This is a genomic window from Streptomyces sp. NPDC102402 (assembly GCF_044765765.1).
Taxonomy (GTDB): domain Bacteria; phylum Actinomycetota; class Actinomycetes; order Streptomycetales; family Streptomycetaceae; genus Streptomyces.
Genome location: NZ_JBIWKR010000016.1, coordinates 1 through 113427, shown reverse-complemented (window position 1 = coordinate 113427; position 113427 = coordinate 1). Strand labels below are relative to the sequence as shown.

The following is a 113427-nucleotide window of genomic DNA, read 5'->3' as shown; positions in this document are numbered from 1 at the left end:
TGCCCCGGCCGCCGGTCAGCACGGCGACCGGCGGGTCGTCGCGGTGTTCGCAGACGACCCTGCGGGAGCCGTGCGGAGTGAGGCCGGTCAGGCGTGCCGCAAGTCCGTCGTCACCGAAGATCGCCTCGCGCCCGTACAGCTCTCGCTCCACAGCACCCCCCAGCACCGACGTCCGCCCCGCCACTCCGTCAACACAAGGGTATCGAAGGGGAGTTGGAGGAGAGTGCAGGTTTTCGGACGATCGGCGCGGCGGCCGGGCTCCCAGGGGCTCCCAGGGCCCTCGGCCCTGGGCCGTCGCTGGACGAGGTGCCGCCCCCGTCGCTGGACGAGGTGCCGCCCCGTCGCTGGACGAGATGCCGCCCCCGACGGGACCGGTGCCGCCCCCGCGGCGAGGGCCGGTCCGGCCTCTTCGGGGGCGGCGGTGAGCCGCGGAGCGTCCAGGCCGCCCGCGCCCGTCAGGCCAGCGGGGTGTCCAGGACCGCCTTGCGGTGGCTGAACGTCTCCAGGGAGTACCGGCCGTGGTAGTTGCCCATGCCGCTCTCGCCGACGCCGCCGAACGGCAGGTCCGACACGGTCAGGTGGGCCAGCGGCAGCCCGAGGCCCACCCCTCCGGACGAGGTCTCGGCCAGCAGCCGTTCCCGTACGGCGGGGGAGGTGGTGAACGCGTACAGGGCCAGCGGCTTGTCCCGGTCGTTGATGAAGCCGATGGCCTCGTCGAGGCCGCCGACCGTCACGATCGGCAGCACGGGGCCGAAGATCTCCTCGCTCATCACGGGTGAGTCGGGCGCCACGTCGGCGAGCACGGTCGGCGCGATGTACTTCGTGGAGCGGTCGTGGCTGCCGCCCGTCACCGTGCGGCCGGAGCCGAGAAGCGCCACGAGCCGGTCGAAGTGACGCTCGTTCACGATCCGGCCGTACTCCGGGTGGGCCGCCGCGTCCGGCCCGAAGAGGGACTCGACCGCGGCGGCGAGCGCGTCGGCCAGGGCCGGCGCCGTCTCCGGGTCGGTCAGGACGTAGTCGGGGGCGACGCACGTCTGGCCGGCGTTGAGGAACTTCCCCGCGGCGAGCCGGGCGGCCACCGTCCTCAGGTCCGTGTCACGGTCGACGAACACGGGCGACTTCCCGCCCAGTTCCAGGGTGACCGGGGTGAGGTGCCGGGCGGCGGCCGTCATCACGATGCGGCCGACCGTGCCGTTGCCGGTGTAGAAGATGTGGTCGAAGCGCTCGGCGAGCAGCGCGGTGGTCTCCGGGATCCCGCCCTCCACCACGGTGACCGTGTCGCCGTCCAGGTACTCGGGCAGCAGCCGGGCCAGGGCGGCCGAGGTGGCGGGCGCCAGCTCGCTCGGCTTCGCCACGACGGTGTTGCCGGCGGCGAGTGCTCCCGCGACCGGTGCGAGCAGGAGCTGCACCGGGTAGTTCCAGGGCGCGATGACGAGGACGACGCCGAGCGGGTCCTGCACGGTGCTCGCGGTGGCCTTCGCCAGGGCCGCCGGGACGGGGGCCGGCTCGGGGCGCAGCCAGTCCGCCAGGTGCTCCAGGGTGTGGTCGATCTCGCGGACCGTGAAGTCGATCTCGGTCCGGTAGGCCTCCTTGCGGCTCTTGCCGAGGTCGGCGGTGAGCGCCTCGGCCAGCTCGTCGCCCCGCTCGGTGAGCAGTGCGCGGAGCCGGGTCAGCCGGTCGGTCCGCCATGCGAGGTCGCGCGTGCGGCCGGTGCGGAAGGCCGCGCGGAGGCGCGCGACGACGTCGGCGGGGGTCTCCCGCACGGGTGCGGCGGTGCTCACAGGGCCTCCAGGATCTCGCGGGCGAGCTGCTCGGAGGAGGCGGGGTTCTGGCCGGTGTGCAGGTTGCGGTCGTGCACGGTGTGCACCGCCCACGGCTCGGCCGCGGCGTAGTCGGCGCCGAGCTCGGTGAGGCGGCTCTCCAGCAGCCAGGGCGCCTTGGCGGCGAAGCCGGCCTGGGTCTCCTCGGCGTTACTGAAGCCCGTCATCCGGTAGCCGGCGAACGGCCAGCTGCCGTCCTCGCGGCGGGCGGGCAGCAGGGCGGCGGGCGCGTGGCACAGGACGCCCACCTGGGTGCCGGAGTCCAGCGCGGCGGTGAGCAGGCGTCCGGACGCCTCGTTGACGGCCAGGTCCTCCATGGGGCCGTGGCCGCCGGGGTAGAAGACGATGTCGTACGAGGTGGGGACCACGTCCTCGAGCCGGGCGGGGATGCGGAGCGTCTCGTCGATCGAGGCGAGGTAGGAGGCGACGGCGTCGGCCTGCTCCTGGCCCCCGTTGGCCTCGGCGGCGAGGCTGCCGGCGTCCACGGTGGGCGCGACGCCGCCCGGGGTGGCGACGGTGATGTCGAAGCCGGCCTGGGCGAAGACGCGGTGCGGGGCCGCGAGCTCCTCCGCCCAGAAGCCCGTGGGATGGGCGGTGCCGTCGTTGAGGGTCCAGTGGTCGGCACCGGTGAGGACGAAGAGTACGGAGGTCATGGGGGGTGCTCCCTACGAGACGCGAGACGTACGACGCGTGGACATGAAGCTTGATATGCTCAAGCAATACCGTTCATGTAACGGGCCAAAGTTGAGCATGTCAAATGAATGCGGGTGCGTGGCGGACCTGGTCCGGCCTGTGGACCACGCCTGCCGATCGAAGGATGACCGACCATGACGAAGGAACCGGCACCCCGCGCCGTCCCTACGCCGGACGAACTTCTGGAACCCCTCGCCGTCGTCGTCCGCGGTCACCACGACGACCTCACCGCCGTCGCGGGCCGCCACGGTCTCAGCACCTCGCAGGCCCGTGCGCTGATCGCCCTCACCGAGCCCATGCCCATGAGCGTGCTCGCCGGTCATCTGGTGTGCGACGCGTCCAACGCCACCGGCCTCATCGGCCGTATGGAGGCCCGCGGCCTGGTGACGCGTACGCCCGCGCCCGGCGACCGCCGCTCCAAGGTGGCCTCCCGCACGGAGGAGGGCACGGAACTGGCGCGGCGCATCCGCGCCGAGATGAGGGTGGTGCACGGCGCGCTGGAAGCCCTCACCCCCGAGGAGCGCACCGCGCTGCTGCCCCTGCTCGACCGGCTGGGGCGCCTGCTGTCCTGACCCCCGCGGCCTCGCGGGCGGGCCGCGCAGCCCAGAGGCGACGGGGCCGGCTCAGGGGGACGCCGGCGGAGCCTGGTCCTCGGGCCCGGCACCGGACTCCCGGCGCTTGATCTCCTCCTCGCGGCGGCGCAGGTCCGCCTCCCAGTCCTCGAGGCGGGACTCCTGCTTCTCGCCCTCGTCCTTGCCGCTCTCGTCCTTCAGCGACTTGAGGAAGTCCGGGTTGTCGTCGGGCGCCACCCACGTGGTGCGGCGCCTGCGGGGCCACTCCGAGGACGCCCGGCCCTCGGCAGGCGCGGTACGCACCTTGCCCGCGACCAGCCAGACGACCGGGCCGACGATCCAGAACAGCAGGATGATGAAGACCCAGGCCACCTTCGGCAGGTGCTTCGCCTCGTCCTCGGGGGTGTTCAGGCAGTCGATGAACGCGAAGATCGTCAGCGCCAGCGGCAGGAGAAAGATCAGGGCCCTGAGCATCGTGCAAGATCCCCCGAGGTGAGGTGAGGAGGCGCACGGACCGCCCCCGCTGTCGGGCCCAGGGTAGCGGGTGTCCGATACTTGACCGTATGGCTTACGACGATCTTCGCTCCCTGCTCCGAGCTCTGGAGCGCGAGGGCGATCTCAAGCGCATCAAGGCCGAGGTCGACCCGTATCTGGAGGTCGGCGAGATCGTCGACCGGGTGAACAAGGCGGGCGGGCCCGCTCTGCTCTTCGAGAACGTCAAGGGGGCGTCCATGCCCCTGGCCATGAATGTCTTCGGGACCGACCGGCGGCTCCTCAAGGCGCTCGGACTGAAGTCCTACGCCGAGATCAGCGACAGGATCGGCGGTCTCCTCAAGCCGGAACTCCCGCAGGGGTTCGTCGGCATCCGCGAGGCGTTCGGGAAGCTCGGCGCGGTGACCCACCTCCCGCCGAAGAAGGTGAAGTCCGAGAGCGCCCCGGTCCAGGAGGTCGTCCTGACCGGCGACGACGTGGACCTCGACCAGCTGCCCGCGCTCTTCACCTGGCCCGAGGACGGCGGCTCCTTCTTCAACCTGGGCCTCACCCACACCAAGGACCCCGAGACGGGGATCCGCAACCTCGGGCTCTACCGGCTGCAGCGCCACGACAAGCGCACCATCGGCATGCACTGGCAGATCCACAAGGACAGCCGCAACCACTACCAGGTCGCCGCCAGGCGCGGTGAGAAGCTGCCCGTCGCCATCGCGTTCGGTGCCCCGCCCGCGGTCACCTACGCCTCCACCGCGCCCCTGCCCGGGGACATCGACGAGTACCTCTTCGCCGGCTTCGTCCAGGGCAAGCGGATCGAGATGGTCGACTGCAAGACGGTCCCGCTCCAGGTCCCGGCCCAGGCCGAGGTCGTCATCGAGGGCTGGCTGGAACCGGGCGAGATGCTGCCCGAGGGGCCGTTCGGCGACCACACCGGCTTCTACACCCCGCAGGAGCCGTTCCCCGCGCTGAGGATCGACTGCGTGACGATGCGGAAGCGTCCGCTGCTGCAGTCGATCGTGGTGGGCCGGCCGCCCACCGAGGACGGTCCGCTGGGACGGGCGACCGAGCGGTTCTTCCTGCCCCTGCTCAAGATCATCGTGCCCGACATCGTGGACTACCACCTGCCCGAGGCGGGCGGCTTCCACAACTGCGCGATCGTGTCGATCGACAAGAAGTACCCGAAGCACGCCCAGAAGGTCATGAGCGCCATCTGGGGCGCGCACATGATGTCGCTGACCAAGCTGATCGTGGTCGTGGACTCCGACTGCGACGTCCACGACCTGCACGAGGTCGCCTGGCGCGCGCTCGGGAACACCGACTACGCCCGGGACCTGACGGTCACCGAGGGGCCCGTGGACCACCTCGACCATGCCTCCTACCAGCAGTTCTGGGGCGGGAAGGCGGGCATCGACGCGACGCGCAAGCTGCCCGAGGAGGGGTACACGCGGGACGGGGGCTGGCCGGAGATGGTCGAGTCCGACCCGGAGACGGCGGCGAAGGTCGACCGCCGGTGGAAGGAGTACGGCCTGTGAGCGCATCGGCCTCGGCCGCGGCTGTCCCGCAGCCGCGCAGCAAACCCCGCGCGTTCCTGCGGCTGGTGATGATCGAGCACTCGGTCTTCGCGTTGCCCTTCGCGTACATCGCCGCGCTGACCGCGATGTTCCAGCTGGACGAGAACATCCACTGGGGCACCCTGCTGCTCGTGACCGTCGCGATGGTCGGGCTGCGGACGTTCGCGATGGCCGCCAACCGGATCATCGACCGGGAGATCGACGCCCGCAATCCGCGTACGGAGGGCAGGGAGCTGGTGACCGGCGCGGTCACGGTGAAGTCGGCGTGGACCGGCGCGATCGTGGCCGTCGTCGTCTTCCTGGCGGCAGCCGCGCTGCTGAACCCGCTCTGTCTGGTCCTCGCGCCGGTCGCCGTCGTGCCGATGGTCGTCTACCCGTACGGCAAGCGGTTCACGAACTTCCCGCACGCGATCCTGGGGCTCGCCCAGGCCATCGGCCCGATCGGCGCCTGGCTGGCCGTGACCGGCAGCTGGTCGTGGGACGCGGTGATCCTGGGGCTGGCCGTCGGCATCTGGATCGGCGGCTTCGACCTGATCTTCGCCTGTCAGGACGTCCGGGCCGACCGGGCCCACGGGGTGCTCTCCTTCCCGGCCCGGTTCGGGATCCCGGCCGCGCTCTGGGGCGCGCGGGTCTGCCACGTCGTGACGACCGGACTGCTGGTGTGGTTCGGGCTGGCGACGGACGCGGAGATCTTCTACTGGATCGGTATGGCGATCGTCGCCGTGGCCTTCGTGTACGAGCACCGGGTCGTGCGGCCGCACGACCTGTCCAGGCTGAACAGGGCCTTCTTCTCGGTCAACGGCTTCATCGGGATCGCGCTCTTCGCCTGTGCGCTCCTCGACCTGCTGGTGCGGGGCCTCACACCGTGACGTAGCCCTTCGGACCCTGGGGGCGGCGGGGGCGGCGGAAGGCGAACGCCGCCACCACCCCGCCCACGAGCCCGAAGAGATGGCCCTGCCAGCTGATGCCCGAGTCGGTCGGCAGCACGCCCCAGAGCAGGGAGCCGTAGACCGCGGCGACGGCCACGCCGACGACGACGTCCAGGGGGCGCCGGTCCACGAAGCCGCGGACCAGCAGGTAGCCGAATAGCCCGAAGACCACGCCGGACGCGCCGAGCGTCACCGTGTTCGGGGGCGCGGTGAGCCAGACGCCGAGGCCGGACGTCACGATCACCACGAGGACCACGGCGGCGAGCCTGCGTATCCCGCCGAGGGCGGCGATGAAGCCGAGCACCAGCAGGGGGACGGTGTTGGAGGCCACGTGCTCCCAGCCGCTGTGCAGGAACGCGGACGGCACGACGTCCGCCAGCTCCGAGGGCTCGCGCGGGCTGACGCCATAGGTGTCGAGGGAGTTGCCCGTCACCATGTCGACGCCTTCCAGCAGCCACAGCAGGGCGATCCAGGCGATCATGACCCCGCCGGCCGTGACGGCCCGCGCGGTGGCGCTCGTGCGTGTGACCGTCATGGTCACCCCCTGTCCATGGCTGTTCCCTCATCGGGTGCAACGTGCGGAGCCCCTGGCTCAGTTCCTGGAGCGGGGCGCCGGATAGGCTCGGAGGTGTGAGAGCCGGGACTTCAGACAGTCAGCAGCAGCGCAGGCCTTGGATTGTGGGGGTATCGGGTGCATCGGGCACGCCCTTCGCGGCCTCGGTGCTGCGCGGGCTGCTGGCCGCCGGGGAGTGCGTCGACCTGGTGGTCAGCCGCGCCTCGCGGCTGACGCTCCTGGACGAGACGGGGATCGCCTTCCGCGACGCCCACTGGCGGGAGGACCTGCGGAGCTGGCTGGCGCGGGGCGCTGACGGCAGGCCGGACACCTTCCGGCCGGACATCGGGGGCGTACGCCACTGGGCGGCCGGCGATCTGGCGGCCGGTCCGTCCTCGGGGTCGTACCCGGCGAAGGGGATGCTGATCGTCCCGGCGTCGACGGCGTGCGTGGCCGGGGTGGCGCTGGGCCTTTCGAAGGACCTGCTCCAGCGGGCCGCGAGCGTGACGCTCAAGGAGCGGCGGAAGCTGGTCGTGGCCGTGCGCGAGACACCGCTCAGTGGCCAGACCCTGAAGCAGATGGTCGCGCTGGACGAGGCGGGCGCCGTGGTGCTGCCCGCCTCTCCGGCGTTCTACGCGGGGGCGACGCACATCCAGGATCTGGTGGACTTCGTCGCCGGGCGGGTGCTGGACGCGGCGGGAGTGCCGCACCAGCTGTACCGCCGCTGGGAAGGGGAGCTCGGTGGTGCCGCCCGGGACTGACCTCGCGGGGTCAGCGCTTCTTCCGGCCGGGACGCGGGGCGCGGGCCCGGTCGACGCGGAGGGCGGCGGCGGGCTGGTGGGCACGCGAGCGGTTGGCCAGGTCCTGCAGCTCGCGCATCCGGGCGTAGGCCATCTCGATCGAGTACACGGTGTTGTTCACTCCTGAAGATTCGAAAGCATTTCATGGATGATGAGAAAGATTCGCAGGGTGTAACCCCTGTTGTGCCTTAAATTCTACACGTAAGCTCGCGGTACTGCTGAACAATGGAAGGTTTCAGTCATATGGACGCGGTGGACAGGCAGCTCATCCAGGCCCTCAGAGAGAACGGCAGGGCCTCGTACGCCGAGCTGGGACGGCTCGTGGGGCTCTCCGGGCCCAGCGTCACCGACCGCATCAACCGGCTGGAAACCGCCGGTGTCATCACCGGTTACCGCGCGACCGTGGACTCCGCGTCGCTGGGACTCGGCGTCACCGCGCTGATCGGCATCTCGCTCTCCGACGCCGCCGACCACCAGGACGTCGCCCACCGGCTGAAGGACCTCGCCGAGATCGAGGACTGCTGGTTCATCGCCGGCGACGACTCGTACATGCTCAAGGTGCGGGTCGGCGACGTGGACGGTCTGGAGAAGACGATCCGCAGGCTCAGCGGCACCAAGGGCGTCTCGCGGACCCGTACGACCGTCGTGCTCTCCACCAAGTGGGAGAACCGGGTGGGGGAACTTCCCGACGAGGAGTAGCCGTCGGGCGGGGACGGGGGTGCCGGGGCCCGGAAGGCGGGGGAGTACGGTGGCGGGAGTCTGTTACGTAGAGATATGGGAGGCGCCCTAGTGGACGCTGGACTCAAGCGCGAGCTGGAGGAGAAGGTCCGGGCCGGCGAGCGGCTGACCCGCGAGGACGGGATCGCGCTCTACGAGTCCGACGACCTGGCGTGGCTCGGCGGGCTCGCCCACGAGGTGCGTACGAGGAAGAACGGCGACGTCGTCCACTTCAACGTCAACCGTCACCTCAACATGACCAACGTGTGCACCGCGTCCTGTGCCTACTGCTCGTTCCAGCGCAAGCCGGGCGAGAAGGACGCGTACACGATGCGCATCGAGGAGGCCGTCCGCCTCGCGCAGGCGATGCGCGGCGAGAACCTCACCGAGCTGCACATCGTCAACGGGCTGCACCCCACCCTTCCGTGGCGCTACTACCCGCGCTCCCTCAGCGCGCTCAAGGAAGCCCTGCCGGAGGTCGCGCTCAAGGCGTTCACGGCCACGGAGATCCACCACTTCGAGACGATCTCGGGACTCTCGGCCTCCGAGATCCTCGACGAGCTGATCGAGGCCGGTCTGGAGTCGCTGACCGGCGGCGGCGCGGAGATCTTCGACTGGGAGGTCCGCCAGCACATCGTCGACCACAACACCCACTGGGAAGACTGGTCGCGCATCCACCGGCTCGCGCACGAGAAGGGTCTCAAGACCCCCGCGACGATGCTGTACGGGCACATCGAGGAGCCCCGTCACCGCGTCGACCACGTGCTGCGGCTGCGGGAGATGCAGGACGAGACCGGCGGCTTCCAGGTCTTCATCCCGCTGCGCTACCAGCACGACTTCGTGGACATGAAGGACGGCAAGGTCCGCAACACCCTCCAGGCGCGGACGTCGATGGCGACCGGCGCGGAGGCGCTCAAGACCTTCGCGGTCTCCCGGCTGCTCTTCGACAACGTCCCGCACGTCAAGGTGTTCTGGGTGATGCACGGAGTGCAGACGGCGCAGCTCGCCCTCCAGCACGGTGCGGACGACATGGACGGATCGGTCGTCGAATACAAGATCACGCACGACGCGGACGACTACGGCACCCCGAACAAGCTCGGCCGTGAGGACCTGCTGGACCTCATCCGCGACGCGGGCTTCAGGCCCGTGGAGCGCAACACCCGGTACGAGATCCTGCGCGAGTACCCCGGCCCCGACGCCGGCCGGCGCGAGACGCCGCAGCCGATGCGCGTCTGAGGCCCCGCGTCCGCCCGACGCCCCGCGCCCGTCGCGGTGTTCCGGGCGCCCGCTGTGTGAAAGCCCTGGCCTGACGTCCCCCGGCCGGGGCTTTCTCGCGTGGTGGACAGGTTTGAAGGGCCTTCTTCGTAAGGGTTAATCTTCGATTATGGCGCTTACTTTTGAAGTGGATCCCGCATTCGACCGAGCTCTGCGGGACGGCATCACCGCGCTCTGGGTCGACGTCAGCAACGCCGGTGGAGCCGTCGGCTTCGTCCCGCCCGTCACCGGCGACGAGGTCAGGCCGGAGCTGGTCAAGCACCTCGCCGGGATCGTCGAGGGCCGCACCCACCTGATCGTCGGCCGGGACGGGGACGGCGCGGTGGCGGCCACCGCCTTCCTCATCCACAACACCCACCGGCTCATGCGCCACTGGATCGGGGCCTACACGGTGATGGTCCATCCGCGCCACCAGGGCAAGGGCTACGGCCGCGACCTGATGGCGGCCACGGCCGACGCCGCCCAGGGGATCGAGGGCATCCGCGCCATCCGGCTCACCTGCCGCGGCGGCACCGGCGCCGACCGCTTCTACGCCTCCTGCGGATACAAGGAGGTGGGCCGGGTCCCGGACGCCATCCGGGTCGCCGAGGACGACTACCGCGACGACATCATCATGCTGCTGCCGCTCTTCCGGTAGAAGCGGGCGCGGCCCCTGCGGGGAACCCTGCGAACTGATCGAATTCGGGGCATGCTTCACTGGTCGGGCAGGATCCAGACTGCACGACCGCAGGAACGTCGGACGTAGAGAGAAGGCCAGCCGTGTCCGCTGTCAAGCCGAGCGCAACGATCCGGTACACCGCGATGCGCCTGCTGATCTTCGTCGGCTGCTTCTTCGTCTCCGGTGTGGCGGTCCACTTCGGCGTGCTGCCCTCGGGTGTCGGCGGCTCCAACGTCGTCTGGGTCCTCCTCCTCGGCCTGGTGCTCTCCGCGCCGCTGAGCTTCGTCCTGCTGCGCAAGCAGCGCGACGAGATGTCCGAGCAGCTCGTCTCGTCGGTCGACCGCACGAAGGCCAGGCTCGAGGCGAACCGCACCCGCGAGGACAGCCTCACCCAGTAGGCGCCGCGTAAGGTTCCTCACACCCGCACCCCGCACGGACCAAGCCCCGGACCGGAGCAGCCGCTCCCGTACCGGGGTTTCGGCATGTCCGGGGGGCGGTGGCAAAAATGATCAAGAAGTGGACCTTTGAGGTTCTCAAAGATGCAGTGTTAACGTATTCGGCATGACGACAGTTGCGCGCACCCACCACGCCTTGGGCGTCACGCTCGTGGTGCGCCTGCACGTCGATCTCTGCCGCTGTATGTCCGCGGTCTGTTGCCGCAACGTCTGAACCGGCATCATGCAGCGGCGCCGCCCCTGGCGCGGGCGCCGCACCCCCGTCCCCCTGTTAGACCGCACGACCGTACGTCTGTCCTCGTACGTCCCGATGCGTCACATCTGGAGTGTGTCCGTGTCCGCGAATTCCGCGCCCACCGCCGAGACCGAAACCGGTAAGCCGTCCGGTTCCGGCTTCCGCCTGCCCAGCATCCCCTTCTGGATACAGATAGTCGCGGGTCTGGTCCTCGGTGTCCTGCTCGGCTGGCTCGCCCGCAGCCAGGACGTCAGCTGGCTCGTCACCACCCTCGACAAGGTCGGCGGCATCTTCGTCCAGCTGCTCAAGCTGGCCGTCGCGCCCCTCGTCTTCTTTGCGATCCTGGTGTCGATCACCAACCTGCGCAAGGTCAACAACGCCGCCAGGCTGGCCACCCGCACGCTGCTCTGGTTCATGATCACCTCGCTGATCGCCGTCGCCATCGGCCTCGCGATCGGCCTGATCACCAACCCGGGCGCCGGCACCGACCTCACCCCGAAGGACGGCGCCAAGCCCGAGAGCGCCGGCTCCTGGATCGACTTCCTCACCGGCATCATCCCCACCGACGTCATCACGCCGTTCACCGAGCTGAACGTCCTGCAGATCGTCTTCATGGCGGCCGTCGCCGGCATCGCCGCGCTCCAGCTCGGCGAGAAGGCCAAGCCGATCCTCGCCCTCAGCGAGTCGATCCTGGAGCTCCTCCAGAAGGCTCTGTGGTGGGTCATCCGCCTCGCCCCGATCGGCACCGTCGGCCTCATCGGCTACGCGATCGCCGACTACGGCTGGGACCTGATCGGCAAGTACGCGACCTTCACCGCCGACGTCTACATCGGCTGCGCCCTGGTGATGTTCGGCGTCTACCCGCTGCTGCTCGCCACGGTCGCCAAGGTCAGCCCGCTGCAGTTCTTCAAGGGCGCCTGGCCCGCGATCCAGCTGGCCTTCGTCTCCCGCTCCTCGGTCGGCACCATGCCGGTCACCCAGCAGGTCACCGAGCGCCTCGGCGTCCCGAAGGAGTACGCCTCCTTCGCCGTCCCGTTCGGCGCCACGACCAAGATGGACGGCTGCGCCGCGATCTACCCGGCGCTGGCGGCGATCTTCATCGCGCAGATCTTCGACGTCCAGCTGGGCATCGGTGACTACATCCTGATCGCGTTCGTCTCGGTCATCGGCTCGGCGGCCACCGCCGGCCTCACCGGCGCCACGGTCATGCTGACCCTCACCCTGTCGACCCTGGGCCTCCCGCTGGAGGGCGTGGGCCTGCTCCTCGCCATCGACCCGATCCTGGACATGATGAGGACGGCGACGAACGTGGCGGGACAGGCTCTGGTCCCGGTGATCGTCTCGGCCCGCGAGAAGATCCTCGACCACGACATGTACAACTCGGCTTCGGCCTCGCCGGTCTCGGAGTCCGAGTCCGAGACCGGGCCCGAGGGCGCGAAGACGGCGGGCGTGCCCGTCACCGTCTGACGGAACCCGTGCACAGGAGAGCGCCCCCGGCCGTACGAGGCCGGGGGCGCTCCCGTGTGCGGGGCCGGGGTCAGGGGCTGTTGAAGACGACCTCCGGGTTTCCGGGGGCGGGGCCGTCGAGCAGGGGGCGGTGGTGTCCGCGCAGGTGCTGGTCGAGGAAGGCGGCGACGTAGGCGCGGGTGATGCGGACCTGCCGGTCGGTGGAGATCGTGACCGTGGGGTCCAGCGTCACCCCCAGCCGCTCCTCCAGGACGGGTATGTCCGTGAAGCTGGAGTGGCCGGAGCCCTCGACGCCGAGCCAGCGCTTCCAGCCGTCCAGGTGCCGCCAGCCCCGGTCCCAGGATCCGTCCTCGCCGCCGGGTGAGTGGAAGGACGTGGTCCCCAGCATCATGAAGGGACGCTCACCGAGGCCGGACGCGGGAACCTCCTCGAAGAAGGTGCCGTCCATGTTGATCCCCGCGTCGACGCGGCGGTCGGCGAGCATCGTCGAGGCGGCGGCGCTGCCGCCGATGGAGTGGCCGGCGGCGGCGACCCGGCGCCGGTCGATCACGCGTGAGCCCGTCCAGGCGGGACGGGGGCCGGTCAGCCGGTCGAGCACGAAGGAGAGGTCCGCGGCGCGTCCGGTCGCCACACTCTCCAGCACCTCGCGCTCGGCTGCGTCGTCCGGCGCCGTCTCGGCCGCGTCGCAGGCCGCGCACTCCAGGATCCGCCCACCGGGGAAGGCCGCCCCGATGGCCTCGTAGGCGTGGTCGACGCTCGCCACGACGTAGCCGCGGCTCGCCAGGTCCTCCGCGAGGGACGTCAGCGTGGCCCGGGGGTTTCCGAATCCGGGGGAGAGCAGCACCAGGGGGAACCGGCCCCGGGCGGTCTTCGCCGCCGTCCGCGAGTGGGTCGCGAGCGAGCTGAGCCGGGCCGGTGCGTCATCGCCCAGCTGGAGGCGCGCCAGGATGACCTCGGCCTCCTCCGTGCTGATGTAGGGGGCGGTGGCCCCCGGGCCCGCCGGCCGGGCCGGGTAGTGGACCGACACCATCAGCTCGCGGTCCCCGGCCTCGGGGACCCAGGGGTCGGCGCGGTCGTGGTCGGTGAGGTGGAGGACCTCGACGCCCACGGGGTACGGGCCGGTCGGGCGGGGCAGTTCGCGCGTGGTGGAGGCCGGCGCGGGGCCGGATAAGGCCTGGGCGGTGGCTGCGGGCGCGGCCAGCATCGCCAGGGTGGCGAGGGCGGCGACAGCGGTCCGTCTGCGGAGTCTGATCGTCATGTGAGCGACAGTAGGCGGCGGGCTCCGGCCGGTCGTCGGCCTCAGGCGTGATCCCGTGGGCTACCGGAGACGTACACACGGGTACCGCTGAGGTAGTGGGCGACTACCGGCCATCGTGGCCAGGTCGCGTCCTCTCCGTACGACGGGGGCAGGGGCGCGCCGTACTCTTACCGAGGAGTAGTGCCGTGGGGGCGGGAGGGATGTCTGACGTGAGTGCAGTGAAGAGCAAACGGATGCCGCGCGCGGTGCGTGAGCAGCAGATGATGGACGCCGCCGTGCGGACGTTCGCCCAGCGTGGTTACCGGGCCGCCTCGATGGACGAGATCGCGGAACTGGCCGGGGTGTCCAAGCCCTTGGTCTACCTCTATCTGAACTCCAAGGAGGAGCTCTTCACCGCATGCATCCGTCGTGAGGCGAAAGCACTGGTGGAGGCTGTGCAGGCGGGAGTGGAGCCGGGTATTCCGGCCGACGCCCAACTGTGGTCGGGGCTGAGGGCGTTCTTCACGCACACCGCGGAGAACCCGGACGGCTGGGCCGTGCTGCACCAGCAGGCGAGCTCGCACGGGGAGCCGTTCGTCAGTGAGGTGGGGGCGCTGCGGAAGGAGATCGTTGCGTTCGTGACGGGTCTGATCGGGGCGGCGGCGCGTGAGGCGCACAGCGATCCCGCGCTGCCCGACCGCGATGTGGCGGGGCTCGCGCAGGCGCTGGTGGGGGCGGCGGAGGCGCTCGCCGGGTGGGCGAACGTCACCCCCGGTGTCTCCGCGAAGGAGGCCGCCTCCACCCTGATGAACTTCTCGTGGGCGGGCCTGGAGAACCTCATGCACGGGCGCGGCTGGCAGTCCCGGGGGCAGTGAGCCCGCCCCGCTCAGCGCTCCCGGGTCATGGTGCCGGTGAGGTGGACGCGGCCGGCGCCGCGCATCTGGAAGGCGGTGCCGTCGGTCGCGTACGTGACGGTGGCGGGCAGCAGGACGGGCGCCCTGAAGTCCGCCCGCACGGACCGGATGCGGCCCGGCGCGCCGGTCTCGCCCCCGGCCTCCGCCAGACAGCGGGCGACGGTCCACATGCCGTGCGCGAGGTGCCGGGGGAAGCCGAAGAGCCGTGCCGTCGCGGGGTACAGGTGGATCGGGTTGCGGTCGCCCGACGCGGCGCCGTAGCGCCGCCCCAGGTCGGTGGGGAGCCGCCATTCGGCGACCGCGGGCAGCTCCGGATGGGCAGCCCGGCCGGGTGCGGACGGGGCCTCACCGCTCCCACCGCTCGTACCTGCTTCACCGCTTCCACCGGCCGTACCGCTCGTACTGCTCGTACCGGCCGTACTGCTCGTACCGGCCGTACCGCTCGTACCGCTCGCGTGGCGCGAGAGGTAGCCGCTGCGGGATTCCCAGACGAGCTCGCCCGCGAGCCGCGCCTCGGTCACCATCGTGACCTCGGTGCCCCGCCGGTGGGGCGTCAGTTCGGCGGCGCGCACCGTGAGTTCGAGCGCGTCCGTCGGGTGCAGGGCGCGGTGTCCGGTGATCTCGATCCACGTGTGGACCAGTCCGAGCACCGGCAGGGGGAAGTCGCGGCCCGTCATGAGCCGCATGGCCAGGGGGAAGCCCAGTACGTGCGGGTAGGTGAGCGGCAGCGGGCCCGACTCGGCGAAGCCGCAGACCCTGCTGTACGCGGCCAGGGGCCCGGGGGCGACGCGGGCGGGCGGGCGCACCTCGCGGCCGGCCGGCAGCGTGGCGCCGGGACGCCCGGCCCGCTTGAGCGGTGAGGTGACGGCTCCGCGAACGAGGGAGAAGGTCAGGCCTGTCATGGTCAGGCCCCCAGCAGGCTCTGGCCGCAGACCCGGACGATCTGGCCGTTCACGGCGCCCGAGGCGGGCTGGGCGAACCAGGCGGTGGTCTCGGCGACGTCGACCGGCAGGCCCCCCTGGGAAAGCGAGTTCATGCGGCGGCCGGCCTCCCGGATGAAGAGGGGCACCGCGGCCGTCATCTTCGTCTCGATGAAGCCGGGGGCGACGGCGTTGACGGTGATGCCGTGCTCGGCGGCGGCGCGCGGGGCCAGGGAGCGGACGAGGCCGATGATGCCCGCCTTGCTGGCCGCGTAGTTGGTCTGGCCGTTGTTGCCGGCGATCCCCGCGATGGACGCGGTGGCGACGATCCGGCCCCCGCGGCGCAGGGTGCCCGACCCGATGAGGGCGTCCGTGGTGCGCAGGACGCTGTCCAGGTTGACGTCGATGACGGAGGCCCACCGGTCGGCCGGCATGTTGGCGAGCCGGCGGTCACGGGTGATGCCCGCGTTGTGGACCAGGATGTCGAGGCCGTCGGGGACGGCGGCGGCGATCAGGTCCGCGGCGTCGGGCGCGGTGATGTCCAGCGGCAGGGCCCCGGCGCCGAGCCGGTCGGCGGTGCGGACGAGCTCCTCCTGGGCCTGCGGGACGTCCAGGCAGATCACCCGGGCGCCGTCCCTGGCGAGGACGGACGCGACGGACGCGCCGATGCCGCGGGCGGCACCGGTGACGAGCGCGGTGCGCCCGGCGAGCGGGGCGTCCCAGTCGGCCACCGTGCCGGGGTCGTCGGCGGTGAGTCCGACGACCTGGCCGCTGACGTAGGCGGAGCGGGGGGACAGCAGGAAGCGGAGCGTGGACTCGGCCGAGGCGGCGCTCGCACCGGGGGCGAGCCGCAGCAGCTGCACGGTGGCGCCCTTGCCGATCTCCTTGCCGAGCGAGCGTACGAAGCCTTCGAGGGCCTGCTGGGCCGCTGCCTGGTGGTGGTCGTCGGGGGACGGGGTGGTGCCGAGGACGACGACGCGGCCCCCCACGGTGAGCGACCGTACGACGGGGTGGAGCGCGGCGTGCACGCCGGCGAGCCCGGCGGCCGTGGTCACGCCGGTGGCGTCCAGGACGATCGCGGCCGGGTGTTCCGCCTGGCCGGTCACGTCGAGGCCGCTCGCGGCGAGTACCGGGCCGAGCGCCTCGGTGTGGGGGGAGCTGCCCGCGGTGAGGTGGAGCAACGGGCCGTCGAGTGAGGGCGTTTCGAGTGTCCAGCGACGCAGCCGTGCGGGCTGCGGCAGGCCGAGCCTGCGGGTCAGGAAGCGGCCGGGTGCCGTGCCGGTGACGTGCAGATAGCGGTCGGCCATTGTCTGGACTCCTGCTCGGTCGTAGATTTACTCCAGAGTAAGGTTACTCAAGGGTCAGGAGTTGTCGAGATGAGTTGGTCCAGTTGATTCCCCTCGCACTTCCGCAGCCGCGCCGTGTCGCGGTCATCGGTGGCAGTCGCATTCCGTTCGCCCGATCCGACGGCCCCTACGCGCAGGCGTCCAACCAGGACCTGCTGACCGCCGCGCTGGACGGACTGGTCGAGCGCTTCGGCCTGCGAGGAGAGCAGGTCGGCGAGTTCGTCGCCGGTGCGGTCCTCAAGCACAGCCGGGACTTCAACCTGGCGCGCGAGACGGTCCTGGGCTCCGCCCTGGACCCGCGCACGCCCGCCTACGACATCCAGCAGGCGTGCGGCACCGGCCTCCAGGCCGTCGTCGCCGCGGCCAACAAGATCGCGCTCGGCGCGGTCGACTCGGCCGTCGCGGGCGGCGCGGACACCACGAGCGACGCGCCGCTCGGCGTCAACGACCGGCTCCGCAGGATCCTGCTGGAGGCGCGCCGCGCCAAGTCGGCGGGCGCCCGGGTCAAGGCGCTGGCCGCCGTCCGGCCCCGCCACCTCGTCCCGGACATCCCGCGCAACGCCGAGCCGCGTACCGGCCTCTCCATGGGCGAGCACGCGGCGGTCACCGCCCGGAAGTGGGGCGTGACCCGCGAGGACCAGGACCTGCTGGCCGCCACCAGCCACCAGCGGCTCGCGGCCGCGTACGACCGGGGCTTCCTGGACGACCTCGTGGTCCCGTACCTCGGTCTGGACCGGGACCAGAATCTGCGCCCCGGCTCCACGGTGGAGAAGCTCGCCACACTGAAGCCGGTGTTCGGCGCCGGCCACCCCGACGCGACGATGACCGCGGGCAATTCGACGCCGCTCACCGACGGTGCGGCCACCGTGCTGCTGGCGAGCGAGGAGTGGGCCGAGGCCCATGGTCTGGAGCCCCTGGCCTACCTGTCGCTGTACGAGACGGCCGCCGTGGACTACGTGGGCGGTGAGGACGGACTGCTGATGGCACCCGCGTACGCCGTGCCGCGGATGCTGGAGCGTGCCGGGCTGGGCATCGGCGACTTCGACCTCTTCGAGATCCACGAGGCCTTCGCCTCCCAGGTGCTCGCCACCCTGGCCGCATGGGAGAAGCAGGGCCTCGCCCCCGTCGACAGGGACAAGCTGAACGTGGCCGGATCGTCCCTCGCCACCGGTCATCCCTTCGCCGCGACGGGCGCCCGGATCGTGGCGACCCTGGCCGCGCTGCTCGCGGAGCGGGGCGCGCCCGGCCGGGGCCTGATCTCGGTCTGCGCCGCGGGCGGGCAGGGGGTCACCGCCGTCCTGGAGCGCCCCTGACCCACACGGGACCCGCATGAGGGGACGCCCTGACCTCCACAGGGCCCCTGCATCCTGGAACACCCCCGGGCCGCGCCGGACTCGCCCCGCGGCCACCGCGGCACCCCCGCCCGCCCGTCCGTCCGTACGAGAACGACCCCGCGCACCCAGCAGCCGCATCGGCGCCGGGCCCAGGGAAAGGGGCCCGGCGCCGGACCCACGTCGAGGAGCCGCTCGTGTCCACGCCAGCCCCCGCCGCCGTATCCGCCGCCCCCGCCGTCCCCGTCCTGGTCGAGCCGACCAAGGTCAGAGCGGCCGACGGTGCCGTACGGGAGGTCTCCGTACCGCCGCTCGCGCCGACCGTCCTGCGCGGCTCGCTCGCGGAGATCCCCTTCGACAACGCTCTTCAGGCCCCGTCAGAGGCGGTCCTCAGCCGCAAGCAGACGGACGGCGGCTGGCAGGACGTGACCGCCGCCGCGTTCGCCGGGGAGGTCCTCGCGGTCGCCAAGGGGCTGATCGCCGAGGGCCTCCAGAGCGGTGACCGGCTCGCGATCATGGCGCGTACGACCTACGAGTGGACGCTGCTCGACTTCGCGTCCTGGGCGGCCGGGCTGGTCACCGTGCCCGTCTACCCCACCTCGTCCGCCTTCCAGACGCGCTGGATCCTCCAGGACTCCGGAGCCGTCGCCTGCGCCGTCGAGACGAAGGAGCAGGGACGGCTGGTCAGTCAGGAGCGGCAGCAGCTCGGGGACCTCGCCCACCTCTGGCAGTTCGGCACGGGCGCGATCGGCCGGCTGAAGTCGCTCGGCAAGGACGTGCCCGACGCCGCGGTCACCGCCCGCCGCGCAGCCCTCGGACCGGACAGCCCCGCCACCCTCATCTACACCTCGGGCACCACGGGCAGGCCCAAGGGCTGTGTCCTGACCCACGGGAACTTCTTCGCCGAGGTCGACAACGCCATCGAGCTGCTCCACCCGGTCTTCAAGTCGGTGTCAAAACACCCCGCCTCCACTCTCCTCTTCCTGCCCCTCTCGCATGTCTTCGGCCGCATGGTGGCGATCGGCTGCCTGCGCGCCCGGGTGCGCCTCGGGCACGCGCCGTCCATCCAGACCGAGGACCTGCTCGCCGATCTCGCCGGTTTCAAGCCGTCGTTCCTGCTGGCCATCCCGTACGTACTGGAGAAGGTCCACAACACCGGCCGTGCCACCGCCGAGAAGATGGGCCGCGTCTCCTCCTTCGACCGCGCCGCCCGGATCGCCCGGCGCTACGGCGAGGCGGTCGAGGCCGCCGAGCACGGCACGGGCCCCGGGCCGGGCCTGGGGCTGCGTGCCGCCCGCGCCCTGTACGACCCGCTGGTCTACCGCCGCATACGTGCCGCGCTGGGCGGACACGTCGAGTACGCGATCTGCGGGGGCTCCCCGCTGGGGCGCCGGCTCGCGGCGTTCTACGCGGGCGCCGGCATCCAGATCTTCGAGGGCTACGGCCTGACCGAGACCACGGCCGCCGCCACGGTCACCCCGCCCCTCAAGCCCCGCCTGGGCACGGTGGGCTGGCCGCTGCCGGGCACCGCCGTGCGGATCGCGGACGACGGGGAGGTGCTGCTCAGCGGCGGGCAGGTCTTCCAGGGGTACTGGGACACCGAGCGCGGTGAGGCCACGCCGTACCTGGAGGGCGGCTGGTTCCCCACGGGTGACCTGGGGGCCCTGGACGAGGACGGCTACCTCACGATCACCGGCCGCAAGAAGGACATCATCATCACGTCCGGCGGCAAGAACGTCACCCCCGCCCCGCTGGAGGACTGGCTGCGTGCCCATCCGCTGATCAGCCAGTGCATGGTCGTCGGCGACAACCGGTCCTTCATCAGCGCCCTGATCACGCTCGAGGCGGACGGTCTCGCGCACTGGCGCAGGATGCGGAAGAAGGAGGGCGTCCCGATACGGGAACTCGTCCACGACGAGGAACTGCGCGCCGCCCTGCAGCGCGCGGTGGACGAGGCCAACAGGCTCGTCTCGCGCGCCGAGTCGATCCGCAAGTTCACCGTCCTTCCGGTGGACTTCACGGAGGAGAGCGGGCACCTCACCCCGTCGCTCAAGCTGAAGCGGGACGCGATCACGCGGGACTTCGACGCGGAGATCGAGGAGCTCTACCGCAAGTAGCCGGACCTGTGGCGCCCTTGGGGCCCGGACCGCGCGGTGGCCGTCCCGCCGGGCGGAGACCGTCCGGGCCGAGGGGCGCCGACAGGGGGTGCGGGAAATTTTTGAACCACAACAAAACGGACAGGGGTGCGGTTCTCGTATACGTTCCCGCTCCACTCCTGGGCATCGATCGAAAGGCTCGACGCGTTCGGGGCCTTTGATGTACCCGGTCAACTGCGCTTGTCTCATGGAGAGTCAAGGGTGAGACGTGGGAGTCTCACCTTCCGGATATGGATATCGCAGCGCATAGCGTCCTCTCCATGACTGAGCTGGACGCGCGGCCACAGGCCGGAGACACGGTACGGGGAGGTGCCCCGGCCGACGGCGGTGTACGCGAGAAGGGCCTCGGCGGGAATTCCGTCGGCCTGATGGGGAGCGCCGTCCTCGGCATCTCCACCGTCGCCCCGGTGTACTGCCTGACCTCCACCCTCGGATCGACCGCCGGGGAGGTCGGCGCGCAGATGCCCGCCGTGTTCCTGGCCGGGTTCCTCCCGATGCTGCTGGTCGCCTTCGCGTACCGGGAACTCAACAAGGCCGTGCCGGACTGCGGAACCTCGTTCACCTGGACGGTGAAGGCCTTCGGTCCGCGCCTGGGGTGGATGTGCGGCTGGGGTCTGGTGATCGCCACGATCATCGTCCTGTCGAATCTCGCCGGGGTCGCCACCTCCTACTTCTGGCTGCTGGCCGGCGAGATCACCGGCAGCGACCCGGTGGCCGCCCTGGACGACAGCAAGCCGGTGCACATCCTCACGTGCCTCCTCCTGATCGCCGCCGCGACGGCGATCAGCTACCGGGGGATGACGGCCACCAAGGGCATCCAGTACACCCTCGTGGCGCTCCAGCTGGTGGTCCTCGCGGTGTTCGTCGTGATGGCCGTGCAGAAGGCGGGCAGCGGCGACTTCGCGGCGACCTCGACGGACTTCTCCTGGTCGTGGCTGAACCCGTTCGCGGTGCGGTCCTTCGGCGCCTTCACTGCCGGGCTGTCCCTCTCGATCTTCATGTTCTGGGGCTGGGACACCTGCCTCACCGCCAACGAGGAGACCGTCGGGGCCGAGAAGACGCCCGGACGCGCCGCCCTCGTCGCGATGGTCGTCCTGGTGGGCTCCTACCTCGCCACCGGCATCGCCGCGCAGATGGCCGTCGGTACCGGCTCCTCGGGGCTGGGCCTCGCCGACCCGGACACCTCCGACAACGTCTTCGCCGCCCTGGCCGGCCCGGTCATGGGCCCCGGCCTCGGCATCCTGCTCTTCCTCGCGGTACTGGCATCCGCCGCCGCGAGCCTGCAGACCACCTTCATCCCGGTGGCGCGCACGGTCCTGGCGATGGCGTCGTACGAGGCGCTGCCCGCCTCCTACGCCCGTGTCCACCCGCGTTTCCGCACTCCGGGGCGGGCCACGGTCGTGGCGGGCGTCGCCACCGGCGTGTTCTACACGGTCATGACCCTGGTCAGCGAGCACGTGCTGGTCGACACGATCTACGCGCTCGGTCTGATGATCTGCTTCTACTACGCACTGACCGCCTTCGCCTGCGCCTGGTACTTCCGCGCCGAACTCACCCGGTCCGCCCGCGACCTGGTCTTCAAGGGCCTGTTCCCCCTCGTCGGGGGCGTCCTGCTCGCCGCGGTCTTCGGCAAGACCCTGTACGACATGTGGGACCCGGCGTACGGCTCCGGTTCCTCCGTGTTCGGAATCGGCTCCGTCTTCGTCATCGGCGTCGGGCTGCTGCTGCTCGGTGTGGTGCTGATGGAGGCCATGCGGCGCCGGGGCCCGGCGTTCTTCCGGGGCGAGGTGCTGACGAAGGAGACCCCGGCGTTCGTGGTCGCGGACTGAGCGGCCGGCCCTCGCGCCGGCAGCCCGGCGCGAGGGCCGGATCAGTCCGCGCGCCCGAGGGCCGGATCAGTCCGCGCGCCCGAGGGCGACGCCTTCCCGGCCGTGACCCGTGAAAGCCTCCCGCGACGGACCGGACAGAATCGAACTCAGGTTACTGACTTGCCCGTTCCCGGCGGGAATCCCACGGCGGTCGCGTCCGAGAGGGTCGACGGGGTGCGCGGTGGGGTCGCGGGCCGGTTCCGGCGCATACCTTGGAGTCGTCACGGACGACGACGGAGGTGCCTCGCATGCGGATCGCCACAACGATCTTCCTCACCGACGAGACGGTCACGCCCGTCCGGCTCGCTCGCGAGCTGGAGCAGAGGGGATTCGCCGGTCTCTATCTGCCGGAGCACACCCACATTCCCGTCAGCAGGGACACCCCGTACCCCGTGGGCGGCGATCTGCCGGCCGAATACGGCCGCACCCTCGACCCCTTCGTCGCGCTGGGACAGGCCGCGGCCGTCACCGAACGGCTGGCCCTGGGGACCGGGATCACGCTGATCGCCCAGCACGACCCCATCGGCCTGGCGAAGCAGGCCGCCACACTGGACCACCTCTCGGGCGGCCGCCTCACGCTCGGCGTCGGCTTCGGCTGGAACGTGGAAGAGGCCGCCGACCACGGCGTGGAGTGGTCGACCCGGCGTGCGCTCGGCAGCGACCGGCTGGCCCTGATGCGCGCCCTGTGGGCGGACGAACCGACCGCTTACGAAGGTGAGTTCGGCTCCGTCAGGGCGAGTCACGCCTATCCGAAGCCGGTGCAGAAGGCGCGCGGCCCGGTGAACGGCCCGCGCACCCTGCTCGGCGGGGCCGCCGGACCGCGACTGTTCGCGCAGATCGCCCGCGAGGCGGACGGCTGGCTGCCGATCGGCGGGCGCGGCCTGTCGGAGTCCGTGCCCAAGCTGCGTACTGCCTGGGAGGAGGCGGGCCGTGACCCGGAGCAGCTCCAGGTGGTGCCCTACGCCGTCCGGCCCGCTCCGGGGAAGCTCGCGCACTTCGCGGACCTGGGCATCGACGAGGTCGTCCTGCAACTGCCCCCGGCGGAAGAACCCGAGGTGCTGCGCGCACTGGACGCGTTCGCGGCGTACTTGTGAGGGGTATGTGGCCGGAAGACCGCCCGAGGTGATCGTCCGGTGGAACCGCCGACGCTAAAATCGCATCTATCACCTCCGGACATCGATGGTGCGGCCCGCGTGCGTGTGTACCCGGCTGCCTGGGAGCGGGAGCACGATGAACAGGCCGTTGCGGCACATAGCCATCTTCTGCGGGCTGCTGATGCTGGCTCTGCTGATCAGGGCCAACTGGCTTCAGTACGCCAAGAGCGAGGAGCTGGCCACCCACGAGCACAACCGCCGGGTCAAGATCACCCAGTTCGCCACCCCGCGAGGGGACATCATCGTGGGCGGCAAGGCGATCACGGGGTCGAAGGAGGTCGAGGGGACCGACTTCAAGTACCAGCGCACCTTCAAGCAGGGCCCGATGTACGCCCCCGTCACCGGCTTCGCCTCCCAGGCGCAGGGCATGTCCCTCCTGGAGAACACGTACGACAAGATCCTCAGCGGCGAGGACGAGCGGTTCGCGTTCCAGCAGGCCAAGGACATCCTGACCGGTGAGCCCCGGCGCGGCGGCGACGTGGTCACGACCATCGACCCGAAGGCTCAGGAGACGGCCTACAAGGGCCTGACCGACCTCGACGCCCGGGGAGCGGTCGTCGCCCTCGAACCGGCGACCGGCAAGGTGCTCGCTCTGGTCTCGACCCCCTCGTACGACCCCTCGGTCTTCGCCGGCAACTCCTTCAAGGAGGGCGACAAGTTCAAGTCGCTGGTCGACGACAAGGGCAAGCCGCTCGCCAACCGTCCGCTGCGCGAGACCTTCCCGCCGGGGTCCACCTTCAAGATCCTGACGGCCGCCGCCGCCCTGGAGCACGGTGTCGTCACAGACGTCGACGCCCGGACCGACGCCGCCTCCCCGTACAAACTGCCGCTGTCGTCGAGCACGATCAGCAGCGAGGCGGGCGACGGGACGTGTGACAAGGCGTCGATGAAGACGGCCATGCAGTACTCCTGCAACAACGTGTTCCTGGACGCCGCCCTCAAGGTCGGCGACGAGGGGATGCGTGAGACGGCCGAGAAGTTCGGCTTCAACGAGGACGTCTACTCCGAGGCCTTCGGGGACCTGCTCGCGACGAAGAGCCTCTACCCCGAGGAGCTGGACAAGCCCGGCACCGCCCTCACCGGCATGGGACAGGGCAGCCTCACCAGCACCCCGATGCAGATGGCGATGGTCACGGCGGCCCTCGCCAACGACGGCAAGCTGATGCAGCCCTACATCGTGGACGAGCTGAGGGGGCCGGACGTCTCCATCCTGGAGAAGCACGAGCCGCGGCTCATGAGCCAGGCGGTCTCGGAGGAGACGGCGAAGAAGGTCCAGGAGATGATGGAGTTCACCGCCAAGGAGGGCAGCGCCCGGCGCGCCCTGATCGACGGTGTGACGGTGGGCGGCAAGACGGGTACGGCACAGCGCGGCAACGACGTGAGCAAGGAAGTGCCGTACGGCTGGTTCGTCTCCTACGGCAAGAACTCCGACGGGCGCTCGGTGGCGGTCGCCGTCTTCATCGACCCGACGGCGATGGACATCTCCCGCTCGGACATCTCGGGCGGTGGCCTCGGCGGCCCCATCGCGAGGAACGTGATGAAGGCGGTGCTGGGCAAGTAGCCCCTCGTTCCCGGGGGGCCGCCGCAGGCCGATGCGGTCGTTCCGTCCGTCCGCCCGGTCCAGCGGGCGGGGCGCGGCGCGGCGAGGCCGGGATCAGGGTGCGGGCCGAGGACACGGCGGAGCGACCTCCGGTGTGAGCCGGCCGGCACCGGGCAACCGCATCGGCACAGGCCACCGGTCACACGCGTCACGGCTCCGGTGCGTACCGGAGCCCTCACGGTCCGGCGGTCAGGTGGCGGTGGGCTCCGGTGCTGCCGCGGGCGGGTACGGGGGCGGCGGCGGGACGTCCGGGGCTTGCGTGCCCGTGGTGTCCGTGCCCGGGGTGTCCGTGCCCGGGGTGTGCGTGCGGCCGCCACCGCACAGCCGGTACGTCACGACCGCCGCGCACCCCGCCAGCGTCCCCCAGACCAGCGCGGCCGGGACGCCGTTCCCGAGGTTCGCGAACACCCGCAGCGGCCCGTAGGCCAGGCCGTAGGAGCCGGTCATCTCGACCACGGCGTGCAGCAGTTGGCTCACCAGGAGCCCGATGACCGTGACACAGACACCGCAGGCCGCCATCGCGTGGACGGACACCCGGGTCAGCAGTCCGGGCAGCCATCGCAGGCCGCACCACACCACGGCCAGCAGCAGGACGTCCGCGGCGCGGTACAGCAGCCAGTGGCCGTACGACGTGCCCGCGGGGCCCGACCAGCCGCCGAGCAGCAGCCATTGGCGCAGCAGGTCGCCCGGTTCGGAGAGCAGGCCCCCGGACACGGTGACCCCCTGGATCTCCGCCGCGACCCGGTCGTAGGAGAGGACCACCAGCGACAGCGCGACGACCGCGGCCCCGACGGTGGCCGCCGCGCGGGCGGCGCGGGCCGGGGCCTCCCTGCGCGGCAGCGCGCCGGCGCCCTGCGCGGTCGCCCGGGCCACGAGCACGGTCACCACCGCCGCGAGGAGGGCCGCCGGAACCAGGATCTGCCGTCCCGCCGACATCAGACCCGACAGCGCCGGCAGGAAGCGGTAGCTCCCCCGCCCGGCGGCGGCGACCATCCACGGCGCGGAGACGGCCACGGCCAGCGTTCCGGCCACCACGCCCCACGCCCACAGCGCGAGCAATGCCGCCGGCACCCGGCCGTTGACCGGAGGAAGCCTGCGGACGAGGAGCAGTGCGCCGGGCACGAAGAAGGCGAACACCGCGAAGAACCGGATCTGCATCGCGGTCGAGTACAGCGACAGGTAGCGGCCGCCGTCACCCGTGCCCCCGCCCGGCGGTTCCACCCGGACCCGGACCCACTCCGCGGTGTCGTACGACCAGGGGGCCAGCCAGCGCTGCAGGTCGCCGACGCCCTCCGGCCCGAACACCCGGGTGCTGCCCTGCAGCCGCAGCACCTCGTCACTCGCCCCCGCCCACCAGAGCAGCGCTGTGACCAGCAGCCCCCCGGCCAGCGCCGGTATCGCGGCCCGCCCGTACCCCATCGGCTTCCCCCGCCTGTGCGTCCCGTCGTCCTTCGACCGGTGGGAGGTTACGCGCTGGTGATCACACCCGGGTCACGGCCGGCCCCGTCGGTCACGCTTCCCGCCGGGTCGGCCTCCGGTGTTCCCGCGCTGCCCGCCTCCACCGGTGCCGCTCCGGCCCGGGCGGCGTCCGGCGGTTCGGTTCCCGGGCGCTCCGGCCGGCGGGCCGTACCGCCGTCCGGCCGCCCGGCCCCGCCCAGCAGCGCCGGGAGCTCGGTCAGGGCGCCGACGCGCCAGTCGGCCGTCTCCATGACGTCCGGGTGGTCCGCCCACCAGTGGCCGTACGGGCCGCGGCGGATGTGGACCGTACGCAGCCCCGAGGACTTCGCCGGGAACAGGTCGTCGGCCGGATGGTCGCCCACGTACACGGTGGCCTCCGGTGCGGCGCCCGACACCTCCAGTACGCGGGCGAAGAACTCCCTGTCCGGTTTGGAGACGCCCCACTCCTCCGACGTGACCACCAGGTCCGCCGGCAGGTCCAGCGCCCGCAGCAGGTCTCCGGCGCGGGCCGTCCGGTCTCCCGCGACGACGACCCGCATCCCGAGCGCGCGCAACTCGGCCAGGGCGGGGCGTACATCGGGGTAGAGATCGGTCTCGTCCAGATGCTCGCGGCGGCCGGCCGCCGCGCGGGCGTGGTACGCCTCGGTGACGTCCATACCCGGGCGCAGGATGCGCAGCGCGTCGGTGCTGTCGCGGCCCTGGGCGACCGCGGCTCCGACCAGCGCGCTGACGGTGTGCGGCGGGACACCGAGCCAGTCGGCCCACGAGGCCCAGTGGCGGTCGTCGCGGACGAGGGTTTCTCCGATGTCGAAGACGATCGTTTTCATCACCCTCCGAGCCTACGGGGCAAGTGGGACATAACGGCCAAGACTTCAGTGCGGAGCGGGTGGTCACCCGGAACAGAGGTCCTGGTCCTCAAGAAGTGGTGCGCTCGTATGCTCGGATCATGACCGATCCTCAGCGCCCCACGACCAACGCCATGCGGCGCGCCCTCCGGCGAGCCCGCGACGGTGTCGCCCTCGACGTGGCCGAGGCCGCCGTCCTGCTCCAGGCGCGGGGGGACGACCTGACCGGTCTCGCCGCGTCCGCCGCCCGGGTGCGGGACGCGGGGCTCGACGCGGCCGGCAGGCCAGGAGTGATCACGTACTCCCGCAAGGTCTTCATCCCGCTGACCCGGCTCTGCCGTGACACCTGCCACTACTGCACCTTCGTCACCGTGCCGGGGAAGCTCCGCAAGGCGGGGCACGGGATGTTCCTGTCCCCGGACGAGGTCCTCGACATCGCCCGCAGGGGTGCTGAAATGGGCTGCAAGGAAGCCCTGTTCACGCTCGGCGACCGGCCCGAGGACCGATGGCCCGAGGCGCGGGAGTGGCTGGAGGCCGAGGGGTACGACGACACCCTGGCGTACGTCCGGGCCATGGCGGTCCGGGTGCTGGAGGAGACGGGACTGCTGCCGCACCTGAACCCGGGTGTGATGACGTGGACGGACCTGCAGAGGCTGAAGCCGGTCGCCCCGTCCATGGGCATGATGCTGGAGACCACGGCGACCCGGCTCTGGTCCGAGAAGGGCGGACCGCACCACGGCTCCCCGGACAAGGAGCCGGCCGTCCGGCTGCGGGTGCTCGAGGACGCCGGCCGGTCCAACGTGCCGTTCACCACCGGCATCCTGATCGGGATCGGCGAGTCGTACGACGAGCGGGCCGACTCCCTCTTCGAGTTGCGCAGGACCGCACGGGCCTACCACGGCATCCAGGAAGTCATCATCCAGAACTTCCGTGCCAAGCCCGACACCGCGATGCGCGGGATGCCGGACGCGGAGCTGGAGGAGCTGGCCGCCACGATCGCCGTGGCGCGCCACATCCTCGGCCCCTCGGCCCGCATCCAGGCCCCGCCGAATCTCGTCGACGCCGAGTACTCCCTGCTGATCGGCGCGGGCATCGATGACTGGGGCGGCGTCTCACCTCTCACCCCGGACCATGTGAACCCCGAGCGCCCCTGGCCGCACATCGACGAACTCGCCGCCCGCACCGCGGAGTCCGGCTTCCAGCTGCGCGAACGGCTCACCATCTACCCGGAGTTCATCCAGCGGGGCGAGCCCTGGCTCGACCCGCGCCTCCTCCCGCACGTCCGGGCGCTCGCCGATCCGGAGACGGGCCTCGCGAAGGAGGGCGCGATCCCGGCGGGGCTGCCCTGGCAGGAGCCCGACGAGGGCTTCAACGCCTCCGGCCGCACCGACCTGCACCGCACCATCGACACCGAGGGCCGCACCGGCGACCGCCGCGACGACTTCGACGAGGTCTACGGCGACTGGGAGGCCCTGCGCGAGGCCGCCGCCCCCGGCATGGTCCCCTCCAGGATCGACGCCGACGTGCGCCAGGCCCTGAGCCAGGCCGCCGACGACCCCACCAAGCTCACCGACGAACAGGCCCTCGCCCTGCTCCACGCCGACGGCCCCGCACTGGACGAGCTGTGCCGGATCGCGGACACCCTGCGCCGCGACGTGGTCGGTGACGACGTGACCTACATCGTCACCAGGAACATCAACTTCACCAACGTCTGCTACACCGGCTGCCGCTTCTGCGCCTTCGCCCAGCGACGTACGGACGCCGACGCCTACACCCTCTCCCTGGACCAGGTCGCCGACCGTGCGGCGCAGGCCTGGGACGTCGGAGCGGTCGAGGTCTGCATGCAGGGCGGCATCCACCCCGACCTGCCCGGCACCGCCTACTTCGACATCGCGCGGGCCGTGAAGGAACGCGTCCCGGGCATGCACGTCCACGCCTTCTCGCCGATGGAGGTCGTCAACGGCGCGACCCGCACGGGGATGTCCATCCGCGACTGGCTGGCCTCCGCCAAGGAGGCCGGGCTGGACTCGATCCCCGGCACCGCGGCGGAGATCCTCGACGACGAGGTCCGCTGGATCCTCACCAAGGGGAAGCTGCCGACGGCCACCTGGCTGGAGGTCGTCAGGACGGCCCACGAGACGGGCCTGCGCTCCTCCTCCACGATGATGTACGGCCATGTCGACCAGCCCCGTCACTGGCTCGGCCACTTCAGGACGCTGGCCCGCCTCCAGCAGGAGACCGGCGGCTTCACGGAGTTCGTCACACTCCCCTTCATCCACACCAACGCCCCCGTCTACCTGGCCGGCATCGCGCGTCCCGGTCCCACCGACCGCGACAACCGGGCCGTCACCGCGATGGCCCGGCTGCTGCTCCATCCGCACATCACCAACATCCAGACCAGCTGGGTCAAGCTCGGGGCGGAGGGCGCCGCCGAGATGCTCCGCTCGGGCGCCAACGACCTCGGCGGGACCCTGATGGAGGAGACCATCTCCCGTATGGCGGGGTCGAGTTACGGCTCGTACCGCTCGATCCAGGACCTCGTCGCCATCGCCGACCTCGCGGGGCGCCCCGCGAAGCCGCGCACGACGCTCTACGGCGAGGTCCCGGCCGAGCGGGTCACGGCCGCGGCGGCCTCGGACGGCCACCTGCCGGAGCTGCTTCCGGTACTGGAGGGCTGAGGCGCTTCCGGCCGGCGTACGGGGTCCGCCGGCCCGCCCCCTGGAGCGGGGGCCGGGACGGCCGGCTCGGGCACGGCGGGACTCCGGGCGCGGCCGAAGGGCGGCGCGTCAGTCCTCGCTGTCGCCCGCCGCCGTCGCGATCACGTCGTCCAGCACGTCCCGGGAGCGCCGCAGCTCCTCGATCTTCCGGTCGATGCGGTCGCGCTCCTCGGACAGGTCGCTGACCAGCCGCGGGGTGGCGATCGCGGAGGGGCCGCCGTCCGTGTCCCGTACGCAGGGCAGCAGTTCGGCGATCTTCGAGCTGCACAGCCCGGCCGCGTAGAACTCCTGGATGCGGATCACGCGGTCGACGGCGCCCTCGGGGTAGTCCCGGTGGCCGCCGGGGGTGCGGCCGGCCGTCAGCAGGCCCTGGGTCTCGTAGTAACGCAGGGAGCGCTCGCTCACGGCCGTACGCCGGGCCAGTTCGCCGATCCGCATGGGATTCCTCGCCTCCGGGACTTGAACCTGACACCGGTGTCAATTCTTACCGTTCCGGCATGACGAACACAGCCACTTCCTCACGGAACCTCTTCGAGCCCGTCGCGCTCGGCCCCCTCACGCTTCCCCACCGCCTCGTGATGGCGCCGCTGACCCGGAACCGTGCCACGGCCGAAGGCGTTCCTACCCCCCTCATGGCCACGTACTACGCGCAGCGCGCATCGGCGGGGCTGATCATCGCGGAGGCGTCCACACCGAACGCCGTGGGTCAGACGTACCCGAACATCACCGCGATCCACAGCCCGGCGCACGTCGCGGGGTGGCGCATGGTCACCGACGCGGTCCGCGCGGAGGGCGGGCGGATGTTCCTCCAGATCCAGCACGGCGGGCGGGCCGGCCATCCGGACACCAGCGGGCTGACACCCGTCGCCCCCTCGCCGATCGCGCTGCCGGAGACGATCCACACCCCGGCCGGGCGGGTGCCCTCGGTCGTTCCCAGGGAGATGACCGCCGAGGACATCGCCTCCACCGTGGCCGACTTCGCATCCGCGGCCCGCAACGCCGTCGACGCCGGTTTCGAGGGCGTCGAGGTGCACAGCGCCAACGGCCACCTCCTCCACCAGTTCCTGGCCCAGGGAACCAACCGGCGGACCGACGCCTACGGGGGGTCCGTGGCGCACCGCGTCCGCTTCGTCGTGGAGGTGACCGAAGCCGTGGCGGCGGAGATCGGCCCCGAGCGGGTGGGGCTGCGTGTCTCGCCGGGCAACACGGTCAACGGAATCGAGGAGGGTGACACCGAGGAGATCTACCCGGCGCTCCTCGCGGCCCTCGCGGGGAGGGGCCTGGCATATCTGCACGTGGTGCACGCCGACCCCGAGGACGCCGTCTTCCAGCGGATCCGGAAGGACTGGCCCGGCACCCTCGTCGCCAACCCCGTGCTGCCCGCCGACCGCATCCCGGACGACGGCGGCCACGCCCAGGCCGATCGGCTGCTGGCCGCCGGAGCCGACGTGATCGCGCTCGGGCGACCCTTCCTCGCCAACCCCGACCTGATCCGCCGGATGCGTACGGGCGCTGCGGTGAACCAGGTCAGGGACGCCTACCTGATGTACGTGGGCGGGGAGACGGGATACACGGACTATCCGGCCCTGGACGCCGGGGAGTGACGCGTGACGGCCGGGATGAGGCGCAGGTCACACGCCGCCGTGTCACATCCGCCGGGGCCGGTCCGTCGAGGGGGTGTAAGCATCAGCGACAGCTCAGGAGCACACCATGAACGCTCGCCTCGACCTCTTCGGCAACAAGGCCGCCGCCGGTTTCCTCAGGCACATCAACTCGGCCGGGAAGGTCGTCACCGACTCGGGGCTGCCCGCCGCGACACAGGAGCTGGTCAAGATCCGGGCCAGCCAGATCAACGGATGCGGCTTCTGCGTCGACATGCACACCAAGGAGGCCACGGAGGCGGGCGAGACGGCGCTCCGGCTCAACCTGATCGCCGCGTGGCGCGAGTCCACCGTCTTCACGGACGCCGAGCGGGCCGCCCTGGAACTGGCGGAGCAGGGCACCCGCATCGCCGACGCGGCCGGCGGTGTGCCGGACGACGTGTGGGCGAACGCCGCCGGGCACTACGACGAGGACCAGCTCCTCGCCCTGGTGGCCCTGATCGCCGTCATCAACGCGTACAACCGTCTGAACGTCATCGTCCAGCAGCCCGCGGGGGACTACCGGCCCGGCATGTTCGGCTGACCGGCCCGCCGGCGCGGCCGGGAGAGACCTCCCGGCCGCGGGTGCGCACGGGCCGGAAACCATGCCGGAAGAGACCTCCCGGCCGCAGGCGTGCACGGGCCGGAAACCATGAGGAATGCCGCGCACGCGTGCTCTCGCGCACCAGTCAGTACATTCCGTTCCGTCTCTGAACCGCTCCTTCCTGTTCGATTACAGTGCTTGCGCGGTCGCAGGCGGCAGGCCGGACGGAAGGGGCACGGTGAGCACAGGGACCACAGCTGTCTGGGGCCGTGCCCAGCAGCAGGACTTCCGGAGCCGGGTACGGGGATCCCTGCTCGGCGGCGCCATCGGGGACGCACTGGGGGCCGGGGTCTCGGGACTCACCCTGGAGGCGATCCGCGCGGCCCACGGCGTCGACGGCGTGGCCGACTTCGTCCCCGTACAGGGGAGACGGGGCGCGGTCACCGCCGTCACCCAGCTCACCCTGTTCACCGTCGACGGCCTGATCCGGGCCCAGGTCCGACGCGACACCGGCGCCTGGCACCCGCCCACCGACGTGCACCGGGCCCATCTGCGCTGGGCGGCCACCCAGAGCGCCTGGGGGCCCGACGAACGCCGTAAGGACAACGGCTGGCTGGCCAGGGAGGAGTGGCTGTACACGCGCCGCGCGCCCACCCGCGAGTGCCTCGTCGGCTTCGGTGACGACACCATGGGCACCCTGGCCGTGCCCAAGAACCCCGCCGCACGGGATTCGGCCGCCCTCACCCGCTCCGCCCCCTTCGGTCTGCTCGTCGGGTGGGAGCCCCAGCTCGTCCTCCAGCTGGCCGTCGAGTGCGCCGCCCACACCCATGGGCACGCCACCGCCCAACTGGCGGCCGGGGCCTTCGCCCTCATGGTGCACGGGCTCGCCCGGGGCGAGACCCTGGACGGCGCGGTCCAGCACGCTCTCGCCCTGCTCGCCGAACGTCCGGGCAGCGAGCAGATCACCGACGCCCTCCGGCAGGCCCTCGGCTCCGTACGGCAGGGGATACCCGGTCCCGCCCTCATCGAGGCGCTCGGCGACACGGACTCGGCGGAGGAGGTCCTCGCCGTGGCGCTGTACTGCGCCCTGGTCGGCGAGGACGTACGCCACGGGCTGCGGCTCGCCGTGAACCACTCCGGGCCGTCCGCGGCGACGGGGGCCGTCTGCGGGGCCCTGCTCGGGGCGCTGCACGGCGAGACGGCGCTGCCCCCGGCCTGGCTGGCGGAACTGGAGGGGCGTCCGACCCTCCTCGAACTCTCCGACGACTTCGCGATGGAGATGACCCAGGGCCCGGCCCTGCACAGTCCGTCGGCGGTCGCCCCCGGCTGGCTGGCGCGCTATCCGCGGGACTGAACCCCGGGCTCGCGGGAGACGGCGCAGCACGGAGGTGGGCGGACGCCGCCGCGCCCGCCCACCGTTCATGTGCCCCGCGGCCGCGGGACGTCAGTCCTTCACGCTCTCCGGGACCCCGGTGTTCTCGGGGCCGGGCTTCTGCTGGGGAACGGCCGCCGCGGCGGCGCCGACGGGCCCTTGGCCGTCCGTGTTGATCTGCTCGATGAGCGCGTCGCGCTCCGGGGTGTCCTCGGGCTTGATGAAGCCGATGACGATGTAGAGCACCAGCGAGATCGCGAGCGGGAGCGCCACCTGGTACTGCAGGGCGACATCCGTCTTCACCGAGCCGTCGAGGTTGTAGTTGGTGAAGAAGAAGGCGAGCAGCCCCGCCGCCCAGCTGGTGAGCGCCGCGGTCGGGCCGGACCGGCGGAACCTGCGCAGCAGGCCCAGCATGAACGGGATCGCGATCGGGCCCATCAGACCGGCCACCCACTTGATGACGACCGAGATGATGTCCTTGAACGTCGGCGAGTTGATCTGGGTCGCCAGCGCCATCGACAGGCCGAGGAAGGCGAGTGTGGACAGCCGTGCGGCCATCAGACCGCTGCGGTTGCTCCAGGTGCGGGCCGCCTTGGAGAAGACCGGCGCGATGTCCCGGGTGAAGACCGCCGAGATCGCGTTGGCGTCGGAGGAGCACATGGCCATGGTGTGCGAGAAGAACCCGACGACGACCAGGCCCAGGAGACCGTGCGGCAGCAGCTGCTCGGTCATCAGGGCGTAACTGTCCGAGGCGTCCGGCTTCTTGGCCTCGACGAGCAGCGGGGCCACCCACATCGGGAAGAAGAGCACGACGGGCCAGACCAGCCACAGCACGGCCGACAGCCGGGCCGAACGGGTCGCGGAGCGCGCGGAGTCCGTCGCCATGTAGCGCTGCGCCTGGTTCCACATGCCGCCGTTGTACTCGAAGGTCTTGATGAAGAGGTACGCCAGCAGGAAGGTCACCGTGTACGGGCCGGCCGTGGGATCCGTGTGTCCCTCGGGCAGCTTGTCCCAGACCGTCCACAGCGAGCTGAAGCCACCGAGCTTGCTCATGACGATCACCAGCATCGCCAGGCCGGCGAACAGCTGGATGATGAACTGCCCGAGTTCGGTGAGCGCGTCGGCCCACAACCCGCCGACGGTGCAGTAGACGGCCGTGATGATGCCGGTGATGAAGATGCCCTGGGTGAGGGTGATGCCCGTGAAGACGGAGAGCAGGGTGGCGATGGCCGCCCACTTGGCGCCGACGTCCACGATCTTCAGCAGCAGTCCGGACCAGGCCAGGGCCTGCTGGGTCGGAACGTTGTAGCGGTCCTTCAGGTACTCCAGCGGCGACGCCACGTGCAGCCGCGAGCGCAGCCGGTTGAGCCGGGGCGCGAAGAGCTTCGCGCCGATGCCGATGCCGATGGCGATCGGCAGCGACCAGGTCACGAAGGACGTGACGCCGTACTGGTACGCGATACCCGCGTAGCCGGTGAACATCACCGCGCTGTAGCCGGACATGTGGTGCGAGATGCCCGAGAGCCACCACGGCATCTTGCCGCCGGCGGTGAAGAAGTCGCTGACATTGTCCACGCGCTTGTGCGACCAGAGTCCGATCGCGACCATCACACCGAAGTATCCGATGAGCACGGCCCAGTCGAGACTGTTCATGTGCCCCCTCCAGGGGTCCGCCTTGTGAACGGGAACGCACTTCGTCAGTACGGCCGTTCAGCGGTGCCCCCGTGCGGGAACGGGGACTTGGGGGATTGAACCGCCTGTCCGGGTCCTCGGTCAAGGTTTTCTTGGTCAGAGATGTGAACGCGAATCAGCAAGGCGAACGATTTTACTTGTTCTTGACCTTGCGAGGCGTTGTCGTGGACGTGACCACGGCCACACGATGAGCGGGCACTTCGTCAGGCTGTGCAGAGATCGACGCAAGGCAGGAACGCCCGAGAACGCAGAACGACCGCACGGGATGCGGGTCCCGTGCGGCCGGAGAAGGGGGAAGGCTGAACCAGTCCGGCAGGCCCGGCTCCGGAGCACCGGCGCACGGCGCCCCAGGGGTGCTCCGCACCACGTCCCCCAGGTGCTCCGCACCGCCACACACGGTCCGGCCGTCACGGCCGGCCGTCGAACCTCCCTCTGATCCTGTGCCGGCAGGGCACTTCGGGACGACCGCGGCTCCCACTTCCTCGTCCGCATGGCGCGCGTTCCACCTGACAGCGACAATCCGGCGCACATAGGCTGGTGGCCCTGATCCAGGTGCTGACCGGGTGCCGACCGAGGTGGGGGCGTGAATGGACGCGCAGTTGATCGAACTGGCCCGGGCCGCAGGGGCATCCGTGGTGACGCTCATGGCCACCGACGCGTGGGAGAGGACCCGGGACGGCATCGTCTCCCTGTGGCAACGGGCCAGCCCTGCCCGCGCCGAAGGCGTGCAGGGCGAACTCGAAGCGAGCCGGGACGATCTGCTCGCTGCGCGGGAGTCCGGCGACGACCTGACCGAGCAGGAACTGCGGGCCGCGTGGGCGGGCCGGGTGCGACGGCTGCTCAGCGAAAGGCCCGATGTCGCCGCGGATCTGCGCCGGGTCCTGGCCGAACTCGATCCGGAGGCCGGCCAGTCCTCCCCGGGTGTGCAGATGCGTGCCGAAGCATCCGGAAGCGGACGCGTGTACCAGGCGGGGCGCGACCAGCACATCCACGAACGGTGAGCGAGACCGGCCCGGAGTACCGGGTGCGGGCCACGGCGTCCGGCAGCGGCCGCGTCTACCAGACGGCCGGCGATCAGTACGTCACCGAGAACCACTACCACCAGGCACCCGACCACGGTGCCTCCCTGTTCGCCCCACCCCCGCGGCGCACCGTGGTACGGCCGCAGGGCGGAGGCGCGTTCGGCCGGCCGGCCCCGGACTCCGTGCGCACCCCGCTGGTGGGCAGGGCCCCGCGGGTTCTCAGGGACCGGACCGCGCTGATGGCCAGGCTGACGGATGCGGCCCGGGACGAGACCGGGGGGATCCATGTCCTGCACGGCATGGGCGGCTGCGGAAAGACCGCCGTGGCGCACTCCCTCTTCACCACCGTCCACCGCGACGGGGAGCGCATAGGCCTGTGGGTCAACGCCTCCGAGCGGTCCACGCTCCGTTCAGGAATGCTCGCCGTGGCCGCGGACCGCGGCGCGGAGACCTCCGAACTGGTCGCCGCTCACGACGGGCGCCGGGCCGCGGCCGACCTGGTGTGGCACTACCTGAACGCCTCGGCACAGCCGTGGTTCCTGGTTCTGGACAACGCGGACGATCCCGCGGCCCTGGAAGAAGGCGCGTGGCTCAGGTCCAGCTCGCGGGGGACGGTCGTCGTGACCACGCGCGTGGGCGGCGGACGCGTATGGGACGGGGCGGAACTGCACGAGGTCGGTGTACTCCCGCTGGAGGACGCCGCGCTGGTACTGCACGACCTGGCTCCGGCGGCGGGCAGCGCCCAGGAGGCGGAAGCCGTCGCGCGGCGGCTCGAATGCCTGCCACTCGCCCTGAGCTTGGCCGGATCCTTCTTGTCCCGGCAACTTCTGGAGAGCTGGTCCATGAGCGACTATCGGCGACACCTGGACGAGAACCCCACCGAGCTCATCGACCGGGGCGCGGTACCGGGCGGCTCGGGGCGGGACATCCGGCACCTCGTGGGGCGCACGTGGGAGATCTCCCTGGGCGCCCTGGCCGACGCGGGCATGCCCGAAAGCGAGTCCCTGCTCCGCCTGTTGTCCTGCTGGAGTTCCGATCCGGTGCCGCTCTCCCTGCTGCGGCCCCTGTCGGTGGGGGCCGTCGCCCTCGAAGGGCTGGAGCCACCCATGCCCTGCGACCGGGTCGAGACCGCACTCCGGGGGCTGCTGGACCACTCCCTGATCTCGCTGGTCGACGCGGACGAGGGCGGCGAGACGGTGCGCTGCGTCAAGACGCACGGCGTCCTGCTCGACAGTGTGGCGGCGGCGGTTCCGCAGGAGCAGTGGCCGCTGCTGATCGAGGGGGCCGCCCGCCTGCTCGGAGCGGGGATCCCCTCCACGGAGGACGGCCGCGCGGCGGACCGCGGTGTCCGCGGCCTGGTCCCCCACGCCTCGAAGTTGCTTCGGCTCGTGCGTGATCGCGCCACCGCGACGAGCGTGACCGGGGTGGTGAACGACCTGAACCGGATCGTGTTCGACGGTGGCGACTACCAGGCCTCCCTTCATTCGGCCCTGGCGGCCCGCGAGGTCGCGCAGACCCATCTCGGGGCGGACCATCCGCTCACCCTCTCCGCCGGCAACGACGCTGCCCGGGCACTCTTCAGGCTGGGGCGGTTCGAGGATTCCGAGGCCATGCACCGGCAGGTTCTCGACGGTCGGGAAAGGGTCTTCGGCGAGGAGCATCCCGAAACACTGGAGAGCTTTCTCTCCCTCCACGAACCACTCGGCCAGTTGGGGCGGGTGGCGGATTGTGTCGCAGTCCTCGACAGGGCTCAGGAAGTTCATGGCCGGGCTCTCGGTGAGCACCATCCGGACACGCTCTACGTCAGGGCGCTGCGGATCGAGTACGTGGCCCTTTCCGGTGACGTCGAGGAATTCGACCGGGTGGGTGCGGAAACGGTGGCCCTCTGTGAGGAGCTCCTGGGACCTGACTCCCTGGCGACGGTGACGAGTCACCACAATTTCGCCTTCGGGCTCCATCACCTCGGCCGGCACGAACAAGCAGAGCCCATCGCGAGGCAGGCGTTTGCGGACCGGCAGCGTGTACAGGGTGCCGCACACCCGTTGGCGTTCTCGGCCGCGATTCTTCTCAGCTGGATCCTGGCCGAGCGCGGGGCGCACGAGGAATCGATCTCGTTCGCCAGGTTCGCGGTGAACGGGCAGGAGCAGGCCCTGGGACAGGAACATCCCTATCTGCTCACGAACAGGGCCGGGCTGGCGGCTGCGCTCGCGGCTTCCGGCAGCACGGCCGAGGCTCAGGCGCTGGCCCGCCTCAATATGCCCCTGTGCGAGCGCGTGCTGGGTGTGGAACACCCCGTCACGGTGAAGACGCGCAGTCTGCTGGAGTCCCCGTGAACGAGCAGCGACCCTCTCGGCCAGGACGGCGGACCAGTCGAGAGGGCGTGGCTGACGGTGCCTGGGCAGGCCTTGCGGCCGGCTTCAGTTCTGGAAGGGCGACGTTCGGCTGATATCCGCAAGGAATTCCGACCAGGATTCCGTCGCGAAATCGAGGATTCCGATGTGCGGATCCTTGGAGTCGCGCACCGCGACGGTGTCGCGTCCCGCAGCCTTGATTTCGACGCAATCCCCGTTAACGGCGGAATAGGATGACTTGGTCCATTCTGTCAGCTTGCCATGCTCCATCAGCATGCCTCCGATGATTGTGTCGGCCGTGGGGCCTCGGGTCCCGGTCGCTGGGAGTCAGCGACTCCAGGAGCGACGCTACGCTGCGACACCATCGAAGGTGAGCTCCGTTCACCCTTCTGGGTGAATGATTCCTTTGGGGGGTTCCTGGGTTTGGTTACTTAGGTGTATGTTGCCGTCTTTTGTTTTTCGTGCGACTCGTCAATTACTCAGGTGCGGCAGTTCTCCGCCGCCGCGAGGATGAAGTCGCGTGACTGTTCCGCGCTCAGGGCCTTTGCTCGCAAATGCTCGTACATCACGGCATAGCTCTGAACGTCATTGGCCTTCTCCAGGTACAGGTCACTGGTGACGCCTTCGAGGTACACGACGCTCGCGTCCATCGCTTCGTGGAACTCCAGAATGGCGAACTTTCCGTACATTCCCGGGTGCGCGCCCACGTCGTAGGGCAGTACCTGAAGTGTCACGTGCGGCAGTTCGCTCAGTTCGGCGAGGTGGAGCAGCTGGGCGTTCATCGTCTGCGGGCTGCCGACGATGCGACGCAGCAGGGCCTCATCGATCACCGCCCAGAAGCGCAGCGGATTGACCGGATCGGTCAGCCGGTCCTGGCGCTTGAGACGGATCTGGATGCGCTTGTCGATCTCGCTGGGTGTGGCTTCGGGCCACATCCCCTCGATCACCGCTTGCGCGTACTCGCGTGTCTGCAGCAGTCCGGGGACGATCAGTGACTCGTAGACACGGAGCGAGGCCGCGTCGGTCTCCAGCCCGATGTAGACGCTGTAGGGGATGTCACCGAAGGCGTGCCACCAGCCCTGCTGGCGGGAGTCCTTCGCCATCTGCATCAGTGAGTCGACGATGCGGTGGTCCTCGACCTCGTACACCCCGCAGAGGTCGCGCACGTCGCGCTGGCTGATGGAGCGGCGGCCGTTCTCCAGGCGGCTGATCTTCGACTGTGAGACGAGCAGCCGCTCCGCGACCTCCTCCGCCGTCATGCCCTTGATCTCGCGGAGACGGCGCAGTTCCTGGCCCAGCCGGCGTCGCCTGACGGTGGGATTGACGTTGGTCGGCACGGGGAACGGCACCTCCGGCTATGCAGCTGATGTAGCTGTGTGTGTCTACTGCTCAGCAGATTGCCACCCGAGCCCCCGGGCGCGCTGGGAAATGGCCACACGCGATGACGGCACGCAAAAGCGCGGGGCAGCCGGTGGATCCGGCTGCCCCGCGCCTGGTGCGGCTCCCGAACCGGGTCATGGGGACGTCGGTGCGGCGGTACTCGGTACTCCGCGCAGGTGTCCGCGCGGTCGTGCTGTCAGTGGACGGAGGTGTGCGCCATGCTGCCGTGGCGCGCTGGCGCTTGCGGCTGCAACGGGACGCCTGCCGTCTGCTGATTACGGCGTGGCTGGACCGCCACACCGTTCTGGACGTCCATCACGGCATGCGCCACGAGACCGCCCATCGGGTCGTGTCTGATCAGGTCCCGGAGCCGGGAGCGCGATGAGCGCCCCTCGTTCCCGGGGTACAGGTGCTTGCCGAGTCCGACCGCGTGGGCCAGTGCGGCGAGCGCCGCGGTCCGCGGGTCCGGCGGTACGCCGGTGCGGATCGCACTGTCCAGCCGGGACCTGATGTCCCGGCTGATCGCCGTGTCCGTCGCCTGGTAGCGAGTCGTCGGCAGCACTCCGCACATCTGGCCCGCCACGGCGTGAACCATGCCGCACCGCTCCAGATGAGCGAGGTAGATCTGGCGGAGTCCCAGTCGGGGCCCGCCGATCCAGTGGACCGCCCGAACCGGACTGCCACGACGGCGCAGCAGTTCCAGTGCGGAGTCCAGAGTCGGATCTCCTGTCGGCCGTGGCATCACCACGGCTATACGATCCCCGTCAGGGGCTATCCGTCCTGCCAGAGCCAGCTCTACTAGCTGTGCCCCGGCCAGGCCGAGGTCGAGCGACTGCGGCTGCGCTGTGGTACCCGTGGTCGGGTCCAGAGCGAGCAGCAGAAGCTCCTCCGGAATTGTTCTACGGCTCCTGCCCATCCATGCCTCCCCGCGTGGATGCATGACAGGGTGACCCCTCTCACATTGGTCTGTCGAGGGTGCCTGGGTGCTTTGTGAGGGAACCGTTAGGTATGTCGTCCTCGTCTAGCGGTTCGGCCAAGGGTTCACACAGGACACTGGTAGATGGTTCGGACAGTGCGGGCACGGCCCCGCTGCGCATCAAGGAGGTAATCGGTGGCGGGCGAGTCCCCCGACAAGTCGGAGCAGCGGAAGTCGTCGGGGACGACTGAGGAACGCGATCCGCGTCTCGCGGTCTTCCGTGAACCGGGCGCCGGGGCCGACGGGAGTGCGGCGGACGGGACGACCGGCGGCGCGACGGACCGGGAGACGGCTGTCTTCCGCCTCCCGGACTCCGGAGAGGCCGACGCCCCCGAGGGCGCCACAGCCCCCGCAGAGGGCTCTGAGGGCCCTGAGGGGGCCTCTGCGTCCCGCGGGGAGGCCGAGAGGGCCCCGGACGCGCAGGACGCGACCGGAGCGGCCACGGCGGCCCCTGAGGCTTCCTCGCCGTCGTCCTCCGAAGCCGCGGCCGCATCCGCATCTGGCTCGGATGCCGAAGCCGAAGCCGAAGCAGAAGCCGAAGCGGGTTCGGACACAGAAGCCGACGCCGACACCGACGAGCGGTCCGAAATCACTTCGGGCTCGTCCGGCTCCGGTTCCTCCACGCCCGATTCCGCGACTGATTCCGCGACTGATTCCGCCACTGATGCCGAACCGGCGCCTACCGACGCGCGGCTGCGTGCTGCCGTCGCGGCCTGGGTGGCGACCGGGCCGGACGACGAATCCGCAGGTCGAAGCGGTGCGGAGGAGCCGGAGCCGGAGCCGGACGGGGACGGGGGCGAGGACGCCGAGGCCCGCAGCGCCGACGACGGTCCCGCCGCCGAGGAGCAGGCCGCTGAGACCGACGCCGTCGCCCCGGCGGAAGCCGACGGGGCGACGGACGACGGTGGACCGGCCGACGGCGACGACGCGGGAACCCCGGCCGACGGCGAGACCGAGACCGGGGCCGGGGTCGGGGTCGGGGGCGACAACGGCAACGAGTCCGAGTCCGACGCCAGCACCGGCGCCGGCTCCGAGGAGTCGGGGGAGTCGGGGGAATCGGCGGAGTCGGCGGACGCACCCGCCGCGAGCAACTCCGAGGGCGCTCCCCGCGTCCCGAGGACCCGCGAGGAAGCCTCCCCCGTCCAGGAAGCCGAGGACGCGGAGGGCGCCGAGGACGCGGAGGACGCCGAGGACGCGGAGCCCGCGCGTGACGGGCGAGGAATCGATCATCCGACCACTGCCTTCAAGGCCCTGAGGACCGATCAGGTCGACCAGCCGACGACAGCGCTGAAGCTCCCGCCGAAGCAGACGGAGGCCGCGCGGAAGCCGTCCTGGGCCGCGAAGGCGTCCGGCGCCCCCGCCGAGGCGCCTGCCGAGGCCCCCGCCGAGCGGACCAGCAAGTTCGTACCGCTGCGCTCGGACGACGTACGCCCCGCGCCCGTGGTCGGCCCCACCGTCACACCCGACGTCACCGCGGGGCCCGGGACGCCCGCGAGCCCCGGGGCGGGACTCGCGGAGGCCGAGCGGACCCGGCAGCAGCCCATGCCGCCCAGGCCGCCGCTCGACCTGCTGGCCGAGCTCACGAACACCCCGCCGCCGCCGGAGACCCCGGTGCGCACGGCCGTCCGCCGGGTCAAGATCTGGACCCCGCTCGTCCTGCTCGCCCTGATCGTCTTTGCGATCGCGCAGGCTGTGCGCCCGCTTCCCGATCCGACGCTGACGCTGTCGGCCTCCCCGACGTACACCTTCGGAGGGGACAAGCTGGACATGCCGTGGCCGGCGGAGGGGCAGGGCGCCGTCGAGGTCGAGGGGGTCGGCACCATCGGCTCGTACGGCAAGGAGAAGTCCGCGCCGATCGCGAGCATGGCGAAGGTGATGACCGCCTACGTGATCCTCAAGAGCCATCCGATCACCGGTGAGGAGACCGGCGAGAAGATCGAGGTCGACCGTCAGGCGGCCGAGGAGGCCGCCAACACGGACGAGTCGATGGCCGGGATCAAGGAGGGCGACACGTACACGGAGCGCCAGATGCTCCAGATGCTGATGATCCCGTCGGGCAACAACGTGGCACGGCTGCTGGCCCGCTGGGACGCCACCACGGAGAAGGCCTTCGTCGAGAAGATGAACGCGGCGGCCGAGGACCTGGGGATGACCAACTCGACCTACACGGACCCGAGCGGGCTGAAGTCCTCCACCGTGTCCACGCCCGCCGACCAGATCAGCCTGGGCAAGGCGGTCATGCAGAACGACATCTTCCGCGAGATCGTCAACATGCCGCAGGCGGACATCCCGGGCGTCGGCAAGATCTACAACAACAACACCATCCTCCTGCAGGACGGGGTCAGCGGGATCAAGACCGGATCGTCGACCCCGGCCGGCGGCAACCTGCTCTGGACGGCTGACACGGTCGTCGACGGCAAGTCCCGCCGGATCATCGGCGCGGTGATGGGCGCCGACACCGACGGCACCCTGTACGCCAAGCTGGAGCGCGCCATCCAGAACAGCTTCCGGCTGATCCAGGCCGCCCAGAAGGGCGTCGACTCCGCCACCGTCGTCAAGAAGGGCCAGGTCGTCGGGTACGTCGACAACGGCTTCGGCCGGCAGACGCCCCTGGTCGCGACCAAGGACCTGAAGGCCGTCGGCTGGGGCGGGCTCGAGGTCGATCTCGAACTGACCGACCGTGGCACCACCCCGGCGCACCAGGCAGCTGCCGGCACCGTCGTGGGCGAGGTGACCGTCGGTACCGGAACGGGGAAGGTCTCGGTCCCCGTCGCCCTGCAGAGCGAGATGACGGAACCGGCCTTCGGCGACAAGCTCACCCGCATCACCTGAGCGACCGGACGGCTCCCCGCCCCCGCCGCCCTGCCGTCGCGGGGGCCGGGGAGCCGTCCGCCGGTGGACCGGCGCGGGGAAAACGCTGCGTGCTAGCGTCCCGAGGCAACGGACGGGCGTCGGGACGCGTCCCTACGGGTACGGATGAGGCGGCCGTCGCAGCAGACCGAAGGTTCGGCAGGCCCGGGCAAGGACGGGGAGAGTCGCAGTGACCACCGCTGAGCCGACACGGGCGGACGACAGCCCGCCCGCCGTGAACGACAGCCCGCCCGCCGTGAACGACAGCCCGCCCGTGCCGCCCGCCGCGAGCCTGTCCGTGCGGATCCCGGCCCAGTCCGCCGGGGGCGAGGACGGCCCTGACCGCTCGCTGCGCAGCCGCCTCCGGCGCCACCCGGTCCTGCTGACGACGGCGGTCGCGGCCGCCGTGCACGTGCTCTGGTTCTTCTTCTTCGCGAACAGCGGCGGTGACATCGCCGCCCAGGACGCCTGGTCCGAGTTCGTCGGCCGTCACCCCGGCACGGCGTACAACCTCGCCTGGTACGGGGGCATGCACCCCGTCTCCTACAGCGTCGTGTCGCCCTACCTGATGTCGGTGCTCGGCGTCCGTACGACGATGATGATCGCCGGCACGGTGTCATCGGCGCTCACCGCCCTGATCCTGGTGCGGGTCCCCGCCGTCCGTAACCCCCTGGCGTGCGCGCTCGCCGGAGTCTTCGCGTACCTGTGCAACGCCCTGTCCGGCCGGGTGACGTTCGGGCTCGGCATGATGTTCGCGCTCGGTGCCGTCGCCGCCGTCTTCTGCTGGCCGCACCGCTGGCGGTACAAGCGGTGGGCGAAGGCCGTCGTCGCCGCGCCGCTGGCCGGTCTCGCGACGGCGGGAAGCCCGGTCGCCGGGCTGTTCCTCGGGGTCGTCGCCGCGGCGCTCTTCCTGAACAAACGGCGGCCCGGGGCGTACGCGATCGGACTGCCGCCCGTCGTGGTGGTGGTGCTCTCCGCGTGGCTGTTCCCGTTCTCCGGCACGCAGCCGATGGCGCTCGGCACCCTCTCGCTGCCCTTCCTGTACGCCGTCTTCGTCTTCTTCCTGGTCCCACGCGACTGGCACACCGTGCGCACGGCCGCCGCGGTCTACGGCACCGGGACGCTGCTGACCTACGTGGTCGACTCGCAGATCGGCTCGAACGTGTCGCGCATGGCGATGCTGTTCGCCGGTGTCGTCCTGCTCGCCGCGCTGCCGTACACGGCGCCGCGCACCCGGCGCTGGTACGCGCTGGTCATCGTCTTCGCGGGGCTGAACTTCTGGATCGGCTTCAAGGGGGTCGACGACATCGTCCGTACCGCCCCCACCGCGTCGTGGAACCGCGAACTCGCCCCGCTGGTCGACCAGCTCCAGAAGGTCGACGCGGAGAAGGGACGCGTCGAGGTGGTGCCCCCCAGCAGCCACCGGGAGGCCTCGGCGCTCGACACGTACGTCAACCTGGCCCGCGGCTGGAACCGGCAGGCCGACATGAAGCGCAACCCCCTCTTCTACGACGACACCCTCGACGCGGTGAACTACCGTGCGTGGCTGGACCGCTGGGCTGTGCACTACGTGGTGCTGCCGACGGGGAAGCCGGACTCCGGGGGCGAGCAGGAGGCCGCGCTCGTCGAAGCGGGGCAGCCCTATCTGAAGGCGGTCTGGAGCGACGCCAACTGGCAGCTCTTCAGGGTCCTGGACCCGGTGCCGCTCGCCGATCCGCCCGCGACGGTGGAGCGGGCCGACGACGACAAGCTGACGATCCGCGTGCGGTCTGCGGGCCGGGTCCTGATCCGGATCCCCTATTCGCGCTGGCTCGCCGTCGTGGACGACGAGGGGAAGAGCGTGGAGCGCCCGCAGGAGACGGAGGCCTCGAAGAAGCGCTCCGCGGAGGACGGGGACGCCCCCAAGGACTTCACGAACGCCCACGGCTGCCTGATCAAGGTGGACGAGGACGGGGACGGCGACGAGTGGACCGAGCTCCTCGCGCCGCGCCCGGGCGTCTACCGCCTCGCCGCGCCGTACCAACTGCAGCCGGGCACCCCGTGTCCTGAGGAACTGCGTCAATAGTGCGGGAACCCTCCCCCTGGGCAGGCGGCACTGGCAAGGTGTGCTGCCATGAGGTGCCAACATTGCGGCGGCGAACACATCGGTCCGCTGCCGGGCATGGTCTGTCCCGGGTGCGGTTCCGCGGAACGCTCGCCTCGCGGGAGCGGTTCCTGGATCGCCCGGGAGACGCTGACGGGCCGGGTCTCCACCTTGCCGAGGAGACGGAAGGTGCTGCTGGCGGCGGGGGTCGCGGTGGCCGTGGGCGGTCTGGCCACCGCCGTGTCCCTGATCGCCGCGGGGGCCGGAGGCGTTCGCCCGGAGGCCACGGGCCGGGCCGGGGCCGTACCGGCACCGGTCGGCGGCGGGGCACCGACCCGGATCGGGCCCGAGGACGCCGGGCCGCCCGGTGACGACGCCTCACGGCCACCGGCGGACGACACCGGCCGCTACCGCTTCACGGAGTGGGCCGGGCCGGGGTGCACGACGGGCGACTACGCGGAGTACGGGCGCTTCGAGAACGGCGACGCGGGCTGGTACACCGTCGATACGGGCGGGTTCGCGGACAGCTCCTGCGACGGCCGGTTCAGCGCCGTCCCGATGTCGGGCAGCCCGGGACAGGACCGGGGGAGCAGCGCCGTCTGGTCGTGGCACCTGGGCGACGGCTTCCGCGAGTGCGCGCTGACCGTCTTCGTGCCCCGCAGCGTCCGCGACCGGGACGTGGCGGGGGAACCGAGCGTGTACCGGGTCCTCTCCGATCCGCGGAACACCGACTCTGCCTATACGGGCTTCGCCGTGCACCAGCCCGAGCACCGGGGCACGGCCGTCGACGTACGGACCTACCCGGTCAAGGGGGACACCTTCGCCGTGCAACTGGTCGACCGGGGCCGGGACTGGGGCGACTCGGCGCTGGTGGGCGCGCACCACGCGGCCGCGCAGCTGAAGGCGTCGTGCCGCTGACCGTCAAGCCGCTGACCGGTCGCACCGGCGAGGCCCCCCGGCCCTCTCACCGGACGGACGCGGCGCCGCCGGCACCGGCCCGCGTATCGGCCGCGGCGGCCCCGTCCCGGCCCCCGTCACCCGCCGACTCAGCGGCCGCCGGTCAGCAGCAGGGGGGCCGGCAGGCCCGTCGCCCCCTGGTCGTTGCCGCTCACCGTGACTCCCTGGGCGGTCCAGGCCACTCCCGAGACGTACCGGCCGCCGGCCGTACCGCCCGTCGGTACGGCCAGGTTCGTCCACCGGCCGTCGCGCAGCCGCATCACGTACGGCGTGCCGTCCGGCTGGTGCCCGGAGACCGCCACTCCTCCCGGAGTCAGCGTCAAGTCGTTCGCACGGCCCGCGGCCGCCGGTGCCGGTACCTGCTTCCAGGAGCGGCCGTTCCAGTGCGCGAGCAGGGCGTGCCCGCGGTCCTCGTCGTCGTTCAGCTTCCGGCCCGCCGCCCAGACGTCGCGCGCGCCGCGGGCCTCCAGGTCGACGAGTTCCCCGTTGACCCCGTCGTACGGGACGGGAACGCGGGACCAGGAGCGGCCGTCGTAGTGCAGCATCATGGGCTGGTCCTCGGAGGTGTAGCCGGAGATCCACACGTCGTCCGCGGCGAGTGCGGTGACGGAGCCCGTCGACAGCGAGGTGGCGTCCGGCACGGGGACGATGTGCCACGCCTCGCCGTCCCAGTGCTGGACCAACGCCTCCATGTGTGTTTCCTGGACCGTTCCGCCGGGCTTGTTCGGATCGGTGCTGGGGGTCTCGCTGTCGACGACGACGAGCCAGCCGACCGCCCACACGTCGTCGGAGGCTCTGACGGAGACGTCCAGCAGTCCGGCACCCGCCAGCCGCAGCCCTTCGGGCACCGGCGCGTCAACCACCCGCCAGGCGGTGCCGTCCCAGTGCTGGGTGTGGATGGCGCCGCGGCCCTCCTCGTGGTCCCCGACCGCCCAGGCGTCCTTCGGTGAACGGGCGTTGATCGAGTTGATCCGGCCGGAGTCGCCGTCGAAAGCCGCCATCGGTATCGTCCGCCAGGCGCCCGCGTCGCCGTCCCGGGCCAGCAGCAGTGGCGTCGTGGGCCGCGTCCGGCCCTCCTGGGTCACCCCGACGCCGTACGCCCAGGTGGTGTCCGCGTCCACCCGTGTGGCGCCGTACAGCATGGCGCCGCCCACCCCCGGCAGGTCCGCGGCGGCCCACCGGGCGTCGGCGTGCGCCGTGGCGGCCGACAGGGTGACCGCCGCGACGGCCAGTGCCGTGACGGCGGCTCTCGTACGTCGACGCATTCCACTCATGATGATCTCTTCCCTGTGCCTTCTCGGTTCCGACGTCTGCACCCGTTCTCAATGCGGTGGCGGGGTCGGCGCGTTGCGGTGGCGCACGGGTTTTCTCCGCCGGTCACTCCTGCTGCAACCCGGGAGCCGGTCCGGCGCACTTGAAGGGTGAGACGGCCCGCAGGGGCGGGCCGGGAATGGGGGAGTGGGATGGAGCGCGGCGAGGACGCGTTGCACGACTTCGTCCGGGACAGACGCCTGGCACTCTTCCGCAGCGCCTACCTGATGTGCGGCAACCGCGAAGAGGCGGAGGACCTGGTTCAGACAACGCTGGTCAAGGTGGTTCTCGGCTGGCGGCGCCTGAAGCGGCTGGACCACGTGGAGGCGTACGCCCGCAAGACGCTCTTCAACACGTTTATCGCCGGGCGGCGGCGGTTCTGGCGGCGTGAGCAGGCGTACGGGGAGATGCCCGAGCGGCCCGCTCCCGAGGCCGACTCCGAGACCGGACTGGTCGTGCGGGCGGCACTGGCCCGCATCACGCCGCGGCAGCGGGCCGTGCTGGTGCTGCGCTACTGGGAGGACCAGAGCGTCGAGGCCACTGCCGCGGTGCTCGGCATGCGGGAGAACACGGTGAAGAGCCACACAGCTCGTGGGCTGGCGGCGCTCCGCGCCGAGATGGGGAAGGAACTCGTATGAAGGACTTCATGACCGGCGAGGTGCGTGACCTGCTCGCGCGCGCCGCCGAGACGGCCGAGGGTCCCTCGCTCGACACCGCGGGCGTCTTCGCCCAGGCATCGAAGGTGCGCCGACGGCGCCGCGGGGTGCTGGCCGCAGCTGTGCTGGCCGGCGTCGTGGGCGGTCTGGCCACCGTGCCCGGTGTGATCACCGGCGGATCGGACCGGGCCCCGGCCGCCACGGCTTCACCCTGGACGGATGCGGAGCTGACCGGTGGCTCCGGACGGGAGCAGAGGCTCACAGGGCTGCTGCCCGCCGGCACGGGGAAGGTCGAGGAGGTCTCCTTGGCGGTGCTCCTCAAGGACGCGGATCTGGAGGGCGCCACCAGTGGGGGGACCAAGGGCGCGCTGGACGGCGGATACGCCGTCCACCAGGACGGCGGTGTCGGCTATCTGGGCATCGCCCTGCACGACCGGACGTACGTCGATGCCAAGATGCCCGGCGGGAACGGTCCGGCCGACGACCTCTGCTCGCGGACCGGGACCGAGGAACCCCGCGCCGACTGCGAGCGCGAAGTACTCGCCGGCGGACAGGTGCTGACGATCTGGCGGCAGCCGAAGGCGGTCGACGAAGGCACCCCGGAGTGGGGCGAGGAGCTGACCGGCCGGCTCCTGCTCCCCGACGGCCGGGTGCTGTTCGTGCGGGACAGCGCGGGCTACCGCGGCCACGGACAGCTCGGCCCGGTGCTCCGGCACCCGCCTCTGCCCCGTGAGCAGCTGCGCGACCTGATGCTGCGGCCGGAGCTGGTGGCAGGGAAGTAGCGTCCCGGTGCCGGCCGGGAGGCTTCCGGCCGGGTGGTTCCGTCACGCCCGGCCGGAAGCCCGGTGTTCCCGTTTCGGCATCGCGGCGGACGGCCCCGATCGCGGCGCGATGTCCTGCGGGGGTCCGGCGCCCTGGTGCTGTCGCGCCGCGCCTGCATTGCTGACGCGGTGTACCGGGTGCCGCCTCCGAGGGCTTCGGGCGGGCCCGGTCAGCTCGACGGGCAGGGGATCAGTATCCCCAGCGGGCGTAGACGGTGACGTTCCGGCCGTTGTCCCTGGCCCCGACGCACACGTCACGCCAGTCGAGCAGCCAGCCGCTGGAGCGGCAGCTCTCCTGCTGAAGGCCCAGTTCGCGGATGATCCCGGGGCGGGACAGGCCGTCCTCGCTGGTGACCGTCGCGATGCGCGAGCAGCCGCCGGAACCGCAGCCGGTTCCTTCGTCGACCATGGTGATGCCTGGCGGCAATGAGGGAAGGGCCCTCGACGACGGGGCGTCCGAGCCCTCGCCGAGCATCATCGCGTACAGGAGGCCGACCGCGAGGGTGAGGGCGAACTGCATCCCCAGGAAGCCGATCGCTCCGTTGCGGCGGGGTATCCATTCCGGGGGAGGGGAGTCCTCGTGCCGTCCTTCCAGTCCCGCACCGCAGGCGATGAGCAGGGGCGCCAGGGCCGTGAACACGAGGTGCGCGTCGGGCCTGGGAGCGTCGGTCCAGCCCTGCTGGACGCTGATCAGCAGACCGGCTCCGGCGAGTAGCGCGCCGCCGACCGCGAGGCCGACGGGGCGGGTGCGGGCGATGGCCATCCAGACGACGGCGGGCGCGACGGCGAAGAGTATCCCCAGGATGGTGAGCACGTACGGGGGACGTGCGGCCCCGAACACTCGGTTCCACGCGGTCAGGGATCACCTCGGGGACCGTTGATCCGCCTGCGCGGTGCCCGGCTCCGCGACAGCCCGTACTCCTGTGCGCGGCAGCACCCACGACGGCCGTCGTGGGTGCTGCCGCGCATCGCGGCGGTCCAGGTGGCCGCGACCTGGGTGAGGCGGGTCACGGGCAGCAGCCACCGGCCTCGGCCGGCGGCGTCGGCGGGCCTGCTTCGGTGACGGCCGGGTCCGCGCAACAGGTGCTGTTCTTCTGCTTGGCCATCGAGTCGGCGTCCGCCTTGACGACGTAGACCTCCCACGGCTCCTGGCCGGGTCCGTGGACCCACACCTTGTCCTGGAGGGCGTAGCAGCAGGCGGTGTCGTTCTCGAGGTCGGTCGCCAGCCCTTGGTCCTGGAGGCGGGAGGTGGCGGAGTGGACTTCTTCGGTGGTGGCGACTTCGACGCCGAGGTGGTCCATCCGCGTATCCGCGTCCGGTGCGCCCTGGACCAGGACGAGTTTGAGGGGTGGGTCGGCGATGGCGAAGTTGGCGTACCCCTCGCGGAGTTTGGCCGGCTCGGTGCCGAAGAGCTTTGTGTAGAAGGCGATCGATGCTTGGAGATCGGGGACGCGCAGGGCGAGCTGTACTCGTGACATGACGTTCCTCCTGACTCGGTGCGGACGCGCACCGGCCGGCATGGGCCGGTGCGCGGAGGTTCAGGACCCGCAGCAACCGCCGGACGTCGTGTCCTCGGCGGCTGCCGCCGACAGGGAGACACCGGTGCCGATCTGCACGAGGGCGGGGGCCGGCGCGCAGCAGCCGCCTTCGTCGGCCTGGCCGGCGGCGGGGTCGTCGAAGAGTCCGGCGCCGCCGCAGACTCCGGTTTCGGGGAGGGTGAGTTCGACACGGTCGGCGGACTCGGTGTCGCCGGCGATGGCGGCGGTGACGGAGCGGACCTGTTCGTAGCCGGTCATCGCGAGGAAGGTGGGGGCGCGGCCGTAGGACTTCATCCCTACCAGGTAGACGCCCTCTTCGGGGTGGGACAGTTCGCGGTGGCCGTGCGGGTAGACGGTGCCGCAGGAGTGCTGGTTGGGGTCGATGAGCGGGGCGAGCTCCACCGGTGCCTGAAGGCGCTCATCCAGAGCCAGGCGAAGCTCCGACAGGAACGAGAGATCGGGGCGCAGCCCCGTCAGGACGATGATCTCGTCCACCGGGTCGAGGCGCCGGCCGTCCTCACCGACGAGGGTCAGGCGGTCGTTGTCGGTGCGCTCGATGACTTCGGTACGGAAGCCGGTGACGGCGTCGGCGTACCCGTCGTCGACGGCGGCTTTGGCGGCCAGGCCCAGGGCACCGCGGGCGGGGAGCTGGTCGGCGCTGCCGCCGCCGAAGGTGGAGCCGCTGATGCCACGGCGCAGGATCCACACGGAGTGGGTGCCGGGTTCGTCCTTCGCTACGCCGGCCAGGGCGGCCAGGGCGGTGAACGCGGAGGCCCCGGAGCCGATGACGGCGGTGCGCTTTCCGGCGTACCGGGCGCGGACTGCGGGGTCCTTGAGGTCGGGGATGCGGTAGGAGATGTGGGCGCAGGCGGCGCGTTCGCCCAGGGCGGGCAGCCCGTCGGCGCCGATCGGGCTGGGGGTGGACCACGTACCGGACGCGTCGATCACGGCCCGGCCGAGGATCCGCTCCTCGGTGCCGTCGGCGCGCGTGAGGCGGATGGTGAAGGGCTGCTGCTCCCGGTCGGCGTCGACGATCCGGTCCCGGCCGAGGCGCGAGACGCCGGTGACGGTGGCGCCGTAGCGGACCTTGTCCCCGAGGACGTCGGCGAGCGGCTGGAGGTACTGCTCGGTCCAGTTTCCGCCTGTGGGGTAGGTGTCCGCGTCGGGCCTGGCCCAGCCGGAGGGCGCCAGGAGCTTCTCGGCGGCCGGGTCGGTGAGCTCGCCCCAGGTGGAGAAGAGCCGTACGTGCGACCAGGCGCGCACCGCGGTGGCCGCGGAGGACCCGGCTTCCAGGACCAGCGGTTCGATGCCTCGCTCGACGAGGTGGGCGGCGGCTGCGAGCCCGGTGGGGCCGGCGCCGATGACGACGACCGGAAGGTCTGCTGTGGCGGTCATGGCGGTGATGTCCTCCGGGATGGGGCGTCCGTATCGGTTGCTGTTTCGATCGCTGTCTATATTCGAAGCTTGCCACTCGCATTGATGGGTGTCAACATAGACACATGTCGAAATCAGAGGTTGTGGAGCTGCCGGTTCTGGACCCCGAAACGGTAGTGCCGTGCTGCCCGCCCATCACTGCAGGCGAGCTGTCCCAGGACGACGCGGAGCGGATGGCCGTGATGTTCAAGGCGCTGTCCGACCCGGTGCGGCTGCGGCTGTTCTCCAGGGTCGCCTCACATCCCGGTGGCGAGGCGTGCGTGTGCGACATCCAGGACGTCGGCGTCTCCCAGCCGACCGTGTCCCACCACCTGAAGAAGCTGCGCGAGGCCGGCCTGCTGACCTCCGAGCGGCGCGGGACCTGGGTGTACTACCAGGTGGCGCCGTCCGTCGTGGCGGCCATGTCCTCCATGCTCGACCTGCGCAGCTGACTTCCGGTCCGCGGCTGCAGGGTCAACGAGCGCAGTCAGGCGGGCAGCAGTTCGCCAGGTACGCCTGAAGTGCGGAGAGGCGCTGGGCCATCGTGGCGCCGTCGCCCCGGTCGTAGACCTGCTTGCCGTCCTTGCGGGAGATCGCCAGGGCATCGTGGTGCAGCAGGCTCAGATGCTCCGAGGCGGTTGAGGAGTTCAGTACGCAGCGCTCGCGATCGTCGCATCCGTCCGCAGGCCGGAGCGCCGAAGTGGGGAGGGGGCCCGTTCGGCCAGTCGCCGCAACGCGGCACAATCGGCGCCGGCACCGTGCGGCAGGAAGGAATCGCAGTGCCCGCACAGTTCGCCCTCACCCCCATGCTCGCCGAACACGCCCAGCAGGTCCTGGGGATCTACCAGTCCGGGATCGATGAAGGCAACGCCACCTTCGAAACAGCCGCCCCCTCTTGGGAGGCGTTCGACAAGTCCAGGCTGCCTCATCACCGCCTGGTCGCACTCACCCCCGACGCGGCCGTGGTCGGCTGGATCGCCGTCTCGGCTGTCTCCGTCCGCGCCGCATACGCCGGCGTGGTCGAGCATTCCGTCTACGTGCACCCGGACGCCCGCGGGCAGGGTATTGCTCGCGCTCTGCTGCACGCATTGATCGCGTCCACGGAGGCGGCCGGGGTCTGGACCATCCAGTCGGGGATCTTTCCCGAGAACACGGCCAGTCTCGCCCTGCACCAGCAGGCCGGCTTCCGCGTCATCGGGACACGGGAACGCGTCGGCCGACTCCATGGCACGTGGCGGGATGTGCAACTGATCGAGCGCCGCAGCCGTCACGTCAACTGAGTCGCCCCCGTCGCCGGGTGTGCCGTGCGCGTCCAGTATCACGAAGTCCAGGTTCTTGCGGTGCAGGTGGTATCCGGCGGCAAGCCCGGCTGCCCGGCGCCGATCACCACCATGTCCGTCTGACCGGTCACTGCGTCAGGACGCATCGCGTCAGGCGTCCCTCTCCCGGGTGGCGAGCGCCGAGGGGGCGAACTTCTTACGCCAGGCCAATGCGACGTACACGAGGCCGATCAGGACGGGCACTTCGATCAGAGGGCCGACGACACCGGACAGGGCCTGGCCGGAGGTGACGCCGAAGGTGGCGATGGCGACGGCGATGGCCAGCTCGAAGTTGTTGCCCGCGGCGGTGAACGCGAGCGTGGTCGTGCGGTCGTATGCGAGGCCGAGGCCCTTGCCGAGAAGGAAGGTCCCGAAGAACATGATCGCGAAGTAGACCAGGAGCGGCAGCGCGATCCGTACGACGTCCAGCGGCTGCGAGGTGATGGTCTTGCCCTGCAGGGCGAAGAGGATGACGATCGTGAACAGCAGCCCGTACAGGGCCCAGGGGCCGATCTTCGGCAGGAACTTCGCCTCGTAACTGCTGCGGCCCATCTTCCGCTCGCCGATGCGGCGGGTGAGGAAACCGGCGAGCAGCGGGATGCCGAGGAAGATGACGACGTTCAACGCGATGTGCCAGACGGAGACGTCCAGGCCCTGGCCGTCGCCCAGGTTCATCCAGCGCGGCAACAGGTCGAGGTAGAACCAGCCCAGCAGGCCGAACGCGAACACCTGGAAAACGGAGTTCAGGGCGACGAGGACGGCTGCGGCTTCGCGGTCGCCGCAGGCGAGGTCGTTCCAGATGATGACCATGGCGATGCAGCGGGCGAGGCCGACGATGATCAGGCCCGTGCGGTACTCGGGCAGGTCGGGCAGGAAGATCCACGCCAGGGCGAACATGACGGCGGGCCCGACGATCCAGTTGATGGCCAGCGAGGACACCATCAGTCTGCGGTCGCCGGTAACGGTTTCGAGCTTGTCGTAGCGGACCTTGGCCAGCACCGGGTACATCATGACCAGCAGGCCGAGCGCGATCGGCAGGGAGATCCCGCCGATCTCGATCTTCGCCAGCGTGTCGTTCATCCCGGGGATCAGCCGCCCGAGCCCGAGGCCGAAGGCCATGGCGAGCAGGATCCACACCGCGAGGTAGCGGTCGAGGGTGGAGAGCTTCTTGACGATCGAGTCGTCCCCACCGCCGGCCGCAGCGGGGGAGGTGGTGGGCTCGGTGGAGGTCACGGGCAGGCCCTCTTGTTCTCGGAAGCGGTGCGGGCGGAGTCGGCCAGTGCGGCGAACTGCTCGGAGAGCCTGGCCAGGACCTCGGGCTTGAGCTTGTAGTAGGTGAAGCGGCCGCAGGGCTCGGTCTCCACCACGCCTGCCTCGCGCAGGACCTTCATGTGGTTGGACAGGTTGGTCTGCTTCGCGCCGGTCTCCTCGATCAGGTGCGTCGTGCAGAGCGTCTCGCGCGCCAGCAGGGTCACGATCTGGAGGCGGAGCGGATCGCCCAGCACCCGGATCAGATCAGGATCGACTGAAGTCAGCATGCACTGATACTTTCACATCATCGCTCGCTGATACCAGCGAGGGCTGAAGTCATTGGCGGTGGAGTTCCGCCGTGCGACGAGAGAGAACGATCACCATGGCCGACTCTTCCGGCAAGCCGTCCGTCCTGTTCGTCTGTGTCCACAACGCCGGCCGCTCCCAGATGGCCGCTGCCTGGCTGACCCACCTGGCTGGGGACCGTGTCGAGGTCCGCTCCGCCGGCTCGAATCCGGGCGCCTCCGTCAACCCTGCCGCCGTCGAAGCGATGGCCGAGGTCGGCATCGACATTTCCGCCGAGACGCCGAGGGTCCTCACCGTCGATGCCGTCCGCGAGTCCGACGTGTGCATCACGATGGGCTGCGGCGACACCTGCCCCGTCTTCCCCGGCAAGCGCTACCTCGACTGGCAGCTGGGCGACCCGGCCGGCCAGGGCGTGGAAGCCGTCCGGCCCATCCGCGACGAGATCAAGGCGCTGGTCGAGGGCCTGATCAAGGAGATCGCTCCGGCGGGCACGGCGTGAGCGGGACAAGCGACGTCGTCATCATCGGCTCCGGCCCCGCCGGCTGCACCGCCGCCACACCGCCCGCACCCGGATCAGGGCCGTGCCGTTCGGCGGCATCGTCGTCGGCGGCTCCCTGACCACTACCACCGAAGTCGAGAACTTCCCCGGCTTTGCCGAGGGCGTCGACGGCCCGGACCTTTTGGACAGGATGCGGCCCCGGCCGAGAAGTTCGGCGCCGTGATGGCCGTGGGGCTGGTCCATGGGGGCACTCAGGCGATCAACTTCATACCTGCTTACGCAATCGGCCCCGGACGAGAGGTCCGGGGCCGAACAGGGCGCTTCCCTGGCCGGTAAACCCCAGGTCAGAGCGGTAACGCGTGGTGCCCCCGGCCGGATTCGAACCTGCGACACCCGCTTTGGGAGTGGGATCGAATCCTTGCCGGAGGGTGCCGGGGTGTGCCGGGGTGTGCCGCATCATGCTGTCGTGCCTGGTCAGCGCCGCCGAGTCCGGTGGTCGATGCCGTCGGTGACATCTTGTGTCGTACCGTCCGCTCACGCATCGCTCACGCACGTGCGTATGAGCGGAGTCGAGGACCGGCGTCTCAGGGAAGAGCGCTCAGCCGGGTCAGCTCACAACTGATGTACAGGCGGGTGTGTCCAGTCGCCCTCGTTGACCTCGGGTGCCGGCCAGTAGGTACGGATGGTCAGCTCGAACTCGCCATGAGGTGCGGGCAGCCAGTTCGACTCGTGCTCCGCGCCGGGCGACTCGTGCTGGATGTGGAGGGTCAGGGAGTTGTCGGCCTCGAACTTCAGGGCTCGGTTCTTCGTCCCGAGTGAATAGCGGCCGAGATCGTTCGGAGCGAAGAAGTGCTCCGGGTTGTACAACGTGAGTGACCAGAAACCGTTCACCGGCGGTACCTGCCCGGGCGGGAAGGTGATCGTGTAGTCCTGGTCGCCGTTGAGGCGTCGGCCCTGGCTGTCGTACTCGAGGAAGAAGTACCGTGTCTCCTCGGGTTGGTTGACGTACATGTTCGACTTGGCCGTCGCTGTGCGCGTCAGATAGTCGAACCCCCAACGGGCGACATTGGGCGGTGAGGTCCATCCTCCCGGCAGGATCACCCCGTTCGTGCGGAAGTTGAACAGCGGTGCGATGACGTCGGTCTCGGTCTCTGCGGCGGATTCCCTGACGGCTTTCGCGACCGCGGGATCCGACGAGGCGGCGGCCAGCAGCGCCCGCATCATGGCGTAGCGGGACTCCTCGCCCGGCAGGGCGGGGACGCGGTCGAGGATCCCGGGCAGCTCGTCGAAGAACGTCTCGGGGTCGACCCACGGCGTCTCGCTCGCCGTTGTCTCCGGTGCCGGGAAGTGCGGGACACTCCGCCAGTCCACGGTCTTCGTGCCCGCCGTGTAGGCGCTGAGGGGGTAGATGACGACCTGGCTCAGGACCGGCTGGATGGCTGCCCTGTCCTCGTCGGTGTCGTCCAGGAACACGCGGGGGCCCATCGCCACCAGCTCGGTGGGGGATCGCAGAACGCCGGTGATGCCGGCGGGTACCTCGCCGTCCCAGTGGGGGCCGACGACCAGGTAGTTGCCCGGCTCGGTGCCGTACTGACGCCCGAGCTTCGAGAACTCCTCGCTGCGTGCGTCGTAGAGGGAGTAGACCCAGAAGCGGTCTCCGAAGTCCGGCACCTGCAGCACGACCGGGTCATCGTCCACCGCGCCGTAGCCGAAACCGTAGGCGACGTCCTGATTGGGGTGTGCCACCCACCGCTGTGAAGGGTCGATGTACTGGCTCAGCATCGTCACGTGGCCGACAGGGGCGGCGGGCAGGACGCCGCCGACCAGTCCGGGCTCGGGAGCCGAGGTGAAGGACGCGCGGCGGTGGAAGGCGTTGACGATCGGCCAACCCCACATGTAGACGTCGCGCGCGAGCAGACTTGCGAACTCCGGCGTGATCACCGTGCCCGGGGGAACCCCGCCCACCTCTTGTGCGGATCCTGACGGCGCGTTGTGATGGCTGCTCACGGGAATTCCTCTCCACATGGACATATCTGAACGTATCGGAAGCCGGTGAGCGCGGCGCGGCGACGACCTGTCGCGGACCCTCGTGAGTCCGTCCACGTGACCGGCCGCGCCGGGTGTTGTCAGAGCCGTTCCGTGAGGGCGCGCTTGAGGATCTTGCCCGTGGGGCCCTTGGGGAGCGCGTCGACGAGGCGGACGGTCCTGGGGTACTTGTACGGGGCGACCCGGGTCTTGACGTACGCGCGCAGGTCCTCCGGTGTGGCCGCAGCGCCTGGTCTGAGCGTGACGACCGCGGTGATCTCCTCCCCGTGAAGCTCGTGCGGGACGCCGATGACGGCGGCCTCGGCGACGGCGGGGTGGGTATAGAGCAGTTCCTCGATCTCACGGGGGTAGACGTTGTAGCCGCCTCGGATGATCATGTCCTTCTTGCGGTCGACGATGAAGTAGTGCCCGTCCTCGTCGCGGCGGGCGAGGTCGCCGGTGCGGAACCAGCCATCCGTGAAGGATGCCGCGTCGGCCTCGGGCCGGTTCCAGTAGCCCGACATGACGTTGGGGCCGCGTACGGCGATCTCCCCGATGCCGTCCTCGGGGACGTCCTTGCCGTCCTCGTCGATCAGCCGGACCTCCACCCCGTCGATGGGGGTGCCGATCGAACCGGGTTTGCGTACGCCCCCGACCGCCCCGAGCGTGACCACGGGCGCGGTCTCCGACAGTCCGTACCCCTCGACGACCGGGCAGCCGAAGGCCGCCTCGAAGCGGTGCAGCACGTCGACCGGCATGGCCGAGCCGCCGGTCGCCGAGACCCGGACGGTGTCCGTGCCCGCCCCGCCGGCCGCCTCCGCCGCCGTGAGCAGGGCGACGAACATGGTGGGTACTCCTTGCATGATGGTGACCCGGTCGCGGAGCAGGATCCGCAGGGCCGCAGAGGGGTCGAACCGCGGCAGGAGCGTCACGCAGGCGCCGGTCAGCACGGCGGCGTTGAGCCCGCAGGTCTGTCCGAAGACATGGAAGAAGGGCAGACCTCCGAAGACGGTGTCGGTGCCGGTCATGCCGAGGAGCCCGCTGACGGTCTCGGTGTTGCTCCGCAGGTTGCCGTGGGTGAGGACGGCCCCCTTCGGGCGGCCGGTCGTGCCCGAGGTGTAGAGGATCACGGCCGCGTCGTCGTCCGCGCGCTCCGCGATCGTCGTGCCGGGGGCAACGGAGTCGAGAGCGGCGGCGAATTCAGCGGTCGTGACGTCGGTGCACGTGATGCCCAGCCGCTCGGCGGCGAGCGACGCCTCCGGCATCGACGCCCCCCAGGTGAGGACCGCCCGGGCGCCGCAGTCCCCGGCGCTGTAGCCGATCTCGTCCGCCTTCAGCAGGGGGTTCATCGGTACGACGACGGCACCCGCCCGCAGCGCTCCGTAGTAGACGACCGCGAAGTGCGGGACGTTGGGCAGCATGATCGCGATCCGGTCGCCCGGCGCGACGCCCGCTGCGGTCAGCCAGGAGGTGACGCGGGCACTGCGCTCGTCCAGCGTCCGGTAGTCGAGCACCTGGTCGTCGAGGCGGAGGGCGGGACGGTCAGGGTGGACCTCGGCGGTGTGCGCCAGGTTGTGGGCGAGATTGGTCACCGTTGACCTCTTTCGTGCGGGGCTTTCGATACGGCTCTGCGGATACGCGCAGTCGCGTCCGGGACGGCGGAGCCGAGCTGCGGTGCGTACCGGGCGGGCATTGCTCACGTTCCCGGAACGACCTCCATCGGGTCTTGACATCAGGCGACAAAGTTTTGGCAGTTCGGGACAGGCGAGGAGCGCTGCGGGGCGTGGTGGGCAGGGACGAGTGGGCGGTCGGCCGGACTTGTCACCACGCGTCAGCTGACTGTCCTGTGCTGACAAGACCTGGGCGGGAGGCCCTGTCAGTGTGGGACGGCGGCGCCGCGCGGGGCGGGCCGAGCCGCCGGGCGGATGACGGCACCGACGCCGTTACGGCTGCGCAGGACAGCGCCGGGACGGCACGCTTCACCTGAGGACACACGTATGAGCCACGCAGACCCTCCTTCCTCCAGTTGCTGTACGCCGGCGCGGCAGCCGGGAAAGCGACCGGAGGCGCCTTCCGCCCCTGAAGCGGCGGGGCCGGACGGTGCGGCGGAGCATGGCCGGGACAACGAGGCCGTGGTGCTGCCGGGCGCAGAGTTCCTCATGGGCACGGACACGGCGGAGGGGTTCGCGGACGACGGCGAGGGGCCGGTACGTGCGGTGCGGCTGCGCCCGTTCCGGATCGCGCCGTACGCCGTGACCAACGTCGAGTTCGGCGGATTCGTCGCGGCGACCGGCTACGTCACCGAAGCCGAACGGTTCGGCTGGTCCTACGTCTTCGCGTCGTTCCTGCCGGGCGCGCTGCGCCGGATCTCCCGCCGGGCCCCGCAGACGCCGTGGTGGTGCGGTGTCGAGGGGGCCTGCTGGAGCGCTCCCGAGGGGCCTGGCAGTGACGTCGCCCAGCGGGGGCGCCACCCCGTGGTCCATGTGTCGTGGCACGACGCGCTGGCTTACTGCCGGTGGGTGGGCGGGCGGCTGCCCACCGAGGCGGAGTGGGAGTACGCCGCGCGCGGTGGCCTCGAACAGCGCCGCTACCCCTGGGGCGACGAACTGGCCCCAGGCGGAGAACACCGCTGCAACATCTGGCAGGGCCATTTCCCCACGAAGAACACGATGGACGACGGATACCGGGGGACCGCGCCGGCGGACGCCTACGCACCGAACGGCTTCGGTCTGTTCAACACCGCCGGCAACGTCTGGGAGTGGTGCGCGGACTGGTGGAGCACGGACCACGGGCGGGCTCCGCGGACCGATCCGGCAGGCCCGTCCTCCGGGACCGCGAAGGTCATCCGAGGCGGCTCCTATCTGTGCCACGACTCCTACTGCAACCGCTACCGGGTCGCCGCCCGCACCTCCAACACCCCCGACAGCACCACGGGGCACATGGGATTCCGGTGTGCCTTCGACGCGTGAGCGGTCGCATGCTCCTGCCGTTCGTCCCTTGCCATTTGCCGACAAGATCTTGACGCCGTGTGACAAGGCGGGGGAGAGGAGCGGGGGCGATCGTGTGGCGCAGGACATCTCCCAGGGCCCAGGAGGCCCCCACCGAAGAACGGCCCACGACATGATGAATTCGGTTTCCCCAGGCCCCGGCGACGGCGGCGACGGCAGGAGTGGCGGCGGCACGTATCCGCAGAAGCCGGCGCTGACCGTCCGCCGCATGGCCGGCTGGGGCGTCGGCGCCTTCGCGTCCAACGCCTTCAACACGCTCCCCGGTCTGCTGCTGCTCGTCTACATGACGGACGCACTGGGTGTCCCGGCCGCTCTGGCGGGTGTCGTCGTCGCCGTGCCGAAACTGTTCGACCTGGTGGCCAGCCCCTGGTTCGGCGCGGTCAGTGACCGCGAGGCGGCACGCACCGGCCGGCGCCGACGGCTGATGGCGTCGGGTGCGGTGATCCTGCCGTTCGCCTTCGTCGCCACCTTCAGCTCACCGGTACGCGGCGACCTCGCGGCCCTGTGGGTGTTCGCGGCGTTCCTCACCGCCTCCGCCGCCTACCTCTGCTTCCAGGTTCCCTTCACGGCCCTGCCCGCCGAGATGGCCGACTCGACGACGGAGCGTACGCGGCTGATGACGTGGCGGACGTTCTTCTTCGCCCTCGGCATGCTCGTCGGCGGAGTGGCGGGCCCGCTCCTGACCGAGGAGGGCACCCCGGGGGCGTACCGGGCCATGGCCGTGATCATCGGTGTGGTGCTGCTCGTGGTGCTGCTCGCCCCCGTCGTGTCCACCCGCGGCGTGCGGTCCCGTCCCTCCGCCGATGTGCCGTCGTTGCGCGCGGCCGTCCGCACCGCCAGGGGCAACCGGCCGTTCGTGCTGCTGTCGGTGATCCTGTTCCTCTACTTCGTCTTCACCGTGATGGTGCTGACGGGCCTGCCCTACGTGGCCACGTACTTCCTCGGCGGCAAGAAGGAACAGGCGGTGGTGTTCCTGGTGTTCGCCCTCAGCTCCACGCTCGCCGTGCCCGCCGCGGGCGCGCTCGCCCGCAGGTACGGCAACATCGCCGTGCTGGTGGCCGGCCTGTTGCTGTGGAGCGCGGGTGGCATCGCCCTGTACGTAGCCGTCGGTGCCGGCGTCGCGACCACCGCCGTGGCGAGCGTGCTCCCCGCTCTGGGCCAGGCAGCTGGACTGGTGGCCCTGTTCGCCCTGCTCACCGACTGCATGCGCATGCAGGCCGCGCGCACCGGGCACGACAGCGCGGGCGTGCTCTCGGGGGTGTGGACGGCGGTTGACACGGCCGGACACGCGCTCGGCCCGCTCTGCTACACCCTCGTCCTGTCACTCACCGGGTACGCGTCCTCGACCCTGGACGACCCTGTCACACAGTCGACGACCGCGATCGAGGGCATCCGGCTCGGCTTCTCCGTCCTGCCCGGTCTGCTCCTGCTGATGACGCTCCCCCTGGTGCTGCGCTACCGCCGCGCCGTCGCGGAACCGGTCGGCGGCCCGGCCGCGTGCCCGGCCGACGCCTGACCCGTACCCCCCACCGCTCCACCCCGAAAGGACCACTCCCGTGGTGAATCCGGCCTACCGTGCCACCCTCCCGATCCAGCAGCCGAAGCGGCCCCGAGCCACACCGATGGACGTCCGGGACGCCCAGCAGCCCGAGCCCATCGAGCGGATCAGGCCGCCGAAGGGCGCCCCCAACGTGCTGATCGTCCTCGTCGACGACATGGGGTTCGGTGCCTCGTCCTCCTTCGGCGGACCGTGCGCCATGCCCACCGCCGAGCGCCTCGCCGACAACGGACTGCGCCTCAACCGCTTCCACACCACCGCGATCTGCTCGCCCACCCGCGCCTCCCTGCTGACCGGCCGCAACCACCACACGGTCGGCGCCGCCGGCATCACCGAACTGGCCACCAGCCACGACGGCTACACCTCATCGAGGCCCGACTCCTGCGCCCCGCTGCCGGAGATCCTGCGCCGCAACGGCTACAACACCTTCGCCTTCGGCAAGTGGCACCAGACGCCCACCTGGGAGACCTCCCGCTCGGGACCGTTCGACCGCTGGCCCGTCGGCGAGGGGTTCGAGCGCTTCTACGGATTCATGGGCGCCGAGACCGACCAGTGGTACCCGAACCTGTACGAGGGCACCACGCCGGTTCCGACACCGACCGAGCCCGGCTACCACCTCAGCGAGGACCTCGCCGATCGCGTCATCGCCGACATCCGCGAGCAGCAGGCCGTCACGCCCGACCAGCCGTTCTTCGGCTACCTCGCGTTCGGCGCCTGCCACTCGCCCCTCCAGGCGCCCCAGGAGTACATCGAGGCGTACCGAGGCCGCTTCGACCACGGCTGGGACGAGCAGCGGGAGCGGACCCTGGCCGCGCAGAAGGAGCTCGGCATCGTCCCCGAGGACTGCCGACTGAGCGAGCGCCCCGCGGAGATGGAGGCGTGGGCCGACCAGCCCGAGGACGCCAGGCGGCTGTACGCGCGCATGATGGAGGCGTACGCGGGCATGGCCACGCACACCGACGCGCAGGTCGGCCGGGTCGTGGACGCGCTGGAGGAGATGGGGGTGCTCGACGACACCCTGATCCTCTACGTCATGGGCGACAACGGGGCGAGCGCGGAGGCGGGCCCGGACGGCTGCGTCAACGAGTACGCGACGTACAACATCGTCCCGGCCACGGTCGAATCGATGCTGGAACGCGCCGACGAGCTCGGCGGCCCGACGCTCTACAACCACTACCCGGTGGGCTGGGCCCACGCCATGAACACCCCGTACCAGTGGACCAAGCAGATGGCCTCCCACTGGGGCGGCACCCGCGTCGGCACCCTCGTGCACTGGCCCGCCGGCATCGACGCACCGGGCGGCATCCGCGAACAGTTCACCCACGTCAACGACGTCGCGGCGACCGTCCTCGACCTCGCCGGCATCCCCGAGCCGACCTCCGTCAACGGCGTGGCGCAGAAGCCCCTTGAGGGCGTCTCCTTCGCGTACGCCCTGAATGACCCGGACGCCGCCGAGCGGCACACCACCCAGTACTTCGAGATCTTCGGCAACCGCGGCATCTACCACGAGGGCTGGTCCGCGTGCACCAAGCACGCGGTGCCGTGGGAACTCGACGGCGAGCAGCGGCCGTTCTCCGAGGACGTCTGGGAGCTGTACGCCCCCGGCGACACCAGCCAGTCGCACGACCTGGCGGCCGAGCAGCCGGACAAGCTGGAGCGGCTCAAGGAGTTGTTCCTCATCGAGGGCGCCAAGTACCACGTCTTCCCGCTGGACGACCGCAAGGCGGCGCGCGTGAACAGCGACGTGGTCGGCCGGCCCACGGTGGGCAGCGCGGACAGTGTCACCCTCTACCCGGGTATGCGCGCCCTGCACGAGTCCGTACTGCCGTCGACGCGCAACCGCTCCTGGACGCTCACCGCTGACGTGGAGGTCACCGAGGACACGGCACGCGGTGTGATCGCGGCCCAGGGCAGCCGGTTCGCCGGCTGGGCGCTGTACGTGCGCGAAGGCGCCCCGGTGTTCCACTACAGCTGGGTCGACGTGGAGCGCTACGAGATCGCCGCACCGGTGCCGATCGGCCCGGGCAGGCACGAGCTGCGCTACCGCTTCACCTACGACGGCGGGGGCGTCGGCAAGGGCGGTCTCGGCGAGCTGTTCGTCGACGGCAAGCCGGCCGGGTCCGTGCGCCTGACGCACACGGTGCCGTTCATCTACCACATGACGGACGGCCTGGACATCGGCGAGGACAACGGCAACCCGGTCACCGACGACTACGGGACCGTCCGGGGCGTGTTCACCGGCGGCCGCATCCACAAGGTCGTTCTCGACAGCGGCGACGACGCCCACCACGACCCGATGGGTGAGGCGAAGGCCAAGGCGTCGCTGCAGTAGAGCCGCGGTGGTACGGAGATGGCCCCGGGCGCGGAATCCGCGCCCGGGGCCATCTCCGCCGGTGGGGGGCTCACGCCTCCTTGGCCGCGGCGTAGCGGGCGGCCCCGCCCGTCAGGTAGTTGATGTCGCCCAGGCCCTGCGCCTGGGAGAGCTGGGCGGTAAGACCCTGGATGGTGACCGCGTCGAGCACCGAGTGGAACTGCCCGTCGTCGGAGAAGTTGATGTTCGCGCCGTAGACGACGTACAGCACGACGGTGTCCTCGGTGTTGCTCTCCGGCACGAAGAGCTTGTGGACGGAGGCACCGGGCTCGTACAGGTACGAACCCTCGGTCTGCGGCTGGTCCGGGTACTCCCGGTAGGCCCACGAGCCCTTGAGGGTGTACGCGTGCACGGCACCCGTGTGCAGGTGGATCGGGAGTTCCGCGCCGGGGGCGAAGTGGGCCAGCACGACCCACACGCCGACCTCGGGGTCGAGGAAGAGCGGCTGGTAGTGGATGCCCGGGCCGAGCGAGTCCTTGATCACCGGGATGTCGTTGACGTTCAGCGTCAGCAGCTCGCCCTGCGGGAGGGACATGACGGGAAGCTTGGCGGCGGAGGGCTGGTCGGCCATCTGCTCTCTCCTTGTTCTTGAGTGTTCTTGCACAGGTAGGTGAAGTTGCGTCAGTGAGCGGGGACGATGAGGACCTTGGCGTCCTTCTCGGGGTCGGAGAGGCCGCGGCAGGCGTCCACGACTCCGTCGAGGGCGACCCGGCTGGTGATGAGCGGTTCGGCCCTCAGCTCACCGGCCGCGAGATGCGCCAGGGTCTGGGCGAACTCCTCGACCGTGTAGTAGAGGGAGAAGACCAGGTCGATCTCCTTGAGTACGCCGAAGGTGGGCAGGAAGCGGTCCTCGGCCATGCACAGGCCGGCGACCACCACCCGGGAGCAGGCGGGGGCCCCGGCCAGCACCTGCTGGATGACACCGGGCACGCCGACGCACTCGAAGACCACGGACGGACGGAACGGCAGCGTCGGGAAGAGCGCGGTCTGGCGCCCGTAGCGGGCCGGGTCGTCGACCGCCGCCACCTCGTGCCAGGAGTCGTACGGAGAGTGCTCGTGCGGGTCGACGACGATGTCGGCGCCCAGTTCGGCGGCGAGGGCGCGGCGGGCGGGCGAGAAGTCCGCCGCGATGACCGGGCCGATGCCCCGCATTTTCAGCACGGAGATCACCGCGAGGCCGATCGGGCCGCAGCCGATGACGATCGGCACGTCGTCGTCCCCGAGCGCTCCGCGGTTGACGGCGTGCAGAGCCACCGCCAGCGGCTCGGTCAGCGAGGCGACTTCGCTTGTCAGTCCGTCGGGCACCGGCATCAGCAGCGCCTCGGTCAGCACCATGTACTCGGCGTAGCCGCCCGGCGCCTCGACGCCGCCGAAGCCCAGGTTCACGGGTACGGGCCGGGCGAGCATGGGGGGTGAAACGACGCGAGTACCCGGCGCGAACGTCCCCTCCGTCCCGGGTCCGTTGCGTACCACCTCGGCGCAGAACTCGTGGCCCAGCACGACCGGCCGGTCCGGGTCGAGCAGGTCGCCCCCGGTCACCGCCCTCACGCCGGCGGCGAGTTCGTGGCTGTGCGTCACACAGTGCAGGTCCGAGCCGCAGATGCCGTTGGCCAAGGTCCTGACCAGGACCTCGCCGGGGCCGGGGACGGGTATCGGCACCTCCGCGAGTTCGAGGCCGCCGTTCTGCAGTATTACCGCTTGCATGGTCATCAGGTCTCTCCGTAGGCGGTCGTCACATGGCCGGGGCGGCCGGCCTGGGCGGGCCGGTCGGGCCGGGTGTCATCCGGCGCTGTATCCGCCGTCGACCGGGATGGTCACGCCGTTGATCAGCCGGGCGGCGGGGGAGGCGAGGAACAGCGCGGTTCCCGCGAGTTCCTCGGGCTCGCTGAGCTGCCCACTGGGGATGCGGCTGACGATCGCCTCGGCCGCACCAGGCAGCGCTTCGAGCGGCGCGGTCAGGGCGGTGCGGATCCAGCCGGGCGCGATGCCGTTGACCCGGACGCCCTCGGCCGCCCAGGCCAGGGCCAGGGTCTTGGTCAGCTGGACGATGCCGGCCTTCGCGGCGCCGTAGGCCGGTACCAGCGGGGAGCCGAAGTAGCTGTACATCGATCCGACGTTGATGACGCTGCCGCCGGACGCGGCCAGCAGCGGCTGCAGGGCGGTCGCCACCGAGAAGGTGCCGGTCAGGTGGATGCCGACGATCTCCTCGAACGTGGCGAGTTCGTACTCCTCCATCGGCGCGGCACGGCCCGCGCACTGCACCAGCACGTCGAGGCGGGTCAGCTCGCCGGCCAGTGCCCGCACCGCGTCGGCGTCGCGGACGTCGAGCATCCGGTCGTCGATGCCTTCGCGCGTCTTCTCGGGCAGGGGCGCGAGATCCGTGGCGATCACGTGTGCTCCGGCTTCGACGAACGCCGTCGCGATGGCGCTGCCGATGCCACCGCGGCCACCGGTGATGAGGACATGCTTGCCTGACACGTCGAAGTTGACGGGCATCCAAGGGCTCCCTTGCTCCGGAACGGTGAGTGGCCCCAGCTTGCAACTCCACCCCTGCCAAGTCTTGACGTCAGACGACAAAGATTTGACACTCGGCGACATGAGTTCGTTGATCCGCTCAAGCTCCCTCACCGGGTTCTCCGCGCTCGTCACCTCCCTCGGTGGGCAGCCCGACCCGCTGCTGCGGCAGGCGGGCATTCGCCCGGAGGCGGTCGGCGACCCGGACGAGTACATCCAGTACCGCGCCCTGGTGACCGTCCTCGACCTCGCTGCCAGGCGGTACGACTGCCCCGACCTCGGGCTGCGCCTCTCCACCCACCAGGGCCTGGACATCCTCGGCCCGGTCGGCGTCATCGGCCGCCACGCCGCGTCGGTGGGCGACGCGCTCGACGGCATCACCCGGTTCCTCTACCAGTACAGCCCCGCGATCGAAATCGCCGTCGAGACCGAGGGGCCGGTCGCCCAGTACCACTTCCGCATCCGCCCGCGCGTGCGTCGAGGACTGATCGACCTGGCCCAGATCGGTGAGCTGTCCCTCGGCACCAGCCTGCAGATCTTCCGGATGCTCATCGGGAAGGAGTTCACCCCCCGCTCCGTTTCGTTCCTGCACCGGCCGGCCGAGGCCATGACCACGTACGAGAGCCACTTCGGCTGCCCGGTGGCCACGGAGCAGGACCACTGGGGATTCCGCTTCTCGGCGGACGCGCTGGAGCGGCCGGTCGAGGGCAGCGATCCGGCGGTGAGGCGGATGGTTCTCGAGTATTTGAGCGGCGTGGTGGGCGGCCTCGGGGGCAGCGGACTGCCGGCCGAGGTCCAGAGCGTGGTCAAACGGGCGCTGCCCACCCGGCGGTTCGGGCTGGAGGACGTCGCGGAGAGCTTCGCCGTGCACCCGCGCACGCTGCAACGACAGCTGGCCGCCCACGGGACCACGTTCCAGGAGATCGTCGACGACGTGCGCCGCGAGCTCGCCGACCGCTATCTCCGCACCACGGGCATGCCGTTGGCACAGCTCGCCGACGTCCTCGGATACAGCGAACAGAGCAGCTTCAGCCGGTCGTGCCGGCGATGGTTCGGCTGCTCTCCGCAGGCCCGTCGGGCGGCGTCGGCCTGACATCCGCCGTCCTGCGACGATGCCGCTCCTCCGCCGCGACCGCTTGCGGAACGGGCTTGTGGTCAAGGGGCTGCTGCCTGCGGTGGCCGAGGGGAATCCCTGGGTGCGGGAAGTGTGCGGCCGGCGGACGGCAACTCTCCGTCTGCTCATGCGAACGGCCCCGGAGGAGAAGGCCGAGGCCGCCGAGAAAAGCCCCTCCCCGGGGGGAGAAACCCCAGGTCAAAGCGGTAACGCGTTGTGCCCCCCCGGCAGGATTCGAACCTGTGCGACCCCTGCTTTAGGAGCGTGGTGCGGCGAGTTGGGGTCTGACCTGCGAGGTGACGACTTCGGTATCTGTCTGCTGTCGTCCCTGCCGGCAACCGAAGTTCCCCGTGAGTCCCCGCTCCATCTGGCGCGGTTGTGGCATGGAGAAAGTGGCCTGGCCGGCCAGAGCTGTCGCCGTTGGCCCGAAACCGAGCTTCGCTCAGTCCGCGCCCCTGTCGGGCGGTTGGAACGCGGCAGGAGTGGTCTGTGTTCGCCAATTGCGTACATGCAGCTCGCCGCCCTGACAAACTCGACCTGTGAGCTTCGTAGCTGACGCTTCGCCACTCCAGCGCGCGCAGTCTCGGGGCAGAGCTGGGGGGCCAGGTCATGTCGTATCCCGTAGAGCGTCCAAAAGGTAAGGCTCATACGCCTCCGTCGCGCGACATACGGAGGGGCACATGCCATTGTCAGAAGTGCGGATTGAAATTGCCCAGGGACACGCGGGGCCAATTGGGGCAGTGCCCCTGTGTGGACACGAAGTAGAAAACCGCGGTGGCAGCGATGTCACCGTGGGTTCAATTCCCACACCCACTGCAGGTTGAAGGCCCTTGACCAGCAGCATTGGTCGAGGGCCTGCGGCGTATCTACTGACTGCGGGTGACTGTGATTTCCTGTGGGTTCCGGTGCATCGGGCGCGGGTGGGGCACGGCGACACCACAGCTGCGGGGCGGCCCGCCTGCTACTGGTGCGGTCCAGGGGCTGGCTGTAGGCAAACCCTCCGTGCTGAACTGGCCGAGTGGATGGCGCTTTGACAAGCCTCGTAGCGGTTGCAGGGACTTTGCTTGGATCTTTCCTGACATACCTTCTTCAGCGAAGGACAGCGGACCGTGCAGAAGCCGTCACCTGGAGACGGCTGACCCGAGAAGAACGGCTGACGGCTTACAGCGGCTTTGCCGAAGCCGTCGTCGCCTACCGCCGAGCGCAGTACGACCCGTTCCGTCGACGAATGGAAGATCGAGACAGCCTGGCGCTTGTCGATGCACAGACGGAGTCGTACGCCCGCCGCATGATCGCGCAGCAAGCTCTATTCCGGGTCCAGCTTGTCACTGATGACTCGCGTCTCGTTCAGTCCGCAGAAGAAGCGCTCGAAGCCACCAGGATGATGGTGGAGGCCGCGGACAGGTCAAGCCTGGAGAGCAGCGCTGAACGGGCCAAGACGGCGCTCAACGCCTTCATACTTGCGGCGGGTAAACACATCCGGACTTGAGCTTGTTCGTCATCCGTTCACGCCGCTGCATGGCCTCCCGGGTCGCACCTGCCTGGCATCATTACCCACCACTCTCCCCAGCTTCCATCCCGTCCGTCCTGAACCACGACCGCTCGACTCTGCCTGGGTCGAAGGTAGTCGGGATGGAAGCCCGCAACGCGCACCACGAATCCGCCGGCACTCGCGAACGGCGCCCGTAGTGGCGCGTCTGTGGCACGAGCGTGCTCATGCGAAAGGGCCAGTTCGAGAGGATCAAGCCTCCGAACTGGCCCTTTGTGCTGTGCCCCCGGCAGGATTCGAACCTGCGACACCCGCTTTAGGAGAGCGGTGCTCTATCCCCTGAGCTACGAAGGCGGGGATCCGCCGGAAGCAGGCGCGAAAACCGGTCCGCTTGGGCGGCGGGTCTCACACTCGGCTTGCCGACAGTTCTGTGGTGGTCTGGCCTGCAAGGGCCGGGCCACCGCCGACAGTGTAGCGGGTGGGAAGAGGTCGGTCCTGCGGGTTGCCGGCCGCGTGCCCGTGGCGCGCGGCCGGTGAACCAGGAGCCGGCGGCTTCGTGCCGGCCTCGTCGCTCGGTACCGGCGGAGCATCGTCCGGGCGTGCGCCCGCAGTGTCTGCGCGTCTCTGTCTCCGCGTCCGGGGTCTTAGCGTCTGTGTCTCTGCGCGGAGGGCGACGTGGCGCAGGCCGGGATTCGTGCGGCGGTCGTACGGTCGCGCCGACGACCGGGCGTCCCGGTTCCCGGCCGCCGCCTGTTCAGTGGCCGCGGCCGGGAACCGGGACCTCCGCGCCGTCGAACTCCCGTCGCGCCTGCTCGACGCGGGGCAGGTTGTCCGCGGACCAGTTCGCGAGGTGGGCGAAGAGCGGCGCCAGACTGCTCCCGAGCGCGCTGATCTCGTACTCCACCCTGGGGGGAACCTCGGGGTGGTAGGTGCGGACCACCAGCCCGTCGCGCTCCATCTGCCGCAGGCGCTGGGTGAGCACCTTCGGGGTGATGGTGCCGATGTTGCGCTGCAGCACGACGAAGCGCTGGCGGCCGAAGGCGTGGAGTGTCCACAGGATCGGCGTCGTCCACCGGCTGAAGACGATGTCGAGCACCGGGGAGATCGGGCACGCCTGCTCCGGGGCCACTCCGGGCGAGCGGGCGGTCGTCCCGGCGCCCCGCGGGGCGGTGCTGGTGTCCATGGAGCCCTCCAGGTGATCGGCCGCTTTCCTTCAGGTAGCGACTTTACTGAGGATGCCGGCATCCAGGAAGGGGTCACCGGGCGGCCGTGCCCCGAGGGGCACGCAGGCCGGTTTCGAGGTCGCGGTCCGCTGCCAAGGAGCTGTTCCCCGCCGGACCCGGCACCCGACCGTCCCCGCCGGACCCGGCACCCGACCGTCCCCGTCGCGCGGCGCCCGCCGATCCCGCGGGCGCCGGCCGGGGAGGCCCGGTTGACGGGCGCACGGTGCGGGCATAGCGTCGCCGGGCCGCTGAGCCAGTCCGCTGCACCTGAGAGGCCGTTCGTGCCGCACACCGACCCCAGCAGTTCCCCTTCGCCCACGCCCGCCGACGATCCGGCCGCTCGCATCGAGGCGTCGCTGACCGGCCCCGGGGCCCCCTTCGCCGTGGCGCGCGCCGAGCACGGGCCGCTCGTCTACGCGCACGGGCCGCGCACCTTGCGGGAGTTCGTGGAGACCACCTGGGCCTTCGGTGACCACCCCTTCCTCGTTTCGGGTGAACGGGTCTGCTCGTACGGGGAGTTCTTCGCGGCCGCGTCGTCGCTGGCCCTGCGGCTCAACGGGACGTACGGGCTCCGCCCCGGGGACCGGGCCGTGGTGGCGATGCGCAATCATCCCGAGTGGCAGATCGCGTTCTGGGCGGCGCAGCTGGCAGGTCTCGTCGCCGTGCCGCTCAACGCGTGGTGGACGGAGGACGAGTTCGTCCACGCCCTCGACGACTGCGAGCCGAGGGTCCTGCTGGTCGACGGGGAGCAACTGCCCAAGACCGCGGCCTGGGGCCGGAAGGCCGGGGCGCGCTTCGTCGTCTTCCACCACGAGGGGGAGGTGCCGGAAGGGGCCGAGCGGTACGCGGACCTGCCCGAGCCCGACCCGTCGGCGGCGCCGCCCGACGTGGAGGTCCGGCCCGAGGACGACGCCACGATCATCTACACCTCGGGCACCACCGGGCGGCCCAAGGGCGCCGTCGCCACCCAGCTCGCGCAGGCCGGTGCCGCCCTCAACCCGCGCTACCAGGCGGCTGCCTCGGCGCTGGGCCGTGGAGTCATCCCGGGGCAAGGGGAACCGCCGGTCACCCTGATGACGTTCCCGTTCTTCCACGTCGCGGCGTTCACCAGCCTCTACGCCGCCATGGCGGCGGGCGGCACCCTCGTGCTGATGCCCAGGTGGGACGCGGGCGAGGCCCTGCGTCTGATCCGCCGGCACCGGGTCACCCACTACGCGGGAGTTCCGGCGACGGCGCTCCAACTGCTCGCGGCCGCGGACGCTGCCGGCGACGGTCTGGAGAGCCTGACGGGGCTGAACACGGGTGGCGCGGCGGCTCCTCCGGACCTGGTCGCCCAGCTCACGGCCCGGCACGGCGAGCGGATCGAGCCGCGCAACGGCTACGGCCTGACCGAGACCAGTGGCGGGGTGCTGGCCAACTTCGGTGGCGCGTACCGGGCGCACCCGGAATCCGTCGGCACCCCGACACCGGTCACCGAGGTGCGGATCGCCGGTCCGGCGGGGGAGCCGCTCGCGGACGGGGAGCCCGGCGAGCTGTGGCTGCGCGGTCAGTCCCTGGTCCGCGGCTACTGGCGCGACGAGGCGGCGACCGCCGGGGCGTTCACCGGCGGCTGGTTCCGTACGGGGGATCTCGCGGTTCTCCGGGACGGGCGGGTGGCCGTCGTCGACCGGATCAAGGACATGGTGATCCGGGGCGGGGAGAACGTGTACTGCGTGGAGGTCGAGGCCGCTCTGCACGACCATCCCGATGTCGAGGACGCGGCGGTGCTCGGCGTCCCGCATCCGGTGCTGGGTGAGGAGGTCGCGGCGGTCGTCCGGCTGCGCCGGGGTTCCACGGCCACGCCCGACGTCATCAGGGCGCACGTGGGCCGGAGCCTGGCGGCGTTCAAGGTGCCGTCCCACGTCCTGCTGACCCAGGACCCCCTGCCGCGGAACGCCACGGGGAAGGTGCTCAAGCGGGAGCTGCGCGGGGCGCTCCAGGAGCATGTGGAGGGCGGGGACCGGGCGCTCAGGGCCGAGTGATCCTGACCCGGTAGTTCCCGTCGTCGTCCTTCTCCAGCACGGATATTCGTACGCCGTCGGTCCGGTCGGTGAACGTCTCGCCGGGCTGGAACGGGGCGTCGGAGAGCTCGGCGTGGACGTTGGGCCGCCGGGTGCAGCCGCCGCTGTCCTCGGTGCTGTCCTCGACGGAGACGGGGCCCTGGCCGGTGTCCACGTCGGAGCTCACCTTGTAGATGAGGACGCCGGGCCGGCAGACGGCCTCGTCGTTGCCCTCGGGGGTCCGTACCTCCACCGCGTAGCCGGACTGCGCGCTCACGGGGACGAAGGCGAGCTTCGGTCCGCCCGTCGTGGCCAGTGGTCCGAGGAGGTGTTCGCTGGTCCCGGGCATGGCGGCACAGCTGACCTGGTCGCCGTCCAGCCAGCCGAGCTTCCACTTGTGCCAGCCCAGGAGGTCGTTGTTGGCCCCCCAGTCCTCGGACATGATGTCCCAGTGGCCGACGGAGCCGCCGCCCTCCATCGTGTAGAGGTCGGGCAGTCCGAAGACGTGCCCGTTCTCATGGGGCAGGACCCGGTAGCCGGTCTCGGCGTAGGAGCCCGAGCCGTCGTCCTGCCGGCTGTAGACGAAGGACGTGTTGGCGAGCGGGGTGCCGTCGGCGAAGGGGGCGTCGTCGTTGCCCGAGAAGGTCACCGACAGGACGGTGTCGAGCGCGGAGGGGCCGGCGTTCGGGGTGACCAGCACGTTGACCAGGTCGTACGCCGAGAAGTCGACCTTCGGGTCGGCGACGGCCACCAGGTCCTTGACCATCGCGCGGTAGCCGGGTTCGTAGGGTGAGCCGCGTTCGATGCCGTACTCGGAGAACGGGAGCGGCATCCGCAGCCAGTCCTTCACGGGTGCTTCGGGCACGTAGGTGAGGCGCCCGTAGGAGCTGGTGCGGAACCAGTCGGAGGTCTGCGGGAAGAACTCCGCGAGCCGGTCCGCCGCTGGTTCCTCCGCCTGCGCGTCGGGGAAGTCGATCATCAGGTTGAGGGCTCTGATCTGGCCGGTCGAGCGGGCGTATCCGGGGGGTGTCGGCATCCCCTCCGACATCTGTACGCCCATGGCCGTGGGTATCCGGCACGGCCCGAGGCCTGTCCCGCGTGGTGCCGCCACCGGCCCGGCCGAGGCGCGGCTGGCGATGGGGAGGGTGGAGCTGGCCGATGCCATCGTGGCGATGACGAGGGCGGTCGCTCCGGCGAGCGCGATCGGGCGGCGGTATCGGCGTATCCGGTGGCGGGGCTGCTGCATAGGGCGTCGCCTTCGGGTCCGCGGCAGTCGGCCGGCCCTGACTGCGCTCTGGCGATCAGCCTCTGCCGGGCGGTGGTGGACCGCTCGCTGGGTGCGCCGATGGAGGGTATTCCGACGCGGGAGGTGTGTGGCGCAGGTCACATATGCGTGGGAAATAACCGGGGACCCTCTCCCCGTTTGCACCTGTGTCCCCAGTGAAACGGGGATGCGGTCCCCGGTTCCACCGGGAGGCCGGACAGACACCTGAAGGGAAGGGCCGTGGTCGTGGAGTCCGCCGCCGGAACCGCCTCCTGCGCCGCACAGCGCCGTACGCCCCGTCCGCGGGCCGACGCGCTGCGCAACCGGGAGCGGATCGTGACGGCCGCGCGCGAGATGTTCGTCGAGTACGGGCCGGACGTGCCGCTCGACGAGGTCGCGCGACGGGCCGGGGTCGGCAACGCCACGCTCTACCGGAACTTCCCCGACCGGGCGGCCCTGATCCATGAGGTCGTGCTCGCCGTCACCTCCCGCACCACCGACCGGTTGGAGGAGGCCGTCGCGGCCGAGTCCGACCCCTTCGCCGCGCTCAGCCGCTTCGTGCACGCGGCGGCCGACGAACGGATCGGCGCCCTGTGCCCGATGCTGTCCGGCGGCTTCGACGGCGACCATCCAGAACTGCTCAGCGAGCGCCGTCGCCTCGAAGAGGCGGTGGAAGGCCTCGTGGAGCGCGCCAAGTCCGCGGGGAGGCTGCGCACCGACATCGCCGTCGGTGACATTCTCGTCGCCCTCTCCCAGCTCACCCGGCCGCTGCCCGGCATCGCATGCCCGGACATCGACCGGTTCACCCACCGTCATCTGCAGCTCCTCCTGGACGGCCTGGAAGCCCCGGCCCGCTCCGAGCTGCCTGGATCGGCGGCGACCTTGGAGGTCCTGCGCAGCGGCCGCTGACGCCCGCGCACCGGAGAACGACACCCCTCAGACCCCCGGCCCCCAGCGGGCCCCACCAGCCCTGCGACCGGGCGGGACCCGACACGGGTCCGGCCGCCGGTCCCTCCCGCCCTTTTTCGGTCCCGTACCCGGCCCGCTCGCGCGGCCCGTCCGCGGACTCAGCAACTCCTCGTGTCCTTAGGTGGCTACTCCCATGTCGAAAACAGCCGGCACACTCCCGGATCCCAGCCGCTGGAAAGCGCTGGCCTTCATCGCCCTCGCCCAGCTGATGGTCGTGCTCGACGCGACCATCGTGAACATTGCCCTGCCCTCGGCCCAGACGGACCTGGGCATCTCCGACGGCAACAAGCAGTGGGTCATCACGGCCTATGCCCTCGCCTTCGGCGGGCTGCTGCTCTTCGGCGGACGCATCGCCGACCTCTGGGGCCGCAAGCGCACCTTCGTGGTGGGCCTGATCGGTTTCGCCGCCGCCTCCGCGCTCGGCGGCGCGGCGCAGGGCGAGGCCATGATGTTCGGCTCCCGCGCTCTGCAGGGCGTCTTCGGCGCGCTGCTCGCACCGGCGGCGCTCTCCCTGCTCGCCGTGATGTTCACGGACGCCAAGGAGCGTGCCAAGGCCTTCGGTATCTACGGAGCGATCGCCGGTGGCGGTGGCGCGGTCGGCCTGATCCTGGGCGGCTTCCTGACCGAGTACCTGAACTGGCGCTGGACCTTCTTCGTCAACATCCCGTTCGCGATCGTCGCCGCCGTCGGCGCCTATCTCGTCATCCGTGAGCCGGCCGGCGGCCGCAACCGCTCGCCGCTCGACATCCCCGGCGTCGCCCTGTCCACGCTGGGCCTCGTCTCGCTGGTCTACGCCTTCACCCGCGCCGAGTCGGCCGGCTGGTCGGACTCGCTGACCATCGGAATGTTCGTGGCCGCGGCCGTGCTGCTGCTGGCCTTCGTCGTCACCGAGTCGCGCGTGAGGTCGCCGCTGCTGCCGCTGCGCGTCGTGACCGACCGCAACCGCGGCGGCGTCTACCTCTCGCTGGGACTCGCCATCATCGCGATGTTCGGGCTGTTCCTCTTCCTGACGTACTACCTCCAGGTGGTCAAGGGCTACACCCCGGTCAAGACCGGCTTCGCGTTCATGCCGATGATCGTGGGCATGATCACCGGCTCCACGCAGATCGGCGCCCGGCTCATGACCCGGGTCCCGCCGCGGCTGCTGATGGGCCCCGGCTTCCTGGTGGCGGCCGTCGGCATGCTGCTGCTGACCCAGCTGGACATCGACACCTCGTACGCGGCCGTCATCCTGCCCGGACAGCTGCTGCTCGGCCTGGGCATGGGTACGGCGTTCATGCCGGCCATGTCCCTGGCCACCCACGGCATCGAGCCGCGTGACGCGGGTGTGGCCTCCGCGATGGTGAACACCTCGCAGCAGGTCGGTGGCGCCATCGGTACGGCGCTGCTCAACACCATCGCAGCCAGTGCCACCACCGCCTACGTCGTGGACCACGCCGCCGGTGCGAGTGATCCCCAGCTGCTCCAGCTGCAGGCCATGGTCAGCGGCTTCGCCGCGGCGATCTGGTGGGCGGTCGGCATCCTGGCCGCCGCCTCGGCGATCGCGGTGACCCTGATCAACACCGGTCGCCCGGGTACCGGTGCCCCCGACGGCTCGGGGGACCGGGCGGACGGGGTCGAGGACGAGTTCAGGATCCCCGTCGTCGCCCACTGAGTGCCGCGCCGGTCAGGGGCCCCCGCCCGCCCGGCGTGGTGGCCCCTGACCGGTTCCGGCCCGCCGGCCCCGGCTCCGACTGCCCTGGTTCCGCTCAGCGGAGCCAGGGCAGATCCGCGTCCGTGCCCTCCGGCTGCAGGCCGGTGGCGATGACCTGCATGATCTCGCCGAGACTCTGTACCTGCTGAGGGCTGAGCCGGGCGAACATCGCCTGGCGCACCGCTTCGACGTGCCCGGGGGCGGACCGCGCCAGCATGGCGTGGCCCTCGTCGGTGAGGACCGCGTTCTGGCCGCGTTTGTCGGAGGGGCAGTCCTCGCGGCGGACCCAGCCGTTCTTCTCCAGCCGGGCGACGGCGTGCGAGAGGCGGGAGCGGGTGATCTTGGCGTCCTTGGCCAGCTCGGTCATGCGCTTCTGCCGCCGGGGGGCCTGCGAGAGGTTGACGAGCAGTCCGTAGTAGATGTGCGGCATGCCCGCGTCGCGCTGCAACTGGCGGTCGAGGTGGTCCTCCATGAGCGTGGTGGCGTGGAGGTAGGCGCGCCACACGCTCTGCTCTTCGTCGGTGAGCCACCGGGGCCCGCCGGGGGATGCCGTGGTCATGTACTCCACTGTACGACCTTTTCTTGAAAGTTGAACTAGATAGAGCTAAGGTCTCCGGTAGTTGGACCTTGAAGATTCAAGGATGTGGCCCCGAGGGGCCTGTCCGTCGAATCCCCGGTGCTCGCGCAGATGTCCGTGCCCGGTACCTGTAGAGAACACACATACCTTGATCGTCAGAGGAATGGGAGTGCCATGACAGTCACCGCGGAGCGCATGCCCGCCCTGTACCTCTCCCACGGCGCCCCGCCGCTCGCCGACGATCCGGTCTGGCCCGGCCAGCTGGCCGCCTGGTCGGAAGGGCTGCCGCACCCGAAGGCCATTCTGATGGTCTCCGCCCACTGGGAGGAGGCCCCCCTCGCCCTCGGGGCCACCGAGGCGGTGCCGCTGGTCTACGACTTCTGGGGATTTCCGGAGCACTACTACGCGGTGCGGTACGCCGCCCCGGGCGCCCCGAAGCTCGCGGACGACGTCCGCAAGCTGCTGCGCGGCGCCGGGACCCCGGTCCAGGACATCCCCGACCGCGGCCTCGACCACGGCGCGTACGTGCCGCTGGTCGAGATGTTCCCGGCCGCGGACATCCCCGTCCTGCAGATCTCCCTGCCGACGCTCGACCCGCAGAAGCTGATGGCGGTCGGGCGCAAGCTCGCCCCGCTGCGCGACGAGGGCGTCCTGATCGTCGGGAGCGGCTTCTTCACGCACAACCTGGCGGCGCTGCGCCACGCCGGCGGCGGCACCCCCGGCTGGTCGGCCGAGTTCGACGACTGGGGGAACCGGGCGCTCCAGGCGCAGGACATCGACTCCCTGCTGGACTTCGAGCACGCGTCACCGGCGGGCCGCCTCGCCCATCCGCGTACCGAGCACTTCGCCCCGTTGTTCGTCACCCTCGGTGCGGCGGAGAGCGATCTCGATCAGGGCCGCACCGTCATCGACGGCTTCTGGATGGGTCTGGCGAAGCGTTCGGTGCAGTTCGGCTGAGCAACGGCTTCTCGTACCAGGCGACGTCCCAGTACCGGCCGAACTTGCGGCCGACCGCGGCGTAGGCGCGGTGGAGGTCCTCGTCCGCCAGCGCCTCGAAAAGGGCCCGGTAGAGAAGGGCGCCGATGCCGCGGCCCGTGGCGTCGGGGGCGCAGTACACGCTCACCTCGACGGAAGTGCTGTAGGCCGCCCTCGGGCGGTACGGGCTGCCGGCGGCATAGCAGAGGACATGCGAAGCGTTGTCACGGGTACCCGGGTCGAGAGCAACCAGGAGCCGGTGGGGGCCGTCTTCCGGGTGGGAGCGCAACCACGGCAGGCGCTGGTCCGGGGTGAAGGCGACCGTGTCGAATGTGAGCGCCGTCTCACGGACGTCATGGTTGCAGATGTCGGTGAGGGCCGCCAGATCCGCCTCGACGCCGGGCCTGACCTGCACTTCTGCGGGTATCTGCACCATGTGTCCTCGCGTTGGGGGCGACAGGGTACTGCATGATCTCGAAAGTGAATGGCCTCCGTGGGAATTCTGTCCGGATTCCAGTCGTTGTTTCCATCGGATGCAGGGCACCCGAAAGGGTGTCGCGACCTACTCAGCAAGGGAGCACGCATGGCAACCCGTGCCGTCGCCCGTCGTTCGTCCGCCAGCACCGGCGGGACCGACCGGGCAAGCAGTGTTCGCGCCGTGGGCGGGGAGATCGCCGATCGCGACCTGGTCGGCATGTACCTGGACGAGATCGCTCGCACACCGCTGCTCGACGCCGCCAAGGAGGTCGAGCTCTCGCAGACGATCGAGGCGGGCGTCTTCGCCCAGCAGATCCTCGCGGGTGAGGTGGAGAGCGAAGCCGGCGGAGCGACGCGTGAGGAGCTGGAGGCGCTGGTCGCCGAGAGCGAGCGCGCCAAGGACATATTCATCCGTTCCAACCTCCGTCTCGTCGTTGCCGTGGCCAGGCGCTACCCGAGGGCGGGTCTGCCCCTGCTCGACCTGATCCAGGAGGGGAACGCGGGCCTGGTGCGCGCGGTCGAGAAGTTCGACTACGCCAAGGGCTTCAAGTTCTCGACGTACGCCACGTGGTGGATCCGGCAGGCCATCACCCGCTCCATCGCCGACCAGTCGCGCACGATCCGGCTCCCCGTCCACCTCGTGGAGGAGCTCGGGAGGATCCGGCGCGTACAGCGTGAGTTCAACCGTGAGAACGGTCGCGACCCGGACCACTCCGAGATCGCCGCCGAGCTCGACTCCAACGCCGAGCGCGTCGGCAACGTCCTGGACTGGGCCCGTGACCCGGTCAGCCTGAACATGTCCGTGGACGACGACGGCGACACGCAGTTCGGGGACCTGCTGGAGGACACCTCCGCGGTGTCGCCCGAGCAGTCGGTGATGACGCTGCTGCGCAGCGAGGAGCTCGAGGACCTGATCGGCAAGCTCGACAACCGCACCGCTTCCATCATCAAGATGCGGTACGGGATCGAGGACGGCCGCGAACGCACCCTCACCGAGGTGGGCAAGCAGCACGGTCTGACACGGGAGCGGATCCGCCAGATCGAGAAGCACGCATTGCTCGAATTGAAGCGAATGGCTCACGACACGGGCTTTGACGCTGCGGCGTGAGCCGATAACCCGTAATCTCCACATCAAGCCGGTTCGCACCGGCCCGACGACCGGTCTCCTTCCGGTCCCATGAGCTGAGTCCCGGCGCCCACCCCCCCCGGCGCCGGGGCTCATTCATGTCCGGCCCACTCCGGGGCCGGGGACGCGGCGCGGGACAGACGGGCGCCCAGGACGCCGAGGTGCTCCACCAGCTCCGGCGGACCATGCACCTCGAACGCGCAGTCCACCAGGGCCAGCCTCAGAGCCACCCACTCCAGCGAGCTCCTGGTCCGCGTGCGCAGCCGGCAGCCGTGTTCGCCCGCGGGCTCCGGCGCGCCGAACTCCGCGGGCAGCCGGGCCGCCACGAAGCCTGCCGGTGCTGCGAACGTCACGTCGACGGACAGCTCCGGCTGCGCGCGGGACATCGAGCGGCTGAGGAGCTCGGCGGCGTCCTCGCTCTCGACGGGCAGCTCGCGCGGGGTGAAGCGGGCACCCGTGGCGAACGGCTCGCTCACCCGGTCCACCCGGAAGGTTCGCCAGTCCTCACGGTCCAGGTCGTACGCGACGAGGTACCAGCGGCTGCCGGTGCTCACCAGCCGGTACGGCTCGGTCTGCCGCTTCGTCGCGGCGCCGTCCCCGGCGCGGTAGGCGAAGCGCAGCCGTTCGCGCGCGGTGACGGCCGAGGCGATCGCCGTGAGCGTCCGGGGATCGATGGTCGCGCCGTCGCCGCGGGTGAGGGGCACCGTGGCGTTCTGCAGGGAGGAGACCCGGTGCCGCAGCCGTGACGGAAGGACCTGCTCCAGCTTGGCCAGCGCCCGCACGGACGCCTCGTCCACGCCCTCGATGGCATGTCCGGCTCCGGCCCGCAGCCCCACCGCGATGGCCACGGCCTCCTCGTCGTCCAGCAGGAGAGGCGGCATGGCGGTCCCCGCGACCAGACGGTAGCCGCCGATCGAACCGCGCGTCGCCTCGACCGGATAGCCGAGGTCGCGGAGCCGGTCGATGTCACGGCGGATGGTGCGCGGACTGACCTCCAGCCGTCCGGCCAGTTCGCCGCCCGGCCACTCGCGGGGCGTCTGGAGGAGCGACAGCAGTTTCAGCAGTCGTGCCGGGGTGTCGGTCATGGGTACAGGATGCCGGGCCATCAGGTCACTATCTGACCTGATGGGCTTCTAGGTTCCTGCCATGACTTCATCCGAATCCCTGCCGGCCTCGGCAGCCGCCCGCACGGCGTCAACGGGGCCGGCCGCACCGCAGGACCCCACGGACCGGCGCCGCTGGTTCGCGCTCGCGATCGTGATGACCGCGGCCTTCATGGACCTGGTCGACGTCACGATCGTCAACATCGCCATCCCGAGCATCACACGGGACACCGGCGCCTCCTTCACGTCGATCCAGTGGATCACCGCCGGGTACGCGCTGGCCTTCGCCGCGGGGCTGATCACCGGCGGCCGGCTCGGTGACATCCACGGCCGCAAGCGGCTCTTCCTCGTCGGCATCGGCGGCTTCACGATCGCCTCCGCCCTCTGCGGCTTCGCCGTGAACCCCGAGATGCTGGTCGCCTCGCGCATCCTGCAGGGCGGCATGGCCGCGCTGATGGTGCCGCAGGTGCTGTCGATCGTCCACGCCACCTTCCCCGCGCACGAGCGAGGCAAGGTCTTCGGTCTGTTCGGCGCGATCGTCGGGCTCGGCGCGGTGTCCGGGCCCCTGCTGGGCGCACTGCTCACCGAGTGGAATCTCTTCGGTCTCGAGTGGCGGCCGATCTTCCTGATCAACCTGCCGGTCGGCATCGCGGGACTTCTGCTGGGGCGGAAGTTCATCAGCGAGTCCAAGGCACCGAAGGCACTCAGGCTGGACCTGACGGGAGTGGCCCTGGTGACCCTCGGCCTCCTCATGCTGCTCTACCCGCTGACCCGGGGGCGCGAGCTGGGCTGGCCGCTGTGGGGCCATCTGTCGATGGCCGCGAGCCTCCTGGTGTTCGCGGTGCTCGTCGTCTTCGAGCGCCGGAAGGCCGACCGCGACGGCTCGCCGCTCATCGAACTGTCGCTGTTCCGGGTGAAGAGCTTCGCGGCGGGCACCGCCGTCCAGCTCACCTTCGGCGTCGTCATGGGCATCTTCTTCCTGGTCTGGACGCTCTACCTGCAGATGGGGCTCGGCTGGAGCGCCCTGCGGGCCGGTACGACGGGAATCCCGTTCTCGATCGCCGTCTCGTGCGCCGCCGGGATCTCCGTGCAGAAGCTGGTGCCCCGCTTCGGCCGCAAGGTGCTCCAGGCGGGAGCGCTGCTGATGATCGCCGGGTTGCTGCTCTACATCTGGGAGGCCGGGCGCTACGGACCGGACATCAGCTCCTGGCAGATGGCGCTTCCGCTGGTGGTCATGGGTGTGGGCATGGGGCTGATCGTGGCCCCGCTGACGGACGCGGTGCTCTCCGAAGTGCCGAAGGAGCACTCCGGCTCGGCATCCGGTCTGATCAACACCGTCCAGCAGATGGGTACGGCTCTGGGGCTCGGCCTCGTCTCGGTCGTCTTCTTCGGCGCGATCGGTGACCGGCTGCCGCCGGAGGAGATGCGTGCGGCGTTCGTGGACGCGTTCCAGCAGTCGCTCTGGTGGGTGTCCGGGGTGCTCGCGGTGATCTTCCTGGTGATGTTCGCCCTCCCCGCGAGGCCCCGGGTGCACCTGGAGGGCGGGGAGGACGACACGGCCCTCGTACGGGCCCAGGGCGACGCGCCCCCGAAGGAGTCCGTACTGGCGGGCTGAACCGGCCTGCGGGTTCAGCCTGTACTGGCGGGCTGAACCGGCCCGAGGGTTCAGCCTGTACCGGCGGGCTGGAACGGCCCGAGGTTTCAGCCTGTACCGGCGGGCTGTACCGGCTCGCGGTGCCGGTTCAGCAGATCCGGGTGCGGTTCTCCATGGCCAGGCGCGCGGCCCGCTCCTCGTCGTAGACCTCGCACATGTGGCGGCCGTCGGGAGTGGCCGTGTGCTCGACCTCCCACAGGCTCGTCTCGGTGCCGTCCAGGAGGAGGAAGGCGTGCTCGTAGAGCGTGAAGCCGGCGTCCCGTCCGTCGACGCGGTACTGGCGGCCGAAGACCTGGGTGATGTGGTGGGCGAAGGCCGCCCGGAGCAGCCTCGCCGTCCCGTCGCCCGGGCGGTCGCCGTTCTCCGCGCGGCGCAGGACGCGGCGGGCGTGGTCGGCGGAGTTGTCCTGGGCGTACATCCGAGGCAGGGGGGCCGGGGGGACGCTCATGAGCAGGGTGAGGGCCTCCAGGTCCTCCCGGAGGCCCTCGTCACCGAGGGCGGGGGTGTCCCAGAAGCTGCCGGCGAGGCGCGCGGCGGCGATCTGCGCGTCGCTCTCGCTGTCGTACAGCTCGTGCCGGCGGGGAGCCGGGATGTCCCTGCCGCCGCCGTGCACCAGCTCCCACAGGGTGAGCGCGGTGCCGTCGGAGAGCAGGTAGGTGTGCCGGTAGGTCTCGCGGTGCAGCACGGCGCTGTGGTGGGACGAGTACAGGGCACTGCTGTGCGCCAGCGCCGTCCCGAGCCGGTCGACCGTGGCGTCGGAGAGATCGAAGGAGTTGAGGGCGCATCGCAGGAGTCGCTCGAGGTGCTGCTCGGTTGTCTCGTACGGATCGCTCAAGGTGCTGTCTCCAGGCCGTTGCCGCGTGTTACCCGATGCGTGCATAACGTAGTCCCTGGGTCTGACATCGTGACCGGGGTTCGCGAAAAACGTACCGCGCACGCAGAAAGTTCCCGGTCCGCCCGCGGTCTCACGCGAGAGGTTCCCGGCAGTCCCCCGATGCGCCGTAGAGCTCGCTGTACGACGGGTACGTGCCTCCGGGACCGTCGACTCCGCGAGCCGCCCTGGCGGCCTTCACGACGGCGCGGGCCAAGGCGTCGGCCCCGGCGGCCAGGATGTCGTTGAGTGCCGCGACGGGCTCCGGGGGCAACGGCCGCCGGTCGGTGGAGAGCGCGAAGACGGTGTCCCCGTCGGTGAGCAGGTGGACCGGGCGGACGGCGCGCGCCAGCCCGTCGTGCGCCGTGCCCGCGAGCTTCTGCGCCTGGGCGCGGGTGAGGGAGGCGTCGGTGGCGACGACGGCGATCGTCGTGTTGAAGACCCCGTTTCCCTGAGCTCCGTCCGCCCCCGCTCCGTTTCCGCGTGCTCCGTCCGCCCGCTTTCCGTCCTGCCCCGCCCCGACCTGCCCCGCTCCGTCCTCCCGGGTGCCGTGCTCCGCCGCCGCGGCCTCCTGTGCGCGCCGGATCTCCGCCAGCCGGTGGAGAGCGGCCTGGTGGACCGCGGGTCCGGGGGGCACGGGCGGCTCTCCCGCGCCGTACTCCCCGTACAGCACCCCGGTGCGTGGATCGACCACAGAACCCGCCGCGTTGACGACCGCCAGGGCGGCCACCGTGGTTCCGGAGGCCAGCCGCACGCTCGCCGTCCCGACGCCTCCCTTGAGACGGCCGGCCACCGCGCCCGTACCGGCGCCCACCGTCCCCTCCGGGACCCGCGCGCCCTGTCCCGAAGCGGCGGCCGCCTCGACGGCGGCCCGGCCGGTCGCGGCGTCGGGGCGGGCCCGCCAGTCGCCGCCCCGGCCGAGATCGAAGAGGCAGGCCGCCGGCACCACCGGGACCACCTGGGAGGGGTCCCGGCCGACCCGGACCCCGCGCCCCTGCTCCTCGAGCCAGGCCATCACGCCTGACGCGGCGTCGAGCCCGTAGGCGCTGCCGCCGGTGAGGACGACCGCGTCGATCCGCTGCACCAGGTTGCGGGGGTCGAGCGCGTCCGTCTCCCGGGTGCCGGGCCCGCCTCCGCGTACGTCGACCGCCGCCACGGCCCCGCCCTCCGGGGCGAGGACGACGGTGGTCCCGCTCAGGGCGCCCTCACCCGGAACAGAGGCGTGCCCGACGCGGAGCCCCGCCACGTCCGTCAGCGCGTCCAGGGGGCCAGGAGCGGGCGGTGCCTCGGTCGTCTCCTCGGGCATGACGAACTCCTCGTGGGTGCGGTGGTGCTGTGTACCGGCGAACGTACAGGCGGCGGCCGGGGGAGCGGAGGCGTACCGCGGCTCCGGCCGGCACGCGGGCCACCTGGGCGACGCGGTCACACCATAGGGGCGCATAACGGGACTGATCGCCCCACGCGGTCCTACGGTGGCCACGTGACCGAGCCGTCAGAACCGCCCGCCGCCGAGCAGTCCGAGCAAGGTGCCCCCGCCGGTACGTCCGGCGGTCCGGCCGCCCGGACCGCCGGACCGGAGCCCTCCGTCGCGGTGAGGGCGGCCCGGAGACTTCCGCGCTCCGTCCACGGCCGCGCGACCCTCGCGGGCACGGTCGTCTCCGGCCTCCTGATTCTCGCGATCGTGTTCGGCAGCCGCCTGCTCCACGACTTCGACTCGGCGCTGCTCCCGTACGCCGTCGCCACGGTCTTCCTCGCCTTCGGGGTCGCCTACCGCTACACGGTCTGGGTCTCGGCGCCCGGCGCCCGACGGCTCTTCAGGAAAGGCTGGAGCAGCCTCTTCTCGGCCGAGAACTTCCGCAAGGCACCCACCGCCCTGCCGAAGATGGCCGCGACCTACCTGGGCTTCCAGAAGTTCCTCGGCGCCCGCTCCCACGCGCGCTGGGCCGCCCACCAGCTGATCTTCTGGGGCTGCATCCTCGCCGCACTGATCACCTTCCCGCTGACCTGGGGCTGGTTCACCTTCACCTCCGGCAGCGGCTCCGGGCCTGGCTACGAGATGCGCGTCTGGGGCATCAAGATCATCGGATTCGACTCGCTGAACATCGTCGGCTGGCTGATGTTCCACGGTCTGGACATCGCCGCCGTGCTCGTCATCCCCGGCGCCGGGTACTTCCTCTGGCGCCGCATGAAGGACCGCGGGGCGATCACCGGACAACGGTTCGCCTACGACATGGTGCCGCTGCTCGCCCTGATCATCGTCTCCGTGACCGGTCTGCTGCTCACGTTCTCGTCGATCTTCCTGCACGGCGGGGGCTACGAGTTCCTGGCGGTCCTCCACATGGTGTCGGTGGTCTTCACCCTCATCTACATCCCGTTCGGGAAGTTCTTCCACATCGTGCAGCGCCCGGCAGCGGTCGGCATGCAGCTCTTCAAGTACACCGGGCGCCAGGACGACAAGGTCTTCGCCTGCCACCGCTGCGGGCAACCCATCGACACCGGGCCGTACGTCGAGAATCTGCGCGGCACCATGCGCGACCTCGAACTGGGCTTCGACGCATGGGCCGAATACTGCCCCCGCTGCAAGCGGGTACTGCGCGGCAACGCCTATCTCACCCAGGTCAAGAAGGGCTTCAAGTGACCGCGGACCCCCACGCCGCCGACGGCCGTACCGTCCTCCCCCTCGATCCCGCCCTGGCCCCGCCGGGCACCCGAGGCTTCCGGGACGCGGGCGGCATCCCCGCCGACCGGTGGCACGCCGACCAGAACGGCGAGACGCTCGTCCCCACCCACTGCTGCTTCTGCGGGGTCCAATGCGGGATGTACCTCCGGGTGGACCGCGGAGGCAAGGTCTTCGGAGTGGAGCCCCGCAACCACGACATCAACCGCATGCGGCTCTGCCCCAAGGGCATCAGCGCCTACCAGCAGGTCAACCACCCCGACCGGCTCACCGCCCCCCTGATGCGCCGCTCCCGGGACGAGGAGCTGCGGGAGGTCTCCTGGGACGAGGCCCTCGACTTCACCGTCTCCGAGATCAGGCGGATCCAGCAGGAGCACGGACGGGACGCCTTCGGGGTGCTCGGCGGGGCGAGCCTCTTCTCGGAGAAGACCTATCTGGTCGGCAAGTTCGCCCGGGTGGCGCTGCGGACCAAGCACGTCGACTACAACGGCCGGCTCTGCATGGTCAGCGCCGCCGGCGCCAACAAGCTCGCCTTCAACATCGACCGGGCCGGCAACCCCTTCTCCGACATCCTGCTCACCGACTGCCTGCTGCTCGCCGGAGCCAACGTCGGCGAGTGCTTCCCCGTGCTGACCCAGTACGTCTGGGGGGCCCGGGACCGCGGCGCCACCCTGATCGTGGTCGACCCGCGGGAGACGGCGGTCGCGCGCACCGCCGACATCCACGTCGCGCTCAAGTCGGGCACCGACTCGGCCTTCTTCAACGCCGTGCTGAACGTGGTGATCGAGGAGGGTCTCACCGACGAGGCCTACCTCGCGGACCACGTCACCGGGTGGGAGGAGGTCAAGGCCGGCGTCGCCCAGTACCCCCCTTCCCGCGCCGCCGAGATCTGCGGGATCCCCGCGGAGCAGGTCGTCCAGGTCGCCCGCGCGTTCGCCCGCGCCCCCAAGGCCATGGCCTTCCACGCCCGGGGAATCGAACACCACACGCAGGGCGTCGAGAACTGCCTCAGCGTGATCAACCTCTGCGCCGCCACCGGACACATCGGCAAACCCGGAGCCGGCTACGGAACCCTCACCGGGCAGGGGAACGGCCAGGGGGGCCGCGAACACGGCCAGAAGGCCGACCTCCTCCCCGGCGGACGCTCGATCCTCAACGAGGAGCACCGGCGGCAGATCTGCGAGATCTGGGGCATCGAGCAGTCCGAACTCCCCTCCGCCGGGACCTCGATGATGGAGATGGTCTGGCAGATGCAGCGCCGTGAGATCCGCGGACTGATCGGCATCTGCAACAACCCCTTCGTCTCGCTCCCCAACTACGCCGTGGTCAAGGAGGGGTACGACGCCACCGAATTCCACGCCCAGTTCGACTTCTTCCTCTCCGAGACCGCCGCCAACGCGCACGTCGTCTTCCCCGTCACCATCTGGGCCGAGGACGAAGGAGTGATGGCCAACGCCGAGGCCCGCGTCGTCAAGCACAACAAGGCGCAGGAACCACCGGCAGGCGTGCGGACCGACACGTGGGTGATGTGCGAGATCGCCCGCCGCCTGGGAGCCGGGGACAAATTCGCCTTCGACAGTTCCCGCGAGGTCTTCGACGAGCTGCGCAGAGCATCCGCGGGCACGATCATCGACTACTCCGGCATCACCTACGAACGCCTCGAGGAGACCGGCGGGATCTCCTGGCCCTGCCCGTCCACCGACCACCCCGGCACCCCTCGGCTCTTCGAGGACGGCAGGACCTACCACGCCGACGGCAAGGTCCACATGCAGGTCGTCGAGTGGCATCCGCCGGCCGACCCGTACGACGACGAGCACCCGATGACGCTGACCACCGGACGCACCGTCGCCCACTTCCTCTCGGGCAACCAGACCCGGCGGCTGGGGGCCCTCGTCGAGCAGACCCCGCGACCCTGGGCGGAGGTCCACCCCTCCCACGGCTTCCGCAACGGCGAACCCGTCCGGGTCGTCACCCGGCGCGGCAGTGAGGTCTTCCCCGCACTGGTCACCGAGGCGATCCGGCCCGACACGGTGTTCATCCCCTACCACTGGCCCGTCCCGACAGCGGCCAACGCGCTCACCATCGACGCCCTCGACCCCCGCTCCAAGATCCCCGAGTACAAGGTCTGCGCCTGCCGCATCGAGCACGCCGGAGCGATCGACGAGGTCCCCGCGCCCCCCGTCGCCCCCGGCCACGTCGCCTACCCCGAGACCCAGGTCTCCCGTACCGACCCGTTGCCGCCCTCGGCCCCGCAGGGCCGCGGCACATCGGAAAGGAGCTGATGCCCGGATGATGGGCAGAACGATCTTCATCGACCCGGGGCGCTGCATCGGCTGCCAGGCCTGCGTCTCCGCCTGCAGGGAATGCGACTCGCACCGCGGCAAGTCGATGATCCACCTCGACTACACCGACGAGGGAACCTCCGTCGCCTCTCTTCCCACGGTCTGCATGCACTGTGAGGACCCGGTGGCACCCTGCGCCGAGGTCTGCCCGGCCGACGCGATCCTCGTCACCGCCGACGGTGTCGTGCAGCAGGCCGACACCACCCGCTGCATCGGCTGCGCCAACTGCGTCAACGCCTGTCCCTTCGGCGTCCCGAAGATCGACCTCCAGGCGAAGCTCCAGATGAAGTGCAACCTCTGCTACGACCGCACCGCTTACGGGCTCGCCCCGATGTGCGCCACGGTCTGTCCCACCGGGGCGCTCTTCTACGGCACCCTCGAGGAGCTCCAGGCGGAGCGCCCCGGTGTACAGGTCGCCGACACCTTCGTCTTCGGCGAGAGCGAGGTCCGCACCGGTGTGGCCATGGTCGTGCCCGCGGAGCGGGTCCAGTGGCCTGTGCCCGGCGGGCTTCCCGTCGTCGAGATCAACGGGAAGGACGTCCGCCGATGAGCGTCACCGAACAGCAGCAGCCGGGTCCCGACCACGGCTCGGGCAACGACCCCCGTGAGGCGCTGCACGACAGGATCGCAGCGGACTCGCTGACGACCAGGCGCGACTACCTGCGGATCGTCGCGACCGTCTCCGGCGGTCTCGCCGTGGGCGGGCTGGCCGTGGCGGGCGGCGTCCTCCACCGGCACGGTGAGACGGAGGACGGGAAGGCGCCGGCGCCGAAGCGGATCGCCGCACAGCTGCTGCCCGGAGAATCCCTCGCCTTCCGCTACCCCGGAGACGAGGACCGGGCGGTCGCCGTGCGGATGGACGACGGCACGCTCGTCGGCTACTCCGCCGTCTGCACCCACCTGGCCTGCGCCGTGCTCTGGCGCAAGGACCGGGGCACCGAGGGCGAGCTCTACTGCCCGTGCCACGAGGGTGTCTTCGACGCGCGCACCGGTGAGGTCACAGCCGGTCCGCCACCCCGCGGACTGCCCAAGGTCGCCCTGACGGAGCTGGAGGACGGCACGATCTGGGCTGTCGGCACGACCCGCTCCGGGGAGAGCGTCGAGGAAGGGCTCTGCCGCCAGCTGCGCCAGGACCGCCCGGATCTCGCCGAACGGATCGGCTGTCCCGGAACCGGTGGCGGCGCGGAGGCACCGCCTGCCCCGGCGTCGCCCGGGCAGGCGCCACCCGCGCGGACTCCCTCCGCACAGGCTCCCTCCGGCGCCCTGGGCACGGGGAGGGGGGTATGACCGAGCCCCTCGACCCGGTCGAGCCGCCGCGGCCCCCCAGCTCCACCGGATCGGCGTATCCCGAATACCTGCCGGGCAGCGCGCGCGCCGAGCTGAACCGCCCCGTCCGCGACCGCTATCCCCAGATCCGGCCGACCAGCGGCTACGCCGATCCCCGGGTGCGCCACACCGGCCCCGGCCCCGGGGCGGGCTCGGAGCAGGAACCCGAGCGCTCCGCCAAGCTGACGGCCCGGCTGGTGCTGGCGCTGAGCGTCGTCGTCGGACAGCTGTGGGCGCTGACCGAGGTCGTCAACGTGTGGATGGAGGGCAACACGAGCACGGCCTGGTGGGGCGCAGGCTTCCTGTGCCTTTCGTTCCTCGTCGTGCTGGGGCTGTGGCTGCTCGATCCGAAGGACCGCTGAGCCCGGCCGTACCCTGGACGTATGAGTACCGCCCCCGCTTCCGGACCGCGAGAGCCGAAGCCGCCGCAGGAGCAGCCGCCGCAAGAGCCCCGGCCCAAGCCGCCGGCCCTGGTGTTCGACGATCCGCTGGACCGGCAGTCCTCGGACGACACGGACCGTGGGTGGGGCGAGCGGGCTCCGGCCGGCGGCGCGGCCGACCTGGCGCGCTTCCTCGACGAGAAGCCGCCCCACCACATCTGATCCCGGCATCCGGCGGCGGCCGGTGGCGACGGCCACCGACGACGACGGCCGATGACGGCGGCAACCGCCGGCCCGATCACATCGCCCCGCACCGGAAGGGCTCTGAGCCTCTCCGGCGGGCCGGCCTTCTGCTTGCTCACCCGTGAGCCTTCCTCTGCGCGTGCCGTCGGGGGAGATGGACGCCCGGCCGCACAGGGCGTCGGTGGGCGGCACCGTCCAATCGCGTACACCCGAAGCGTGAGTTGACGAGGCGCCCGTCCTATTCGGCATGGGACACCGCCACCGCGAGCCGTCCTGAGGCACCGGCGCCGGCCAGGGCCGCCGCGGTGTCCCGCTCCACCGACAGCACCACCAGTGCGCCGCTTCCCGGACTCGCCCCACCGTCCGGTTCGGGGAAGGAAGCCTCTTCGGCGCCCGCGCCGCGGGGGACCTCGGCCACCCGTACGTCGCGGGCCACCACTTCGGCGTCGGCGTCCCCGTCGACCGCGGCGATCACGTCGACGCGATCGCCGGGCCGGAGCAGTCCGACCGTCGCCGCGTCGGCGATCCGCACCGGAGCGGAGACCAGCCGCGCGCCCTGCCGCTCGGGGCCCGGCGGCGCATCCCCATGAACGGCGCTGGCCCCTTTCTCCCCGCCCAGCCCCGAAGCGGCGAGCACCGCCGAGGCCAACGCGAACCCGGCGGCCAGCGCCCGGCGCTGCCCGCGCAGGGCCCGCCGGATCCGTCGCCCACCACCGCCCCGCACGCGGAGGGGCCCGAAGGGCGGGACCCCGCAGGGCGCGGGCGGAGGCGCGGGACGTGTATCGGGCACCGAGGGAAACATGGCCAACACCACCTGGCGTGAGGGAGATCCGCGAGAAACGCGCGAGGAGTCCGGCGGGACGGTGCCCCGCCGAACTCCCCTCACGATCCATGGTCCGCGGCGATCCCGCTCGGCCCTGTGGACAGCCCCCACGATGTGGAAAAGCCGGTCACCCGTACGTGTCGGAGCCGCCCGCGCGACCAGCCGCGCCGGTGCAGCCGACCCGAGCCCGCGCAGCAGCCGACCCGAGCCAGCGTGACCAGCCGCGCCCGTGACCAGCCGCGCCCGCGCAGCCGGCCCGCGCCCGCGCCCGCGCCCGCGCAGCAGTCGACCCGCGCCCGTGACCAGCCGCGCCCGCGCAGCCGGCCCGCGCCGAGGTGCCGGCCGTCCCGGGGCCGCCGGGACCGCGGGGCTACGGCAGCTCGATGCCCGGCTCGACCCCGTCCAGGGCGTGGGTGCAGACGCAGTCGCGGCCCTCGTTCGGAGGCAACGCCGCCACCGCGTCGAAGAGCACCGACCTCAGCCGGTCGACGTTGGCCGCGAACACCTCCAGGACCTCCCCGTGGCTGACCCCCTCGCCGGCCTCGGCACCCGCGTCGAGGTCCGTCACCAGAGTCAGCGTCGTGTAGCAGAGCTCCAGTTCACGGGCGAGCACCGCTTCCGGGTGTCCCGTCATCCCGACGACCGACCAGCCCATCGCCGCGTGCCAGCGCGACTCCGCGCGAGTCGAGAAGCGGGGGCCCTCGACCACGACCAGGGTTCCGCCGTCCACCGGCTCCCAGCCGCGTCCGCGTGCCGCGGCCAGGGCCGCCTTGCGGCCCTGGGGGCAGTACGGGTCGGCGAAGCCGAGGTGCACCACGTTCGGCTCGGTTCCGTCGGGCAGGGGCTCACCGTCGTAGAACGTCTGGGTGCGGGCCTTCGTGCGGTCGACCATCTGGTCCGGCACGAGCAGGGTTCCCGGCCCGTACTCGGGGCGCAGGCCGCCCACGGCGCACGGGCCGAGTACCTGGCGTACGCCGAGGGAGCGCAGGGCCCAGAGGTTGGCCCGGTAGTTGATCCGGTGCGGCGGGAGGTGGTGGCCGCGGCCGTGGCGCGGGAGGAAGGCCACCCGGCGGCCCGCGAGCTCACCGAGGAAGACGGAGTCGCTCGGCGCCCCGTACGGGGTGTCCACCTTGATCTCGGTCACGTCCTCCAGGAAGGAGTAGAAACCCGATCCGCCGATGACGCCGATCTCCGCTGTACCCGTTTCGTTCACCATGCGGTCACACTAACCGGGCGCACACGACCGGGACCCCACCGAGTCGATCAGTGGGGTCCGGGTGAGACGTGTGGGGTACGCGAGGCGCCTCAGGCGGCCGACGTGCCGCTCGACGACGTGGAAGAAGCCGAGGAGGAGGCCCCGGAGGAAGCCGAAGCGGCAGGCTTCGATTCCGACTTCGATTCCGTCTTCGAAGCGGACGAACCGGCGGACGAGTCCGACGTCTTGGGGGCCGACGTGGCCGGCGTGCTGCTCGACGAGGAGCCGCGGCTGTCGTTCCGGTAGAAGCCGGATCCCTTGAAGACGATGCCGACGGCCGAGAACACCTTCTTGAGGCGTCCCTCGCAGTTCGGGCACACGGTCAGGGCATCATCGGTGAACTTCTGCACCGCTTCGAGGCCCTCGCCGCACTCGGTGCACTGGTACTGGTAAGTCGGCACTTGCTCCTCCTGGCACTCTCACTCAGTGAGTGCTAACGATGTTCCATAGTGACGTATTCCGAGCGCTCAGTCCACCGTGACCGGCTCGCGGTGACCGATACCACGTGCCACGGTCCGGCCCGCGGCCCGCGGTGCCAGCCGTGAACGCATGGCCAGCAGGGTCGCCAGCGCCAGCGCCGTACCGACCAGCGGGACCACGAAACCGGTGCTCGCGCCATGGGCGTCCGCGAGCTGCCCGGCCACCGTGACGGCTGCCGCCTGGCCGAGGGCCACCGAGCCCGTCAGCCAGGTGAAGGCCTCGGTCCTGGCCGACGCGGGCACCAGTGCGTCGACCAGGGTGTAGCCGCTGATCAGGGCGGGAGCGATGCACAGTCCGACCAGCAGTCCCAGGCCCGCCAGCAGCGGCACGGAGTGCACGGCCCAGAGACCGGAAGCGGTCAGCGTCAGGGCCACGTACCCGACGATCAGGCGGCGGCGGGGGCTGCTCTTCCAGGCGATGGCCCCGCAGGCGATTCCGGCGAGCATGTTGCCGGCCGCGAAGACCCCGTACAGCAGCCCGTTGGCGCCGGGCCTGCCGATCTCCTCGGAGAACGCCGTCAGGGAGACCTGCATGCCGCCGAAGACGGCGCCGATGCCCAGGAACGTGACCGCCAGCACCCGCACGCCGGGTACGGAGAGTGCCGAGCGGTGCGGTGCGGACGCCGTGGCCGCGGCCCGGGGCGGCGGCTGGGTGGAGCGCCGCGCGGCGAACAGGACGCCGCCCAGCAGCGTCAGCGCCGCCTCGGCGATCAGTCCGGCCGCCGGGTGCACGCCGGTGCAGAGCGCCGTGGCGAGCACCGGGCCCACGACGAAGGTGAACTCGTCCGTCACGGACTCGAAGGCGGCGGCCGTGGCCATCAGAGGTGAAGCGGGGCGTCCCGGGGCTGGGCCCAGCAGAGCCGCCCAGCGGGCCCGCACCATCGGGCCGATCTGCGGGATGGAAGCACCGGTGGGCACCGCCGCCAGGAACAGCGCCCACAGCGGGGCGTCCGCCAGGGCGAGCGCGGTGAGGGCGCCGACGGAGCCGGCGTGGACCAGGACACCGGGGAGCAGCACGGCACGCTGGCCGAACCGGTCGGCGAGCCTGCCGCTCTGGGGCGCGAACAGGGCCATGGAGACGCCGGAGACGGCGGCCACGGCGCCCGCACTGCCGTACGAGCCGGTGGTGTGCTGGACGAGGAGCACGATGCCGATGGTCAGCATCGCGAAGGGCTGCCGGGCGGCGAAGCCCGGAAGGAGGAAGGTCCACGCACCCGGGGTGCGCAGCAACTGCCCGTAACCGGGGCGGTCGGAGACCGTGGACGCCACGGTCCATGCCTTTCTGCCGCCTGGTGGCCGTGCCCTTCGGGCTGCCCTCGCACCAGGTGCGTGGGCGTCCGTGAGCTGCCGAGAGCTGTCCTCTTCGCGCGGAACTGCGGTAGATGCCGGGCGCTCGCTGCAGAGGCGAAAGAACGCCACGACCGCCATACGGTCGCGCCAGCTCTGCATCAGGCAGAGTTGGTCGATCAGGGTGGATCAGGTTCACATCGAGTGGATCAAGAGATCCGGTCCTTCATCTTACAGGTACCGGGTCCTGCGCACCTGCGATTGTGCGCAAGCTCCGGGCCTGCGACCCCGGCCCGCCGCAGACCGCCCCCGGGGTCAGTGGCCGCCCCGCCGGGCGCCCGCCTTGTCCCTCGGCCGGTCCTCGCCGCCCCTGCCCAGCTTCTTGGCCAGCCTCAGGAGGTGCGGGGTGTCCGCGGGGTCCTGGCCCGGTCGGCCCGCCCCGCCCGTCCCCAGCCAGCCGGCCAGCTTGCCGCCCTCGCCGACAGCGCGGAGCCGTGCCTCGGTCGCGTCGCGCACCGGATCGGTCGCGACGACCAGCAGCTCGTCCCCGCGCCGCAGCACGGTCGAGGGCGCGGGCACGAAGCTCTTGTCGTCGCGCACGACGAGGGTGACGGCGGCCCCGGCGGGCAGGCGCAGTTCCGCGACCTCCACGCCGTGCATCCTGGAACTGCCGGGGACCGCGACGGACAGCAGGTGCCCCCGCAGCCGCTCCAGAGGAGCCGACTCGATCCCGAGATCCGCCGTCTCCGACGGGTCGTCACTGATCTTCAGGGCCTTCGCCAGCCAGGGCAGGGTCGGTCCCTGGATCAGCGTGTAGACGATGACGAGCACGAAGACGATGTTGAAGACCCGGGTGCTGCCCTCGATCCCGGACACCATCGGGATGGTCGCGAGGATGATGGGCACGGCGCCGCGCAGCCCGGCCCAGGACATCAGGGCCTTCTCGCGGTGCGGCAGCCGGAACGGCGCCAGGCTGATGAAGACCGACAACGGACGCGCGACGGCGGTCAGTACCAGCCCCACGACCACGGCCGGCCAGAAGTCGGCGATCAGGTCGTGCGGCGTGACCAGCAGGCCGAGCAGGACGAACATGCCGATCTGCGCCATCCAGCCGAGACCGTCCGCGAATCCCCGGGTGGCCGGCCAGTGCGGGAGCTTGGAGTTGCCGAGGACCATCGCGGCCAGATAGACGGCGAGGAAGCCGCTTCCGTGGACCATGGCGCCCGCCGCGTACGCGGACACCGCGATGGCCATCACCGCGATCGGGTAGAGCCCGGACGCGGGCAGTGCCACGTGGCGGAGCCCGAAGGCCCCGAGCCAGCCCACCGTGAGGCCGATCGCCGCGCCGATGGCCAGCTCCAGGGCTATCTCGCCCACCAGTACGTACCAGTGCTCCACGGGGCCGACGGTGGAGAACGCGACCACGAGGATGACCACGGGGGCGTCGTTGAAGCCTGATTCGGCCTCCAGGACGCCGGTGATCCGGGAGGGCAGGGGGACCTTGCGCAGGACGGAGAAGACGGCCGCGGCGTCGGTGGACGACACGACGGCGCCGATGATCAGGGCCTGCCGCCAGTCGAGGCCGACGAGGTAGTGCGCCGCGCTCGCGGTGACGCCCACGCTGATGCCCACACCGACGGTCGACAGGACGGCCGCCGCCGGCAGGGCGGGTTTCACTTCTTTCCACTTCGTGCCCAGCCCGCCTTCGGCCAGGATGACGACCAGGGCGGCATAGCCGATCACCTGGGTCAGCTCGGCGTTGTCGAACTTGACGTCGAAGATGCCGTCCTGGCCCATGGCGATACCGATGCCGAGGTACAGGAGCAGGCTGGGGAGCCCGCTGCGGGACGAGATGCGTACGGCCGCCACGGCGACCAGCAGGACGACCGAGCAGACGAGCAGAAGTTCGTTGAGCGCGTGGACAGTCAGGGTCCGTTCCTTCCCTGTGTACGCCGTCCGGATCGTCCTCCGGTGGCCAGTACTTCGTTACCTTACCTAATCTTTAACGCTTCCTTGATGCCTTCGAGTGTCCGTGCGAACGGGTGCGCAAATGGATGCATCCCCATACCGCGTCCGAGTGGCTTCGGCGGGGCGCCTATGGTTGCTCCTGCACTCCCAGGACCACCCTGCCCCTCGAAGGACAGCGATGCCCGCCAACACAACCGCCCCTTCCGGGTCTTCCGATGCGAAGAAGACCGGCAGGAAGAAGGGGCGACGCGCCCGCCTGTTCGTGATCGTCCTGGTGCTGGCGCTTGTCGCGGGTGTCGGGTTCGGCGCGTACTGGTCCGTCTCCACGGTCCGGGCCTCGTACCCGCAGACCACCGGATCGATAGAGCTCGACGGCCTTTCAGGCGACGTCGACGTCAAACGTGACAGCTACGGGGTCCCGCAGATCTACGCGGACACCGACAGCGACCTCTTCCGTGCCCAGGGCTTCGTCCAGGCCCAGGACCGTTTCTGGGAGATGGACGTACGCCGGCACATGACTTCGGGACGTCTCTCGGAGATGTTCGGCTCCGGCCAGGTCGAGACCGACTCCTTCCTGCGCACGCTCGGCTGGCGCAAGGTCGCGCAGGAGGAGTACGACACGGTCCTGGACGAGGACACCAAGAAGAACCTCCAGGCTTACGCGGAGGGGGTGAACGCGTACCTGCACGGCAAGGACGGCAAGGACATCTCCGTCGAGTACGCGGCTCTCGGCCTCACCAACGACTACAAGCCCACCGAGTGGACCCCGGTCGACTCGGTCGCCTGGCTCAAGGCCATGGCGTGGGACCTGCGCGGCAACATGCAGGACGAGATCGACCGCTCGCTGATGACCAGCAGGCTCAGCTCGAAGCAGATCAAGGACCTCTACCCGGACTACCCGTTCGACAAGAACAAGCCGATCGTCGACCAGGGCGCGGTCTCCCCGGTCACCGGCACGTTCGACCCGGACGCCGAGCCGTCGGACAGCATCGGCGCGCAGACCCCCGAGGGCGCGGCCCAGGGGATGAACACCCAGCTCTCCGCGCTCTCCGACACCCTGGACGAGATCCCGGCCCTTCTCGGTCCCAACGGCAACGGCATCGGGTCGAACTCCTGGGTCGTCTCGGGCACGCACACCACGACCGGCAAACCCCTGCTGGCCAACGACCCGCACCTGGCTCCGCAGCTCCCCTCGCTCTGGTACCAGATGGGGCTGCACTGCCGTCAGGTCTCCGCGTCCTGCCAGTACGACACGGCCGGCTACACGTTCTCCGGGATGCCCGGTGTGGTCATCGGCCACAACCAGGACATCGCCTGGGGCTTCACGAACCTCGGTGCCGACGTCACCGACCTCTTCCTGGAGAAGGTCTCCGCCGACGGCTACCAGTACGACGGCAGGACCGAGCCCTTCGTCACCCGTGAGGAGACCATCAAGGTCGCGGGCGGCAGGAGCAGGAAGATCACCGTCAGGGAGACCAACAACGGTCCCCTGGTCTCCGACCGCAGTGGCGAGCTGGAGAAGGTCGGCAAGAAGGCCCCCGTCACCAACTCCGCGCCCGACCGCGGTGACGGGTACGCGGTGTCCCTCAAGTGGACGGCGCTGGACCCCGGCAAGTCCATGGACGCAGTCTTCGAGCTCAACCGGGCCAAGGACTTCACGACGTTCCGCAAGGCCGCCTCGCACTTCGAGGTGCCCTCGCAGAACCTCATCTACGCCGACACCGAGGGCAACATCGGTTATCAGGCGCCGGGCAGGATCCCGGTCCGCACGCAGGGCGACGGCACGCTGCCGAGCCCCGGCTGGAACCCGAAGTACGGCTGGGAGAAGGACCCCATCCCCTTCGACGAGCTGCCGTACGAGTACAACCCCGAGCGCGGCTACATCGTCACCGCCAACCAGGCGGTCATCGACGAGAGCTACGAGCACATGCTCACCAAGGACTGGGGTTACGGCACGCGCAGCCAGCGGATCAACGACCTGATCCAGAAGAAGATCGACGGCGGCGAGAAGATCTCCACCGACGACATGCAGACGATGCAGATGGACAACCAGAGCGCGATCGCCGCGAAGCTGGTGCCGAAGCTCAAGAACATCGCCGTCTCCGACAAGTACGTCCGCGAGGGCCAGAAGCTGCTCGAGGGCTGGGACTACACCCAGGAGTCCGACTCGGCCGCCGCCGCGTACTTCAACGGCGTCTGGCGCAACATCCTCAAGCTGGCCTTCGGCAACAAGCTGCCCAAGGAGATGCGCGCCAAGGGCGACTGCCTGTACGTGGAGCCGGCCGCGGGCGCCGGGCCGGTGGACGAGCAGGACAAGCTCGTACGCGAATGCGGCCAGCGCGCTCCGGACGCCGCGCAGCCGGACGGCGGCGACCGCTGGTACGAGGTGGTCGAGAGCATCCTGGACGACCAGGACAACGCCTGGTGGAAGGCCCCGGCCAGGGGGCGCGACGAGGCCATCGACAGCCGCGACGAGCTCTTCGCCCGCGCCATGGAGGACGCGCGCTGGGAGCTGACGGCGAAGCTGGGCAAGGACATGACCACCTGGAGCTGGGGCCGGCTGCACCGGCTGACCCTGCGCAACCAGACGCTCGGCACCGACGGTCCCGACCTGCTGCAGCGGGCCCTCAACCGGGGTCCCTGGGACCTCGGCGGCGGGGAGGCGGCGGTGAACGCCACCGGCTGGAACGCGGCGGGCGGCTACGAGGTCATCTGGGTCCCGTCGATGCGGATGGTCGTCAACGTGGGTGACTGGGACAAGTCCCGCTGGATCAACCTCACCGGTGCGTCCGGGCACGCGTTCAGCGCGCACTACACCGATCAGACCGACAAGTGGGTCGACGGCGAACTGCTCGACTGGTCCTTCGGGACGAACGCGGTGGAGGAGTCCACCGTCGACACCCTGACGCTCAGGAAACCCTAGGGTCTCCGCCCGAGCGGGACCGACGGTTCCAGCGGGCGGTGACGGTCTGCCCACCCCTGCGCGGTGGTGGGCGGTCCGTCACCGCCCGTCGTCACGTCCGGGCCTCTCACCCCGTGCCCGGGTAGTGCACCAGCCGCCCCTGGGTGACGAGGGAAGCCGCCTGCTTGAGGTGGCGTACGCGGATGCCGACCGTGTAGGCGTCGATGCCGGCGATCGCGGCGAGGCTCGTCGTCAGATAGCGGTAGAAGTCCTGCGCATCGGTGCAGATCACGATGGCCATGAGGTTGTGCTCGCCGGCGAGGGCGCCGGCGAAGGCGACCTCCGGATGGTGGACCAGGGCGGTTCCGACCTGGTGGAGGTGGGCGGGTGCCGTGCGCAGCCACAGGGTGGCCTGGAGGTTCCACCCCAGGCGCTGCGACAGCAGGTCGACGTCGTAGTAGAGGGTCCCCGCCTCCTCCAGGGTCTCCAGCCGGCGACCGACGCGGCTGGTGGACCAGCCGGTGAGCTGGGCCAGCCGGGCATGGCTCGCGCGGCCGTCCTCCGCGAGCGCGGCCAGCAACGGCAGGTCCTCCTCGTTCGGCGGGACCGGCGAGACCCCGGGCCGGCGGTCGGAGCGCGGGTCCTGCGCGGTCAGCAGCGCGACCGCCTCCGTGCTCAGCGGCGGCCCGAAGCCCGTCCAGTGCGCCCAGGGTGCGGAGAAGGAGTGCAGCATCAGGGCCATGTCGACGCCGAGCACTCCGGAGGAACGCTGGAGCCGGCGGGGCAGCAGGTCCGGGCCGCGGTCCTCGGCGATCGGCGCGTTGAGGGTGCAGACGATCTCGGCACCGCCGGAGGCGAGGTGTGAGTAGGACACGTCGGGCCTGCGGGTCAGCGCCTCCGCGATCGCGTCGACCCGGTCCGGACGGCACGTGATGCGTGCGACCCAGGTGGCCCGGCCGTGGACCGCCGGGTTCACCAGGCCCATCACGCGCACCACGCCTCGGCGCCTGAGTGCCTGGAAGCGCCGTGCGACCGTCTGTTCGGAGACTCCCGCCACCTCGCTGATCAGGCGGAACGGCGCGCGGGGCGCGATCTGGAGGGAGTGGAGGATTCGGGTGTCCACGGCGTCGAGCATGGAGTGAATATCTCCCGGCTGACCCCTCGACGCCAGTTTCCTGCGCCATGGCGGGGGCGAGAGGGCAGTTCGCCGCCCTCTGCCCGAGACTGGTCCAGGAATCAGCTGCGCCGGACCGCGGCGCGCGGGCGGTCATCGGTCACGGGTCCGGGCGAGGAAGGCCGGTGCCCCCGTGACCGGGCGAGGGACCGGCCGGTGCCGCGCCGCTCCGGGAGCCCCCCGGCCGTCGTGCGACCCGGGCCCCGCATCTCCCCGTCCACCAGCGCGGGAGCGCTCAGGGGGCCGGCCCGGCGTCCCTGGCGAACGTACTGATTCCTACCGGACGGACCACCGCGCACGCCCGTGAAGGCGCGCGGTGAGGCCGTCGGGACACCTGTGCCCGCACGCCCGTGCGGACGCCGACCCGGCGGTCCGGCCCGACGCGAAGAGGCGCCGGGCGGCCGTCCACGCAGCCACATGCTCAGAAGGAGCTTTCCACGTGTCCCACAGCAGTCCGGCCACCGTGCCCGGCCCGGCCACCGCGCCCGGTCGCCAGGCGCCCGTGCCGCCGGTCTCCCATCGGCGCGCCACCATCCTCATGGCCTGCCTGGGGGTCTTCGTCGCCTACCTGCCGGTGACGACGGTGTCGGTGAGCCTCCCGGCCATCCAGCAGGCGCTGGGCGCCTCGACCTCCGAACTGTCCTGGGTCTCGGACGCGTTCGTCCTGCCCATGGCCGCGTTCATCCTGACGGCGGGAGTGTTCGGAGACGTCCACGGCCGGAAGAAGGTCTTCCTCGCCGGCCTCCTGCTGACGGCCGCCGGAGCGGCCACCTCGCTGGGCGCCGGCACCGTGCAGGTGGTGTGGATCGGCCAGGCCCTGTCGGGCCTCGGCGCCGCCGCCCTCCTGCCGACGACCCTCGCCCTCATCAGCCATGCCGTGCCCGACTTCCGGGAGCGGGGCAAGTACATCGGCATATGGGCGATGTGCCTGCTCGGTGCGCTCGCCGTCGGCGGGGTCCTGGCCGGCACCGTCGTGTCCCGCACCGAGTGGCGCTGGATCTTCGTGGCGCCCATCCCCGTCGCGCTGATCGCCTTCGTCATCGCCGTACGGATGCTCGCGGACTCGCGGGCACCGCACGGGCGCCGTCTCGACTGGGCCGGCCAGATCACCGCCGCTCTGGCGATCACCGGGCTCGTCTACGGCGTCATCGAGGGCGGAGCGAAGTCCTTCGGCGCCCCCGAGGTCCTGGCGGCGCTCGCCGTGGCCGTGGTCAGCGGCGTCCTGTTCGTGCTCGTCGAACGCCGCTCCGCGAGCCCCATGCTCGACCTGTCGCTGTTCCGCAGCCCGGGCTTCGCCGCGACCACCCTCGTCGCGATGGTGATGTTCATGGCCATGATCGGGTTCTTCTTCGTCCTGAGCCTGTACTTCGGGATGGTGCAGCACCTCGACACCCTCGACGCGGCCTGGCGGATGCTGCTGGTGACCGGGTCCGCCCTCGTCGTCAGCGGCCCGGCCGGCCGGCTCATGCACCGGCTCTCCACGCGAGGCATGATCACCGTCGGCCTGCTCATGGTGACGGCGTCCCTGCTGTTCCTGCTGGGCGCCGAGGCCGACACGTCCTTCGGGGCCCTGTCCTGGCGGCTGATCCTGCTCGGCCTCGGCATGGGCCTGGTCACCACGCCCATGACGGCGACGGCCGTCGGTTCAGTCCCGCACCAGCTCGCGGGGATGGCCGCCGCCGGGAACAACGCCTTCCGGCAGGTCGGCGGCGCCCTCGGCCCGGCCGTCCTCGGTGCCCTGCTCACCAGCCGCGCCGCCGACGCCCTGCCCGGGCACCTCGCCGACGCGGGGGTCTCGGACGTGACGGGTGCCCGTGTCGAGGCGGCCGTGCGGGCGAACGGTCTCGGCGGTGCCGACGGAGTACCGCTCGGCGCGGAGGCGGGCCGGGTGTGGGCCGCAGTCGGCGATTCCTTCCTCGACGGCATGCGCCTGTGCCTGGTCGTCGCCGCGGCGCTGACCTTCCTGGCCGCCGTACTCGCCTTCGTCCTCCTGCGCGCCCCGCGCACGGTCACGGCGCCCTCCGCGCAGGCCGTGCGCCAGGGCGGGGGCGCGGCGCCCTCCGCCGCACACGAGGGGACCGCCGCCGAAGTCGCCGTCGCGGGTCCGGAACGCCCGGGCGCGGGCGTCTAGGAGCCGGCCGGCTCCGCGTCCCGCGCCCCGCGTCCTCGCGGGAAGCGGCGCGCTCCGGCGGGCGTGACCACGGCATCCACGGGGTGGTCGTGCGGTTCCTCGGGAACCCGCGCGACCACCTCGTCGTCGTACAGCAGGACGACGAGGGCGGGGTGGGCCCCGGCGTCGGCGAGACGGGCGAGCACCCGGTCGTAGCTGCCGCCCCCGCGCCCCAGCCGCATCCCGCGCCCGTCCACGGCGAGTCCCGGCAGCAGGACCACCTCCGCGTCCAGGACCGCCTGCGGCCCCAGCCGCGGTCCGTCCGGCTCCCTCAGCCCGCGGCCCGCCGGTACGAGGTGCTCCGTGCCGTCGAACACGGCCCAGTCCAGGTCGTTGTCCGCCATGAGCACCGGCAGCAGCACACGCACGCCCCGCGCGCGCAGAGCGTCGAGCAGGACGCGGGTTCCCGGTTCCCGCCCGACGGACACGTAGGCCGCCACGGTCCGCGCGCCGGACAGTTCCGGAAGATCCGACGAGGCCGCCGCGAGAACCGAAGCGGCGTTCCGCACGTCTTCGGAGGTGAGAAGCGCGCGAGCGGCGAGCAGTTCGCGCCGCAGCTGCGCCTTTCGGTACATGTCATGGTTCAACGGGTGCTCACATAGCTCGTTTATGTGGATGTATGAGGGCGAAGTTAACCGGACGCTCATCTTCCGCCCATACGCACCGGTTACAGTGCTGCGCATGACTCAGTCGCGCCCCAGGATCAGCAAAGCTGTCATTCCAGCTGCAGGTCTCGGCACCCGGTTCCTGCCGGCCACCAAGGCCACTCCCAAAGAGATGCTGCCTGTCGTCGACAAGCCCGCCATCCAGTATGTCGTCGAGGAGGCGGTCGGTGCGGGCCTCTCCGACGTGCTGATGATCACCGGTCGCAACAAGCGCCCGCTCGAGGACCACTTCGACCGGAACTACGAGCTGGAGTCCGCGCTGACCCGCAAGGGCGACGCCGAACGGCTCTCCAAGGTCCAGGAGTCCAGTGACCTGGCCACCATGCACTACGTGCGCCAGGGGGACCCGCGAGGCCTCGGTCACGCCGTCCTGTGCGCCGCGCCGCACGTCGGTGACCAGCCCTTCGCCGTGCTCCTCGGTGACGACCTGATCGACCCGCGCGACCCCCTGCTCGCCCGGATGGTCGAGATCCAGGAGCGTGAGGGCGGCAGCGTCGTCGCGCTGATGGAGGTCGACCCCGCGCAGATCCACATGTACGGCTGCGCGGCCACCGAGGCGACCACCGACGGCGACGTCGTCCGGGTCACCGGCCTCGTGGAGAAGCCCGACCCGGCCGACGCGCCCAGCAATCTCGCCGTCATCGGCCGATACGTCCTGGATCCCGCGGTCTTCGGCATACTGCGCCGGACCGAGCCCGGCCGGGGCGGCGAGATCCAGCTCACCGACGCCCTCCAACTGCTGGCCGAGGACGAGAAGATCGGCGGCCCCGTGCACGGCGTCGTCTTCAAGGGCCGCCGCTATGACACCGGTGACCGCGGCGACTATCTGCGTGCCATTGTCAGACTCGCGTGCGAACGTGAAGACCTGGGCCCGGACTTCCGGACCTGGCTGCGCAGTTACGTCACCGAGGAGTTGTAACAGCTTGAGCAGCACGATCTGGTCGGTGGACGAGCACCTGGACGACATCCTCGCCGCGGTGAAGCCGCTCGAACCCATCGAGCTGCAGCTTCCCGACGCCCAGGGCTGCGTCCTGGTCGAGGACGTCGTGGTGGAGATCGCCCTGCCGCCCTTCGACAACAGCTCGATGGACGGGTACGCCGTCCGGATCTCCGATGTCGAGGGTGCCAGCGAGGAGTTCCCCGCCGTCCTCACCGTCATCGGTGACGTCGCCGCGGGTGACGGGGGGCTGGCCGACGGCCGGTCGGTGGGCCCGGGTGAGGCCGCGCGCATCATGACCGGCGCCCCGCTGCCCAAGGGCGCCGAGGCGGTCGTCCCCGTCGAGTGGACCGACGGGGGCACCGGCGGTGGGCCCGCCGCTTCCATGCGCGCCCACAGCGACGCCCCGGAGGGAGCGAGCGGCGAGGTCCGCGTGCACCGGGCGGTGAAGCCCCGCGCCCATGTCCGGGCCAAGGGCAGCGACGTGCGGCCCGGTGACCTGGCGCTGCGCGCGGGCTCGGTCGTCGGGCCGCCGCAGATCGGGCTGCTCGCCGCGATCGGCCGCTCCACGGTGCGGGTGCGGCCCCGTCCGCGTGTCGTCGTGCTGTCCACCGGCAGCGAGCTGGCGCAGCCGGGCGAGGAGCTGACCGCCGGCCGGATCTACGACTCCAACAGCTTCGCGCTGACCGCCGCCGCCCGGGACGCGGGGGCCATCGCCTACCGGGTCCCCGCGGTCGCCGACGACGCGGAGACGCTGCGGGCCACGATCGAGGACCAGCTGATCCGCGCCGACATCGTCGTCACCACGGGCGGTGTGAGCGTCGGCGCGTACGACGTGGTCAAGGAGGCCCTGTCCTCCGTGGGCGACGAGGACGAGGCCGGCGGCGGCATCGACTTCCGCAAGCTCGCCATGCAGCCGGGCAAGCCGCAGGGTTTCGGTTCGATCGGCCCCGATCACACACCTCTGCTGGCGCTGCCCGGCAATCCGGTCTCCTCGTACGTCTCCTTCGAGTTGTTCGTCCGGCCGGCGATCCTGACGCTGATGGGCCTCGACGACGTACACCGCCCGACGGTGCGGGCCACCCTCAGCGCCGGCGAGACGCTCTCCTCGCCCTCCGGCAAGAGGCAGTTCCTGCGCGGGACGTACGACGCCGAGGCGGGCACGGTGACCCCTGTCGGGGGAGCCGGATCCCATCTGATCGCCGCTCTCGCACAGGCGGACGCGCTGATCGTGCTGCCCGAGGACGTCACCTCCGCCGAGCCCGGCACGGAGACCGAGGTGATCCTCCTCCGCTGACTTCCGCGAGGTGGCGGTACGGTATCTGGCGCTGTGCCTTACCGGGGGAAGCCCCCCGGGCCCCTCGGTCCGTGCCCCGGCGCGGACGGGCGGGCAACCGGCGCCCTACCGCTAGGCGGAGTGAGTTGAGTACGCAGAACAGGCTGACGCACATCGACGAGGCGGGCGCGGCCCGCATGGTCGACGTGTCGGAGAAGGACGTCACGACACGTGTCGCCCGGGCGAGCGGCCGGGTCCTCGTGTCACCGTGTGTCGTCGAACTCCTCAGGGGCGAGGGTGTCCCGAAGGGCGACGCACTCGCCACCGCGCGCATCGCCGGGATCATGGGGGCCAAGAGGACCCCGGACCTGATCCCGCTCTGCCACCCGCTCGCCGTCTCGGGCGTGAAGGTGGACCTGAGCGTGGCCGACGACGCGGTGGAGATCCTGGCCACCGTGAAGACGACGGACCGTACGGGGGTCGAGATGGAGGCCCTGACCGCGGTCTCGGTCGCCGCGCTCACGGTGATCGACATGATCAAGGCGGTCGACAAGAGCGCGGTGATCACGGACGTCCGGGTCGAGGCGAAGTCCGGCGGGAAGTCCGGCGACTACCGGCGCCCCGCGCCGGAGGGGGCGGACGCATGACCACGCCCGGCAGCGGCGGGTACCGCGCCCTCGTCGTGACCGCGTCCAACCGTGCCTCCGCCGGCGTGTACGCCGACAAGGGCGGCCCTCTCATCGCCGAGGCCCTGGCCGGCCTCGGGTTCACCGTCGAGGGCCCGCAGATCGTGCCTGACGGCGACCCGGTGGAAGCGGCCCTGCGGGCCGGCGCGGCAGCGGGCTACGACGTGATCGTCACCACCGGCGGTACGGGCATCTCGCCCACCGACCGCACGCCCGAGGCCACCCGCCGTGTGCTGGACCGGGAGGTCCCGGGCATCGCCGAGGCGATCCGTGCCGAGGGCCGGGACAAGGTCCCCACCGCCGCGCTCTCCCGCGGCCTCGCGGGCATCGCCGACCGCACCCTCATCGTGAACCTGCCCGGTTCGACCGGCGGGGTCCGCGACGGACTCGCGGTCCTGAGCAGGCTTCTGGTGCACGCCGTCGACCAGCTGCGCGGCGGCGACCACCCCCGACCGGGGAGCCCGAGCTGAACGTCCGGACCTGGCCGGTGATCCTGACCGACGGCGCCGTCACCCTCCGCCCGATAAAGCTCCGCGACCAGACCATGTGGCGCGAGGTGAACCGGCGCAACCGAGACTGGCTGCGCCCCTGGGAGGCGACCGTTCCGCCGCCCGCCCCCGGTGGCCCGGTGGCCCAGCGCCCGACCTACCGCCAGATGATCCGGCACCTGCGCGCCGAGGCGAACGCCGGGCGGATGCTGCCCTTCGCCATCGAGTACGAAGGGCGCCTCGTCGGCCAGTTGACGGTGGCCGGTATCACCTGGGGCTCGATGTGCTCAGGTCATGTCGGCTACTGGGTCGACCAGAGCGTGGCGGGCCGCGGCGTGATGCCGACCGCGGTGGCGCTGGCAGCCGACCACTGTTTCCGTACCGTCGGTCTGCACCGGATCGAGGTGTGCATTCGGCCCGAGAACGGCCCCAGCCGAAGGGTCGTGGAGAAACTCGGATTCCGCGCGGAGGGTCTCCGCCCGCGTTATCTGCACATCGACGGTGCGTGGCGGGACCACCTGATCTTCGCCCTCACCGCCGAGGAGGTGCCCGACGGGCTGCTGCGACGTTGGCGCAGGGTGCGGCCGGGTGCCCCGGGCGCGTCGAGCGCGCCCGGGGAAATGAAATAGGTGTTCGAATTTGATCGCCCTCTGGCGGTAAAGCGCCCCACTTTCGTCGACTGTTGGCCCGAACAATCGCAAAAAATGTCCGTCATATGAGCCGGATCGTGCGACACACCGGGCCAATTGGCGGATGCTGCCGTGCAAACCCCTCTACGGTGTGAGAGTGAGCAGCAGCGGCCTCATCTACGCAGTCATCGTCGGGGCATGGGCCGCCTACTTGGTGCCGATGTGGCTCCGCAGGCAGGACGAGCTCAACGAGGCCCGTCCGACGGAACGCTTCAGCACCGCCATCCGGCTGCTGTCCGGACGGGCGGCCATGGAGCGCCGTTACGCCAAGGAGCTGCGGGAGCGGGATGCCGAGGAGGCGCCTGGCGACGTGGACCCGGATGCCGTCACGGACCGAATGGAGTCCGTCGACGTCCGGGCGTTTTCCGCGCCCCCGGACCATACGGAAGTGCGGTTGCGCGATCCCGCGCCCGTCCGCCCCGACCAGGAGGACGCGCCCGCCCGGCCGGGCCGTCCGGCGCCCGCCCGGCCGGAGTGGCGACGCCCCTCCAAGGCGGAGTCCGAGCGTGAGCGGCGGCAGCGGTCGCAGGTCCTCGCACGCCGTCGGCGTACCACCACGGTCCTCTTCATGGCGTTCACGCTCGGCGCGGTCGTCGCGGCGGTCGGCGGACTCCGCTTCCTGTGGGCGCCGGCCGTTCCGGCTGTACTGCTGAGCACGTACATCGTGCATCTGCGTGCCCAGGAGCGCCGCCGGTTCGTCTTCACCATGGACCGGCGCCGGGCCGAGGTGGCCGCGCAGCGGCTGCGCGAGAACCGCCCCCGCAGGCACCAGCCCGCGTCCTCGGCTCCTGCCGAGCCCGACGAGGAGCCCGAAGGGCCCGTACCGGCGCCCACGGTCTCCCCGCAGGAGGCCGGCCGTCGCGCCCTCGTCGAGCAGACGGACCACGCGGAGTGGGTCGACCAGCAGCGCGAGCGCGGACCGGCCCAGGGCGACAGCTGGGAGCCGGTCCCGGTCCCGTTGCCGACCTACGTCACCGCGCCCGTCGCCCCCCGCGCCACGGGCGGGGTCGAGGTCGGCGACCCGGAGACCTGGAGCGCGGCCCGCTCCAGCCCGGCCGAGCCCACCCGCACGGGCACCCGCGACTCCCAGGACGCGGCCACGCCCGACACGGACCAGGCCCCGCGCCGCCGCGGGAACCCGCCCCGGCGCACCCGGGAGCGAGGCCGGACACCTCTCTTCGACCAGTACGACGGCGAGGACCGGCCGCGCGCGGCCAACGAGTGAGACCGGCGGCGGACCCGACTCGGTGACCTGCCGGGATACGGATTTCCGAGCACCCCGATGAGGGTGCTAGAGTTTCACTCGTTGCAAGGGCCTGTGGCGCAGTCTGGTAGCGCACCTCGTTCGCATCGAGGGGGTCTGGGGTTCAAATCCCCACAGGTCCACCGCACACACGAGATCCCGTCCGATCGCAAGATCGGGCGGGATCTCGTCGTTTTGGGGCGCTCGGCGATCTGGCCGACGTGAGCCGGATTGGATCGCCCTGCGTCCGCACCTCTCTGCCGGACGGCGAGCCCTGACCTCTGATCAATCCGCCGCCCTTGCCGTGAGCTCGGCGGCCTCTCGCGGGAGCAGCCGTAGGTGCCGCCGGACTTGCCGTGGACCTCACGGATCTCCTCGGCCAGAACCCGGCGGTGGCGCCGACGACTTGGGCCTCGACGCCGCCGAGCCGCTTGTAGTAGCTGGACCGGTGACCTGGCAGAGCCGCTTCACCTTGCAGGCGTCCCGGTGGTCGTCAACGAACTGGAAGCGGCTCCTCACCAGTTCGTCGCTCCGGCGAAATGCCTGGCCGTCCTGCAGAGGGGATGTCCCGCTCGGTGGCCGAGGATGCGCTCGACGGCCTCAAGCTCGGCCGGTCCGGGCTCGAGCTGCCGGACCTGCCCGTCCGGTCGGTGGACGGCACCGTTGCCCGGGCTGGACCGCCGACTCCGCAGACGGTGTCGACCCATACAGGACCATGGCATCAGCCTTGCGGCCACCCGTCCAAACCCGATTCGAAGATCTTTTGCGGGATGGATCCTCAGGCGTTGCCGCAGCCGGTTTCGTTTCGTGATGCACAACCCTGGACATTGTGGCCGTTTCGGATTAACTAATTCAATTCCCTCTCGTATTGTCCTGGCTGGCTTTTTTGTCGACCTCGAACATTGCAGGCAGGGTCTAGACCACGAGGCTGTTCCATGGAAATAGAGACACCCCCGATGATCGATCATCGGGGGTGTTCTGGGTTTCTGTTCAGGTGTTGGGGCTAGATTGTTTCACTGGCCTCACCGGTAACCATCTGTCGTGGGATCCGCACCTTACCCACCTCGGCGAGCTTTCGCTCCGAGGGGAATTCGTACGTCCGGTACCCCGTGACGAGCAGTCCGTCGCGGCGGAGGGTTCGCACTGCGGTCTCGATCGTGGCCCTGCTGACCGAGAGAGCACCCGCCAGGTCGGTCTGGGACGGTCCTTCCAGCATCCGGCCGTATCGAGCGCTTGGCACAGGGCAGTGCTCCAGCAGGTAGGTGAAGAGGCCGGCCAGCCGGTGCTCGGTGGGCAGCGCGTGCCGGTTGTAGATCCTTTCTCCCACCGCGATGCGCTCGGTGACAGCCCGGCCGATCGCCGAGGTGAGGGATGCGTTGGTGTCCGCGATCGCCCTCATGCGATCCAGCGAAACAGACACCGTGACCGTGGTGTTGAGGCAGCGTGTCGTAGGGGTGAGGACGTCGGAGCTCAGGACCTCGATGTCCCCGAGCACGGCGCCGGCGCCGTGAATCCGGGTGGTCGCCGCGTCGCCGTAGACGGGCTCCTCGATGACGCACCCGCCGAGCACGATGTGCACCATCGAGCTACTGCTGCCTCTGAGCTGCTGACCGCGGTGATACGTCCTTACCGCACCGCTCACAAAGAGGTCTTGACGGTGCACCAGGGTGAGTTGCGAGAGGAACGGGTTGAGCTCCATGAGCGAGCGCAGGGCGCGGGGGCCGGAGACCTCGTGTCGAACCCTGCCGGTTTCGTCGTTCCGGTAGTAGATGGAGCCGCCCAGCATCACCGACTTGTCGGACGAGTAGAACTCGCTGGCTCGGCCCATCAGCTGGCGCCCCTTCCGGTCATCGCGCTGGGCGGGATGTCGGCGGGATCGCCCTGCGCCACCGAAGGGCCGGCGGTTGCCACCGGTGAGGCCGGCGCTTCGGCGGGCACCACGACCGGCGGTGCCTGTGAGGGCCTGAGCGAGTCGATGACGCGGGGGAAGACGCCTACGAGCGCCGCGATGGCCGTGATGACCGCAGCGATGCGCACGGGGGTGGAAGAGAGGTGCTTGATGGCGTAGATCACTGCCGCGCAGATGATCGCAACGATCGCGACCGCAGCGAGAAGGAACATTTCTTTATCCACTTCATCGTTGAAGCATTAGGAGGGTGCAGCGGTTGAAACCCAAAAAGATCAGCCGCATCGGGTGGTGAGCCCGCAGAAATGACTGAGCTTCTTGATCGAGCAGGATATAGCAGGTTCAGGGGGAGGCGGAAACGTCACCCTTGGTCTGAGGATTCCGTACCGTCGACAGGAAGCACAGTGCGGACGAAAGAAATCCCTGAGGTTATGGACTTACTCGACAGTACAAGGCTGATTCCCTAGAAATAGGGAATGGTTAGGGCGGGATCACCGTTACATTCAACGTGCTGAAGTTGAGCCTTGGAGGGTGCAGCATCAGCTGTCGGGCGGGGCCCCTGGGGGTGGTGCCCCAGGGGGCCCCCCGGCTGAAGGAAGGGCTTCCTACCAGGGAAGATAGGAACGCAGATGTCACAGTCTCGGAACTTGAGGGGCGGCGCCGACGGCGCCGCCCCTCAGTGTTTGCGGGGGTGGATTCGCCTCGGCTCGGCCAAGCGGAAGCGGGCGCGACGTGCTTTAATGCCGCCGCTTATCCGGGTGATGGCCACCGGCGACCGTACGTGATGGCACTGACAATGCCTTCTCGATGCCTCTGACCAGGGGTACAGTGCGCCGGTTGTCCGCAGAGGTATCGGCCTTTATGGGTATTTTTCAAGGTCGCGATGGACCGGCGTGGTGTCTCCGAGTGCAGGTTCAGCAGGCACCCCGTGCCTCATCCTGCTCAATGGTGTGAGTCACATCACCTGGCGCTGATTCTCGCGGCTGCGGAAGCACATCAAGCCAGCCCTTCGCGACGCCGAGCACGTGTGCTCGAGTCGGTGCTCGAGGAATCCCGCTCGCGACCGTCGAGTTCTGCGAAGCCGCTCCGAGAGGCGCGGCGGGGCGCCGCGACCTGCGGAAAGCGGCTTGGGCCCCGTTGCGCTCGTCGGTGATCGTTAGGCTGTGGACGTGGCGAGCGCAGAGGGCCAGGACCGGGAGAAGGACCAGGTGGAGACTGTCTGCCGGGTCTGTGGTTTCGAGGGTGAGGTGTTCTGGGAGGGTCGCTGGCCGAATGAGGCTGTCATCTGCCCCTGCTGCGGCAACGAGCCCGATGTCGGGGACGCCGGCGTCACGGGGCTGCGCACCTACCGCGGATACTGGCTGGGACACGGCGCCCCGTGGAGCAGCCCGTTGGCGGAGCGCGAGCACAAGCGCCGGGGTTGGGACCTGCTGAAGCAGGTGCAGAACATCCCGCCGCAGTGGCGCTGATCCGGGCGATCGGAGCCCGATCGGAGCCGGACCAGGCGGAGAAGAACATGCACACGACCATCAGCCCGTTCACGCTCGCGCGCTGGAAGGAGAAGCAGTCCCACGGCCGTCCCAAGTCCGGCTGGCAGGGCACCTCTCCGGAGTTCGGCGACATCCGGGTGGTGTTGCCGGCGGGCCGGGACATGCCAAACACACTGGTCACGGAGGTGCGTGGCGGGCTCATCCCCCCGGCTGCCTTCGAGGCGCGCGGCGTGCACACCGAGGTTCTGTCCCTGCCGACCCTCAACCGTTCGACACTTCGCGTGGGCGACGCGCTGGTGAGGATGGAGCGGAACCGGTGGGCGCCCGGCCACCGGGGCCGTTCTCTGCGCATGACGTATCTCGGCGACTCCTACCGGCTCATGGCGGTCGGCCGCCGGGCGTACGAGCTCTCCCGGCAGTGTGATTCGGAGGACCCGGGCGCCGTCATAGCCGTGCGTCAGTCGGGCAGGGGGAAGGGGCGGAAGGTGACCGTGCGGGCGACGGGGCGGGTGCTGCCCGCCGATGTCACGCTGGCGGTCCTCTTCGCAGGCGTCGACCGGTCCGTGTTGACGCGGCGCGGAGCCGTCCGTGCGGGCATGTCCAGGATCTTCAACCTCTGGGCCGAGTACAAGTCCTGAGCCGGCTGCTCTCCCACTGCTGCTTCCGCTGGCGAGGACCCGGGCCGGAGCCGCTCACCAGGAAGTAGAGGACGTTTCCGCGTGGGCCATCTCCCATTGGGCCCGGCGCGCCGGTCCCGAAGCTCGGGTCCCGGGTCTCGGTCCCCGAGCTCCGGGACCGGGTGGTTCGCTCTTTCGGGGGACGCGGAGACGGCTCCGGCCCGACGCTTGAGCTTCGGGATCCGAGGGCCGTACTTCGGGATCCGGGGTTCGAGCGGTGTTGTTCATCCGGCTGGGAAAAGAGGGGGTTGAAGAAACCCTCCCACCCTCCCCACCCCGTCACGGCCAGCAAGTATGACTAATTGTGACCAAGTTGCGGCGGAGAGTCGCGCCTGCTTACGGTGCCCCCAACGCATCGACCCCGACGCGGTGTTAGCGCACCGGCCGGGGTCTCACCCCAAGATCAGAAACAGGCCGATCCCGTGGCTATCCAGCAGACTAGTGCCGCATCAGGCAACGTTTGCCCTGTTGTGATGTGACGCGCCGTTTCGGTGCTGTGCCGGGCGGCGCGTGGCCGTCACCCTGTCCGGGTG

The 113427-nt window shown here is 70.8% G+C and carries 99 protein-coding genes, 2 tRNA genes and 1 pseudogene (1 of these 102 only partly in view); 58 read left to right on the top strand and 44 right to left on the bottom strand.

What is annotated here, in order from left to right; translation table 11 throughout:
- The 3 genes from ACIRJR_RS31510 to ACIRJR_RS31500 all read right to left on the bottom strand — a co-directional run.
- Positions 1-151, bottom strand: the 5' portion of a protein-coding gene (locus tag ACIRJR_RS31510) for a hypothetical protein (RefSeq protein ID WP_403786936.1). Its footprint begins 1964 nt before the window's first position; only the first 151 of its 2115 coding nucleotides appear in the window; the start codon lies at positions 149-151; its stop codon lies off the left edge, out of view.
- 304 nt (positions 152-455) lie between these two features.
- Complete coding sequence (locus tag ACIRJR_RS31505; RefSeq protein WP_403786934.1) at positions 456-1781, bottom strand: aldehyde dehydrogenase family protein; 1326 nt, start codon at positions 1779-1781, stop codon at positions 456-458.
- Positions 1778-2473 carry a type 1 glutamine amidotransferase domain-containing protein gene (locus ACIRJR_RS31500; RefSeq protein ID WP_403786932.1) on the bottom strand — a complete coding sequence of 232 codons (696 nt, stop codon included), beginning with the start codon at positions 2471-2473 and terminating at the stop codon, positions 1778-1780. Before ACIRJR_RS31500 ends, ACIRJR_RS31505 begins: the two co-directional genes overlap by 4 nt.
- 174 nt (positions 2474-2647) lie before the next feature.
- Between ACIRJR_RS31500 and ACIRJR_RS31495 the strand changes: the two genes are divergently transcribed.
- Positions 2648-3085: a MarR family winged helix-turn-helix transcriptional regulator gene (locus ACIRJR_RS31495; RefSeq protein ID WP_403786930.1), complete on the top strand. Its 438-nt coding sequence runs from the start codon at positions 2648-2650 to the stop codon at positions 3083-3085.
- Positions 3086-3136: 51 nt separating this feature from the next.
- On the opposite strand, the gene ACIRJR_RS31490 is transcribed toward ACIRJR_RS31495, so the two are convergent.
- Positions 3137-3559 carry a PLD nuclease N-terminal domain-containing protein gene (locus ACIRJR_RS31490; RefSeq protein ID WP_403786928.1) on the bottom strand — a complete coding sequence of 141 codons (423 nt, stop codon included), beginning with the start codon at positions 3557-3559 and terminating at the stop codon, positions 3137-3139.
- An 89-nt stretch (positions 3560-3648) separates the two neighbouring features.
- On the opposite strand from ACIRJR_RS31490, the gene ACIRJR_RS31485 reads away from it, so the two are divergent.
- Both ACIRJR_RS31485 and mqnP read left to right on the top strand, forming a co-directional pair.
- The gene (locus ACIRJR_RS31485) at positions 3649-5106 is read left to right on the top strand and encodes a menaquinone biosynthesis decarboxylase (protein ID WP_403786926.1); all 1458 of its coding nucleotides are present in this window, start codon (positions 3649-3651) and stop codon (positions 5104-5106) included.
- A complete protein-coding gene (gene mqnP / locus ACIRJR_RS31480; protein ID WP_403786924.1) occupies positions 5103-6014 on the top strand; it encodes a menaquinone biosynthesis prenyltransferase MqnP in 912 nt (303 codons plus the stop codon). Before ACIRJR_RS31485 ends, mqnP begins: the two co-directional genes overlap by 4 nt.
- Here the strand turns inward: mqnP and ACIRJR_RS31475 are convergent.
- Positions 6004-6609 (bottom strand): rhomboid family intramembrane serine protease, encoded by a 606-nt coding sequence (locus ACIRJR_RS31475; RefSeq protein ID WP_403786922.1) that lies wholly within the window; start codon positions 6607-6609, stop codon positions 6004-6006. The genes mqnP and ACIRJR_RS31475 overlap by 11 nt on opposite strands.
- A gap of 95 nt (positions 6610-6704) precedes the next feature.
- Between ACIRJR_RS31475 and ACIRJR_RS31470 the strand changes: the two genes are divergently transcribed.
- Entirely contained in the window at positions 6705-7388 is a 684-nt protein-coding gene (locus tag ACIRJR_RS31470; RefSeq protein ID WP_403786920.1) for a UbiX family flavin prenyltransferase, read from the top strand.
- A 10-nt stretch (positions 7389-7398) separates the two neighbouring features.
- Here the strand turns inward: ACIRJR_RS31470 and ACIRJR_RS31465 are convergent, their stop codons facing one another.
- A complete protein-coding gene (locus tag ACIRJR_RS31465; protein ID WP_403786918.1) occupies positions 7399-7548 on the bottom strand; it encodes a hypothetical protein in 150 nt (49 codons plus the stop codon).
- A gap of 122 nt (positions 7549-7670) precedes the next feature.
- On the opposite strand from ACIRJR_RS31465, the gene ACIRJR_RS31460 reads away from it, so the two are divergent.
- From ACIRJR_RS31460 to ACIRJR_RS31440, 5 genes are all read left to right on the top strand, one after another.
- A complete protein-coding gene (locus tag ACIRJR_RS31460) occupies positions 7671-8126 on the top strand; it encodes an Lrp/AsnC family transcriptional regulator (RefSeq protein ID WP_403786916.1) in 456 nt (151 codons plus the stop codon).
- Positions 8127-8216: 90 nt separating this feature from the next.
- Positions 8217-9380, top strand: coding sequence for an aminofutalosine synthase MqnE (gene mqnE / locus ACIRJR_RS31455; protein ID WP_103760160.1), 1164 nt, complete (start codon positions 8217-8219; stop codon positions 9378-9380).
- A 148-nt stretch (positions 9381-9528) separates the two neighbouring features.
- Positions 9529-10056 (top strand): GNAT family N-acetyltransferase, encoded by a 528-nt coding sequence (locus tag ACIRJR_RS31450; protein WP_403786914.1) that lies wholly within the window; start codon positions 9529-9531, stop codon positions 10054-10056.
- Positions 10057-10178: 122 nt separating this feature from the next.
- Positions 10179-10475 carry a DUF4229 domain-containing protein gene (locus ACIRJR_RS31445; RefSeq protein ID WP_403786912.1) on the top strand — a complete coding sequence of 99 codons (297 nt, stop codon included), beginning with the start codon at positions 10179-10181 and terminating at the stop codon, positions 10473-10475.
- A 391-nt stretch (positions 10476-10866) separates the two neighbouring features.
- A complete protein-coding gene (locus ACIRJR_RS31440) occupies positions 10867-12234 on the top strand; it encodes a dicarboxylate/amino acid:cation symporter (protein ID WP_403786910.1) in 1368 nt (455 codons plus the stop codon).
- A 70-nt stretch (positions 12235-12304) separates the two neighbouring features.
- On the opposite strand, the gene ACIRJR_RS31435 is transcribed toward ACIRJR_RS31440, so the two are convergent.
- Complete coding sequence (locus tag ACIRJR_RS31435; protein WP_403786908.1) at positions 12305-13492, bottom strand: alpha/beta hydrolase family protein; 1188 nt, start codon at positions 13490-13492, stop codon at positions 12305-12307.
- A 233-nt stretch (positions 13493-13725) separates the two neighbouring features.
- Between ACIRJR_RS31435 and ACIRJR_RS31430 the strand changes: the two genes are divergently transcribed.
- On the top strand, positions 13726-14346 hold the full coding sequence (locus ACIRJR_RS31430) for a TetR/AcrR family transcriptional regulator (protein WP_403787035.1): 621 nt from the start codon (positions 13726-13728) through the stop codon (positions 14344-14346).
- 11 nt (positions 14347-14357) lie between these two features.
- Here the strand turns inward: ACIRJR_RS31430 and ACIRJR_RS31425 are convergent, their stop codons facing one another.
- On the bottom strand, positions 14358-15287 hold the full coding sequence (locus ACIRJR_RS31425; RefSeq protein WP_403786906.1) for a MaoC/PaaZ C-terminal domain-containing protein: 930 nt from the start codon (positions 15285-15287) through the stop codon (positions 14358-14360).
- Positions 15288-15289: 2 nt separating this feature from the next.
- The gene (locus ACIRJR_RS31420) at positions 15290-16612 is read right to left on the bottom strand and encodes a 3-oxoacyl-ACP reductase (protein WP_403786904.1); all 1323 of its coding nucleotides are present in this window, start codon (positions 16610-16612) and stop codon (positions 15290-15292) included.
- A 74-nt stretch (positions 16613-16686) separates the two neighbouring features.
- On the opposite strand from ACIRJR_RS31420, the gene ACIRJR_RS31415 reads away from it, so the two are divergent.
- The 5 genes from ACIRJR_RS31415 to ACIRJR_RS31395 all read left to right on the top strand — a co-directional run bounded on the left by ACIRJR_RS31415 (position 16687) and on the right by ACIRJR_RS31395 (position 24721).
- Positions 16687-17964: an acetyl-CoA C-acetyltransferase gene (locus ACIRJR_RS31415; protein WP_403786902.1), complete on the top strand. Its 1278-nt coding sequence runs from the start codon at positions 16687-16689 to the stop codon at positions 17962-17964.
- 215 nt (positions 17965-18179) lie between these two features.
- Positions 18180-20099 (top strand): AMP-dependent synthetase/ligase, encoded by a 1920-nt coding sequence (locus ACIRJR_RS31410; RefSeq protein WP_403786900.1) that lies wholly within the window; start codon positions 18180-18182, stop codon positions 20097-20099.
- A 299-nt stretch (positions 20100-20398) separates the two neighbouring features.
- Complete coding sequence (locus ACIRJR_RS31405; RefSeq protein ID WP_403786898.1) at positions 20399-21967, top strand: APC family permease; 1569 nt, start codon at positions 20399-20401, stop codon at positions 21965-21967.
- A gap of 287 nt (positions 21968-22254) precedes the next feature.
- Positions 22255-23100 carry an LLM class F420-dependent oxidoreductase gene (locus ACIRJR_RS31400; RefSeq protein WP_403786896.1) on the top strand — a complete coding sequence of 282 codons (846 nt, stop codon included), beginning with the start codon at positions 22255-22257 and terminating at the stop codon, positions 23098-23100.
- 136 nt (positions 23101-23236) lie between these two features.
- On the top strand, positions 23237-24721 hold the full coding sequence (locus ACIRJR_RS31395; protein WP_403786894.1) for a peptidoglycan D,D-transpeptidase FtsI family protein: 1485 nt from the start codon (positions 23237-23239) through the stop codon (positions 24719-24721).
- A 228-nt stretch (positions 24722-24949) separates the two neighbouring features.
- Here ACIRJR_RS31395 and ACIRJR_RS31390 read toward each other — a convergent pair whose 3' ends face one another.
- Together ACIRJR_RS31390 and ACIRJR_RS31385 are read right to left on the bottom strand one after the other, a co-directional pair.
- Complete coding sequence (locus ACIRJR_RS31390) at positions 24950-26179, bottom strand: hypothetical protein (RefSeq protein ID WP_403786892.1); 1230 nt, start codon at positions 26177-26179, stop codon at positions 24950-24952.
- A gap of 47 nt (positions 26180-26226) precedes the next feature.
- Positions 26227-27045, bottom strand: a complete 819-nt coding sequence (locus ACIRJR_RS31385; protein WP_403787033.1) for an HAD family hydrolase — start codon at positions 27043-27045, stop codon at positions 26227-26229.
- 119 nt (positions 27046-27164) lie between these two features.
- On the opposite strand from ACIRJR_RS31385, the gene ACIRJR_RS31380 reads away from it, so the two are divergent.
- Positions 27165-29741, top strand: a complete 2577-nt coding sequence (locus ACIRJR_RS31380; RefSeq protein WP_403786890.1) for a bifunctional FO biosynthesis protein CofGH — start codon at positions 27165-27167, stop codon at positions 29739-29741.
- A gap of 108 nt (positions 29742-29849) precedes the next feature.
- Here ACIRJR_RS31380 and ACIRJR_RS31375 read toward each other — a convergent pair whose 3' ends face one another.
- Positions 29850-30218 (bottom strand): MerR family transcriptional regulator, encoded by a 369-nt coding sequence (locus ACIRJR_RS31375; RefSeq protein WP_403786888.1) that lies wholly within the window; start codon positions 30216-30218, stop codon positions 29850-29852.
- Positions 30219-30277: 59 nt separating this feature from the next.
- Here ACIRJR_RS31375 and ACIRJR_RS31370 point away from each other — a divergent pair, with 59 nt between their 5' ends.
- The 3 genes from ACIRJR_RS31370 (at position 30278) to ACIRJR_RS31360 (ending at position 33318) form a co-directional block, all read left to right on the top strand.
- On the top strand, positions 30278-31384 hold the full coding sequence (locus tag ACIRJR_RS31370; protein ID WP_403786886.1) for an alkene reductase: 1107 nt from the start codon (positions 30278-30280) through the stop codon (positions 31382-31384).
- A 106-nt stretch (positions 31385-31490) separates the two neighbouring features.
- A complete protein-coding gene (locus ACIRJR_RS31365; protein WP_403786884.1) occupies positions 31491-31964 on the top strand; it encodes a carboxymuconolactone decarboxylase family protein in 474 nt (157 codons plus the stop codon).
- Between the two features lie 238 nt (positions 31965-32202).
- Positions 32203-33318: an ADP-ribosylglycohydrolase family protein gene (locus ACIRJR_RS31360; protein ID WP_403786882.1), complete on the top strand. Its 1116-nt coding sequence runs from the start codon at positions 32203-32205 to the stop codon at positions 33316-33318.
- A 90-nt stretch (positions 33319-33408) separates the two neighbouring features.
- On the opposite strand, the gene ACIRJR_RS31355 is transcribed toward ACIRJR_RS31360, so the two are convergent.
- Complete coding sequence (locus ACIRJR_RS31355) at positions 33409-34989, bottom strand: sodium:solute symporter family protein (protein WP_403786880.1); 1581 nt, start codon at positions 34987-34989, stop codon at positions 33409-33411.
- Positions 34990-35615: 626 nt separating this feature from the next.
- On the opposite strand from ACIRJR_RS31355, the gene ACIRJR_RS31350 reads away from it, so the two are divergent.
- On the top strand, positions 35616-36029 hold the full coding sequence (locus ACIRJR_RS31350) for a hypothetical protein (RefSeq protein ID WP_403786878.1): 414 nt from the start codon (positions 35616-35618) through the stop codon (positions 36027-36029).
- The gene (locus ACIRJR_RS31345; RefSeq protein WP_403786876.1) at positions 36026-38383 is read left to right on the top strand and encodes a tetratricopeptide repeat protein; all 2358 of its coding nucleotides are present in this window, start codon (positions 36026-36028) and stop codon (positions 38381-38383) included. Before ACIRJR_RS31350 ends, ACIRJR_RS31345 begins: the two co-directional genes overlap by 4 nt.
- Before the next feature lie 84 nt (positions 38384-38467).
- On the opposite strand, the gene ACIRJR_RS31340 is transcribed toward ACIRJR_RS31345, so the two are convergent.
- The 3 genes from ACIRJR_RS31340 to ACIRJR_RS31330 all read right to left on the bottom strand — a co-directional run bounded on the left by ACIRJR_RS31340 (position 38468) and on the right by ACIRJR_RS31330 (position 40697).
- Positions 38468-38677 carry a DUF397 domain-containing protein gene (locus tag ACIRJR_RS31340; RefSeq protein WP_403786874.1) on the bottom strand — a complete coding sequence of 70 codons (210 nt, stop codon included), beginning with the start codon at positions 38675-38677 and terminating at the stop codon, positions 38468-38470.
- A gap of 203 nt (positions 38678-38880) precedes the next feature.
- Positions 38881-39738, bottom strand: coding sequence for a helix-turn-helix domain-containing protein (locus tag ACIRJR_RS31335; RefSeq protein ID WP_403786872.1), 858 nt, complete (start codon positions 39736-39738; stop codon positions 38881-38883).
- 239 nt (positions 39739-39977) lie between these two features.
- Positions 39978-40697 (bottom strand): GPP34 family phosphoprotein, encoded by a 720-nt coding sequence (locus ACIRJR_RS31330; protein WP_403786870.1) that lies wholly within the window; start codon positions 40695-40697, stop codon positions 39978-39980.
- Between the two features lie 195 nt (positions 40698-40892).
- On the opposite strand from ACIRJR_RS31330, the gene ACIRJR_RS31325 reads away from it, so the two are divergent.
- From ACIRJR_RS31325 to ACIRJR_RS31315, 3 genes are all read left to right on the top strand, one after another.
- A complete protein-coding gene (locus tag ACIRJR_RS31325) occupies positions 40893-43589 on the top strand; it encodes a D-alanyl-D-alanine carboxypeptidase (protein ID WP_403786868.1) in 2697 nt (898 codons plus the stop codon).
- A gap of 208 nt (positions 43590-43797) precedes the next feature.
- Positions 43798-45672: an MFS transporter gene (locus ACIRJR_RS31320; protein WP_403786866.1), complete on the top strand. Its 1875-nt coding sequence runs from the start codon at positions 43798-43800 to the stop codon at positions 45670-45672.
- A gap of 96 nt (positions 45673-45768) precedes the next feature.
- Positions 45769-46608, top strand: a complete 840-nt coding sequence (locus ACIRJR_RS31315) for an adhesin (protein ID WP_403787031.1) — start codon at positions 45769-45771, stop codon at positions 46606-46608.
- A 128-nt stretch (positions 46609-46736) separates the two neighbouring features.
- On the opposite strand, the gene ACIRJR_RS31310 is transcribed toward ACIRJR_RS31315, so the two are convergent.
- Positions 46737-47921, bottom strand: coding sequence for a hypothetical protein (locus ACIRJR_RS31310; protein ID WP_403786864.1), 1185 nt, complete (start codon positions 47919-47921; stop codon positions 46737-46739).
- 189 nt (positions 47922-48110) lie between these two features.
- Here ACIRJR_RS31310 and ACIRJR_RS31305 point away from each other — a divergent pair, with 189 nt between their 5' ends.
- Together ACIRJR_RS31305 and ACIRJR_RS31300 are read left to right on the top strand one after the other, a co-directional pair.
- Positions 48111-48596, top strand: a complete 486-nt coding sequence (locus tag ACIRJR_RS31305) for a SigE family RNA polymerase sigma factor (protein WP_403786862.1) — start codon at positions 48111-48113, stop codon at positions 48594-48596.
- Positions 48593-49396, top strand: coding sequence for a hypothetical protein (locus tag ACIRJR_RS31300; protein WP_403786860.1), 804 nt, complete (start codon positions 48593-48595; stop codon positions 49394-49396). Before ACIRJR_RS31305 ends, ACIRJR_RS31300 begins: the two co-directional genes overlap by 4 nt.
- Before the next feature lie 229 nt (positions 49397-49625).
- Here ACIRJR_RS31300 and ACIRJR_RS31295 read toward each other — a convergent pair whose 3' ends face one another.
- From ACIRJR_RS31295 to ACIRJR_RS31285, 3 genes are all read right to left on the bottom strand, one after another.
- Positions 49626-50249 (bottom strand): hypothetical protein, encoded by a 624-nt coding sequence (locus ACIRJR_RS31295; RefSeq protein WP_403786858.1) that lies wholly within the window; start codon positions 50247-50249, stop codon positions 49626-49628.
- 193 nt (positions 50250-50442) lie between these two features.
- Complete coding sequence (locus ACIRJR_RS31290) at positions 50443-50913, bottom strand: ArsI/CadI family heavy metal resistance metalloenzyme (protein WP_403786856.1); 471 nt, start codon at positions 50911-50913, stop codon at positions 50443-50445.
- 60 nt (positions 50914-50973) lie between these two features.
- A complete protein-coding gene (locus ACIRJR_RS31285; protein ID WP_403786854.1) occupies positions 50974-52368 on the bottom strand; it encodes an NAD(P)-binding domain-containing protein in 1395 nt (464 codons plus the stop codon).
- Positions 52369-52472: 104 nt separating this feature from the next.
- Between ACIRJR_RS31285 and ACIRJR_RS31280 the strand changes: the two genes are divergently transcribed.
- Both ACIRJR_RS31280 and ACIRJR_RS31275 read left to right on the top strand, forming a co-directional pair.
- Positions 52473-52838, top strand: coding sequence for an ArsR/SmtB family transcription factor (locus ACIRJR_RS31280; protein WP_403786852.1), 366 nt, complete (start codon positions 52473-52475; stop codon positions 52836-52838).
- A 354-nt stretch (positions 52839-53192) separates the two neighbouring features.
- A complete protein-coding gene (locus ACIRJR_RS31275) occupies positions 53193-53666 on the top strand; it encodes a GNAT family N-acetyltransferase (protein WP_403787029.1) in 474 nt (157 codons plus the stop codon).
- A 150-nt stretch (positions 53667-53816) separates the two neighbouring features.
- On the opposite strand, the gene arsB is transcribed toward ACIRJR_RS31275, so the two are convergent.
- The gene (gene arsB, locus ACIRJR_RS31270; protein WP_403786850.1) at positions 53817-54938 is read right to left on the bottom strand and encodes an ACR3 family arsenite efflux transporter; all 1122 of its coding nucleotides are present in this window, start codon (positions 54936-54938) and stop codon (positions 53817-53819) included.
- The gene (locus tag ACIRJR_RS31265) at positions 54935-55243 is read right to left on the bottom strand and encodes an ArsR/SmtB family transcription factor (RefSeq protein WP_403786848.1); all 309 of its coding nucleotides are present in this window, start codon (positions 55241-55243) and stop codon (positions 54935-54937) included. The genes arsB and ACIRJR_RS31265 overlap by 4 nt, the downstream gene beginning before the upstream one ends.
- A gap of 95 nt (positions 55244-55338) precedes the next feature.
- Between ACIRJR_RS31265 and ACIRJR_RS31260 the strand changes: the two genes are divergently transcribed.
- Positions 55339-55761 (top strand): arsenate reductase ArsC, encoded by a 423-nt coding sequence (locus tag ACIRJR_RS31260; protein ID WP_403786846.1) that lies wholly within the window; start codon positions 55339-55341, stop codon positions 55759-55761.
- A pseudogene (locus tag ACIRJR_RS31255) lies at positions 55758-55986 on the top strand (NAD(P)/FAD-dependent oxidoreductase); the annotation flags it as partial. The gene ACIRJR_RS31260 and the pseudogene ACIRJR_RS31255, both read left to right, overlap by 4 nt.
- Before the next feature lie 387 nt (positions 55987-56373).
- Here ACIRJR_RS31255 and ACIRJR_RS31250 read toward each other — a convergent pair.
- Together ACIRJR_RS31250 and ACIRJR_RS31245 are read right to left on the bottom strand one after the other, a co-directional pair.
- A complete protein-coding gene (locus ACIRJR_RS31250; RefSeq protein ID WP_403786844.1) occupies positions 56374-57768 on the bottom strand; it encodes a DUF1254 domain-containing protein in 1395 nt (464 codons plus the stop codon).
- A 119-nt stretch (positions 57769-57887) separates the two neighbouring features.
- Entirely contained in the window at positions 57888-59378 is a 1491-nt protein-coding gene (locus tag ACIRJR_RS31245) for a long-chain fatty acid--CoA ligase (protein ID WP_403786842.1), read from the bottom strand.
- Positions 59379-59783: 405 nt separating this feature from the next.
- On the opposite strand from ACIRJR_RS31245, the gene ACIRJR_RS31240 reads away from it, so the two are divergent.
- The 3 genes from ACIRJR_RS31240 (at position 59784) to ACIRJR_RS31230 (ending at position 64684) form a co-directional block, all read left to right on the top strand.
- Entirely contained in the window at positions 59784-60755 is a 972-nt protein-coding gene (locus ACIRJR_RS31240; RefSeq protein WP_403786840.1) for a formylglycine-generating enzyme family protein, read from the top strand.
- A 151-nt stretch (positions 60756-60906) separates the two neighbouring features.
- Positions 60907-62310 (top strand): MFS transporter, encoded by a 1404-nt coding sequence (locus ACIRJR_RS31235; RefSeq protein ID WP_403786838.1) that lies wholly within the window; start codon positions 60907-60909, stop codon positions 62308-62310.
- 40 nt (positions 62311-62350) lie between these two features.
- Positions 62351-64684, top strand: a complete 2334-nt coding sequence (locus ACIRJR_RS31230; protein ID WP_403786836.1) for an arylsulfatase — start codon at positions 62351-62353, stop codon at positions 64682-64684.
- Positions 64685-64754: 70 nt separating this feature from the next.
- Here ACIRJR_RS31230 and ACIRJR_RS31225 read toward each other — a convergent pair whose 3' ends face one another.
- From ACIRJR_RS31225 to ACIRJR_RS31215, 3 genes are all read right to left on the bottom strand, one after another.
- A complete protein-coding gene (locus ACIRJR_RS31225) occupies positions 64755-65294 on the bottom strand; it encodes a 2,4'-dihydroxyacetophenone dioxygenase family protein (RefSeq protein WP_403786834.1) in 540 nt (179 codons plus the stop codon).
- A gap of 50 nt (positions 65295-65344) precedes the next feature.
- Positions 65345-66433: a zinc-binding dehydrogenase gene (locus ACIRJR_RS31220; protein WP_403786832.1), complete on the bottom strand. Its 1089-nt coding sequence runs from the start codon at positions 66431-66433 to the stop codon at positions 65345-65347.
- Positions 66434-66502: 69 nt separating this feature from the next.
- A complete protein-coding gene (locus tag ACIRJR_RS31215; protein WP_403786830.1) occupies positions 66503-67219 on the bottom strand; it encodes an SDR family NAD(P)-dependent oxidoreductase in 717 nt (238 codons plus the stop codon).
- Positions 67220-67319: 100 nt separating this feature from the next.
- Between ACIRJR_RS31215 and ACIRJR_RS31210 the strand changes: the two genes are divergently transcribed.
- Together ACIRJR_RS31210 and ACIRJR_RS31205 are read left to right on the top strand one after the other, a co-directional pair.
- On the top strand, positions 67320-68330 hold the full coding sequence (locus ACIRJR_RS31210; protein WP_403786828.1) for an AraC family transcriptional regulator: 1011 nt from the start codon (positions 67320-67322) through the stop codon (positions 68328-68330).
- A 1051-nt stretch (positions 68331-69381) separates the two neighbouring features.
- The gene (locus ACIRJR_RS31205) at positions 69382-69840 is read left to right on the top strand and encodes a hypothetical protein (protein WP_403786826.1); all 459 of its coding nucleotides are present in this window, start codon (positions 69382-69384) and stop codon (positions 69838-69840) included.
- A 281-nt stretch (positions 69841-70121) separates the two neighbouring features.
- On the opposite strand, the gene ACIRJR_RS31200 is transcribed toward ACIRJR_RS31205, so the two are convergent.
- Both ACIRJR_RS31200 and ACIRJR_RS31195 read right to left on the bottom strand, forming a co-directional pair.
- Positions 70122-70194 (bottom strand) — tRNA-Arg (locus tag ACIRJR_RS31200).
- Positions 70195-70594: 400 nt separating this feature from the next.
- The gene (locus tag ACIRJR_RS31195) at positions 70595-71023 is read right to left on the bottom strand and encodes a winged helix-turn-helix transcriptional regulator (RefSeq protein ID WP_403786824.1); all 429 of its coding nucleotides are present in this window, start codon (positions 71021-71023) and stop codon (positions 70595-70597) included.
- A gap of 321 nt (positions 71024-71344) precedes the next feature.
- Between ACIRJR_RS31195 and ACIRJR_RS31190 the strand changes: the two genes are divergently transcribed.
- Positions 71345-73084 carry a class I adenylate-forming enzyme family protein gene (locus tag ACIRJR_RS31190; RefSeq protein ID WP_403786822.1) on the top strand — a complete coding sequence of 580 codons (1740 nt, stop codon included), beginning with the start codon at positions 71345-71347 and terminating at the stop codon, positions 73082-73084.
- Here ACIRJR_RS31190 and ACIRJR_RS31185 read toward each other — a convergent pair.
- Positions 73071-74348: a M6 family metalloprotease domain-containing protein gene (locus tag ACIRJR_RS31185; RefSeq protein WP_403786820.1), complete on the bottom strand. Its 1278-nt coding sequence runs from the start codon at positions 74346-74348 to the stop codon at positions 73071-73073. The two genes, ACIRJR_RS31190 and ACIRJR_RS31185, sit on opposite strands and share 14 nt — an antisense overlap.
- Before the next feature lie 264 nt (positions 74349-74612).
- Between ACIRJR_RS31185 and ACIRJR_RS31180 the strand changes: the two genes are divergently transcribed.
- Positions 74613-75275, top strand: a complete 663-nt coding sequence (locus ACIRJR_RS31180; protein ID WP_403787027.1) for a TetR/AcrR family transcriptional regulator — start codon at positions 74613-74615, stop codon at positions 75273-75275.
- Between the two features lie 193 nt (positions 75276-75468).
- Positions 75469-76989 (top strand): MFS transporter, encoded by a 1521-nt coding sequence (locus ACIRJR_RS31175; protein ID WP_403786818.1) that lies wholly within the window; start codon positions 75469-75471, stop codon positions 76987-76989.
- Between the two features lie 94 nt (positions 76990-77083).
- Here the strand turns inward: ACIRJR_RS31175 and ACIRJR_RS31170 are convergent, their stop codons facing one another.
- Positions 77084-77596, bottom strand: a complete 513-nt coding sequence (locus tag ACIRJR_RS31170) for a MarR family winged helix-turn-helix transcriptional regulator (protein WP_403786816.1) — start codon at positions 77594-77596, stop codon at positions 77084-77086.
- A gap of 183 nt (positions 77597-77779) precedes the next feature.
- Between ACIRJR_RS31170 and ACIRJR_RS31165 the strand changes: the two genes are divergently transcribed.
- On the top strand, positions 77780-78562 hold the full coding sequence (locus ACIRJR_RS31165; RefSeq protein ID WP_403786814.1) for a dioxygenase: 783 nt from the start codon (positions 77780-77782) through the stop codon (positions 78560-78562).
- On the opposite strand, the gene ACIRJR_RS31160 is transcribed toward ACIRJR_RS31165, so the two are convergent.
- A complete protein-coding gene (locus ACIRJR_RS31160) occupies positions 78510-79016 on the bottom strand; it encodes a GNAT family N-acetyltransferase (RefSeq protein WP_403786812.1) in 507 nt (168 codons plus the stop codon). The genes ACIRJR_RS31165 and ACIRJR_RS31160 overlap by 53 nt on opposite strands.
- A 147-nt stretch (positions 79017-79163) precedes the next feature.
- Here ACIRJR_RS31160 and ACIRJR_RS31155 point away from each other — a divergent pair, with 147 nt between their 5' ends.
- Positions 79164-80165 (top strand): RNA polymerase sigma factor RpoD/SigA, encoded by a 1002-nt coding sequence (locus ACIRJR_RS31155; RefSeq protein ID WP_403786810.1) that lies wholly within the window; start codon positions 79164-79166, stop codon positions 80163-80165.
- Positions 80166-80275: 110 nt separating this feature from the next.
- Here ACIRJR_RS31155 and ACIRJR_RS31150 read toward each other — a convergent pair whose 3' ends face one another.
- Complete coding sequence (locus tag ACIRJR_RS31150; RefSeq protein WP_403786808.1) at positions 80276-81268, bottom strand: helix-turn-helix transcriptional regulator; 993 nt, start codon at positions 81266-81268, stop codon at positions 80276-80278.
- Positions 81269-81329: 61 nt separating this feature from the next.
- Between ACIRJR_RS31150 and ACIRJR_RS31145 the strand changes: the two genes are divergently transcribed.
- Positions 81330-82901 (top strand): MFS transporter, encoded by a 1572-nt coding sequence (locus tag ACIRJR_RS31145; RefSeq protein WP_403786806.1) that lies wholly within the window; start codon positions 81330-81332, stop codon positions 82899-82901.
- Between the two features lie 127 nt (positions 82902-83028).
- Here ACIRJR_RS31145 and ACIRJR_RS31140 read toward each other — a convergent pair whose 3' ends face one another.
- The gene (locus tag ACIRJR_RS31140) at positions 83029-83775 is read right to left on the bottom strand and encodes a DUF6227 family protein (RefSeq protein WP_403786804.1); all 747 of its coding nucleotides are present in this window, start codon (positions 83773-83775) and stop codon (positions 83029-83031) included.
- Between the two features lie 130 nt (positions 83776-83905).
- On the bottom strand, positions 83906-85117 hold the full coding sequence (locus tag ACIRJR_RS31135; protein ID WP_403786802.1) for a P1 family peptidase: 1212 nt from the start codon (positions 85115-85117) through the stop codon (positions 83906-83908).
- 174 nt (positions 85118-85291) lie between these two features.
- Here ACIRJR_RS31135 and ACIRJR_RS31130 point away from each other — a divergent pair, with 174 nt between their 5' ends.
- The 6 genes from ACIRJR_RS31130 to ACIRJR_RS31105 are packed head-to-tail and all read left to right on the top strand — an operon-like array spanning position 85292 to position 90758.
- Positions 85292-86449 (top strand): MFS transporter, encoded by a 1158-nt coding sequence (locus tag ACIRJR_RS31130; protein ID WP_403786800.1) that lies wholly within the window; start codon positions 85292-85294, stop codon positions 86447-86449.
- Positions 86446-88770, top strand: a complete 2325-nt coding sequence (locus ACIRJR_RS31125) for a molybdopterin oxidoreductase family protein (RefSeq protein WP_403786798.1) — start codon at positions 86446-86448, stop codon at positions 88768-88770. Before ACIRJR_RS31130 ends, ACIRJR_RS31125 begins: the two co-directional genes overlap by 4 nt.
- Before the next feature lie 7 nt (positions 88771-88777).
- Positions 88778-89380, top strand: a complete 603-nt coding sequence (locus tag ACIRJR_RS31120; RefSeq protein ID WP_403786796.1) for a 4Fe-4S dicluster domain-containing protein — start codon at positions 88778-88780, stop codon at positions 89378-89380.
- Positions 89377-90117 carry a ubiquinol-cytochrome c reductase iron-sulfur subunit gene (locus ACIRJR_RS31115; RefSeq protein WP_403786794.1) on the top strand — a complete coding sequence of 247 codons (741 nt, stop codon included), beginning with the start codon at positions 89377-89379 and terminating at the stop codon, positions 90115-90117. The genes ACIRJR_RS31120 and ACIRJR_RS31115 overlap by 4 nt, the downstream gene beginning before the upstream one ends.
- A complete protein-coding gene (locus tag ACIRJR_RS31110) occupies positions 90114-90518 on the top strand; it encodes a hypothetical protein (RefSeq protein WP_403786793.1) in 405 nt (134 codons plus the stop codon). Before ACIRJR_RS31115 ends, ACIRJR_RS31110 begins: the two co-directional genes overlap by 4 nt.
- Positions 90519-90539: 21 nt before the next feature.
- A complete protein-coding gene (locus ACIRJR_RS31105; RefSeq protein WP_403786791.1) occupies positions 90540-90758 on the top strand; it encodes a hypothetical protein in 219 nt (72 codons plus the stop codon).
- Positions 90759-91017: 259 nt separating this feature from the next.
- Here the strand turns inward: ACIRJR_RS31105 and ACIRJR_RS31100 are convergent, their stop codons facing one another.
- The 5 genes from ACIRJR_RS31100 to ACIRJR_RS31080 all read right to left on the bottom strand — a co-directional run bounded on the left by ACIRJR_RS31100 (position 91018) and on the right by ACIRJR_RS31080 (position 96492).
- The gene (locus tag ACIRJR_RS31100; protein WP_403786789.1) at positions 91018-91581 is read right to left on the bottom strand and encodes an RcpC/CpaB family pilus assembly protein; all 564 of its coding nucleotides are present in this window, start codon (positions 91579-91581) and stop codon (positions 91018-91020) included.
- 391 nt (positions 91582-91972) lie between these two features.
- On the bottom strand, positions 91973-92818 hold the full coding sequence (locus tag ACIRJR_RS31095) for an S-methyl-5'-thioadenosine phosphorylase (protein WP_403786787.1): 846 nt from the start codon (positions 92816-92818) through the stop codon (positions 91973-91975).
- Between the two features lie 89 nt (positions 92819-92907).
- Positions 92908-93258, bottom strand: a complete 351-nt coding sequence (locus ACIRJR_RS31090; RefSeq protein ID WP_403786785.1) for an FmdB family zinc ribbon protein — start codon at positions 93256-93258, stop codon at positions 92908-92910.
- A 66-nt stretch (positions 93259-93324) separates the two neighbouring features.
- Entirely contained in the window at positions 93325-94605 is a 1281-nt protein-coding gene (locus ACIRJR_RS31085) for an MFS transporter (RefSeq protein ID WP_403786783.1), read from the bottom strand.
- Positions 94606-94938: 333 nt separating this feature from the next.
- Positions 94939-96492 carry a potassium/proton antiporter gene (locus ACIRJR_RS31080; protein WP_403786781.1) on the bottom strand — a complete coding sequence of 518 codons (1554 nt, stop codon included), beginning with the start codon at positions 96490-96492 and terminating at the stop codon, positions 94939-94941.
- Between the two features lie 277 nt (positions 96493-96769).
- Here ACIRJR_RS31080 and ACIRJR_RS31075 point away from each other — a divergent pair, with 277 nt between their 5' ends.
- On the top strand, positions 96770-99514 hold the full coding sequence (locus ACIRJR_RS31075; protein ID WP_403786779.1) for a penicillin acylase family protein: 2745 nt from the start codon (positions 96770-96772) through the stop codon (positions 99512-99514).
- Between the two features lie 106 nt (positions 99515-99620).
- Here ACIRJR_RS31075 and ACIRJR_RS31070 read toward each other — a convergent pair whose 3' ends face one another.
- A complete protein-coding gene (locus ACIRJR_RS31070; protein WP_403786777.1) occupies positions 99621-100628 on the bottom strand; it encodes an Lrp/AsnC family transcriptional regulator in 1008 nt (335 codons plus the stop codon).
- A gap of 577 nt (positions 100629-101205) precedes the next feature.
- Between ACIRJR_RS31070 and ACIRJR_RS31065 the strand changes: the two genes are divergently transcribed.
- Positions 101206-102798 carry an MFS transporter gene (locus tag ACIRJR_RS31065; protein WP_403787025.1) on the top strand — a complete coding sequence of 531 codons (1593 nt, stop codon included), beginning with the start codon at positions 101206-101208 and terminating at the stop codon, positions 102796-102798.
- Here the strand turns inward: ACIRJR_RS31065 and ACIRJR_RS31060 are convergent.
- On the bottom strand, positions 102795-103412 hold the full coding sequence (locus ACIRJR_RS31060) for a 5-formyltetrahydrofolate cyclo-ligase (protein ID WP_403786775.1): 618 nt from the start codon (positions 103410-103412) through the stop codon (positions 102795-102797). The genes ACIRJR_RS31065 and ACIRJR_RS31060 overlap by 4 nt on opposite strands.
- Positions 103413-103518: 106 nt before the next feature.
- On the opposite strand from ACIRJR_RS31060, the gene galU reads away from it, so the two are divergent.
- From galU to ACIRJR_RS31025, 7 genes are all read left to right on the top strand, one after another.
- Positions 103519-104421 (top strand): UTP--glucose-1-phosphate uridylyltransferase GalU, encoded by a 903-nt coding sequence (gene galU / locus ACIRJR_RS31055; RefSeq protein ID WP_403786773.1) that lies wholly within the window; start codon positions 103519-103521, stop codon positions 104419-104421.
- 4 nt (positions 104422-104425) lie between these two features.
- Positions 104426-105736, top strand: a complete 1311-nt coding sequence (gene glp / locus ACIRJR_RS31050; RefSeq protein WP_403786771.1) for a gephyrin-like molybdotransferase Glp — start codon at positions 104426-104428, stop codon at positions 105734-105736.
- A 125-nt stretch (positions 105737-105861) separates the two neighbouring features.
- Positions 105862-106362, top strand: coding sequence for a cyclic pyranopterin monophosphate synthase MoaC (moaC, locus tag ACIRJR_RS31045; RefSeq protein WP_403786769.1), 501 nt, complete (start codon positions 105862-105864; stop codon positions 106360-106362).
- Positions 106359-106871 (top strand): molybdenum cofactor biosynthesis protein B, encoded by a 513-nt coding sequence (locus ACIRJR_RS31040; protein ID WP_403786767.1) that lies wholly within the window; start codon positions 106359-106361, stop codon positions 106869-106871. Before moaC ends, ACIRJR_RS31040 begins: the two co-directional genes overlap by 4 nt.
- 17 nt (positions 106872-106888) lie before the next feature.
- Positions 106889-107518 carry a GNAT family N-acetyltransferase gene (locus ACIRJR_RS31035; protein WP_403786765.1) on the top strand — a complete coding sequence of 210 codons (630 nt, stop codon included), beginning with the start codon at positions 106889-106891 and terminating at the stop codon, positions 107516-107518.
- Between the two features lie 124 nt (positions 107519-107642).
- Positions 107643-108803, top strand: coding sequence for a gephyrin-like molybdotransferase receptor GlpR (glpR, locus tag ACIRJR_RS31030; protein ID WP_403786763.1), 1161 nt, complete (start codon positions 107643-107645; stop codon positions 108801-108803).
- Between the two features lie 87 nt (positions 108804-108890).
- A tRNA-Ala gene (locus ACIRJR_RS31025) sits at positions 108891-108964 on the top strand.
- A gap of 860 nt (positions 108965-109824) precedes the next feature.
- Here the strand turns inward: ACIRJR_RS31025 and ACIRJR_RS31020 are convergent.
- The gene (locus tag ACIRJR_RS31020) at positions 109825-110649 is read right to left on the bottom strand and encodes a Crp/Fnr family transcriptional regulator (RefSeq protein WP_403786761.1); all 825 of its coding nucleotides are present in this window, start codon (positions 110647-110649) and stop codon (positions 109825-109827) included.
- Positions 110649-110942: a hypothetical protein gene (locus ACIRJR_RS31015; protein ID WP_403786759.1), complete on the bottom strand. Its 294-nt coding sequence runs from the start codon at positions 110940-110942 to the stop codon at positions 110649-110651. Before ACIRJR_RS31015 ends, ACIRJR_RS31020 begins: the two co-directional genes overlap by 1 nt.
- 954 nt (positions 110943-111896) lie before the next feature.
- On the opposite strand from ACIRJR_RS31015, the gene ACIRJR_RS31010 reads away from it, so the two are divergent.
- Positions 111897-112196, top strand: coding sequence for a hypothetical protein (locus ACIRJR_RS31010; protein WP_403786757.1), 300 nt, complete (start codon positions 111897-111899; stop codon positions 112194-112196).
- A gap of 47 nt (positions 112197-112243) precedes the next feature.
- On the top strand, positions 112244-112855 hold the full coding sequence (locus tag ACIRJR_RS31005) for a hypothetical protein (RefSeq protein ID WP_403786755.1): 612 nt from the start codon (positions 112244-112246) through the stop codon (positions 112853-112855).
- Positions 112856-113427 lie beyond the last annotated feature (572 nt).

Excerpts from the sequence above, each read along its gene's own strand:
- ACIRJR_RS31500 (WP_403786932.1), bottom strand. The coding sequence starts at position 2,473 with ATGACCTCCGTACTCTTCGTCCTCACCGGTGCCGACCACTGGACCCTC.
- ACIRJR_RS31495 (WP_403786930.1), top strand. The coding sequence starts at position 2,648 with ATGACGAAGGAACCGGCACCCCGCGCCGTCCCTACGCCGGACGAACTT.
- ACIRJR_RS31490 (WP_403786928.1), bottom strand. The coding sequence starts at position 3,559 with ATGCTCAGGGCCCTGATCTTTCTCCTGCCGCTGGCGCTGACGATCTTC.
- ACIRJR_RS31485 (WP_403786926.1), top strand. The coding sequence starts at position 3,649 with ATGGCTTACGACGATCTTCGCTCCCTGCTCCGAGCTCTGGAGCGCGAG.
- ACIRJR_RS31475 (WP_403786922.1), bottom strand. The coding sequence starts at position 6,609 with ATGACGGTCACACGCACGAGCGCCACCGCGCGGGCCGTCACGGCCGGC.
- ACIRJR_RS31460 (WP_403786916.1), top strand. The coding sequence starts at position 7,671 with ATGGACGCGGTGGACAGGCAGCTCATCCAGGCCCTCAGAGAGAACGGC.
- ACIRJR_RS31450 (WP_403786914.1), top strand. The coding sequence starts at position 9,529 with ATGGCGCTTACTTTTGAAGTGGATCCCGCATTCGACCGAGCTCTGCGG.
- ACIRJR_RS31435 (WP_403786908.1), bottom strand. The coding sequence starts at position 13,492 with ATGACGATCAGACTCCGCAGACGGACCGCTGTCGCCGCCCTCGCCACC.
- ACIRJR_RS31430 (WP_403787035.1), top strand. The coding sequence starts at position 13,726 with ATGCCGCGCGCGGTGCGTGAGCAGCAGATGATGGACGCCGCCGTGCGG.
- ACIRJR_RS31425 (WP_403786906.1), bottom strand. The coding sequence starts at position 15,287 with ATGACAGGCCTGACCTTCTCCCTCGTTCGCGGAGCCGTCACCTCACCG.
- ACIRJR_RS31420 (WP_403786904.1), bottom strand. The coding sequence starts at position 16,612 with ATGGCCGACCGCTATCTGCACGTCACCGGCACGGCACCCGGCCGCTTC.
- ACIRJR_RS31405 (WP_403786898.1), top strand. The coding sequence starts at position 20,399 with ATGACTGAGCTGGACGCGCGGCCACAGGCCGGAGACACGGTACGGGGA.
- ACIRJR_RS31400 (WP_403786896.1), top strand. The coding sequence starts at position 22,255 with ATGCGGATCGCCACAACGATCTTCCTCACCGACGAGACGGTCACGCCC.
- ACIRJR_RS31395 (WP_403786894.1), top strand. The coding sequence starts at position 23,237 with ATGAACAGGCCGTTGCGGCACATAGCCATCTTCTGCGGGCTGCTGATG.
- ACIRJR_RS31390 (WP_403786892.1), bottom strand. The coding sequence starts at position 26,179 with ATGGGGTACGGGCGGGCCGCGATACCGGCGCTGGCCGGGGGGCTGCTG.
- ACIRJR_RS31385 (WP_403787033.1), bottom strand. The coding sequence starts at position 27,045 with ATGAAAACGATCGTCTTCGACATCGGAGAAACCCTCGTCCGCGACGAC.
- ACIRJR_RS31380 (WP_403786890.1), top strand. The coding sequence starts at position 27,165 with ATGACCGATCCTCAGCGCCCCACGACCAACGCCATGCGGCGCGCCCTC.
- ACIRJR_RS31375 (WP_403786888.1), bottom strand. The coding sequence starts at position 30,218 with ATGCGGATCGGCGAACTGGCCCGGCGTACGGCCGTGAGCGAGCGCTCC.
- ACIRJR_RS31370 (WP_403786886.1), top strand. The coding sequence starts at position 30,278 with ATGACGAACACAGCCACTTCCTCACGGAACCTCTTCGAGCCCGTCGCG.
- ACIRJR_RS31365 (WP_403786884.1), top strand. The coding sequence starts at position 31,491 with ATGAACGCTCGCCTCGACCTCTTCGGCAACAAGGCCGCCGCCGGTTTC.
- ACIRJR_RS31355 (WP_403786880.1), bottom strand. The coding sequence starts at position 34,989 with ATGAACAGTCTCGACTGGGCCGTGCTCATCGGATACTTCGGTGTGATG.
- ACIRJR_RS31350 (WP_403786878.1), top strand. The coding sequence starts at position 35,616 with ATGGACGCGCAGTTGATCGAACTGGCCCGGGCCGCAGGGGCATCCGTG.
- ACIRJR_RS31340 (WP_403786874.1), bottom strand. The coding sequence starts at position 38,677 with ATGCTGATGGAGCATGGCAAGCTGACAGAATGGACCAAGTCATCCTAT.
- ACIRJR_RS31330 (WP_403786870.1), bottom strand. The coding sequence starts at position 40,697 with ATGGGCAGGAGCCGTAGAACAATTCCGGAGGAGCTTCTGCTGCTCGCT.
- ACIRJR_RS31315 (WP_403787031.1), top strand. The coding sequence starts at position 45,769 with ATGGTCTGTCCCGGGTGCGGTTCCGCGGAACGCTCGCCTCGCGGGAGC.
- ACIRJR_RS31310 (WP_403786864.1), bottom strand. The coding sequence starts at position 47,921 with ATGAGTGGAATGCGTCGACGTACGAGAGCCGCCGTCACGGCACTGGCC.
- ACIRJR_RS31305 (WP_403786862.1), top strand. The coding sequence starts at position 48,111 with ATGGAGCGCGGCGAGGACGCGTTGCACGACTTCGTCCGGGACAGACGC.
- ACIRJR_RS31300 (WP_403786860.1), top strand. The coding sequence starts at position 48,593 with ATGAAGGACTTCATGACCGGCGAGGTGCGTGACCTGCTCGCGCGCGCC.
- ACIRJR_RS31290 (WP_403786856.1), bottom strand. The coding sequence starts at position 50,913 with ATGTCACGAGTACAGCTCGCCCTGCGCGTCCCCGATCTCCAAGCATCG.
- ACIRJR_RS31285 (WP_403786854.1), bottom strand. The coding sequence starts at position 52,368 with ATGACCGCCACAGCAGACCTTCCGGTCGTCGTCATCGGCGCCGGCCCC.
- ACIRJR_RS31280 (WP_403786852.1), top strand. The coding sequence starts at position 52,473 with ATGTCGAAATCAGAGGTTGTGGAGCTGCCGGTTCTGGACCCCGAAACG.
- ACIRJR_RS31275 (WP_403787029.1), top strand. The coding sequence starts at position 53,193 with ATGCTCGCCGAACACGCCCAGCAGGTCCTGGGGATCTACCAGTCCGGG.
- ACIRJR_RS31265 (WP_403786848.1), bottom strand. The coding sequence starts at position 55,243 with ATGCTGACTTCAGTCGATCCTGATCTGATCCGGGTGCTGGGCGATCCG.
- ACIRJR_RS31260 (WP_403786846.1), top strand. The coding sequence starts at position 55,339 with ATGGCCGACTCTTCCGGCAAGCCGTCCGTCCTGTTCGTCTGTGTCCAC.
- ACIRJR_RS31240 (WP_403786840.1), top strand. The coding sequence starts at position 59,784 with ATGAGCCACGCAGACCCTCCTTCCTCCAGTTGCTGTACGCCGGCGCGG.
- ACIRJR_RS31235 (WP_403786838.1), top strand. The coding sequence starts at position 60,907 with ATGATGAATTCGGTTTCCCCAGGCCCCGGCGACGGCGGCGACGGCAGG.
- ACIRJR_RS31225 (WP_403786834.1), bottom strand. The coding sequence starts at position 65,294 with ATGGCCGACCAGCCCTCCGCCGCCAAGCTTCCCGTCATGTCCCTCCCG.
- ACIRJR_RS31220 (WP_403786832.1), bottom strand. The coding sequence starts at position 66,433 with ATGACCATGCAAGCGGTAATACTGCAGAACGGCGGCCTCGAACTCGCG.
- ACIRJR_RS31215 (WP_403786830.1), bottom strand. The coding sequence starts at position 67,219 with ATGCCCGTCAACTTCGACGTGTCAGGCAAGCATGTCCTCATCACCGGT.
- ACIRJR_RS31210 (WP_403786828.1), top strand. The coding sequence starts at position 67,320 with ATGAGTTCGTTGATCCGCTCAAGCTCCCTCACCGGGTTCTCCGCGCTC.
- ACIRJR_RS31195 (WP_403786824.1), bottom strand. The coding sequence starts at position 71,023 with ATGGACACCAGCACCGCCCCGCGGGGCGCCGGGACGACCGCCCGCTCG.
- ACIRJR_RS31185 (WP_403786820.1), bottom strand. The coding sequence starts at position 74,348 with ATGCAGCAGCCCCGCCACCGGATACGCCGATACCGCCGCCCGATCGCG.
- ACIRJR_RS31175 (WP_403786818.1), top strand. The coding sequence starts at position 75,469 with ATGTCGAAAACAGCCGGCACACTCCCGGATCCCAGCCGCTGGAAAGCG.
- ACIRJR_RS31165 (WP_403786814.1), top strand. The coding sequence starts at position 77,780 with ATGACAGTCACCGCGGAGCGCATGCCCGCCCTGTACCTCTCCCACGGC.
- ACIRJR_RS31160 (WP_403786812.1), bottom strand. The coding sequence starts at position 79,016 with ATGGTGCAGATACCCGCAGAAGTGCAGGTCAGGCCCGGCGTCGAGGCG.
- ACIRJR_RS31155 (WP_403786810.1), top strand. The coding sequence starts at position 79,164 with ATGGCAACCCGTGCCGTCGCCCGTCGTTCGTCCGCCAGCACCGGCGGG.
- ACIRJR_RS31150 (WP_403786808.1), bottom strand. The coding sequence starts at position 81,268 with ATGACCGACACCCCGGCACGACTGCTGAAACTGCTGTCGCTCCTCCAG.
- ACIRJR_RS31145 (WP_403786806.1), top strand. The coding sequence starts at position 81,330 with ATGACTTCATCCGAATCCCTGCCGGCCTCGGCAGCCGCCCGCACGGCG.
- ACIRJR_RS31135 (WP_403786802.1), bottom strand. The coding sequence starts at position 85,117 with ATGCCCGAGGAGACGACCGAGGCACCGCCCGCTCCTGGCCCCCTGGAC.
- ACIRJR_RS31120 (WP_403786796.1), top strand. The coding sequence starts at position 88,778 with ATGATGGGCAGAACGATCTTCATCGACCCGGGGCGCTGCATCGGCTGC.
- ACIRJR_RS31115 (WP_403786794.1), top strand. The coding sequence starts at position 89,377 with ATGAGCGTCACCGAACAGCAGCAGCCGGGTCCCGACCACGGCTCGGGC.
- ACIRJR_RS31110 (WP_403786793.1), top strand. The coding sequence starts at position 90,114 with ATGACCGAGCCCCTCGACCCGGTCGAGCCGCCGCGGCCCCCCAGCTCC.
- ACIRJR_RS31105 (WP_403786791.1), top strand. The coding sequence starts at position 90,540 with ATGAGTACCGCCCCCGCTTCCGGACCGCGAGAGCCGAAGCCGCCGCAG.
- ACIRJR_RS31100 (WP_403786789.1), bottom strand. The coding sequence starts at position 91,581 with ATGTTTCCCTCGGTGCCCGATACACGTCCCGCGCCTCCGCCCGCGCCC.
- ACIRJR_RS31095 (WP_403786787.1), bottom strand. The coding sequence starts at position 92,818 with ATGGTGAACGAAACGGGTACAGCGGAGATCGGCGTCATCGGCGGATCG.
- ACIRJR_RS31075 (WP_403786779.1), top strand. The coding sequence starts at position 96,770 with ATGCCCGCCAACACAACCGCCCCTTCCGGGTCTTCCGATGCGAAGAAG.
- ACIRJR_RS31070 (WP_403786777.1), bottom strand. The coding sequence starts at position 100,628 with ATGCTCGACGCCGTGGACACCCGAATCCTCCACTCCCTCCAGATCGCG.
- ACIRJR_RS31065 (WP_403787025.1), top strand. The coding sequence starts at position 101,206 with ATGGCCTGCCTGGGGGTCTTCGTCGCCTACCTGCCGGTGACGACGGTG.
- ACIRJR_RS31060 (WP_403786775.1), bottom strand. The coding sequence starts at position 103,412 with ATGTACCGAAAGGCGCAGCTGCGGCGCGAACTGCTCGCCGCTCGCGCG.
- galU (WP_403786773.1), top strand. The coding sequence starts at position 103,519 with ATGACTCAGTCGCGCCCCAGGATCAGCAAAGCTGTCATTCCAGCTGCA.
- ACIRJR_RS31040 (WP_403786767.1), top strand. The coding sequence starts at position 106,359 with ATGACCACGCCCGGCAGCGGCGGGTACCGCGCCCTCGTCGTGACCGCG.
- glpR (WP_403786763.1), top strand. The coding sequence starts at position 107,643 with ATGCTGCCGTGCAAACCCCTCTACGGTGTGAGAGTGAGCAGCAGCGGC.
- ACIRJR_RS31020 (WP_403786761.1), bottom strand. The coding sequence starts at position 110,649 with ATGGGCCGAGCCAGCGAGTTCTACTCGTCCGACAAGTCGGTGATGCTG.
- ACIRJR_RS31015 (WP_403786759.1), bottom strand. The coding sequence starts at position 110,942 with ATGTTCCTTCTCGCTGCGGTCGCGATCGTTGCGATCATCTGCGCGGCA.
- ACIRJR_RS31005 (WP_403786755.1), top strand. The coding sequence starts at position 112,244 with ATGCACACGACCATCAGCCCGTTCACGCTCGCGCGCTGGAAGGAGAAG.